At 68.0% G+C, this 104,935-nt stretch carries 91 protein-coding genes and 1 tRNA gene; 35 read left to right on the top strand and 57 right to left on the bottom strand.

Going from position 1 to position 104,935, the window contains the following annotated elements; translation table 11 throughout:
- Together F3J10_RS04110 and F3J10_RS04105 are read left to right on the top strand one after the other, a co-directional pair.
- The coding region (locus tag F3J10_RS04110; protein WP_167241155.1) for a hypothetical protein at window positions 1-220 on the top strand (220 nt) is incomplete at its 5' end.
- A 263-nt stretch (window positions 221-483) separates the two neighbouring features.
- A complete protein-coding gene (locus tag F3J10_RS04105) occupies window positions 484-5,598 on the top strand; it encodes an ATP-binding sensor histidine kinase (RefSeq protein ID WP_167241153.1) in 5,115 nt (1,704 codons plus the stop codon).
- A gap of 112 nt (window positions 5,599-5,710) precedes the next feature.
- Here F3J10_RS04105 and F3J10_RS04100 read toward each other — a convergent pair whose 3' ends face one another.
- On the bottom strand, window positions 5,711-6,340 hold the full coding sequence (locus F3J10_RS04100) for a response regulator (RefSeq protein ID WP_025097171.1): 630 nt from the start codon (window positions 6,338-6,340) through the stop codon (window positions 5,711-5,713).
- A 383-nt stretch (window positions 6,341-6,723) separates the two neighbouring features.
- Here F3J10_RS04100 and F3J10_RS04095 point away from each other — a divergent pair, with 383 nt between their 5' ends.
- A complete protein-coding gene (locus F3J10_RS04095) occupies window positions 6,724-7,122 on the top strand; it encodes a response regulator (protein ID WP_167241151.1) in 399 nt (132 codons plus the stop codon).
- 495 nt (window positions 7,123-7,617) lie between these two features.
- Window positions 7,618-7,881, top strand: coding sequence for a DUF4148 domain-containing protein (locus F3J10_RS04090; protein ID WP_025097169.1), 264 nt, complete (start codon window positions 7,618-7,620; stop codon window positions 7,879-7,881).
- Window positions 7,882-7,948: 67 nt separating this feature from the next.
- Here the strand turns inward: F3J10_RS04090 and F3J10_RS04085 are convergent, their stop codons facing one another.
- The 5 genes from F3J10_RS04085 to F3J10_RS04065 all read right to left on the bottom strand — a co-directional run bounded on the left by F3J10_RS04085 (window position 7,949) and on the right by F3J10_RS04065 (window position 13,908).
- A complete protein-coding gene (locus tag F3J10_RS04085; RefSeq protein ID WP_025097168.1) occupies window positions 7,949-8,854 on the bottom strand; it encodes a LysR substrate-binding domain-containing protein in 906 nt (301 codons plus the stop codon).
- A gap of 459 nt (window positions 8,855-9,313) precedes the next feature.
- Window positions 9,314-10,834: a GMC family oxidoreductase N-terminal domain-containing protein gene (locus F3J10_RS04080; protein WP_167241149.1), complete on the bottom strand. Its 1,521-nt coding sequence runs from the start codon at window positions 10,832-10,834 to the stop codon at window positions 9,314-9,316.
- 46 nt (window positions 10,835-10,880) lie between these two features.
- Window positions 10,881-11,837 carry an alpha/beta hydrolase gene (locus F3J10_RS04075; protein WP_167241147.1) on the bottom strand — a complete coding sequence of 319 codons (957 nt, stop codon included), beginning with the start codon at window positions 11,835-11,837 and terminating at the stop codon, window positions 10,881-10,883.
- A 119-nt stretch (window positions 11,838-11,956) separates the two neighbouring features.
- A complete protein-coding gene (locus F3J10_RS04070; RefSeq protein ID WP_167241145.1) occupies window positions 11,957-12,853 on the bottom strand; it encodes a pirin-like C-terminal cupin domain-containing protein in 897 nt (298 codons plus the stop codon).
- A 143-nt stretch (window positions 12,854-12,996) separates the two neighbouring features.
- Window positions 12,997-13,908, bottom strand: coding sequence for a LysR substrate-binding domain-containing protein (locus tag F3J10_RS04065; protein WP_025097164.1), 912 nt, complete (start codon window positions 13,906-13,908; stop codon window positions 12,997-12,999).
- Window positions 13,909-14,235: 327 nt separating this feature from the next.
- On the opposite strand from F3J10_RS04065, the gene F3J10_RS04060 reads away from it, so the two are divergent.
- Entirely contained in the window at window positions 14,236-14,856 is a 621-nt protein-coding gene (locus tag F3J10_RS04060) for an isochorismatase family protein (protein WP_025097163.1), read from the top strand.
- A gap of 82 nt (window positions 14,857-14,938) precedes the next feature.
- Here F3J10_RS04060 and F3J10_RS04055 read toward each other — a convergent pair whose 3' ends face one another.
- Window positions 14,939-15,643 (bottom strand): GntR family transcriptional regulator, encoded by a 705-nt coding sequence (locus F3J10_RS04055; RefSeq protein ID WP_046578234.1) that lies wholly within the window; start codon window positions 15,641-15,643, stop codon window positions 14,939-14,941.
- Between the two features lie 201 nt (window positions 15,644-15,844).
- On the opposite strand from F3J10_RS04055, the gene F3J10_RS04050 reads away from it, so the two are divergent.
- Window positions 15,845-17,257, top strand: a complete 1,413-nt coding sequence (locus tag F3J10_RS04050; RefSeq protein WP_167241142.1) for an MFS transporter — start codon at window positions 15,845-15,847, stop codon at window positions 17,255-17,257.
- A 95-nt stretch (window positions 17,258-17,352) separates the two neighbouring features.
- Here F3J10_RS04050 and F3J10_RS04045 read toward each other — a convergent pair whose 3' ends face one another.
- Entirely contained in the window at window positions 17,353-17,703 is a 351-nt protein-coding gene (locus F3J10_RS04045; protein WP_167241140.1) for a DUF4148 domain-containing protein, read from the bottom strand.
- Window positions 17,704-18,047: 344 nt separating this feature from the next.
- On the opposite strand from F3J10_RS04045, the gene F3J10_RS04040 reads away from it, so the two are divergent.
- Genes F3J10_RS04040 through F3J10_RS04030 form a run of 3 tightly spaced genes read left to right on the top strand, consistent with a single transcriptional unit; the run spans window position 18,048 to window position 21,789 of the window.
- A complete protein-coding gene (locus F3J10_RS04040) occupies window positions 18,048-18,623 on the top strand; it encodes a (2Fe-2S)-binding protein (protein ID WP_240155356.1) in 576 nt (191 codons plus the stop codon).
- Window positions 18,623-19,615: a xanthine dehydrogenase family protein subunit M gene (locus tag F3J10_RS04035; protein ID WP_167241135.1), complete on the top strand. Its 993-nt coding sequence runs from the start codon at window positions 18,623-18,625 to the stop codon at window positions 19,613-19,615. Before F3J10_RS04040 ends, F3J10_RS04035 begins: the two co-directional genes overlap by 1 nt.
- Window positions 19,612-21,789 (top strand): xanthine dehydrogenase family protein molybdopterin-binding subunit, encoded by a 2,178-nt coding sequence (locus F3J10_RS04030; RefSeq protein WP_167241133.1) that lies wholly within the window; start codon window positions 19,612-19,614, stop codon window positions 21,787-21,789. The genes F3J10_RS04035 and F3J10_RS04030 overlap by 4 nt, the downstream gene beginning before the upstream one ends.
- Window positions 21,790-21,929: 140 nt before the next feature.
- On the opposite strand, the gene F3J10_RS04025 is transcribed toward F3J10_RS04030, so the two are convergent.
- Both F3J10_RS04025 and F3J10_RS04020 read right to left on the bottom strand, forming a co-directional pair.
- A complete protein-coding gene (locus F3J10_RS04025; RefSeq protein ID WP_167241131.1) occupies window positions 21,930-23,564 on the bottom strand; it encodes a tannase/feruloyl esterase family alpha/beta hydrolase in 1,635 nt (544 codons plus the stop codon).
- A 231-nt stretch (window positions 23,565-23,795) separates the two neighbouring features.
- Entirely contained in the window at window positions 23,796-24,842 is a 1,047-nt protein-coding gene (locus F3J10_RS04020) for an aldehyde reductase (protein ID WP_167241129.1), read from the bottom strand.
- Window positions 24,843-25,227: 385 nt separating this feature from the next.
- On the opposite strand from F3J10_RS04020, the gene F3J10_RS04015 reads away from it, so the two are divergent.
- Window positions 25,228-25,563, top strand: a complete 336-nt coding sequence (locus tag F3J10_RS04015; RefSeq protein WP_167241126.1) for a hypothetical protein — start codon at window positions 25,228-25,230, stop codon at window positions 25,561-25,563.
- 94 nt (window positions 25,564-25,657) lie between these two features.
- On the opposite strand, the gene F3J10_RS04010 is transcribed toward F3J10_RS04015, so the two are convergent.
- The gene (locus F3J10_RS04010) at window positions 25,658-27,484 is read right to left on the bottom strand and encodes a 3'-5' exonuclease (protein ID WP_205200142.1); all 1,827 of its coding nucleotides are present in this window, start codon (window positions 27,482-27,484) and stop codon (window positions 25,658-25,660) included.
- A gap of 348 nt (window positions 27,485-27,832) precedes the next feature.
- Complete coding sequence (locus F3J10_RS04005) at window positions 27,833-28,489, bottom strand: hypothetical protein (RefSeq protein WP_205200141.1); 657 nt, start codon at window positions 28,487-28,489, stop codon at window positions 27,833-27,835.
- Between the two features lie 215 nt (window positions 28,490-28,704).
- On the opposite strand from F3J10_RS04005, the gene F3J10_RS04000 reads away from it, so the two are divergent.
- Complete coding sequence (locus F3J10_RS04000) at window positions 28,705-29,526, top strand: oxidoreductase (protein ID WP_167241124.1); 822 nt, start codon at window positions 28,705-28,707, stop codon at window positions 29,524-29,526.
- A gap of 92 nt (window positions 29,527-29,618) precedes the next feature.
- Here the strand turns inward: F3J10_RS04000 and proX (F3J10_RS03995) are convergent, their stop codons facing one another.
- The 14 genes from proX (F3J10_RS03995) to F3J10_RS03930 all read right to left on the bottom strand — a co-directional run bounded on the left by proX (F3J10_RS03995) (window position 29,619) and on the right by F3J10_RS03930 (window position 45,088).
- Window positions 29,619-30,650 carry a glycine betaine/L-proline ABC transporter substrate-binding protein ProX gene (gene proX, locus F3J10_RS03995; protein WP_167241122.1) on the bottom strand — a complete coding sequence of 344 codons (1,032 nt, stop codon included), beginning with the start codon at window positions 30,648-30,650 and terminating at the stop codon, window positions 29,619-29,621.
- Between the two features lie 94 nt (window positions 30,651-30,744).
- On the bottom strand, window positions 30,745-31,272 hold the full coding sequence (locus F3J10_RS03990) for an Lrp/AsnC family transcriptional regulator (RefSeq protein WP_013690827.1): 528 nt from the start codon (window positions 31,270-31,272) through the stop codon (window positions 30,745-30,747).
- A gap of 138 nt (window positions 31,273-31,410) precedes the next feature.
- Complete coding sequence (locus F3J10_RS03985) at window positions 31,411-32,805, bottom strand: aspartate aminotransferase family protein (protein ID WP_167241120.1); 1,395 nt, start codon at window positions 32,803-32,805, stop codon at window positions 31,411-31,413.
- 22 nt (window positions 32,806-32,827) lie between these two features.
- Window positions 32,828-34,306 carry an NAD-dependent succinate-semialdehyde dehydrogenase gene (locus F3J10_RS03980; protein WP_167241118.1) on the bottom strand — a complete coding sequence of 493 codons (1,479 nt, stop codon included), beginning with the start codon at window positions 34,304-34,306 and terminating at the stop codon, window positions 32,828-32,830.
- 163 nt (window positions 34,307-34,469) lie between these two features.
- Window positions 34,470-34,859, bottom strand: a complete 390-nt coding sequence (locus F3J10_RS03975) for a carboxymuconolactone decarboxylase family protein (protein WP_025097127.1) — start codon at window positions 34,857-34,859, stop codon at window positions 34,470-34,472.
- Window positions 34,860-34,927: 68 nt separating this feature from the next.
- Window positions 34,928-35,956: a glycine betaine/L-proline ABC transporter substrate-binding protein ProX gene (proX, locus tag F3J10_RS03970; protein ID WP_167241116.1), complete on the bottom strand. Its 1,029-nt coding sequence runs from the start codon at window positions 35,954-35,956 to the stop codon at window positions 34,928-34,930.
- 129 nt (window positions 35,957-36,085) lie between these two features.
- Window positions 36,086-37,039 (bottom strand): proline/glycine betaine ABC transporter permease, encoded by a 954-nt coding sequence (locus F3J10_RS03965; RefSeq protein ID WP_167241114.1) that lies wholly within the window; start codon window positions 37,037-37,039, stop codon window positions 36,086-36,088.
- A complete protein-coding gene (locus F3J10_RS03960) occupies window positions 37,032-38,219 on the bottom strand; it encodes a glycine betaine/L-proline ABC transporter ATP-binding protein (protein WP_025097124.1) in 1,188 nt (395 codons plus the stop codon). Before F3J10_RS03960 ends, F3J10_RS03965 begins: the two co-directional genes overlap by 8 nt.
- Before the next feature lie 5 nt (window positions 38,220-38,224).
- A complete protein-coding gene (locus F3J10_RS03955) occupies window positions 38,225-38,593 on the bottom strand; it encodes an NIPSNAP family protein (RefSeq protein ID WP_025097123.1) in 369 nt (122 codons plus the stop codon).
- Window positions 38,590-39,432 carry an alpha/beta hydrolase gene (locus F3J10_RS03950; protein ID WP_167241112.1) on the bottom strand — a complete coding sequence of 281 codons (843 nt, stop codon included), beginning with the start codon at window positions 39,430-39,432 and terminating at the stop codon, window positions 38,590-38,592. The genes F3J10_RS03955 and F3J10_RS03950 overlap by 4 nt, the downstream gene beginning before the upstream one ends.
- A 3-nt stretch (window positions 39,433-39,435) precedes the next feature.
- Window positions 39,436-40,512, bottom strand: coding sequence for an LLM class flavin-dependent oxidoreductase (locus tag F3J10_RS03945; RefSeq protein WP_025097121.1), 1,077 nt, complete (start codon window positions 40,510-40,512; stop codon window positions 39,436-39,438).
- A 31-nt stretch (window positions 40,513-40,543) separates the two neighbouring features.
- Entirely contained in the window at window positions 40,544-42,055 is a 1,512-nt protein-coding gene (locus tag F3J10_RS03940; protein WP_025097120.1) for an aldehyde dehydrogenase, read from the bottom strand.
- A gap of 28 nt (window positions 42,056-42,083) precedes the next feature.
- A complete protein-coding gene (locus tag F3J10_RS03935) occupies window positions 42,084-43,067 on the bottom strand; it encodes a flavin reductase (RefSeq protein ID WP_025097119.1) in 984 nt (327 codons plus the stop codon).
- Between the two features lie 209 nt (window positions 43,068-43,276).
- Window positions 43,277-45,088 carry a helix-turn-helix domain-containing protein gene (locus tag F3J10_RS03930; RefSeq protein WP_025097118.1) on the bottom strand — a complete coding sequence of 604 codons (1,812 nt, stop codon included), beginning with the start codon at window positions 45,086-45,088 and terminating at the stop codon, window positions 43,277-43,279.
- Between the two features lie 143 nt (window positions 45,089-45,231).
- On the opposite strand from F3J10_RS03930, the gene F3J10_RS03925 reads away from it, so the two are divergent.
- From F3J10_RS03925 to F3J10_RS03910, 4 genes are all read left to right on the top strand, one after another.
- On the top strand, window positions 45,232-45,846 hold the full coding sequence (locus F3J10_RS03925) for an amino acid synthesis family protein (RefSeq protein WP_025097117.1): 615 nt from the start codon (window positions 45,232-45,234) through the stop codon (window positions 45,844-45,846).
- Window positions 45,847-45,980: 134 nt separating this feature from the next.
- Window positions 45,981-46,925, top strand: coding sequence for a glyoxylate/hydroxypyruvate reductase A (locus tag F3J10_RS03920; RefSeq protein ID WP_167241110.1), 945 nt, complete (start codon window positions 45,981-45,983; stop codon window positions 46,923-46,925).
- A 136-nt stretch (window positions 46,926-47,061) separates the two neighbouring features.
- Window positions 47,062-48,237: a porin gene (locus F3J10_RS03915; RefSeq protein WP_167241108.1), complete on the top strand. Its 1,176-nt coding sequence runs from the start codon at window positions 47,062-47,064 to the stop codon at window positions 48,235-48,237.
- An 88-nt stretch (window positions 48,238-48,325) separates the two neighbouring features.
- Window positions 48,326-49,720: an aspartate aminotransferase family protein gene (locus F3J10_RS03910; protein WP_105851073.1), complete on the top strand. Its 1,395-nt coding sequence runs from the start codon at window positions 48,326-48,328 to the stop codon at window positions 49,718-49,720.
- A 45-nt stretch (window positions 49,721-49,765) separates the two neighbouring features.
- Here the strand turns inward: F3J10_RS03910 and F3J10_RS03905 are convergent, their stop codons facing one another.
- Window positions 49,766-50,743, bottom strand: a complete 978-nt coding sequence (locus F3J10_RS03905) for a 2-keto-3-deoxygluconate permease (RefSeq protein ID WP_013690844.1) — start codon at window positions 50,741-50,743, stop codon at window positions 49,766-49,768.
- 118 nt (window positions 50,744-50,861) lie between these two features.
- Window positions 50,862-52,388 (bottom strand): altronate dehydratase family protein, encoded by a 1,527-nt coding sequence (locus tag F3J10_RS03900; RefSeq protein WP_036037172.1) that lies wholly within the window; start codon window positions 52,386-52,388, stop codon window positions 50,862-50,864.
- Between the two features lie 169 nt (window positions 52,389-52,557).
- Here F3J10_RS03900 and F3J10_RS03895 point away from each other — a divergent pair, with 169 nt between their 5' ends.
- On the top strand, window positions 52,558-53,271 hold the full coding sequence (locus F3J10_RS03895) for an FCD domain-containing protein (RefSeq protein WP_167241106.1): 714 nt from the start codon (window positions 52,558-52,560) through the stop codon (window positions 53,269-53,271).
- Window positions 53,272-53,392: 121 nt separating this feature from the next.
- Here F3J10_RS03895 and F3J10_RS03890 read toward each other — a convergent pair whose 3' ends face one another.
- The 3 genes from F3J10_RS03890 to F3J10_RS03880 all read right to left on the bottom strand — a co-directional run bounded on the left by F3J10_RS03890 (window position 53,393) and on the right by F3J10_RS03880 (window position 55,634).
- Window positions 53,393-53,551: a DUF3309 family protein gene (locus tag F3J10_RS03890; RefSeq protein WP_013690847.1), complete on the bottom strand. Its 159-nt coding sequence runs from the start codon at window positions 53,549-53,551 to the stop codon at window positions 53,393-53,395.
- A gap of 358 nt (window positions 53,552-53,909) precedes the next feature.
- The gene (locus tag F3J10_RS03885) at window positions 53,910-55,040 is read right to left on the bottom strand and encodes a PHB depolymerase family esterase (protein WP_167241104.1); all 1,131 of its coding nucleotides are present in this window, start codon (window positions 55,038-55,040) and stop codon (window positions 53,910-53,912) included.
- Window positions 55,041-55,199: 159 nt separating this feature from the next.
- Entirely contained in the window at window positions 55,200-55,634 is a 435-nt protein-coding gene (locus tag F3J10_RS03880; RefSeq protein WP_025097102.1) for a helix-turn-helix domain-containing protein, read from the bottom strand.
- 106 nt (window positions 55,635-55,740) lie between these two features.
- Here F3J10_RS03880 and F3J10_RS03875 point away from each other — a divergent pair, with 106 nt between their 5' ends.
- Window positions 55,741-56,514: an SDR family NAD(P)-dependent oxidoreductase gene (locus tag F3J10_RS03875; RefSeq protein WP_167241102.1), complete on the top strand. Its 774-nt coding sequence runs from the start codon at window positions 55,741-55,743 to the stop codon at window positions 56,512-56,514.
- Window positions 56,515-56,641: 127 nt separating this feature from the next.
- On the opposite strand, the gene F3J10_RS03870 is transcribed toward F3J10_RS03875, so the two are convergent.
- Complete coding sequence (locus F3J10_RS03870; protein ID WP_166911781.1) at window positions 56,642-57,592, bottom strand: helix-turn-helix domain-containing protein; 951 nt, start codon at window positions 57,590-57,592, stop codon at window positions 56,642-56,644.
- A gap of 102 nt (window positions 57,593-57,694) precedes the next feature.
- On the opposite strand from F3J10_RS03870, the gene F3J10_RS03865 reads away from it, so the two are divergent.
- Both F3J10_RS03865 and F3J10_RS03860 read left to right on the top strand, forming a co-directional pair.
- The gene (locus F3J10_RS03865) at window positions 57,695-58,000 is read left to right on the top strand and encodes a DUF3817 domain-containing protein (RefSeq protein ID WP_025097099.1); all 306 of its coding nucleotides are present in this window, start codon (window positions 57,695-57,697) and stop codon (window positions 57,998-58,000) included.
- Window positions 57,997-58,398 carry a CopD family protein gene (locus tag F3J10_RS03860; RefSeq protein WP_240154605.1) on the top strand — a complete coding sequence of 134 codons (402 nt, stop codon included), beginning with the start codon at window positions 57,997-57,999 and terminating at the stop codon, window positions 58,396-58,398. The genes F3J10_RS03865 and F3J10_RS03860 overlap by 4 nt, the downstream gene beginning before the upstream one ends.
- A 208-nt stretch (window positions 58,399-58,606) precedes the next feature.
- Here the strand turns inward: F3J10_RS03860 and F3J10_RS03850 are convergent, their stop codons facing one another.
- Genes F3J10_RS03850 through F3J10_RS03830 form a run of 5 tightly spaced genes read right to left on the bottom strand, consistent with a single transcriptional unit; the run spans window position 58,607 to window position 62,001 of the window.
- Window positions 58,607-59,383 (bottom strand): amino acid ABC transporter ATP-binding protein, encoded by a 777-nt coding sequence (locus F3J10_RS03850; protein ID WP_025097097.1) that lies wholly within the window; start codon window positions 59,381-59,383, stop codon window positions 58,607-58,609.
- Between the two features lie 2 nt (window positions 59,384-59,385).
- On the bottom strand, window positions 59,386-60,033 hold the full coding sequence (locus F3J10_RS03845; RefSeq protein WP_166911783.1) for an ABC transporter permease subunit: 648 nt from the start codon (window positions 60,031-60,033) through the stop codon (window positions 59,386-59,388).
- Window positions 60,030-60,683 carry an amino acid ABC transporter permease gene (locus F3J10_RS03840; protein WP_166911785.1) on the bottom strand — a complete coding sequence of 218 codons (654 nt, stop codon included), beginning with the start codon at window positions 60,681-60,683 and terminating at the stop codon, window positions 60,030-60,032. Before F3J10_RS03840 ends, F3J10_RS03845 begins: the two co-directional genes overlap by 4 nt.
- A gap of 58 nt (window positions 60,684-60,741) precedes the next feature.
- Window positions 60,742-61,572, bottom strand: coding sequence for a transporter substrate-binding domain-containing protein (locus tag F3J10_RS03835; RefSeq protein ID WP_025097094.1), 831 nt, complete (start codon window positions 61,570-61,572; stop codon window positions 60,742-60,744).
- Window positions 61,573-61,587: 15 nt separating this feature from the next.
- The gene (locus F3J10_RS03830) at window positions 61,588-62,001 is read right to left on the bottom strand and encodes a RidA family protein (RefSeq protein WP_205200139.1); all 414 of its coding nucleotides are present in this window, start codon (window positions 61,999-62,001) and stop codon (window positions 61,588-61,590) included.
- Window positions 62,002-62,168: 167 nt separating this feature from the next.
- Between F3J10_RS03830 and F3J10_RS03825 the strand changes: the two genes are divergently transcribed.
- Entirely contained in the window at window positions 62,169-63,620 is a 1,452-nt protein-coding gene (locus tag F3J10_RS03825) for a PLP-dependent aminotransferase family protein (protein WP_240155355.1), read from the top strand.
- A gap of 135 nt (window positions 63,621-63,755) precedes the next feature.
- Here the strand turns inward: F3J10_RS03825 and F3J10_RS03820 are convergent, their stop codons facing one another.
- The 7 genes from F3J10_RS03820 to F3J10_RS03790 all read right to left on the bottom strand — a co-directional run bounded on the left by F3J10_RS03820 (window position 63,756) and on the right by F3J10_RS03790 (window position 72,401).
- Window positions 63,756-65,300: a class I SAM-dependent methyltransferase gene (locus F3J10_RS03820; protein ID WP_167241100.1), complete on the bottom strand. Its 1,545-nt coding sequence runs from the start codon at window positions 65,298-65,300 to the stop codon at window positions 63,756-63,758.
- A gap of 183 nt (window positions 65,301-65,483) precedes the next feature.
- A tRNA-Ile gene (locus F3J10_RS03815) sits at window positions 65,484-65,559 on the bottom strand.
- Window positions 65,560-65,698: 139 nt separating this feature from the next.
- Window positions 65,699-68,116, bottom strand: coding sequence for an RNA polymerase sigma factor RpoD (rpoD, locus tag F3J10_RS03810; RefSeq protein ID WP_080742206.1), 2,418 nt, complete (start codon window positions 68,114-68,116; stop codon window positions 65,699-65,701).
- 96 nt (window positions 68,117-68,212) lie between these two features.
- Complete coding sequence (dnaG, locus tag F3J10_RS03805; RefSeq protein WP_167233711.1) at window positions 68,213-70,093, bottom strand: DNA primase; 1,881 nt, start codon at window positions 70,091-70,093, stop codon at window positions 68,213-68,215.
- Window positions 70,094-70,145: 52 nt separating this feature from the next.
- Entirely contained in the window at window positions 70,146-70,592 is a 447-nt protein-coding gene (locus F3J10_RS03800; protein WP_167241098.1) for a GatB/YqeY domain-containing protein, read from the bottom strand.
- Window positions 70,593-70,780: 188 nt separating this feature from the next.
- A complete protein-coding gene (rpsU, locus tag F3J10_RS03795) occupies window positions 70,781-70,993 on the bottom strand; it encodes a 30S ribosomal protein S21 (protein ID WP_006479415.1) in 213 nt (70 codons plus the stop codon).
- Between the two features lie 79 nt (window positions 70,994-71,072).
- A complete protein-coding gene (locus tag F3J10_RS03790; protein WP_275691667.1) occupies window positions 71,073-72,401 on the bottom strand; it encodes an NAD(P)/FAD-dependent oxidoreductase in 1,329 nt (442 codons plus the stop codon).
- On the opposite strand from F3J10_RS03790, the gene tsaD reads away from it, so the two are divergent.
- The 4 genes from tsaD to F3J10_RS03770 all read left to right on the top strand — a co-directional run bounded on the left by tsaD (window position 72,400) and on the right by F3J10_RS03770 (window position 78,208).
- Entirely contained in the window at window positions 72,400-73,440 is a 1,041-nt protein-coding gene (tsaD, locus tag F3J10_RS03785) for a tRNA (adenosine(37)-N6)-threonylcarbamoyltransferase complex transferase subunit TsaD (RefSeq protein WP_036055744.1), read from the top strand. The two genes, F3J10_RS03790 and tsaD, sit on opposite strands and share 2 nt — an antisense overlap.
- 196 nt (window positions 73,441-73,636) lie before the next feature.
- On the top strand, window positions 73,637-74,494 hold the full coding sequence (locus F3J10_RS03780; RefSeq protein WP_167241093.1) for a DUF4123 domain-containing protein: 858 nt from the start codon (window positions 73,637-73,639) through the stop codon (window positions 74,492-74,494).
- Between the two features lie 43 nt (window positions 74,495-74,537).
- On the top strand, window positions 74,538-77,114 hold the full coding sequence (locus tag F3J10_RS03775) for a T6SS effector BTH_I2691 family protein (RefSeq protein WP_167241091.1): 2,577 nt from the start codon (window positions 74,538-74,540) through the stop codon (window positions 77,112-77,114).
- A 2-nt stretch (window positions 77,115-77,116) separates the two neighbouring features.
- Entirely contained in the window at window positions 77,117-78,208 is a 1,092-nt protein-coding gene (locus F3J10_RS03770; protein WP_167241089.1) for a DUF6708 domain-containing protein, read from the top strand.
- A 131-nt stretch (window positions 78,209-78,339) separates the two neighbouring features.
- On the opposite strand, the gene folE2 is transcribed toward F3J10_RS03770, so the two are convergent.
- From folE2 to F3J10_RS03750, 4 genes are all read right to left on the bottom strand, one after another.
- The gene (gene folE2, locus F3J10_RS03765; RefSeq protein ID WP_013690889.1) at window positions 78,340-79,146 is read right to left on the bottom strand and encodes a GTP cyclohydrolase FolE2; all 807 of its coding nucleotides are present in this window, start codon (window positions 79,144-79,146) and stop codon (window positions 78,340-78,342) included.
- A 163-nt stretch (window positions 79,147-79,309) separates the two neighbouring features.
- Window positions 79,310-81,214 (bottom strand): 1-deoxy-D-xylulose-5-phosphate synthase, encoded by a 1,905-nt coding sequence (gene dxs, locus F3J10_RS03760; RefSeq protein ID WP_167233559.1) that lies wholly within the window; start codon window positions 81,212-81,214, stop codon window positions 79,310-79,312.
- 86 nt (window positions 81,215-81,300) lie between these two features.
- Window positions 81,301-82,185, bottom strand: a complete 885-nt coding sequence (locus F3J10_RS03755; protein ID WP_013690891.1) for a farnesyl diphosphate synthase — start codon at window positions 82,183-82,185, stop codon at window positions 81,301-81,303.
- Window positions 82,182-82,475 carry an exodeoxyribonuclease VII small subunit gene (locus F3J10_RS03750; protein WP_025100639.1) on the bottom strand — a complete coding sequence of 98 codons (294 nt, stop codon included), beginning with the start codon at window positions 82,473-82,475 and terminating at the stop codon, window positions 82,182-82,184. Before F3J10_RS03750 ends, F3J10_RS03755 begins: the two co-directional genes overlap by 4 nt.
- 268 nt (window positions 82,476-82,743) lie before the next feature.
- Between F3J10_RS03750 and F3J10_RS03745 the strand changes: the two genes are divergently transcribed.
- Together F3J10_RS03745 and F3J10_RS03740 are read left to right on the top strand one after the other, a co-directional pair.
- A complete protein-coding gene (locus tag F3J10_RS03745; protein WP_025100638.1) occupies window positions 82,744-83,850 on the top strand; it encodes an aromatic ring-hydroxylating dioxygenase subunit alpha in 1,107 nt (368 codons plus the stop codon).
- A 103-nt stretch (window positions 83,851-83,953) separates the two neighbouring features.
- The gene (locus F3J10_RS03740; RefSeq protein ID WP_166913252.1) at window positions 83,954-84,823 is read left to right on the top strand and encodes a sulfurtransferase; all 870 of its coding nucleotides are present in this window, start codon (window positions 83,954-83,956) and stop codon (window positions 84,821-84,823) included.
- 15 nt (window positions 84,824-84,838) lie between these two features.
- Here F3J10_RS03740 and F3J10_RS03735 read toward each other — a convergent pair whose 3' ends face one another.
- The 3 genes from F3J10_RS03735 to polA form a co-directional block, all read right to left on the bottom strand.
- Window positions 84,839-85,714 carry a dienelactone hydrolase family protein gene (locus F3J10_RS03735; protein WP_167241086.1) on the bottom strand — a complete coding sequence of 292 codons (876 nt, stop codon included), beginning with the start codon at window positions 85,712-85,714 and terminating at the stop codon, window positions 84,839-84,841.
- A gap of 294 nt (window positions 85,715-86,008) precedes the next feature.
- On the bottom strand, window positions 86,009-87,346 hold the full coding sequence (locus tag F3J10_RS03730) for an NAD(P)/FAD-dependent oxidoreductase (RefSeq protein WP_167241084.1): 1,338 nt from the start codon (window positions 87,344-87,346) through the stop codon (window positions 86,009-86,011).
- 237 nt (window positions 87,347-87,583) lie between these two features.
- A complete protein-coding gene (gene polA, locus F3J10_RS03725; RefSeq protein ID WP_166913250.1) occupies window positions 87,584-90,343 on the bottom strand; it encodes a DNA polymerase I in 2,760 nt (919 codons plus the stop codon).
- Window position 90,344: 1 nt separating this feature from the next.
- Between polA and F3J10_RS03720 the strand changes: the two genes are divergently transcribed.
- Window positions 90,345-91,112: a TIGR00730 family Rossman fold protein gene (locus F3J10_RS03720; RefSeq protein WP_025100634.1), complete on the top strand. Its 768-nt coding sequence runs from the start codon at window positions 90,345-90,347 to the stop codon at window positions 91,110-91,112.
- Between the two features lie 139 nt (window positions 91,113-91,251).
- On the opposite strand, the gene F3J10_RS03715 is transcribed toward F3J10_RS03720, so the two are convergent.
- Window positions 91,252-93,402: an FUSC family protein gene (locus F3J10_RS03715; protein ID WP_167241081.1), complete on the bottom strand. Its 2,151-nt coding sequence runs from the start codon at window positions 93,400-93,402 to the stop codon at window positions 91,252-91,254.
- A 569-nt stretch (window positions 93,403-93,971) separates the two neighbouring features.
- On the opposite strand from F3J10_RS03715, the gene F3J10_RS03710 reads away from it, so the two are divergent.
- The gene (locus F3J10_RS03710) at window positions 93,972-94,211 is read left to right on the top strand and encodes a hypothetical protein (protein WP_025100632.1); all 240 of its coding nucleotides are present in this window, start codon (window positions 93,972-93,974) and stop codon (window positions 94,209-94,211) included.
- Window positions 94,212-94,443: 232 nt separating this feature from the next.
- Here the strand turns inward: F3J10_RS03710 and F3J10_RS03705 are convergent, their stop codons facing one another.
- Window positions 94,444-95,970, bottom strand: coding sequence for an AMP nucleosidase (locus F3J10_RS03705; protein ID WP_025100631.1), 1,527 nt, complete (start codon window positions 95,968-95,970; stop codon window positions 94,444-94,446).
- A 156-nt stretch (window positions 95,971-96,126) separates the two neighbouring features.
- Here F3J10_RS03705 and F3J10_RS03700 point away from each other — a divergent pair, with 156 nt between their 5' ends.
- From F3J10_RS03700 to F3J10_RS03680, 5 genes are all read left to right on the top strand, one after another.
- Entirely contained in the window at window positions 96,127-96,525 is a 399-nt protein-coding gene (locus F3J10_RS03700) for a hypothetical protein (protein ID WP_025100630.1), read from the top strand.
- Window positions 96,526-96,629: 104 nt separating this feature from the next.
- Entirely contained in the window at window positions 96,630-97,628 is a 999-nt protein-coding gene (locus F3J10_RS03695) for a homoserine kinase (RefSeq protein WP_167241079.1), read from the top strand.
- Window positions 97,619-98,425 (top strand): BPSS1780 family membrane protein, encoded by an 807-nt coding sequence (locus tag F3J10_RS03690; RefSeq protein ID WP_167241077.1) that lies wholly within the window; start codon window positions 97,619-97,621, stop codon window positions 98,423-98,425. Before F3J10_RS03695 ends, F3J10_RS03690 begins: the two co-directional genes overlap by 10 nt.
- Before the next feature lie 107 nt (window positions 98,426-98,532).
- Window positions 98,533-98,994, top strand: a complete 462-nt coding sequence (locus F3J10_RS03685) for a MarR family transcriptional regulator (RefSeq protein WP_036055727.1) — start codon at window positions 98,533-98,535, stop codon at window positions 98,992-98,994.
- A 160-nt stretch (window positions 98,995-99,154) separates the two neighbouring features.
- Window positions 99,155-99,574 carry an organic hydroperoxide resistance protein gene (locus F3J10_RS03680; protein WP_166913249.1) on the top strand — a complete coding sequence of 140 codons (420 nt, stop codon included), beginning with the start codon at window positions 99,155-99,157 and terminating at the stop codon, window positions 99,572-99,574.
- A gap of 167 nt (window positions 99,575-99,741) precedes the next feature.
- Here the strand turns inward: F3J10_RS03680 and F3J10_RS03675 are convergent, their stop codons facing one another.
- Together F3J10_RS03675 and F3J10_RS03670 are read right to left on the bottom strand one after the other, a co-directional pair.
- Complete coding sequence (locus tag F3J10_RS03675) at window positions 99,742-99,918, bottom strand: DUF3563 family protein (RefSeq protein ID WP_080562447.1); 177 nt, start codon at window positions 99,916-99,918, stop codon at window positions 99,742-99,744.
- Window positions 99,919-100,015: 97 nt separating this feature from the next.
- Window positions 100,016-101,101, bottom strand: coding sequence for a PHB depolymerase family esterase (locus tag F3J10_RS03670; protein ID WP_167241075.1), 1,086 nt, complete (start codon window positions 101,099-101,101; stop codon window positions 100,016-100,018).
- 202 nt (window positions 101,102-101,303) lie between these two features.
- Between F3J10_RS03670 and F3J10_RS03665 the strand changes: the two genes are divergently transcribed.
- Entirely contained in the window at window positions 101,304-102,002 is a 699-nt protein-coding gene (locus F3J10_RS03665; RefSeq protein WP_025100624.1) for a phosphatase PAP2 family protein, read from the top strand.
- Window positions 102,003-102,092: 90 nt separating this feature from the next.
- Here the strand turns inward: F3J10_RS03665 and F3J10_RS03660 are convergent, their stop codons facing one another.
- Complete coding sequence (locus tag F3J10_RS03660; protein WP_167241073.1) at window positions 102,093-103,757, bottom strand: CHAD domain-containing protein; 1,665 nt, start codon at window positions 103,755-103,757, stop codon at window positions 102,093-102,095.
- A 120-nt stretch (window positions 103,758-103,877) separates the two neighbouring features.
- A complete protein-coding gene (locus F3J10_RS03655; protein ID WP_166913246.1) occupies window positions 103,878-104,261 on the bottom strand; it encodes a tautomerase family protein in 384 nt (127 codons plus the stop codon).
- A gap of 117 nt (window positions 104,262-104,378) precedes the next feature.
- Between F3J10_RS03655 and F3J10_RS03650 the strand changes: the two genes are divergently transcribed.
- Window positions 104,379-104,935 (top strand): LysR family transcriptional regulator (locus F3J10_RS03650; RefSeq protein ID WP_167241071.1); only part of this gene is annotated, 557 nt, incomplete at its 3' end.

Below are 104,935 nucleotides of genomic sequence, written 5' to 3'. Positions count from 1 at the left end.
CCGGGCCGCCCGGCGCCACGATCCGGCGGCCCCGCTGGCGCTGCTGCTGGCGCTGCTCGCGCTGTTGCCGGCCACCGCCTGGGCACTGGCCGCCGATCGCCTCGACGTCTCGCGGTTCGCCGCCTTCGCGCTGGCCCTGGCCGGCACCGCGCTGCAGGTGCCGACCCGCCGGCCCGCCAATGCCTACCTGGCCGACGCGCAGCGCTTCGGCATGGGCTGAGTGCCGCGAGCACTTCGGCCGGCACGCGCGAAAACCGGCACGGCATGCCGCACGAGCGGCCGGCCAGGCCCTCCCGGGCACGCGGCTCCACCCCGTGCAATTCCTTGTACGCAGCGTCTCAGCGCGAATCCTTGCCTTGGCCGGCCAACCCGCTAAGCTCCGAGCTTTCCGCTTCGGCCCCGCAGCGCCTGCGTCGTCGTCCGGCCGAGCCCGGCCACGACGCGGCGCCATGGCCGGCCGCCCCCGGGACTCTTTCGCACACCATGCCAATCGCATCTCCCGAGCCGAGCGCATCGGACCTGCCCGCGCTGATCACCCTGCCTTCCGGCAGCAGCGCGCTGTATCGATCCGCGGCTTCGGGAGCCGGCCATCTGCTGCGCGTCGCGCTGCGGGACGGCGAGCACGAGCAGCGTGTGCTGCGCGCGGAATTCGAATTGCGCGGCGATCTCGATCCGGCCTGGGCGGCGGTGCCGATCGAGCAGATCCGCGTGGGTGGACGCGCGGCGCTGCTGCTGAGCGACCCCGGCGGCCGCCCCTTGTCCACCTTCATGCGGCAGCCGGGCGGCATCGGCGAGTTCCTGCGCCTGGCCGCCTCGGCCGGCCGCGCGCTGGCCGCGCTGCATGCACGCGGGCGTTCGCACGGCGGCCTGACGCCGGACAGCCTGCTGGTGGCCGACGATCTCGGCCACGCCGCGCTGTGCGAATTCGGCAGCACGGCGGGCCACGAAGCCGGGCTCGCGCTGTCGCACGATCGCCTGCCCTACGCGGCGCCCGAGCGGCTCGCCGGGCTCGACGCGCTCGCCGGCCCGCGCGCCGATCTCTATTCGCTCGGCTGCATCCTGCGCGAACTGCTGCTCGGGCAGCCGCTGTTCGCGGCCGACGACGCGCTGGGCTGGTCCCACGCGCATCTGGCCAAGCCGGTGGCGCCGGTGCGCCGGCAACGGCCCGAACTGCCCGAATGCGTCGACGAGATCCTGCTGCGGCTGCTGGCGAAGAACGCCGCCGAGCGCTACCCGTCGGCCGCCGAACTGCTCGACGATATCGCCGCCTGCACCGCGGACGCTGCGGCAGGCCGGCTCGGCTCGCTGCGCGATCGCGGGCAGGCCGGGGCACCCGGGCGCGCCGCCGGCATCCACGGCAGGCAGGACCAGCTCGCCGTGCTGGAGGCCCGGCTGGCGGACGCCGCGCGAGGCCGGCCGGGCTGCGCGGTATTCATCGCGGGCGAGGCCGGCGGCGGCAAGACCGCGCTGGTCCAGCACTTCCTCGACCGGCACGCGCATGCCGGCACGCTGCGCGCCGCGAGCAAGGCCTCGGCGACCGAGCCGGGGGTGCCCTTCGGCATGGTGAGCGAGGTGCTCGCGCAACTGCTGACCGCGATCATGGCCGCCCCCGAGTCGGACTTCGCCGAGTGGCGGGCCTTGATCGGCGAGCGGCTGGCCGAGCACCTGCCCTCGTTGTGCCGGATCGTGCCGGAATTCGGCGCCTTCCTCGATCGCGAGCGCGGCAGCGCCCCGCCGGCCCGCGAGCGCGAGCACCAGGCGCTGCTGGCCGCGATCGTCGACTTCGTGGCGGTGGTGGCCGCGAAGGCGCCGCCGCTGGTGCTGTTCTTCGACGACCTGCAATGGGCCGACGCGCACTCGCAGGAAGTGGTGAGGCTGATGTGCGAGGCGCCGGAAGTGCGCGGCGTGCTGACGATCGGCAGCTTCCGCCAGGCGGCGGCGGACGGCGAACCGCTGCCGGTACCGCCGGCCGCCGCCGGCGACGACGACGAACGACGCACCCGCCTCGACCTGCGCCCGCTCCGCCTGGAGGACCTGCGCGCGCTGCTGGCGGCGCGCTACGGACACGCCGGCATCGAGATCGACAGGATGGCCGGGCTGCTGCATCGCAAGAGCGGCGGCAATCCCTTCTTCGTGCGGCAGTTGCTGCTCGACCTGGAGCGCGACGCGATCATCGCGCCCGCCTCGGCCGACCGGGCCTTCCATTGCGATTTCGAGCGGCTGGTGCAGCGCACCTTCATCGGCGACGTGCTCACGCATCTGCGGCAGCGCATGACGCGCCTGCCGGACCAGACGCGACAGCTGATGCGCGCGATGGCGTGCCTGGGCGACCGGATCGCGCTGGAGGAACTCGGCGCGATCGTCGGGAGCGAGCCGCACGAGGTCCGGGCGCGGCTGCGCCCGGCGATCGATGAGGACTGCGTGAGGATCGACGCGGCCGGCACCTGCGCATTCGTGCACGACCGCTTCCACGAAGCCGTGTATGGCGGGATCGAGGACGGCGAGCGCATCCGGCTGCACCACCGGATCGGGCAGCGCCTGCTCGCGCTGCTCGGCCCGGACAGCCCGGCCGACAAGCTGTTCCAGGCCGCGCGCCAGTTGAACGAGGCGGCCGGGCTGGTCGACGACGCGCGCCGGCCGGCCCTGGTGCGGCTCAACCTCGATGCGGCCGAACAGGCGCGGGCCATGACGGCCTACGGCACGGCGCTCGACTACCTGGCGTTCGCGCGCACGCTGAGCCGCGCCGCCGAGCACGAGGAACTGCCGGCGCGCATCGCCCTGCTGACGGCCGAGTGCCGGTTCCTCGACAACGCGGCGCCGGCCGCGCGGGCCGGGCTCGAGGCGCTGCTGGCGCTGGACATCGCGCTGCCCCTGCGCGGCCAGGCCACGCGCCTGCTCACCGCGGTCTACACCTCGCTGAACCTGTCCGCCGACGCCGTGGCCTGCGGGCTGGCCTTCCTCGACTACGCGGGCATCCGGATCCCGGCCCGGCCCCGCGACGCCGACGTCGACGGCGCCTGGCTGGCCCTGCGCGAGGAACTGGCCGGCCGGCACCCGGCCGAGCTGGCCGGGCTGCCCTTCACCGGCGATCCGGCCGCGATCGCCGTGATCGACGTGATGGCCGACCTGATCCCGCCGGCGCTGTTCTCCGACGTCAACCTGCACGACATGGTGGCGCTGAGCATGGCCCGCATGAGCGTGCGCTGCGGCCCCACCGATTCCTCCTGCTACGGCTACGTGTGCCTGATGATCGCGGTGGGCGTGCGCTACGGCGAACTGGCCGCCGCCTACGCGTTCGGCGAGCTCGCGGTGGCCCTGGCCGGCGTCGAGGGCCGCGGCAAGTACCGCGCCCGCACGCTGATGGGCTTCGGCATGTTCGTGCTGCCCTGGCAGCGCCCGGTGCAGGAAGGCGCGCGCTTCATCCGCGCCGCGTTCGAGGTGGCCAAGGCCGATGGCGACCAGACCTTCGCCGTCTATTGCGGGCGCAACCTGGTCAGCAACCTGCTGATCAGCGGCGTCGCGCTCGATGCGATCGTCGAGCAGGCCCAGCGCGCGCTGGCCTTCGCCGAGCTGGCCGGCTTCCACCTGGTGATCGACGCGGTGAAGTCGCAATTGCGCTTCATCGAGTCCGTCACCAGCGAGCAGCCGCTCGAATCCGGGAACGGCCGGCTCCTGCCGCGCGGCGGGATCTTCGCCCCCTACGATTCGGAACCGACGCGCGGCTCGATCGCGGAATTCTGCTTCTGGACGCATCGCATGCAGGCCTGCCTGGTGTTCGGCGACACGCGCGGGGCGCTGGCCGCGCGGGAGCGCGCCGAGCCGATCGCGTGGTCCTCGCGCGCCTTCAACGAGATCGTCGACCTGCATTTCTACGGGGCGCTGGCGACGATCCGCGCGGCCCTGCTCGGCATGGAAGGCAGCCCCGGCGAGCCGCTCGCGCCGATCTGGCGGCGTCACACGCGGCAGCTCGAAAGCTGGGCGGCGCAGTGCCCGGAGAATTTCGCCGGGCGCGTCGCGCTGCTCGACGCGCAGCGCAGGCAGCTCGAAGGCGCGCCGGCCGACGAGGTGATCGACGGCTTCGAACGCGCCATCGAGCATGCGCAGCGCCAGGGCTTCCTGCAGGACGAGGCCCTCTCGCACGAATTGGCGGCCGAGTATTTCGCCGCGAGGGGCAGCCGCTCGCTGGCGCGCCACTACCTCGCCCATGCGCGCGACTGCTACGCGCGCTGGGGCGCGAAGGCCAAGCTGCGGCTGCTCGATGCCGATCCGCTGCTGGCCGGGCGCGCATTCGGCCGAAGCGCCCGGCCGGCAACGGATCCCGACCAGGCGCGGCCGCTCGACGTGCTGGCCGTCGTCAAGGCCTCGAACGCGCTGTCGAGCGAGATCGTGCAGGCCAGGGTGGTCGAGACCATCATGGCCACCGCGCTCGAACTGGGCGGCGCGCAGCGCGCGGTGCTGCTGGGCACCGGCGCGGCCGGCCCGTGCCTGCTCGCCGAGGCGAGCCTGGCCGAGCACGACATCCAGGTGCAGACGCGCCAGGCGCTGGCGCCCGACACGCTGCCGATGACGATCGTCAACGTGGTGTCGCGCAGCCTCAGGTCGATCACGCTCGACGACGCGGCGCGCGACTTCACCTTCGGCAAGGATCCGTATTTCCGCCATCGCCACGTCTGCTCGGCCTTCTGCCTGCCGCTGCTCAAGCAGGGCCGGCTGGTCAGCGTCCTCTACCTCGAGAACACGCTGGTGGCGGGCGCCTTCGCGCCCTCGCGCACCGACGTGATCGAGGTGCTGGCGAGCCAGGCGGCCATCGCGCTGGAGAACGCGCGCCTGTACGAGGAACTGCTCAACGAGGGCCGCGAGCGCGCCAGGATGGCCGACCGGCTGCGCATCGTGCAGGCCGACCTCGAACATGCCTCGCGCCTGTCGACCATGGGGGAGCTGGTCGCGTCGATCGTGCACGAGGTGTCCCAGCCGATCAACTCGGTGGGCACCTCGGCGGCCGCCGCGATCCGCTGGATCGACCGGAACCCGCCCGAGATCGCCGAGGCGGTGACCATGCTGCGCCAGATCGGCGCCGACAGCGGCCGCGCCAAGTCCATCATCCAGGGCCTGCGCGCGCTGTCCTCGAAATCCGCGCCCACGCTGCTGCCCTTCGCGCTGCACGAGGCGATCGACGACGTGCTGCCGCTGGTGCGTGCCCGCGCGCGCCAGTGCGGCATCGAGATCGAGCGCGGCTTCGACGCCGCCGTCGCGAACGCCCGCGGCGACCGGGTGCAGATCCAGCAGGTGCTGATCAACCTGCTGACCAATGCGATCGACGCGATGCCGGGCGACCCGGAGCGGCAGGCGGTGATCACCGTGGCCACCGAGCGGCTGGCCACGGGCTGCCTGCGCGTGAGCGTGATCGATGCGGGCGTGGGCCTGCAGCGGGACGGCGCGCAGCGGATCTTCGAGCCGTTCTACACCACCAAGGCGGAAGGGATGGGGATGGGGCTGGCGATCTGCCGCTCGATCATGGAGGCGCATGGCGGCACGCTGGGCGCCGAGCCGAACCCGGCGGGCGGCACCATCATGCGCTTCACCGTGCCGGCCGCTTAGGTGTTCTGATTTCGGGCGCTGGTTTCAGCGGCCTGCTTCTGTGCCCTGCTTCGGCGCCCCGCTTCGGTTCCCTGCCTCGGGCCTGACGTCGGCGCCGCGCCGAGGCGGCGCCTCAGTCGGCGACGGGAGGAATCTCCAGCGCCTGCGCCTCGCGCACCAGGTCGGCCACCGAACGCACCGCGAGCTTGCGCATGGCCGCGCCGCGATGGATCTTCACGGTCACCTCGCTGAGGTTCAGGCGATCGGCGATCTGCTTGTTCAGAAAGCCGGCGATCACGTAGGGGACGATCTCCTTCTCGCGCGGCGTGAGGGTCTCGTAGCGATCGCGCAGGCCGCGGCTTCGCTCCTGGCCCTCGAGGCGCCGCGCGTGCAGCGCCAGCGCGTTGTCGACCGAGTCGAGCAGCTCCTGCTCGCGAAACGGCTTGGTGAGGAAATCGACGGCGCCGGCCTTCATCGCGCTGACCGTCATCGGCACGTCGGCATGGCCGGTCACGATCACGATCGGCAGGTCCATGTTCCAGGCTTGCGCGCGACGCTGGAATGCCAGGCCGTTCTCGCCCTTCAGGCGCACATCCAGCACCAGGCAGCTCGGCGCCACCGGGCGCTCGACCCTGAGGAAGGCCTCGGTGCTCTCGAAGGTCTCGACCTTCAGGCCTACCGAGCGCAGCAGGCTGCTGAGCGCGTCTCGTGTCGATGCATCGTCGTCGACGATATAGACCCAGCGTTGGTTCGTCTCTTCCATTTTCTTGCAGCCGCGTTGCAACGATGTGCGCGCTCGCGCGCGCGATTGTCCAGGTATCCCGCCCGACATTATAGGGAGCTTCCCCAGGGCGAGGGATCGATTTTGCTGCTTGTTTCAAGGGGTTTTCCGCATCGGCGCCGCTCGCTTCGCATCGTCCTCGCGGCCGGCTTCCGAAGCCGACTAATACTTTGGTTTAGACGCGAGGCAAGGCCTCCGCGTCGACATCCCCTGCCGTCACGGCGCGCTGCCCGCCGGCCGCCGCGCGCGGCGCATCCGGCTTAATACCGTGGTGTTATTTCACCGCGGCACGCCCTCCGGTACGCTCGGTCGTGCATCGGCTTCCTGGCGCCTTTGCCATGCTCACCCTGGCTTAAGGAGCCCTCATGTGTCCCACGCAACTCGTGCTCATCGTGGACGACGATCCATCGGTGCGAAGCTCGCTTCGCAGCCTGGTGCGCTCGATCGGCTGCGAAGCCCGTACCTTCGAATCGGGCGACAGCCTGCTGCTGAGCGAGGCCGGCGAGATCGCGCCGGCCGACTGCGTGATCTGCGACATCAACATGCCCGGCATCAGCGGCATCGAACTGCAGGCCGCGCTGTGCCGGCGCGGCGTGACGATCGCCTTCATCTTCCTGAGCGCCTACCTCACCGAGCGCGTGCGCGACGCGGCGCTCGCGGGCGGCGCGCTGTGCGTGCTGGAGAAACCGGCCGATCCCGACCTGCTGTGCCGCTGGCTGGCCATCGCGCTCGAACGCGCCCGCTCCGGCTCGACCGCCGCCTGAGCGGGTACGCCACGCGCGTTCCGCGCGCCTGGCCGGGCCGCGCTTCGTAGCGGCTCGCGCCGCGTTTGCGCCTCTCATTCACCCTCCCCTCCTTCCACGCCCCGCGCATCGGCTCGCCCGCGCGCGGCGGCGGCGTCTTCCTTCGCGATTCGCGACGATCCATGCAGGCCCTCGCAAGCGGCGCGATGCCGTCACGCCGCCGCGCCCTCACCTCGGTGTAGCCGGCACACACCTGCGTGTCGCGCGCCACACGCGAGATCGGAACCGGCGCGACCATCGGCCGACCCACGCATACCCAGGTATGGCATCGCCCCTCGCAAGCGTGAGCGACTCCCATGCCTTCGCACGATGGTCGACGACGGCCCCGGCTTTTAATCTGCGTCTGCGGTGATCGGAAACAGCCAGCAGCCAGCGTCCCGGGCACCGCACCCACCCTGCATCGCTTCCGCCGGATCGACCGGCACCACACCGCCTCCGGGCCACCAAGGAACTGCCATGAAAACGATCATCGTCTCCGCTCTCGTTGCCACCCTGTTCGCCGCCCCGGCACTGAGCTTCGCGCAGCAAGCCGGCCAGCCGCTCACGCGTGCCCAGGTGCGCGCCGACCTGGTGGCGCTCGAACGCGCGGGTTACCGCCCCTCGCAAGGCGAGGACATCCACTACCCGGCCGACTTCGAGGCCGCCGAGGCACGCCTGACGCAACAGCGGCCCGCCGCGCTGGCGCGCAGCAGCGCGGGCCAGCTCAGCGCCACGCACTGAGCCCGGCCGGCCCGCCGAGCCGGGCGGGAACGCGATGATCCGGCGTTCCCGCCCGCGCCCCCGGCACCTACATGGCCACCGCGCGCGGAATCTCGGCGGCGAGATAGTCGAGCAGGACCCGTATCGAGGGCAACTGGTTCTGCCCATAGGGCAGCAAGGCCGTGATCGCCGCGTCGGCCGCGGTCCATTCGGGCATCACGCGCACCAGGCTGCCCTGCGCGATCTCCTCCTTGCAGATGTAGCCGGGCAGCGCGACGATGCCGAGCCCCGCGATCGCGGCGTCCTTCAGGGTCGGCATGCAGTCGGTCATCAGGATCGGATCGATCAGCATGGTTCGCGTGCCGCCGTTCTCGTGCCGCAGCCGCCATTGCGGCACGCTGCCCTGGCGCGCCATGAACAGCGCCGGGTGGTTGCACAGGTCCTCCGGGCCGTGGATCGGCTCGCGCCCCTTGAGCAGGGAAGGACTGCAGAACAACATCCAGGGCGTCGGCGCCAGGCGGCGCTGGATCAGGTTCGAGTCGCGCAGGGGCAGGCTGTGCGAGCGGATCGCCATGTCGTAGCCCTCCTTGACGATATCGACCTCGGTATCCGAGGTGCGCTGCACCACCTTGACCTGCGGGTATTGCCGGCAGAACTCGGTCAGCAGGCCGCGCATCGCGAACTGCGCGGTAGCCACCGCCACCGTGAGCCGCACCAGCCCGCTCGGCGTCGACAGGCGCTGGCGCACCGCGTATTCGGCCGACTGCGCATCGCGGATCATGATCTGCGCGCGACGATAGAACTCCGAACCGATATCGGTAACGGCCAGTTGCCGGGAAGTGCGATTGAACAGGCGCGCGCCCAGGCGCACCTCGAGTTGGTTCATGCGGTAGCTGATGGTGGACTTGGGCAGGGACAGCGCACGAGCCGCGGCGGAAATACTCTTATGGTCGACAACCTGTACGAAGTAGTACATGTCGTTTAGATCCAGCATCAATCCTGTTTCCTAAAAATGACACCTGGAGCGCGACGCTGCCGTCGAGCCCGGGTGCATCGCTGATTTCGGTGGGGACGTTATACGCGACCCGGCGTCTTGTTCATATCCATCAGCTTGGACGTTACGTCCGACTCCATGGACGTCGTGGCCGACGGGCGCGGTTACCGAGAACCAAGCCCGTCGGCCGGTCGCCGTTCAGGCATGCGAAGCGGATGGGGAACTTGCTTCAGCGGCGCGGCTCGCGCCGGCTGGCGGGCGCGCCGGACATCATGATCGGGGCCGGCAGCGGCGAGCAAGGCACCGCAGCTCGGGCCCGCCGCGCGCGCGGCCTCGCGATCTCGCCGTGCCACGCACGAGCGATACCGCAGCGACACGCGGCGAAGCGCATCGTGTCGCCAGTCGACGGCACCGGCGACCGTGCACGGCCCCCTCGAACCAGGCGCGGCCGCGTCGACCTCAGATCCGCCGGCTGATCATCTCGGCCATCATGATGGTGGTGGCATTGGTGGCGATCGAGGGAATCTCCGGCATGATCGAGGCATCCACCACCCGCAGCCCCTGCACGCCGCGCACGCGCCCGCTCGGGTCCACCACCGCTTGCGGGTCGCCCTCGCGGCCCATGCGCACCGTCGAAGTGGGATGCGCGTAACCGTCCACCGCGGCCACCACCGCCTTCTTCAGCGCGGCCTCGTCCTCGACCTCGTCGCCGGGCGTCATCTCGAAGGCCAGCGTGTCCTTGAACGGCGCGGTGCGGCCGATCCGGCGCGACAGCTTCACGGCCTCCATCATGCGGCGCAGGTCGCCCGGTGCCTGGAAGAAGTTGTAGCGGATCAGCGGCATGGCGCGCGGATCGCGGCTCGCCAGGCGCACCGTGCCGACCGAATCGGGCAGCGTGACCGCGCAGGCCAGCACGATCGCGCCGCCGGTCGGGCTCTGCGCCGGATCGAAGATATGCGTGCCGGAGATGTGCAGGTCGAGCTCGCCGACTCGGGCCTCGCTCGAACGCGTCCAGATGATCGCGCCGGCCACCGGGTCCATCGAGCGTGCCGCTTCCTTCAGCGCGTAGACGTTGTAGTAGAACGGATGCTCCTTGAGCCCCTCGCCGACCGGCGCGTCCTGCAGCACCGGGATGTCGAGCGACGCCAGGTGCGCGGCCAGGCCGATGCCCGAGCGCATCAGGATCGCGGGGCTGCCGAACGCGCCGCCCGAGAGGATCACTTCACCGGCCGCGATCCGTTCGCCGCCCACCAGGCGCACGCCGCTCGCGCGACGGCCCTCGAACAGCACGCGATCGACCTCGGCATGGCCGGCGATGGTCAGGTTCGGCCGGCGGCGCACCGCGTCGTCGAGGTAGGCCATGCCGGTATTGATGCGCCGGCCGTCCACCACGTTCAGCGGATACGGCGAGACGCCGTGCTGCTCGGCGCCGTTGAAGTCGCTCACGCGCGGCAGGCCGAGCGCCTCGGCGGCCAGCACGAAGCCGCGCATCGAGGGCGTGATCTCCTCCATGGTCCGCTGGCGGATCGGGAACGGGCCCGAGCGGCCGTGCCAGGCATCGTCGCCGGTGGGCGTGTTCTCCATCGCGCGAAACACCGGCAACACCTCGTCAAAGGACCAGCCCTCGATGCCGCGCGCCCGCCAGCGCGCGAAATCGGCCGGCCGCGCGCGCATCGCCACCGCCGCGTTGACCGCCGAGCTGCCGCCCAGCAGCTTGCCGCGCAGCGCCGTCACGTCGTGGCCGAGCCCGGCATGGTCCTGCGTGTGGTAGTCCCAGTCGTGCGCCTGGTCGCCGCCGACGTGGTTCGCGTTGGCGATCACCTCCGGGTAGGCGCCGGCCGCATAGATCGGCCCGGCTTCGAGCAGCAGCACGCTGCGCGCGGGATCCTCGCTCAGCCGATGCGCCAGCACGGCACCCGCCGAGCCGCCCCCCACGATCACGATATCGAACGACTTGGCCGACAGATGGTCGATGCTCACGGTGAATCCTCCATGAAGTTTGACGACGGGCCGCGCCAACGCGGCCTCAGGCGGACCGGAAGGCGCCCAGGATGAATTCGGCCGCGCGCTCGAGCGCGGCCTTGCTGCTGTCGAGATGGGGCAGGTCGAGCTGGAACACGTGGTGCATGCCCTCCCAGATCTCCAGCGACACCGCCACGCCGGCACGCGCGGCGCGCCCGGCATACTGGCGCGCGTCGTCGAGCAGGCGCTCGTCGGTGCCGACCTGGATCAGCAGCGGCGGCAGGCCGGCCAGTTCGCCGTGCAAGGGCGAGGCCAGCGGGTCAGTGCGCGCCGCGCCGCCGAGATAGCCGGCGGCGCAATCGAGCAGGTAGGCGTGGCTGATGAGCGGATCGACCACCGCGGGATCGACCATCGAGGTGCCGGTGAAGGCCAGGTCGGTCCAGGGCGAGAACACCACGCCGGCCACCGCGCGCGGGCTGCCGCCCAGCTTCGTCAATTGCGCGAGCGTGACCAGGCCCAGGCCGCCGCCGGCCGAATCGCCGACCACCGCGATCGTGCCGATGCCCTGCTCGCCCAGCCAGCGGCAGGCGGCCAGCGCCGCATCGGGCGCGGCGGGCAGGCTCGCCTCGGGCGCCAGCGGGTAGTCGATCAGCAGCGCGGGCAGGCCGGTGCGGGCCACCAGTTGGCTGACGAAGCCGCGATAGGCAACGGCCGAGCCGAGCACGTAGCCGCCGCCGTGCAGGTAGAGGATCGCGTGCGCCGTTTCCTCGACGCTGGCCGGGCGCAGCCACCAGCCGCGCACGCCGGGCGCTGCGACGGCCGCCAGGCCGACGCCCTCGGCCAGCGGACAGGCGCCGATGAAGGCGTCGTAGACCGCCCTCGGCTCGCCGGGCGTGTCGCGCCAGAACCGCTCGAAGTGTTCGCGCAGCGCGAGCTCGCGCCGGCGCTCCTCGGGCGGGAGCGTGATGAAGCGGATATCGGGGCTGTCGGGGCTGTCGGGCCGGGCCGTGGTATCGAGCATGTCTCGGGTTCTCCCTTCCACTGAGGCGAGGCTGGCTCGCCGCGCGCCGGCGAGACCATAGGTCCCCTTGCCGCGCGAGCCTGCGCGGCCGGGGCAAGGATGCGAAATACCGGGTGGGGCTAGTCGGGAATGCGGCCCAGGCGGCCGTCGGCATAGGCCGCGAGCGTGCTGCGGACATCCTCGACGCTGGACATCACCAGCGGCCCGTGCTTGACGAAGGGCTCGCGGATCGGCTTCGCGGCCATCAGCACGAAGTGGGTCGAGGCGGCGGCGGCTTCCAGCTCGATCGCGATCGCCGGGCCGGCGGCGAGGGTGGTGGCATGTCCCGCTTCGAGCACGAGCGCTTCATTCCCGCAGCGCAGCGCGAGGCGCCCGCTCACGGCATAGATCCAGGCATGACGCCCTTCGGGCAGCCGATGGCTGAAGACGGCGCCCTCGCCCAGGCTGCCGTCGAGCAGGGTCATTTCCTCGGGCGTGCCCTGCGCGCCCGCCAGCTCGCCACTGCTGCCGAGCACCACGCGCACACGTGTTCCCGGCGCCTCGAAAACCGGCACCTCGGCGGCGCGCACGTGCAGGGTGCGCGGCGAGGCCTTCTTCAAGGCGGCGGGCAGGTTGACGAAGATCTGCAGCGCGTGGATGCGCGCGCCGGGCATCGGCAGCTCCTCGTGGACCGCGCCGCCGGCCGCGGCCAGCCAGTAGAGATCGCCGGCGCCGAGCTCGAGGTCGTTGCCGAGCGAGTCGCGATTGTGGAACTGTCCTTCGGCGTCCTCGAACATGGCGGTGACCGCCGAGATGCCGGCATGCAGGTGCGGCTCGAAGGTGGGCGCGGTCATCACGAAATGATCGACCATCAGCAGCGGGTCCATGCGCCCGGCGAAGCTGTCCTCGGAGAAGTGGGTGGCGGCGAAGCCGCTGCCGATCCGTTGCGGCACGCCCGCCACGATCTCGCCGAGCCGCGCGGGCGAGCTCCCGGCCGGGTCACCTTGCTCCGTGGAAATCGATGCGGTGCCGCCCATGCCTTGTCCCCTCGGTGTCGAATTACAAAGAATTGCGAAACCCGACTGTACTTAAGGGCCTATTCACTGAAAAGTCTTCGGCATCTGGATTCAACGTCCAAGAGTTTGGACGCTCGCCGCGCGCGGGGCGCGGCGGCCCCGCCTCACAACAGCACGGCCTTGGGAAATTCGGCGGCCAGGTGCTCGACGAAGGCACGCACCGAGGGCAGCATGCCCTTGCGATGCGGCATCAGCGCGGTGATGGTCGAGGTCGCGCCGATCCAGCCCGGCAGCACCCGCCGCAGCTCGCCCGAGCGCACCGCGGCGCGGCACACGTAGCTGGGCAGCGCGACGATGCCCAGCCCGCGGATCGCCGCCTTCTGCAGCCCCACCATGTCGTCGCCGAGCAGGCGCGGCGCGAGCGGCAGGACCAGCTCCTCGCCGCTGCCGTCGACGCGGCGCAGGCGCCAGGCCGGGGTGACCTCGGCGCGCATCGCGAACAGCGAGGGATGGGCGCGCAGATCCTCGGGAGTCCTGGGCGCCCCGTGCCGTTCGAGATAGGCGGCGCCCGCGAACAAGGGCCAGGGCACCGGCGCCAGCATCTTCTGCACCAGCCCCGAATCGGGCAGCGGCTCGCTGTGGGCACGCACCGCGACGTCGAAGTTCTCGCCGACCAGGTCCACCGGCCGGTCGATCGCGTGCGCCACCACGTCGACCTTCGGATGCTGCAGCAGGAAATCGCAGATCATGTCCGACACCGCGAACTGCATGGTGGCGGCCCCCGCCGTGCAGCGCACCGTGCCGATCGGCTCGGTCAGGCGGTTGCGCACCGCGCTCTCGGCCAGCTCGGCCTCGCGCAGCATCGCCACCGCATGCTGATAGAACTCGCGGCCCGCATCGGTCACGCCCAGGTGACGCGGGGTGCGATTGAGCAGGCGCACGCCGAGCTCGCCCTCGAGCTGCTGGATCCGATGGCTGAGGGTGGATTTCGGCACCTGCAGGATCTTGCCGGCCGCGGTGAAGCCGCCGTGGTCCACCACCTGCACGAAGAAGTAGAAGTCATTCAGGTCGAGCATCGCGCCGCCTCCCGTTTCGCCGTCTCCAGGGGCTCGCCCGGCCTGCGCGGCAGGATGGGTGCCCGGTTCGATTGTCCGTTATCGGAGCGGCCCGGATCGCCGCGCCGCCGTCCAACAGCTTAGACGCTAAGTCGCAAAAACGTGGACTTCTGGGCGCCCGGCCCGCTCGATAGAATTTGCCGGCATCGCGTCCGGTGCATGCCGCCGCGCCGCCGCGCGCCGCGCGAGCCGCCTGCCTCGCCGAGCGTTTCGCTCCCCGTGCCGGGAGCGGGCACGCCTCGCCGCCTCCATCGCCTCACCCCGACTCGCCAACCCCAGGAGAACACCATGACCCGTCACAGCTACGAAGCGCTCACCGTCGACAATGCCGCCGTGGTGCTGGTCGACCACCAGATCGGCCTGATGACAGGCGTGCGCGACTACTCGACCGGCGAACTCAAGCACAACGTGGTGGCGCTGGCGCGTGCCGCCCGCGCGCTGGAACTGCCGATCGTGGTCACCACCACGGCGCGCGACAGCATGTGGGGCCCGACGTTTCCGGAACTGGTCGAGGCGCTGCCCGGCATCGAGATCATCGACCGCTCGACGGTGAACGCCTACGACGATGCGCGCGTCGCCCAGGCGATCGAGGCCACCGGCCGCAAGAAGCTGATCTTCGCCGGCGTCTCGCTCGAAGTGTGCGCGGCGTTCCCCGCCATGACGGCGGTGGCGCGCGGCTACGACGCCTACGTGGCCGTCGACGCCTCGGGCACCTTCAGCGACACCAAGCGCCAGACCGGTTTGTTGCGCATGCAACAGGCCGGCGTGATCGTCTCGGACCATGCCAGCCTGATGGTCGAGATCCTCAAGGACAACGGCTCGCCGAAGGCCGGCGCCGTGTATGCCGCGCTCGACATGCCCTGGGCCACCCTGGTCGGCCAGATCGCGAGCGCCTACAGCAGCAAGTAAAACCGCGGCGGAGGCGAACGATGCCGGCGTGAAGCCGGCATCGCGTTCGCTCCGCGCGCGCATCGATCCCGTGCCGCGCAGCTCAGGGCGCGTCGCCCTGCCCGCCTTCGTGCGGCTGCCAGGCCGACTCGATCGCGCGCAGCGCGCCCAGCACGATCGAGCGGTTCAGCGCGGCCGCCAGCACGCCGTCGCGCTCGGCATAGGCCTCGCAAAGCCGCTGGTGATCGGCGCACGAGCGCTGCATGCGCCCCGGCAGCGAGGTGCTCAGGTGGCGCAGGCGGTTGGTGCGCATACGCATCGAATCGAGCACCTGCTTCACCACGCCATTGCCGCTGATGCGCAGTTCCTCGTCGCGAAACGCGACGTTGGCCCAGAAGTAGCCATCCACATCGCCCTTCGCCGCCACCTCGGCCAGCCGCTCCGCGGCGCGCCGCAGCGTGGCGATGTCCGCCTCGTCGGCGCGCTCGGCGATCGCCATCGACACCTGCCCGTACAACAGCGCGCGCAGCTCGTAGATCTCGCGGATCTCCTTCAACTGCATGGTCGCCACGCGCGGGCGGCGCCGCGGCGGCCAGTCCACCAGGCCCTCGCGCACCAGCGCGAACAGCGCCTCGCGCACCGGCGTGCGGCTCACGCCGAAGCGCCGGGCCAGGTCCACCGAATTGAGGTCGTGGCCGGGCGCGAGCCGCCCCTCGATGATGCCGCGCGCCACCCAGTCGACGATCTCCGCCACCGGCGTGGTTTCCTTGTCTTCGTCAGGCAGGCTGGTGCCTTCGTCCAGATCCATCGGGCAGTCCTCGAGGGCGCAAAAAAGGTCCGCGATTGTAGCAAACCCGGCTCGGCGGCTTGCGGTTTGGCTCATGCCAATTCCGTTAAGTGTATACACTAATTAGGAATTACTGCGAATTCTTTCAGTTAACTGGCATCATCTCCGAAAAAATGTCGACACTCAATCGAATCGTCGGCATCACCTCATTCAGGAGACGCCATGTACATGGAACAGGAGATCGCCGGCTCCGCGAGCCAGCGCGAGGCAAGCGTCTCGGCGCGGCTGGATCGCCTGCCGCCGACCCGCTACTTCCGCGGGCTGGTCGCGCGCATCGCGATCGGCGGCTGGTTCGAGTTCTACGAGATGTTCATGGCCGCCTACATCTCGCTCGGGCTGATCAAGGGCGGCATGTACCACGCCACCACCGAGGGCATCTTCGACGTCAACGGCTTCGCCAGCTTCCTCGGCTCCTTCTTTGCCGGCATGTTCGTCGGCACGGTCGCGCTGGGCGGCTTCACCGATCGCTTCGGGCGCCGCGCCGTGTTCACCGGCGCGATGCTGATCTACTCGGTCGCCACCTTCGCGGCCGCGTTCCAGGTCTCGCCCGAGGCGATGGATGCCTGGCGCTTCGTGGCGGGCCTGGGCATCGGCGTGCAGCTGATCACGGTCGACACCTACATCTCCGAGCTCACGCCGAACCATGCGCGCGGCAAGTACATGGCCTTCAGCATCCTGGTGATCCTGACCTCGGTGCCGACGGTCGCCCTGCTGTCCTACGTGCTGGTGCCGCATACGATCCTCGGGCTGGACGGCTGGCGCTGGGTGATGATCATCGGCTCGGCGGGCGCGCTGCTGATCTGGCTGATCCGTCGCGACCTGCCGGAATCGCCGCGCTGGCTCGAGTCCAGGCAGCGCGTGGCCGAGGCGCGCGCGATCGTCGACCGGATCGAGAGCCGGGTGGTGGCGGAAACCGGCCAGCCGCTCGCGGCGCCGAAGCTGGACGCCGCCGCGCCCGAGGAAGGCCAGGGATCCTGGTCGGAGATCTGGCAAAGGCCCTACCTGGGCCGCACCCTGATGCTGTCGCTGTTCAACTTCTGCCAGACCTTCGGCGTGTACGGCTTCGGCGCCTGGGTGCCGGTGCTGCTGTATTCGAAGGGCATCACCATCACGCATTCGCTGCTCTACACGATGGTGATCGCGATCACCACGCCGCTGGGCGCGATCGGGGCGATGGCCTGCGCGGAGCGCATCGAGCGCAAGTGGCAACTGGCGGCCTGCGCGGCGGTGGTGGCGGTGGCCGGCGTGATGTTCGGGATGGTGCGCGAACCGGCGCTGATACTGCTGTTCGGCAGCGCGGTGACGATCGCCAACAACTGGCTGATCGGCATCTTCCACACCTACCAGGCCGAGCTGTACCCGACCCGCATCCGCGCGCGGGCGGTGGGCTTCGTGTTCAGCTGGAGCCGGCTCAGCTCGATCTTCGTCGGCTTCTGGGTGGCGGCGCTGCTCAAGCACTATGGCGTGCCGACCGTGTTCGTGCTGATTTCCTCGGCCATGCTGGTGATCGTGGTGGCGGTCGGCGCATTCGGCCCGCGCAGCAACGGGATTCGGCTGGAGGAGCTGTCGCGCTGAGCGAGGTGGCCTGTCTTGCCGCCTGCTCGACGGATCGTGGCCAGGGTCGCCGCGCCGGACGAGCAGCGGCGGCGAACCCGGGTCAGCCGGCATGCTCACTGGCCGAAGTAGACGGGCTTCATGCCGTCGTTGTCCAGCGTGACGTGACGATGCGCGCGGCCCGACGCGGTGCTGCCGTCGGGGCTGCCGCCGTAGCCCTGGGCGGCGCCGGCCTGGGCCGCGGCGAGCTGCTGCCCCGCCACGCGCTGCTCGGCCGCGATCAGCGCCGACGGGTAGCTCACGTCCTCGCCGCGCGCCGCGTCGTAGCCGGCGGCATGCAGTTGCGCGAGTTCGGCCTGCACCTGGTCGCGCGTCACCTGATCGGCCTGGGCTTGCGTGCTGACGGTCGCGAAGGCAAAAGCGGCTGCGGAGGCGGCGGCGATACGGACGACGAGAAGCTTGTTCATGATGGACTCCAGTGGATCAGTTGGTTGAGTCCGCAACGTTCCTGGCGATGGCCGGCTCGCTGCGGTTTCGCGATCGCCTTGTCGATCGCGTGTATCCACTGTAGGGCCGCGGCGCATCGGCTTGAATGTCCGGGCCGCTCAAGAACATGCCCGTTCGTCTCAAGCCCGTTTCCCGCTACCTCGCCCGGATTCTTGAGCCACCTTGAATTGACTATCCAATCAGGACCGCTTATCGCCGCATCGCCTGCTTGCTAGACTGCCCCGCATCGTGCACGCGCGCTCCAGGAGACAGCAGAATGGCCGATAGCGATCGCCCCAGCCCCCGCCTTTCCCGTCGCGATTTCATGGGGGCGACAGCCGCCACCGCCACCCTCGCCGCCGTGCCGATGCAGGCCCGCTCGGACGACACGCCAACCGTCATGGATGCGCGAGCCGCCGAGCCCGGGCAATGCGTGAGCATCGAGCCCATCGTCAACGGCCGGCCCATCAAGGTCGAACTCGACATCCGCGCCTCCCTGCTCGACCTGCTGCGCGAACGCCTGCACCTGAGCGGCGCGAAGAAGGGTTGCGATCACGGACAATGCGGCGCCTGCACGGTGCACGTCGAGGGCCGGCGCGTGGCCGCCTGCCTGAGCATGGCGGTCAGGATGAACGGCCGCCGCGTGACCACCATCGAGGGCCTGTCGGACGGCGAGACGCTGCACCCGATGCAGCAGGCCTTCATCGACCATGACGCGCTGCAATGCGGCTACTGCACGCCGGGGCAGATCATGGCCGCGGTGGCCTGCGTGCGCGAAGGCCACGCGCTGTCGCGCGAGAGCATCCGCGAATACATGAGCGGCAACCTCTGCCGCTGCGGCGCCTACGTGGGCATCGTCGCCGCCATCGAGGCGGTGGTCGCCCAGGGAGGGACGGTCTGATGCGTACCTTCGGCTATACGCGGCCCGACAGCGTGCCCGCCGCGATCCAGGCCTTCGCCGCGGCGGGGCCCGGCGCCCGCTACCTCGGCGGCGGCACCACGCTCTACGACCTGATGAAGCTCGACGTCGAGCATCCCCGGCACCTGATCGACATCACCGCGATTGCCGGCATCGACGCGGTGGAAGCCGGCGGGCAAGGCCTGCGGATCGGCGCGCTGGCCACCATGAGCGAGGTGGCCGCGCATCCCGTCGTGCTGCGCGACTATCCCGTGCTGGCCGAATCGCTGGAGCGCGCCGCCTCGCAGCAGTTGCGCAACATGGCGACGGTGGGCGGCAACCTGCTGCAGCGCACGCGCTGCCCGTATTTCCGCAACGGCGCGCTCTACCCCTGCAACAAGCGCGTGCCCGGCAGCGGCTGCGCGGCGATCGGCGGCCTCGATCGCAGCCACGCCGTGCTCGGCACCAGCGAGTCCTGCATCGCCGTCTATCCCGGCGATTGGGCGGTCGCGCTGGCCGCGCTCGATGCGAGCATCGAGGTGGCGGGCGCGGCCCGGGCTCGCCGCATTCCGCTGCTCGCGCTGCATCGCCTGCCGGGAAGCACGCCGCATCTCGAGCATGTGCTGGAGCCCGGCGAGATGATCGTGGCGATCCACGTGCCCGCCACGCCGGCCGCGCGCGCCTCGACGTATCACAAGATCCGCGATCGCGAGAGCTACGCCTTCGCGCTGGTTTCCGCGGCGATCGCGCTGGAACTGCGCGACGGCGTGGTGCGCGAGGCGCGGATCGCGCTGGGCGGCGTCGCCACCAAGCCATGGCGCGCCGGCCGCGCCGAGCGCTCGCTGCTGGGCCGCCCGCTCGATGCCGGGAGCGCGCTCGCGGCGGGCCGCCTGGCCTTCGCCGAGGCGCGCCCCGGCACGCACAACGGCTTCAAGATCGAGCTCGGCGCGCGGGCCGTCGCCGACGCGCTCGAGATCGCCGGGAGCCGCGCATGAGCCTGCCTCCGCTTCCCGATCGCGCGCGCGTCGATGCCCGCGACAAGGTGCTGGGCCGCGCGCGCTACGCGGCCGACGTGCCGATCCCCGGCCTGCTGCATGCCATGACGGTGCCCTCGACGATCGCGCGCGGCCGCCTGCTCGGCCTCGACATCGAGGCGGCCATGCGGGTGCCGGGCGTGCTGCGCGTGCTGACGTCGGCCGACTTCGCGAACGTGCCGCCGCTGGCGCCGAGCATCTCGCAAGGCGGCTACGGCTTCCAGAGCGTGCAGCCGATGGCGGGCGAGCGGATCGCCTATCGCGGCCAGGCCGTGGCGCTGGTGGTGGCGCAAACGCTGGAGGCGGCGATCGAGGCCGCCCAGCTGGTCGAGCCGCGCTACGCGGCCGAGCCCTTCGCCGCGACGCTCGACCAGCCGGGCGCCACGCCCGAGCCGCTGGCCAGCCGCGGCGTGAGCGCCGGCGATGCGCAGGCGGCGCTCGCGCAGGCCGCGCATCGCGTCGAGGTCGAGTACCGCTTGCCGGCCCAGCACCACAATCCGATCGAGATGATCTCCACCACGGCCAGCTTCGAGGACGGCCGCCTGGTGATCCACGAGGGATCGCAGAACACCGCGGCCATCAAGTTCGGCCTGGCCGCCGCCCTGCAACTCGACCCGGAGCGCATCCATGTCGCCAGCCCCTACACGGGTGGTGGTTTCGGGCAGAAGAACTCGCTGCAGAGCCAGACGGTGCTGGTGGCGCGCGCCGCGATCCTGCTGGGCCGGCCGGTCAAGCTGGTGATGCCGCGCGCGCAACTGTTCCATACCGCCAGCTTCCGGCCCGAGAGCCGCCATCACGTCACGCTCGGCGCGGGCGCGGACGGCACGCTGCGCGCCGCTCGATACGAGGTGGCCTCGCAGGCCTCGCGCGCCGACAGCTACACCGGCGGCCATCACGAGATGCCCTCGCGGCTCTACGAGATGGCCTACCTGGGCACGGAGAGCGTGATCCACGTCGACACGCAGTCGCCCGGCGCGATGCGCGCGCCGACCGAACATCCGGCCTCGGTGGCCTTCGAATGCGCGGTCGACGAGATGGCCTACCGGCTCGGCCAGGATCCGCTCGCCTTCCGCCTGGCCAACCAGGCCAGGCACGATCCCGTGTCGGGCCAGCCGTTTTCCTCGCGCTTCCTGGAACAGTGCCTGCGCGAGGGTGCCGAGCACTTCGGCTGGGATCGACGCAGCGCGGCGCCGCGTTCGATGCGCGCGGACGACGGCACGCAGATCGGCTGGGGCGTGGCCTGCGGCGCCTACAAGGCCGCCACCACGCCGACCCTGGCGAAGCTGCGCATCAGCGCGAGCGGCGCCACGCGCTTCGCCGTCGCCGGCCACGAGCTGGGCCAGGGCATGCGCAGCGCGATCACGGCGGCCCTGGTGGAGGAACTCGATTGCGATGCTGCCAGGGTCGAGGTGCTGATCGGCGATACCGACCAGGCGCGCCAGCATCTCACCGCCGGCTCCTGGGGCACCGCCAGCGTGATCCCCGCGGTCCGGCACGCGGTCGAGCAGATGCGGGCCAGGGTCGACGAACTGCTGGCCGGCCGCCGCGTCGACGGCAACCTGCATCGACGCATCGCCGCCGTGCGGCGGCCCTTTCTCGAAGTCGAGGTGCAGGGCCTCGGGCCCGGGCAGACGGCGGCCGCCTACACCCGCTTCCTGGAGGGGCGCGTCGCGGCCACCGGCCCGGTCTATCCCGGCTTCACCAGCTTCAGCTGGATCGCCCACTTCGTCGAGGTTCGCGTCGAGCCGCGCACGCGCCGCGTGCGCGTGCCGCGCGTGGTCAGCGTGGCCGATTGCGGCCGCGTGATGAGCCCGCGCACGGCGGCCAGCCAGGTGCGCGGCGGCGTGGTCTGGGCGATCGGCGCCTCGCTGCGCGAGATCGGCGAAGTGGACGTGCGCTTCGGCGGCGCGCTCAACAACGACCTGGCCGAGTACCTGGTGCCGGTCAATGCCGATATCGGCTCGATCGAGGTGTCCTTCATCGACCAGCCCGACCCGCTGCTCAACGATGCCGGCGTGAAGGGGCTCGGCGAGGTGGCGATGGTGGGCGCCGCGGCGGCCATCAACAATGCGGTCTATCACGCCACCGGCACGCGCGTGCGCCGCATGCCGATCCGCGTCGAGGATCTGCTGTGAGCGTGCTTGGCGAGGCCGGGCGATATCCCGTGGAGGCCGCCGGCCAAGCTGTGCAAGCCGAACTTCGCGCCGTCATGGATGCTTGGTGCGGCAGCGCCTGCTCCGCAAGGCGTTGCCGTTCACGCCGCCGCTAAAAGCGTTCACTGCAGGCGCGGCCCCGCCACGCACTGGTAGCTGGCCGCCGCGTTGCGATCCCCCGTGCCGCGATACCGCGGATAAGCCGGATAAACGCACACGGGCCGTTCGAACGCGACGCCCGCGGCCGGATCGTCGTTGACATACTTGGTCGCGACAAAGCCGTCCGGCGCGACGCCGCCCTCCACCCACGCGCGCAAGCCGGCCACCACGTCGCGGCTCGCATCGCCGCGCAGCGGCGGCACCGCCCCGCCGATCGTGTTGGCGCCGGGGCCGCCGCCGCAATGATCCATGCCCGGCACCATCACCACGCGGAAGAACGGCGTGGTCGCGTCGATCCCGCCCTGTCGTGCCGCCACTTGCTCGAAATACTCGATCGGCAAGGTCTGTGCATTGAGCGAATCGACCCAGCCCTGGGTCATGATCAGCTTGCCGCCGCGCGCGGCGAACGCGGACAGGTCCGGGTTCGTCGAATTGATTTTCGGCGTGAGCATCGCGTCCACCCGCGCCGCGTCCTGGCCGAAATCGAAGCGGGTCCAGTCCCAGTTCGGATCGCCGAACACGGTATTGGCCAGCAGCGGCTGGGCGTAAGCGCCGATCAGCGCGCCCTGGATCGAGGCCCAGCGCCGTTCGCTGCCGAACGCGAAGCCGGGGTAGATCTCGCTGCCGTCGACGGTATTGCGCACCGGCGAGTAGAGGCGTTGCGCCTGCCGGACCTGCGCGGCGCTCAGGCAGCTCGCCGGATCCTGGCCGGCGGCGCATTGCAGACGCGTGACGTCGAAGCTGCAGGCGAGCGGATTGGCGAGGAAGCCGTCGCCGGCGGCCTGGCTGCCGCCGCATTGATTCAGCACGGCATCGTTGAGCAACGCCATCGCAGCCGGCGTCAGCGTCGCCTCGGGCTGTGTGCTCGGCAGCAGCCCGCCCCACAGGAAACTCTCCATCAAGTGGCTGTAGCCCATGCCGGGCGAGCCCGCATGAATGCCGTCGTAGTCGTCGGGATAGAACTCGGCCTCGGCCATCGCCTCGTTGCCGCCGGTCGAACAGCCTTCGAAATAGGCGTGCTGCGCGCCCTGCCCGTAGAAGGCGTGGACGATCGCCTTGGCCGAGACCGTCATCAGGTGCACCGAGGTCCGTCCCCAGTCACGCAGTTGCACGGGATCGACCGCCCAGCCGAGCACCTGCCCGATCGCGCCCGACGCGCCGCCGAGGTGGCCCGTGTCGGTATTCGCCGCCGCGTAGCCGTTCGCGATCGCGGACATCAGGCCGCCATAGACGATCGCGCCGCCGAATCCGCCCGAGCCCGTGCCGAGCAGGCGCCCGTTCCAGTTCGCGGCCGGCAGCCAGACCTCGATGCCGACATGCTCGCCCGGCTCGCTGCCGACGGTGGCGACGACGCGGCAGAACGCGGCGGCAGCCTTGCCCGCGCTGCCGGTGATCGGCTGCAGGTCGGCGCCCGCCGCGACGAACTGCGTTTGCTGCACGGTGGTGTCGGTGAAGCGCGTGGCGGCCAGGTTCGCGCAGCCTTGCGCGTCGGGGGACGTGGCGACTTCGTCGCTCGAACAACCACCGGCGGCCAGGACCATCGCGGCGAGCACCGACGCGAGCCGGATCGTTCGCGATGCGAAATATTGGAATGTCATCCCTCGTCTCCAGATTGGACTTGTGATCTGTCAGGCGAGCATCACGGGGACGACGCGGCGCCGGCCGCGTGGAAGAGAAATGCATCGGCGCACCGCGCTCGCTGCCCTTGTCTGACGAGAAGCAAGCCTAGAGGCGATGCGCCGATCCAACAATTGAAATGATTTTATTGCAGCGATTACGGATGGTGATGCTTGGCTCGCGCGATTGCCGCCGCAAAGGCGGCCTCGCCCTCAGCCCGTGCTGGTCGAATCGCGCAGCAGCCCGAGCCGCACCAGGCTCTCGGCGGTCGCGACGATCGCCTCCTCGCGCGAGCGCGGCGCCCAGCCCAGCAGGCGCCGGGCCTTGTCGGCGCTGGCGTTCATGTCGACGCCGAGCTGCGGCAACAGGATCCGCATCGAGGGATTGGCGAGCGCGATCAGGCGCATCAGCCAGTTGGGCAGCACGCGGGTCGGCACCCGGCGCGCATCCGCCCCCATGCGATCGCGCAGGACGCGGGCGAGCTCGTCCATCCACATGCTTTCGCCGGCGATCGCCAGGAAGCGCTCGCCCTTGGCGGCGGGATGCGTCATGGCGAGCAGGTGCAGGTCCGCCAGGTCGCGCACGTCGACATAACCCGAGTTGATCCTCGGGCATCCCGGCTGGCCGTTCATCAGGCTGGTGACGATGCGGATCGAATGCGAGTAGTCGGGGCCCAGCGCCGGGCCGAGCACGGCGGTGGGATTGACGGCCGCGAGTTCGAGGCCGCCCCCTTCCCTGGCGATGAAATCCCAGGCGGCGCGTTCCGCGAGCGTCTTCGACTTCTGGTACGGCGCGATCGGGCTGGACAGGTCGCTCCAGTCGGCCTCGGTGAAGGGACGGGGATGATCCGGCGCGTGCCCGACGCCGACCGCGCCGAACGCGGAGGTCAGCACCACGCGCGCGACGCCGGCCTCGCGCGCGGCACGCAGCACGCGCAGATTGCCGTCCACGGCGGGCCGGATCCACGCCGCTTCGTCCACCTGGTCGCCCGACGGGGTCGGCGAGGCGCCGTGGAGCACGTAGCGGCAGCCGGCGGCGGCCTCGGCCCAGCCGCGGTCGTCGCCCAGGTCAGCGGCGACGAAGGTGAGGCGCTCGCCCGGCTCGGCGCCGCCGGTCCTGAGATTGGCCCGCACCTCGGCTTCCCGCCCTGGCGAGCGAACCGTGGTCCGCACTCGATAGCCGCATTTGAGCAGCGCCAGGATGCAGTGCTGGGCGATGAAGCCGGTGCCGCCCGTGACCAGTACCCACTCGTTGTTCATGTCGATTTCCTGAAGGCCGCCCGGCGGCCGATGGTGGTCGCAGCCCGGGCGGTGCCGCGGGCTGGGACAAGGAAACGCGAGATTACGGATGAGTCGCCGAGCCGGGAATGCTCGAACGTGCGCTTTACTTGCGCGATCGGACGAGTTGTAAGCCAGGCAATTTTTTCGGATGCATCAGACGAGGATGCTTATGAGAATCCGCTCACATCCAGGGCTGAGGTGCTTGTATTTCCACCGGCACATGCGCCAACCAAACCGGCTTCATCGCGCGAACCATGATTTTTATTCAGTTGGCCAGTGCCGAATCAAGCTTTCAATTTCCTTGAAATTCGAGCGATGATCACGGAAAATCACACGCACAATAATCATGCTCCGGGGAACCTTCGTGTTTCAAAAAATCGTGCTGGCCAGCAGTGCCATTCTTGCCATATCGGATGCGTCTGCCCATCGTCCGCGCATCATCGACTGCCAGACTTACGCTCATATCGCAGTTCGAGCGGCGTCGGATCGAAACAGTGGCATGTCGCTCGACACGTCGCTCCTTCGCCTGAAGGAAGCATATCGGTTCGACGCATATTTCCCAATGTATTTCGAACTGACTCGCGACGTGTACACGCAACAAGATCTCCAGGGCGTCGCGCCGGAAATCATCGCAAAGTCCGCAGAATTCGCCTGCCTCGATCACAATCGGGAAGAGCGGCGCACACGCGAGCAGGATTGATTCGGGAACTATTCGTTTTCGGCCAGCCGCGACGACCTCGCGACCCAAAGCGTCAGTTCCCGGCATCAGTCAATCTGTATCGGCATGCCGATCATCATGTGAGCGCGGGTGGAGTGCCGGGAAATAGTCGTTTCATGAACAAGGAATCCCCGCTGCCCGTTATCAAGAGATGGTGGGTAGAGCGAGTAGCCGCGATATAGAATAGCCGCGCCTCCTGCTCCAGTTCGTCCTGCGCCACCGACAGAGCTCCCACGCCCGGGATCGCGACAAAAGGATATTCCAGGCCCTTGCTGGCATGCATGGTGAGAACGGTCACCATGTCGGCCGTGGGTGAGTATGACTTCTTGTTCTGCTGCTGCCACTGGTGAGGAATCCTGGCGTGAGTCAACGCCTCGACGCAAGCTTGGCCCACCCACTTGCTTCGATACACGACAGCCATGTCCTGCCACGCCACACCTTGTTGGTGCGCCTGCGCCAAGCGTCGAGCAATTTCCCGTGCTTCGTCCCGAAGCGATGGAAGCTTGATCAACACTGGCTGAGGGCCTTCCCGCCCGCAACTGACGGGGCGGATCAGCGGTACGCCGTCGTCGTCGGTTGCCTTCGGATCGAGAATGTCCTTCGCGATCAGCGCCGCCAACTCGAGAATCTGCCGCGTATTGCGGTAATTGATTTTCAGAATCGTTGTGCGTCCCTGAGCCTGCACACCCACACTCTTGAAGCTGAAGCCGCGATGGCTGGCCCGGTTGAAGATCGACTGCGCATCGTCGTACAACACCAGCAGACGATTGCTATCCGGCGACACCATCTGCACCACGAGCTTGAACCAGGCCGGCTCGAAGTCGTGTCCTTCGTCGATGAGGACCGCACCATACTGCGCCGCCGGGATGTGGCCGCGATCAACGCATTCGATGACACGCTGAACCAGCGCCGGGAAAAAATCGGCGCCCTGTTCTGCGGGGAGAGACTGGTGATACGTGACCAACTGGTTACGGCACCAGCCATGAAAACTGCGGGCATCTACCTTCCCGTTCAATCCCTTCGCATCCATCCAGCTTTTCAGCCGTCTGGACAGCGGCTCACTAAAGCAGAGGATCAGGATAGGTTTTTCCGAAAGACTCGCCAGATACTCGGCCCGATATCCGAGAATCATCGTCTTGCCTGAGCCTGCAACGCCATGGATCACGCGATGACCATCTCCCAGGCTCCGTGCGAGCTGCTCCTGCTGGAGGTCCATCACCGCCATGATGTCCGGTAATTCGGGTTCGCTCTCGAACAGCGCCTGCTGCTGGGACGTGATGCGAACCTCGGGAAACAGGATCCAGCGAATCCGATCGATCTGTGGCAGGGTCAGTTTTTCCGGGAACTGGTACTTGAACATCCGCCACAACCGCTGCTGAAAATGTTCCGCGTCGACTGCTTCGGTCATTTCGTCGGAACAGATCACCAGACCTGGCTCAATCGCACCATCGAGGCCGCCGTCCATGAACTGTTTGCGAGTCATGTTCGACAACACCACCCCATATGCCCAGGGAAATCGCAGTTTCCCTTGATGAAGATGTCCGGTGGGATGGATAAGCTGCGGGTCCCGCTGGAGTTCGTCGATGATTTCCAGTGTGTATGCCCTGGCCTGACCAAGCGGGTTGACCACCGCCTTCGGACCGTGCTCCCCCGTGATCAGCCACTGGCTGGGATCGGCCTTCACGATAATGGCCGGTCGCCAGTCCTTTACCTCTAGAACCAGCAACCCACGCTGAGGATGCAACACCACAAAATCCGGATAGGACTGCATGGACGCGACACGTACGTCATACCAGATCAAATAATCCGCTTCCAATTTCTGTTCAAGCCGCTCGGCAAATCGCCGTTCCCCAGCTTGCATTTTTCCCACGCACGAAGAAAGCGCCGGGACGATGGTGGCCATATTTTTAATAAGTGGATTTATCGGAGTGCCGTGAATCTACCACATCCCGAACCAGGATAGCCCATGAATATATGGCTTCCATTTCTTACGACAACCATATCGATGTCATCGACAATCGATCACAAAATAAAGATATTCGTCTCGATTGAATATATCGATATGCAATCGACGAATCACCACGCCCCTCGCGATCCAGCATCTTCTCTTGAAGATGCAGAGCGCGTTTTTATCGAAAGACGGTCCTGGTATGTTCAGACGGCGCACATCACCCCGCCTTGCTTGCCAACGTCATGAGCGGCTTATATGTAACCATCGCTGCAGTCATTTTCCTCGCCAAGCCTCGACCCGCTACGCAGTGGTGTTCATTCCCGCCAGCCCCATCGCCATTGCCCGCAGCAAACCTCGAAGACGCGGGCCGAAATCGAGCGCGACATGGCCCCACCTCGGCACCTCTTCATAGAGTCTGGCAAGCGACGGCGTGGGATGCGAGACCTGCCAGAAGCCGGCGGCCAGCATCAGCGTGGCCGCCAGCAGGCCCTGCACCTGCTCCGCCGCCATCACACTGGCTGCGGCCAACGCGTCAACGATGCTGTCGTGGGCCGCGAAGGCATGGGTCTTATAGCGACGTGCACGCTCCATATCCACGTCGCCTTCCAAGCTCAACGTCACATGCGTGAGCAGATCACAGAAAACCGGAAGGGAAATGACGGTGTCGACTACCACATCGGCCACCTCGACAGGCGCCAGGCCGGTACGCGATCCAAGCGTGTACGCGATCGCATCCCGCCATCGTGCCCAGCCACGCTCGGCCAATTCGAGCAGCAGTTCCTCCCGGTTGGCGTAATAACGTCGGACGCCGGTTCTATGCAGGCCCACACGCTCGGTCACGGCGCCGACGGTCACGAAACGTACACCGCCAAGCTCCAGCGCCAGGGACTCGGCCGCATCGAGCAGGTCCTCGGAGCGTTGCAGTTTGTCTTCGCTTGATCTGGCTCTCTCTTTCATGGGCCGAAGTTTAACGCACCCCGACGTGCGTTACACCCACGGCTATGCTAACCTCCCCACTTAACGCATCATGATGTGCGTTATTTGAATACCCCTGCAGGCTGCATCCAGTCAGGCTCGCGCCAGCTTCCGCACCCGGAATCGGAGCTGCGCGAACCGCGCGCTCGCCCTGCCGGTCGCCTCGTGCCCCAGCAACCACCACCGGAACCACCCACATGACTACTGGAATTCAACCCGTTGCCCTGATTACCGGCGCCTCTTCCGGCATGGGCAAGGATTTCGCGCTGCGCCTGCTGGCCGAGGGCTACATCGTTTATGGAGCTGCGCGGCGCGTGGAGAAAATGCGGGATCTCGAAGCCGCCGGCGGTTTCGCGCTGGCAATGGACGTCACGGACGACGCGACGATGGTGGCAGGTATCGAGCGAATCATCCGCGAACAAGGTCGGATCGACGTGCTGATCAACAATGCCGGATACGGGCAGATGGGCGCCCTGGAAGACGTGCCCCTCGATGCGGCCCGACGCCAGATCGAAGTGAACTTGATGGGCGTCGCGCGTCTGGTGCAGCTCAGTCTGCCCCATATGCGCGCGCGCAAATTCGGCAAGATCCTCAATATCTCGTCGATCGGCGGAAAGTGCGCATTCCCGATGGCAGGCTGGTATCACGCCTCCAAGTTCGCGCTGGAAGGCTATTCCGACGCACTGAGAATGGAGGTTCGCAAGTTCGGCATCGATGTGGTCGTGATCGAGCCAGCCGGCACCGATAGCGAATGGTTTCCGGTCGCGATCGCCGAACTCGAGCGGTATTCCTCGAAGGGCGCGTATGGCAGCTTCGTGGAGGCAATCCGGAATTCACCGTCATGGAAGCGGAAGATGTCGGCGCCCAAGGTGATCACCGATCTCGTCGTCAAAGCGCTCAAGGCGAGTTCGCCGCGCCCTCGCTATCATGGGGCGAGCGGTTCCGGGATGATCCTGTTCCTCCGGCGCGTCCTGTCCGACCGCCTGTACGATCGCCTCATCCTGAGCCAGTACAAGTAGTTCATCCACACCAAGACTCGAATCGACGGAAAGCACCAGCCGACGAACCCATTCGGCCGGCGCCTCCGTCACGAACCTGTCACACCCCCACCTCAACGCCCCTTGCTCGCCGCCACCACCCACTGATCGAAGGTCGCCTTGTTCGCGGCGATCCACTGGTCCGCCAGCGTCGTGACGATCGCCGACGATCCATGCGCCTGGCTGATCGCCAGCTCCCAGTTCGACCAGGTCGACGAGGGAAAATGGATCTGCTCGACCAGCGCGCGCACCGGCGCATTCGCGGCGATGAAGCCCTTGTTGGCCACCGCGCTGTAGTTCCACGAGGCCATCGCCATCCGGCACGGATTCGCCCCGCCCGCGCAGCCCGGCACGTCCTTCACCAGCGCCGAGCCCGCGTTCGGCACGTTCGGCGGCAGCGCGTCGGCCGGCGTGGGCAGCCACACCACGTCCTTGCCCGGCACCAGCTCGCTGGTGGTCCAGGACGGGCTCCAGGCATAGAAGAAGGCCGGCTCGCCGCCCTTGATGCGCGACACCACGTCGGCCATCAACGCCTCGTACTTGCCGGTGACCGGCTTGACAGTCTGCCGGAGCCCGAACTTGTCGAGCTGGTAGTTCACCACGTCGCCGCAACTCCAGCCGGGATCGCAGCTGATCAGTTGCGCCTTGCCGTCGTTGCCGAACAGCGCGGCGATCTTCGGGTCCTTCATCTGCTCGAGGCTGGTGATGTTGTGCGCGAGCGCCGTCTTGCGGTCGATCAGGTAGCCGTTGATGCCGCCGCCGTCGATCTGCCCGCGGCCCACCTGCACGGCGCGATCCTGCACCGCGCGGAAATCCGGGTCGCTCTGCGGGAAGTTGACGTCGGTTTCCAGGTCGACGTCGCCCTGCGCGACGGCCTGGAAGAACAGCACGGTGCCCATGGTCTTGAGCTTGACCTCGTAGCCCATCGCCTTGAGCGCCTTGATGGTGATCTGCACCGACACGTAGTTGGCGCCGAGGCCGTCGGTCTGCGCATAGTTGATGGTCTTGCCGGCGCCCGGCAGGTCGGCGGCGGATGCCGTCGCGCCGCCGGTAGCGAACATCGCGACGCACGCCAGGGCGGCCAGCGCCGGTTTCAGTCTGTTCATGATCGATCTCCATGCCTGTCTGGATAGGGTGTGCTGCATGCCGGCACGCCAGGCGCGCCGGTCTGTTCTTGTATTCCACTTGCCGAGAACCGCCTCAGCGGGCCGACAGGTTCGCGTCGGACGCCCAGGACGGCAAACCATCCACCTTGGTCTTGACCACCTTCGTCACCACGTAGGTGAAGTACCGCTCGATGCCGAGCTGCGCGCCGAGCAGGCCGTCGATGAACTGCTGGTAATGCTCGATGTCGCGCGACAGCACCTGCATGACATAGTCCACGCCGCCGCCGGTGGCCAGGCACTCGACGATCTCCGGCGCCGCCGCGACCCGCTCCTCGAAGCGCCGCATGTCCTGCGCGGTGTGCCGCGCGAGCGTCACCTCCACCACCACGCGGCTGCCGGTGAACGCGCCGGCCCAATCCACTTCCGCGCGATAGCCACGGATCAGCCCTTGCGCCTCCAGGCGCTTGACGCGCTCCCAGGCCGGCGAGATCGACAGGTTCACCTCCTGCGCGAGCCGCGATTTGGTGATGCGCCCCTCGGTCGAGAGGATCCGCAGGATCGCGATGTCGTAACGATCGAGCTTGATCCGCCCCGCCCCGGCGCCTGCCTGTTCAGCCTTCATGGTCTCCCCCTATCCTCGACTGGAGGACCTACCTTAGGGGATGCCAAAAAACCGTGCTTCCTCCGAAACGAGGAAAGCGGGCCGCGGCACTCCGTCGTTCGCTAGCAGCGCCGCCCGGCTCTCGTGCGTTCCGCGGGTTTACCTGGCGCCGGCCGCGACGCGATCCGCAACCTGGTCGACCGCCTGCTTCACCCGCGCGACGATCTCGTCGGCCTCGGCGCGCGTCATCACCAGCGGCGGCGCGAAACCGAGGATGTCGCCGTGCGGCATGGCGCGTGCGATCACGCCGCGTTCGAGCGCGGCCGCCGACACCTGCGCGCCGATCTTCAAGGCCGGATCGAAGGGCTGGCGCGCGTCCTTGTCGGCCATGAATTCGAGCGCGGCCAGCATGCCCACGCTGCGCACCTCGCCCACCAGCGGATGCGCGCCGAACTGCTCGCGCAGGCGCTCGCCGAAATAGGCGCCGACCTCGGCCGCGTTGCCGTCCAGGTTCTCGCGCTCCAGGATGTCGAGGTTGGCCAGCGCGGCCGCCGCGCAGACGGGATGCCCCGAATAGGTCCAGCCGTGCCCCATCGGGCCATGCTCGCGCGAGCCGCGCGCGATCACCTCCCACACGCGCTCGCCGACGATCACGCCCGACAGCGGCGCATAGGCGCTGGTCAGCCCCTTGGCGACGGTCACCAGGTCCGGCTCGATGCCGTAATGCTGGGCCCCCATCCTCGAACCGAGCCGGCCGAAGCCGCAGACCACCTCGTCGGAGATCAGCAGGATGTCGTGGCGGCGCAGCACCTGCTGGATGGCGTCCCAGTAGCCGGCCGGCGGCGCGATGATGCCGCCGGTGCCCATCACCGGCTCGGCGATGAAGGCCGCGATCGTATCCGCCCCCTCGCGCGCGATCAGCTTCTCCAGTTCCTCGACGCAATACGCGACGAATTGCGGCTCGCTCATGCCGGCCGGCGCCTTGCGATACCAATGCGGGCAGATCGTATGCCTGACGCGATCGATCGGCAGGTCGAAATGCTGGTGGAAGCTCGGCAGGCCGGTGAGGCTGCCGGTCACGATGCCCGAGCCGTGATAACCGCGCTCGCGCGAGATGATCTTCTTCTTGTTCGGCCGCCCCAGCACGTTGTTGTAGTACCAGACGATCTTGACCTGGGTTTCGTTGGCGTCCGAGCCGGACATGCCGTAATACACCTTCTTCATGCCCGCCGGCGACCACGCGATGATGCGCGACGAGAGCTCGATGATCGCGTCGGAGGAATGGCCGACATAGGTGTGGTAATAGGCCAGCGCCTTCGCCTGGGCATGCATCGCGTCGGCCACCTCGGTGCGCCCGTAGCCGATGTTCACGCAATAGAGCCCGGCGAACGCGTCGATATACTCGCGCCCCTGGTGGTCCTCGATGCGGATGCCCTTGCCGCCGCGGATGATCTTGCCCGGCAGGGCGCCGGAAGCATGGTCGTAGGCATGGGTCGACGGGTGCATGAAATGTTCGCGGTCCTGGTCGAACAGCGTGTCGAGCGGCTGAGTCATGGAATCTCCTGTTGTGCTTGCGTCAGGCCATCGGCGTCACGGGCAGGCCGAGATCGCCGAGGCAGAAGTACTTGGTTTCGGTGAACGGCTCGAAGCCCTCGCTGCCGCCCTCGCGGCCGAGCCCCGAAGCCTTCATGCCGCCGAACGGCACCGGCGCGCCGGTGAAGCTCGAACCGTTCACCGAGATCATCGCGAAATCGAGCCGGCGCACCAGCTGGAAGATCAGGTCGGCGCGCGTCGCGCACACGTAGGCGGCCAGGCCGTATTCGGTATCGTTGGCCGCCGCGACCACCTCGTCCAAGGTGTCGAAGGCGCTGACGGCCGAGATCGGCGCGAAGTTCTCCTCGTCGACCACGCGCATGCCGGGCCGCGCGTCGGCGATCACGGTGGGCTCGAAGAACCAGCCGCCCAGCGCATGCGCGCCGCCGCCGGCCAGGATGCGCGCGCCCTGCTCGCGCGCATCGGCCACGCGCGCGGCGGTGGCATCGAAGGCGGCCTGGTGCATCAGCGGCCCGATCTGCACGCCAGGCTCGAACGCCGGGCCCACCTTCAAGCCCCGCACGACGGCGGCATAAAGTTCGAGGAAGGCCTCGTAGAGCGGCCGCGCCACGTAGATGCGGTTGGCGGCGCAACAGTCCTGGCCGGAGGTCTGGAACTTCGCCTCGACCGCCACGGCCACCGCCCGTTCGAGATCGGCGCAGGCGGTGACGACGAAGGGCGCGTTGCCGCCCAGCTCCAGCGCCACCTTCTTGATGCCGGCCCCGGCGACGGCCTGCATCACCAGCTTGCCGACGCGCGTCGAGCCGGTGAAGCTGACCGCGCGCACGCGCGTGTCGGCCACCAGCGTCTCCATCGCCATCTGCGGCTCGCCGAGCACCACATTGAACACGCCGGGCGGGAAGCCCGCTTCCTCGGCGAAGTGGGCCAGCGCGAGCGCGGAGAACGGCGTCTCGTGCGCGGGCTTGACCACCACGCTGCAGCCGATCGCCATCGCCGCGGCGGCCTTGCGGGTGATCATCGCCATCGGGAAGTTCCAGGGCGTGATGAGCGCGGCCACGCCGACCGGCTCGGCGATCGTGCCCAGCTGGGCACCGTCGATATGGGAGGCGATGGTGCGCCCTGCCGGGCGCCTGGCCTCGTTGGCGAACCACTCGATGAAGCTCGCGCCGTAGCGCAGCTCGCCCCGGGCCTGCGCCAAGGGCTTGCCCTGTTCGAGCGACAGCAGGGCCGCGAGATCGTCGAGATGGCGCAGCAGCAGCGCGTGCCAGCGCAGCAGCAAGGCGCTGCGCCGCGCCTGGGGTACCCAGCGCCAGCTTTCGTGGGCGCGTTGCGCGGCATCCACCGCCGCCACGATCTGCGCCCGATCGAGCATCGGCACCTGGCCGATCACCGATCGGTCGGCGGGATTGCGCACCTCGAGCGTCGCGCCGCTGTCGCTCGACAGCCAGCGGCCGTCGACATGGCACAACGAGCGGATCGGGACGGGATGTCCGGTAAGCATGGCATCGACTCCAGAAGGAACGGTATGGCCATTACTATGTCCCGGCGGGCTGCCCGAAACTTTTGGTTCCGGGGCGCCCGGCTTGCGGTTTTTTCTGCTTGTCGGGCGGCGCGCGGAAAGAACCCGAACCCGCGCCGCCCTGCCCGATTCAGCCCCAACCGATTCAGCCCAGCGCGCCCTCGCTCAGCAGCACCTCGTGCGCCGCCTTGAAGGCACCGAGGCCGTGAGGAATCCCGGAATACGCCGTCGCGTGCAGCAGGGCCGCCTTGATCTCCTCGACGCTCACGCCGTTGTTCAAGGCGCCCTTCACATGCAGCTTGAGTTCGTTGGTATGGCCGGCCACGGTCAGCAGCGCGATCTGCATCAGGCTGCGGGTGCGGCGATCCAGGGTCTCGTCGCCCCAGGCCCATCCCCAGGCCCAGGTGGTAGTCGCGCGCTGGAACGCCATCATGAAATCGTCGGCCTTCGCCATCGAGGCATCCACATACTCGGCACCCAGCACCTCGCGGCGGATCGGCAGGCCCTTGCGGAACAGCGCGTCGTCTTCGTTCATCTCCATTCTCCTTTCGTCGGGCGAAAAAAAAGCGCACGGCTCGCCGTGCGCCCGGTCGAAGCCATGCCTTACTTCGCCTGGCTGGCCACCGTGATCCATTGATCGAGTTGCGCCTTGTTGCCGGCCATCCAGTCGCCGGCGAGCTGCGTGATCAGCGCCTGGCTGCCGCCTTTCTTGCTGATCGCGTATTCCCAGGCGGACCAGGTGGTCGAGGGGAACTTGATCTGCTCGATCAGCGAGCGGATCGCCGGATTGGCCGCGATGAAGCCGCGGTTGCCCACGGCGCCCCAGTTCCAGGACGCCATCGCCATCCGGCAGGGGTCCGCGTCGCCGGCGCAGCCCTTCACGCCGCTCACCAGCGGCGAGCCGCTATTGGGCATGTTGGGCGGCAGGGCCGCTTCCGGCGTCGGCAGCCACACCACGTCCTTGCCCGGCACCAGGCTGCTGACGGTCCAGGACGGGCTCCAGGCATAGAAGAAGGCCGGCTTGCCCTGCTTGATGCGCGCCACCGTGTCGACCATCAGCGCCTCGTACTTGCCGCGCACCGCGCGCACCGTGTCCTGCAGGCCGAACTTCTTGAGCTGGAAGTCGACCACGTCGCCGCAGCTCCAGCCCGGATCGCAACTGATCAGTTGCGCCTTGCCGTCCGAGCCGAACAGCGCGGCCAGCTTCGGGTCCTTGAGCTGGGCGAGATTGGTGATCTTGTAGGCGTCGGCGGTCTTCTTGTCGATCAGGTAGCCGTTGATGCCGCCGCCCACGATCATGCCGGTGCCGACGATCTGCGCGTCCTTCTCGACCGCGCGAAACGCCAGCTCGCGCTGCGGGAAGTTCACGTCGGTGGCGAGGTCCTCGTCGCCCTGCGCCACCGCCTGGAAGAACAAGGTGGTGTTCATGGTGGTCAGCTTGACCTCGTAGCCGAGCCGCTTCATGGCCGCCATCACGATCTGGGTGGCGACGTAGTTGCCGCCGAAACTGTCGCCCTGCGAATACTGGATCGTCCTGCCCTTGCCGGGCATGTCCTGCGCGAACGCCGGCACGCCTGCCATCATCACCGCCGCGAGCGCTGCCGCGCCGCATGCTGCCGCCAACCTCTTCATCGAGCTACTCCTGCGTGTGGATACGATCGTCCATGGACGATGCTTGCTGGGAATCGATCCGGCGCCATGCCGGCGACCGGGAACACGGCGCGGCCGCCCCGCGCGGCCGCGCGCCTGCGCTGCATGACTTCAGAGCGCCTGCTTGGGATCGCTGCGCTCGGGCAGGGTCGGCGCCGCGGCCTCGCCGCGCCCGCCGCCGCGTACCAGCCGCGCCAGCACCGAGCGCAGCGAACCGCCCGCGCCGGGCTGCGAACGCGCCAGCTTCTGCGTCACGCGGTCGAGCATCATGGCCAGCAGCACGATCGCCACGCCGCCGATCGCGGCCTGCCCCACGTCGAGCCGGCCCAGGCCCTGCAGCACCACCAGGCCGAGCCCCTCGGCGCCGATCATCGAGATCACCACCGACATCACCATCGCGGTCAGCACGGTCTGGTTCAGGCCGCCGAGGATGGTCGGCACGGCCAGCGGCAACTGCACCTCCCAGAGCAACTGGCGGCGATCCGCGCCGAACGCGAGGCCGGCCTCGACCAGCTCGTGGTCGACCATGCGGATGCCGAGATTGGTGAAGCGGATCAGCGGCGGCATCGCGGCCGTCACCACCGCCACCTCGCCCGACACGGTGCCCACCCCGAACAGCATCACCACCGGCACCAGGTACACGAAGGTGGGCGTGGTCTGCATGATGTCGAGGATCGGCTGCACCACGCGCCAGACCCGCTCGCTGCGCGCGCAGGCGATGCCGACCGGGATCCCGATCACCGCGCAGAAGGCGATCGCGGTGACGATCAGCGCGAGCGTGGTCATCGCGTCCGACCAGACGCCGAGCACCGCGATGGCCAGCAGCCCGAGCAGGGTGAAGGCGCCGATCGCGCGGCCCGCGAAGCGCCAGGCCAGCAGCGCGCAGACCAGGCAGAACAGCGGGAACGGCACCGCGTGCAGGGCGTCGATATTGGCCTCGAGCAGCTTCTGGATCGGCCACTTGACGGCCAGGAACAGCGGCCGCAGGTGCAGCGCGATCCACTGCACGGCGGCCTGGATCCACTGCGCGATCGGGAATACCGCCAGATCGTCGGCTTTAAGCATGATGAGCTCCGTTGACGCTGCCCGCGCCGATGCGTGCGAGGACCTGCCCCGCTTCCAGCCGGCCGACCAGCCGGCCCGATTCGTCGAGTACGCCGAGCGCGCGCGCCGTGCCGAAATGGCCGGCCACGTCGATCAGGCGCGCATGGCCCGGCACGCAGGCGAACGCGCCGTCCAGCGGCGGCAGCGCGGCGCCGTCGCGCAAGGCCTGCAGTTGCGTGTCGCCCACCGCGCCGAGCATGCCCAGCACGCGCGCCTCGCCGTCCACCACGAAGGCCGGCCCCGGCCCCGCGCAGCCGAGCACGGTCCAGCCCTCGCGGCGCACCAGCGGCGCGAGCGGCGTCATCGAGGCTTCGGCGTTGAACAGGCGCGAACGATCGACCTCGCGCGTGAAGGCGGCCACGTAGTCGCTGCCGGGCGCGGTCACGATCGACTGCGGCGTGCCCTCGCGCACCAGCTTGCCCTCCGACATGATGGCGATGCGCGTGCCCAGCTTCAGTGCTTCCTGGAAGTCGTGCGTGATGAACAGGATGGTCTTGTTGAGGCTGCGCTGCAGGCGCAGCAGCTCGTCCTGCATCTCGGTGCGGATCAGCGGATCGAGCGCGCTGAAGGCCTCGTCCATGATCAGGATGTCGGCGTCGGTGGCCAGCGCGCGCGCCAGGCCCACCCGCTGGCGCATCCCGCCGCTCAGCTCGTGCGGCATCTTGCTGGCCCAGCGCGCCAGGCCCACCACCTCCAGCACCTGCTCGGCGCGCTTGCGGCGCGTCGTGCCGTCCACGCCGCGCAGCTTCAGGCCGAACTCGACGTTCTCGATCACGCGCCGGTTCGGCAGCAGGGCGAAATGCTGGAACACCATCGAGATGCGCTTGCGGCGCACCTCGCGCAGCTCGCGCTCGCCCAGCGCGCAGAGGTCGACGTCGTCGAGCAGGATGCGCCCGGCGCTGGGCTCGTTGAGCCGGTTCACGCAGCGCGCCAGGGTCGACTTGCCGGAGCCGGACAGGCCCATGATCATGTACATCGCGCCGGCCGGCACGCTCAGCGACACGTCGTCGAGGCCCACCACCTGGCCGGTGTCGCGCAGCACGTCGGCCTTGCTCGCGCCCTGGCGCAGCATGCCGAGCGCGCGCTCGGGGCGATCGGAGAACACCTTGTACAGATGCTCGATTTTCAGGCGTTCAGTCATCAAGCTCACTCCTTCGGTGGAACGGGCCGGGCACCCGGCTCGGCCTGCCCGGTCGGCAGTTGTTGCAGCGGCGAAAACGCGGTCGGCACCAGGATCCGGTTCTCGGCCTGCTCGATCAGCTCGGACAGGCGCGGAATGAAGGCCTGCCAGCGCGGGTCGGCGGCGAGCCGCTGGCGGCGCAGGCGGCGGTCCTCCAGGTCGGCATAGCCCCACCAGTGCACCACCTGGGACAGGCAGCCGATCTCGGTGGTGAAATACCCGAGCAGGTTGCCCAGCGCCGGCTGCTGCATCGGCAGCGCCTCCTCGGCCACCAGCTTCAGGAAGCGTCCCATCGCGCCGTTGCGGATCCGGTAGATGCGCTCCTCGACGATCATCGGGCCGCCTCCCCGCTGTCAATCAGGAACTCCCGCATCAGCGCGGCCACCTGCTCGGGCGCCTCGTTGAGCAGCGAGTGGCGCAGCCTGGGCAGGATCGCCAGCCGCGAATCCGGAATCCGTTCATGCATGTAGCGTGCCATCCGCGGGTTCGAGCCGGCATCGCACTCGCCGGTCGCGATCAGGGTCGGCATCGCGATCTGGTCGATCAGGCCGCCGAAATCGGTCTGCGCCAGCACCCGGTAGGCCGCCGCGTAGCAGTCCGGATCGTTCTGCGCGTTGCGCCGGCGCAGTTCGTCCACCAGCGCCGGGTGCCGCGCCTGGAAATCCTCGCTCAGCCAGCGCGACAGCGAGGCGTCGTAATGCGCGCCGCGCTCGCCCGCCTGCAGGGCGGCCAGCCGCTCGGCCACGCGCGCGCGCTCCTCGGCGGTGCGCCCGGCCACGGTGGCCAGCAGCATGAGCCGGCGCAGCCGCGCCGGATGCGTCAGCGCGAGCCGCTGCGCGATCAGGCCGCCCAGCGAGAAGCCGGCCAGGTCGAAGCGGGCGAAGCCGGCGTGATCGGCCAGCGCCAGCACGTCGCCGACGAAATCGTCGATCTCGTAGCGCCCCTTCACGCGCTCGGAGCGGCCGTGGCCGCGCAGGTCGAAGCTGAGCACGCGAAAGCCGCTGCCCAGCGCGTTGATGGCGCCCTGCCAGGCCTCGAGATAGGAGCCCACGCCGTGGATGCAGACCAGCTCGCGCGGCCCCTCGCCCTGCAGGCGATAGGCCAGGCGCACGCCGTCGACGTCCAGGCTGCCCTCGATCGCGTCGGGCGGCGCCTCGGGAAGTGCGTCGCGCATGGCTCAGGCTCCCGCCGCCGCGGCCTGGCGCTCGCGCTCGCGCGCGGCGAAGTGCGGCATGATCTCGTCGATGAACAGGCGCAGCGTCTTCATCTGCAGCTCGAAGGGCAGGTTGAACGACAGGCCCAGGCAATACTGGTCGACGCCCTCGTCCTCGTAGATCTGCAGCTTGCGGATCACCTCGTCGGGCGTGCCGAACATCAGGTTGTCGCGCACCGCGGCGGGATCGTAGTTGGCGCGGTTGGCCACGGTCTCGAAGGGCACCGCCTCCGGGAAGCCGTTGTGCACGGTGCCGATGTTCTGCATCAGGTTCTCGAAGTAGCGGCCGTAGTCGACGCTATGGCGCACCGCGGTCTGCCAGTCCTCCTCGCGATCGTAGACGCAGGTGCGCCGCTGCATCATGAAGCGCGGGCGCGGATGCTCGGGATGGTCGGCCACCGCCTTGCGGAATTTCGCGCCGAGCACGGCCACCTCGGAAGGCGGCGCCGACAGCGGCGTGGACAGGATGTTGGCGCCGATGCCGACCGCCCAGTCGAAGCTGCCGGGGTCGCGCGTGGCCACCCAGATCGGCGGATGCGGCTGCTGCAGCGGCTTGGGCACCGAGGTGGCGAGCGGGAAGCGCCAGTAATGGCCGTCGTGCTCGTAGTCGCCTTCCCACAGCCGCTTGACGGCCGGCACCAGCTCCTTCATGTAGGCCACGCCTTCCTGCTGGGGAATGCCGCCGGCCATCCGGTCGAACTCGTATTGGTAGGCGCCGCGCGCGATGCCGAACTCGAGCCGGCCGTTGCTCAGGTGATCGCACATGGCGGCCTCGCCGGCCAGCCGGATCGGCGACCAGTAAGGCGCCACCAGGGTGGCGGTACCGAGCCGGATGCGCTCGGTGTGCTGGGCCAGCCAGGTCAGCACCGTGAACGGGTTCGGCGAGATGGTGCATTCGATGGTGTGGTGCTCGGCGGTCCACAGCGTCTCGAAGCCGCCTTCGTCGGCCACGCGCGCGAGCGCCAGCAGCCGGTCGCGCGCCTCGGTCATCGACGCCTCGGGGGAGAACCGCTCCATGCTCAGTGATACGGCGAATTTCATAGATGCCTCGTGTCGGATGGAAACGCGCGTTTCAACGCAGACGAATGACGAACGGGTCCTGCATCGCGCCCGAGTAGTCGAGCACCACGTTCTTGAGCCGCGAGAACTCGCGCATCACCTCGAAGCCGCCGCGCCGGCCGTAGCCGCTGTGCTTGAGGCCGCCGTTCGAGGACATGTAGGCGGCCGAGCGGTAGGTGTTGATCCAGACCGTGCCGGCGTCGATGTCGCGCGCGAAGCGCATCGCGCGGTCGATGTCGCGGGTCCAGATGCCGGAGGCCAGGCCGTATTCGGTGTCGTTGGCCAGCGCCATCAGCTCGGCCTCGTCGTGGAACGGCACCACGCCCACCACCGGCCCGAAGATCTCCTCCTGCATGAAGCGCATCGAATTGGTGGCCTGGGTCATCACGGTCGGCTCGAAGTACCAGCCCTCGGCCAGCGCGCCCGTGTTCGGGCGGCGCCCGCCGGCGGCGATCCGCGCGCCCTCCTCCACGCCCGAGGCCACGTAGCGCTGCACCTTGTCGAGCTGGGTGGCCAGCGCGAGCGGCCCGATATCGGTGTCCTCGTGCATCGGATGGCCCACGCGCACGCGCCGGGTGCGCTCCACCAGGGCCTCGACGAAGCGCTCGTAGACCGAGGCCTCGACGAAGCAGCGCGAGCCGGCCACGCAGGTCTGGCCCGCCGCGGCGAAGATGCCCGACACCACGCCGTTCACGGCGCGCTCGATCTCCACGTCGCCGAACACCACGTGGGGGGACTTCCCGCCCAGCTCCATCTGGCAGGGCACCAGGTTCTGCGCGGCATTGCCGGCGATCTTGCGGCCCGTCACGGTGCTGCCGGTGAACACGTACTTGGCGACGCCGGGATGGCGCGTGAGCGCCTCGCCGGTGGTGGCGCCGTCGCCGGTCACCACGTTGAACACGCCGGGCGGAATGCCCGCCTCGATGGCCAGCTCGGCCAGCGCCAGCGAGGAGGCGGTGGCGTGCTCGGAGGGCTTGACCACCACCGTGTTGCCGATCGCCAGGCACGGCGCGAGCGTGCCGGTCAGCATCATCAGCGGCGAATTCCACGGGATGATCATGCCGACCACGCCGATCGGCTCGCGCAGGTTGAAGTTCAGCATGTCGAGCTTGTTGACGGGGATCGTGTCGCCCTGCAGCTTGTCCGCCATGCCGGCGAAATACAGATAGGAATCCGGAATGGCACGCATCTGCGCGCGCATCTCCTTGAGCAGCTTGCCGTTGTCGCGGCATTCGAGCAGGGCCAGCGCGTCGGCGTTCTCGAGCACCAGCTCGCCCAGGCGGCGCACCAGCTTGCCGCGCTCGGTCTGGGTCATGCGCCGCCAGGCGGGGTTCTTCAGCGCGGCCTGGGCCGAACGCACGGCCGCGTCGACGTCGGCCGCGTTCGACTGCGCGAACTCGTACCAGGGCGTCGAGGTGGTGGGGTCAAAGCTCGGGGCGTAGCTGCCGCTGGCCGGCTCGACGAAGCGGCCGTCGATGAAATTGCCGATGCGGGCATGCTGCAGGGTTTCGACTGTGGTCTTCATGAAATGTCCTTGGTCATCCAGCCTGGGTTCAGGACTGCACGTGATGGCGCCACGGCTGCGCGGCGCCAACCGTCGCGACGCGGCCGCCGTCGTGCGAGCCCATGTAGATCGAATAACTGCCGCCGCCGGCCGTCTCGCGCACGAAACGGCGCAGCATCGCGCGCATCTCGACCGAGGCGATTTCGTCATAGGGAAGCGCGTCGGGGGCGAAGAAGCGGAATTCCGGCGGCAGCGCCAGCGCGCCGCGCGGCTCGGCCAGGCGGGCCCGGTAGATCAGGTAGCCGGAATCGTGGCCGTCGGTGTCGTAGACGGAATAGAGGAAGGTGTCGTCGGGCACCAGCGCCAGCGAGCCGCCGCCCGCCACCGGCAGGCGGGCGTCCACCAGCCGGCGCGGCGCGGTGGGCAGCACCCAGCCGCCCTTGCCGTCGGCCACCAGCAGCACCTCGCCCTGCGCCTCGATCAGGTAGCCGACGATCATGTCGGTGGACGACAGCCAGCCCGGCGGCAGCGGGTCCTTGACCTGCGCGTAGCGGCCGCGGCAGAAGCCCAGCGGCGCCGCGGGGCTGGTGCCGAAGGCCTGCACGCGGCCGATCAGGATCAGGTGGTCGCCGGCCTCGACGCGGTCGTGCATCGAGCAGTCGAACCAGGTCAGGCAGTCGGTCAGCACCGGCGCGCCGGTATGCACCACGTCGTGGTTGATCGCGGCGAACTTGTCGGCCGCCTTCGAGGCGAACAGGTTGGAGACGTCCACCTGGCTGTCGCTCAGCAGGTTCACCGCGAACTTGTCGGCGGCGGCGAAGGCCGGGTAGCTCGACGCGCCCGCGCCGACGCAGACCAGCAGCAGCGGCGGGTCGAGCGAGACCGAGGCGAAGGAGTTGGCCGTCATGCCGCGCGGGCGGCCCTCGGCGTCGATGGTGGTGAGCACCGTCACGCCGGTGACGAAGGTGCCGAAGGCACGGCGCAGCGCCTTCGGGTCGATGGTGGTTCGGTTATCGGATACTGCCGCTTGCATGGCCATTCACCTCGTACATCGTTGTCCTGAGGTGAATGTAGGTGGCTGAAATCGGGCTGGCTTCCTGCGGATCGAAGGAGAACCGGGGGAACCTCACCTGCTGTTCGTCGGACCGGGAAAACCACTAGTGGGGACTTCGCGGGCGAGCTGGTGACGGGGCCCGCGACGCGCGCGGGCTCCGCCGGCAGGCGCTGGCGAGGGCGTCCCGCCTAGTGCGCGCCGTGCGCCGCCGCGGCCACCGGCGGGCTGCCCTCCAGCAGGTTGTGCAGTTGCAGCGCGAGCTCGATCGCGAAGCGCCGCTCAGGCGTCTCCACGTCGATGCCGAACAGGTCCGAGATACGCGACAGCCGGTAGCGCAGCGTGGTCACGTGCAGGCCCATCGCGTCGGCGCAGGCCTGGCTGCGGCAGCCGTGGCGGATGTAGATTGCCAGCGTGTCGAGGTAGGAGGCGCGGTGGCTGGCGTCGTATTCGACGATCGGCCCGATGGTGCCGGTGATGAAGGCCCGCACGTCGGGCGAATCGGCCGCGCCCATCAGCATCGGCAGCGGCCCGAGGTCGGGCACGCTCAGCGCGCCGGTCTTGCCGAACGAGCGCGCCACGCGGATCATCCGCCAGCAGCGGTCCCATTCGTTGGCCAGCTCGGTCAGGCCCGCCACGCGGTCGCTGGCCACCAGGGTGGGCTCGCCGCCGAACAGCGGGCTCAGTGCCGCGCACAGCTGGCGCGCGAAGGCGTTGATGCTGGCCAGCGGCCGCTGGCCGTCGTCGGGCAGCAGGCAGACCAGGCCGCCGCCGACCGTCACCGGATGCGCGGCCAGCTTGTGCTGGGCCGCGATCAGGCCGGCGGTGCGATGGCATTCGGCCGAGCGGTCCAGCGCGGGGCCCTCGCGGCGCGGATAGTCGACCACCAGCAGGCGCATCGGCGCGCCCAGCGCGATGCCGAGCCGGCGCGAACGCTCGACGATATCCTGCTCGTCGCGCCAGCGCCGCTCGACGATCTCGAAGAACAGCTCGGTCAGGGTGCGCGTCTCGGCGCGAAAGCGGATCACGCTGCGCATCAGTTGCACGCTCATCGCGAACTTCGCGCTCTCGATCGCGAGCGCCTGCAGGTCGCCCTCGGCGCGCCCGCCGAAGCTCAGCAGCGCGCCCACCGTGTCGCCGTCCACCGCCAGGGGCTCCACGTCGGCCGTGAGCGGCACCCCGCCCGGCAGCTCGAAGCGCACCCGCCGCAAGGCATGGCGCGCGATCGCCTCGCGCGCGGTCTCGCGCATCTGGCGGCCGGTCTCGCCGTCGAGCAGGGCGCGCCAGGCGGCGCCGTCGAGCCCCTCGACGGGCGGGCGCGAGGCCAGCAGCTCGCCGCCGTAGAAGTCGATCACCAGCACCGGCGAGTCGAGCAGGTCGGCCAGCATGCCGGTCAGCGTGTCCATCGAGCCGCCCACCAGCACCTCCTGCAGCATCGCGCCCTGCACCGAGAGCACGCGCCGCAGCTGCTCGGCGGCGGCCTGCTGGGCGCGCTGGCGATGGGCGCGCTCGATCGCGATCGCGCCGAGGTGCACCACCAGCTCCATGAAGGCCAGGTGCTCGGGCGCCACGTCCACCACCTTGCGCGCCGACACCACCAACACCATCGGCCGCCCCTCGGCATCGCAGCTCGCCATCGGCAGCACCAGCACGGTGCGGTAGCCGCGCTCGGGCGCCTCGCGCCGGTAGCCGAGGAATTCGGTGGTCTCCAGCGCGTCGCGGATATAGACCGGCTCGTTGCGCTGCAGCGCGACCAGCGCGGGGCTGGTGGCCAGCTCCCAGCGGTCGGCCAGCGCGCGCTTGAGCAGGGTCGGGTCGCGCCGCGCGATCACCAGCGCATAACCGTGCGCGATATCCACGCTCATGATCGAGCCGAGATCCCAGGAGCCGTGATGGCAGGCCAGCTCGATCAGGCTGTGCAGCAGCGTGTCGACGTCGGCATCCGCATTGATTCGGCTGGCGACGTCGCGCAGGGACGACATGAGCGACAACGTATCCGGCATCGAGAGCTCCTGTTGGGCGTGGCTGACTATACGACTTATCGCAGTGTCAAAAAAGTCGTGCTTCCCCCGGAACGGAGGAAGACGCTCGAATTGACGCTACTTAGCATGCCTCGCATCGATCACGTCATCCGATGGGAGTGCTGATGAATACCGATTTGCAAGTGCGCAAGATCTCGACCTTCGTCGAGGAACTGATGGTCGAGGGCGGCCGCGCGGCGCCGCGCCCGATCACCACCGTGGTGGTGGCCGCCGTGCTGAAAAACCCCTGGGCCGGGCAGGGTTTCTGCGAGGACCTGCAGCCGGAGATCCGGCGCCTCGCGCCGCCGCTGGGCGCCGAGCTGACGCGCCGGCTGGTGGCGCTGATGCCGGCCGCGCGCGTGGAAGCCTATGGCAAGGCCGCCGTGGTGGGCGTGAACGGCGAGATCGAGCACGCCTCGGCGCTGATCCACACGCTGCGCTTCGGCAACCTGTTCCGCGAGGCGGTGGACGGCACCGCCTTCCTGAGCTTCACCAATACGCGGCTCGGGCCGGGCTCGATGGTCTCGCTGCCGATGATCCACAAGTCGGCCACGGGGCAACGCTCGCACTTCCTGACGGCGACATTTCAGATCGCCGACGCCCCGGGCCCCGACGAGGTGCTGGTGGCGATCGGCGCGGCCGACGGAGGGCGCGCTCATCCGCGCATCGGCGATCGCTTCATCGACATGGCCGAGATGGAGGCCCGCAAGCCGGCCGAGGCGCAGACCTGGGGCGACTGAGGCGCGGGCGCGCCCTCGCGGCGCGCCTGCTCCGAGCCCGGCGCCGCTGCTCCGCTTTTCCTCCGATTCGCAGCAAACCCCGGCGCGCCGCACGGCGCGCCCGCTCCACCGTTTCCGCCGCCACGGCACCCGCCATGAACGACATCATCATGCTGGCCACCCGGCTGCCCGCCGGGCAGGAGGCCGAGTATCGCGCCGCGCTCGCCGCGGCGATGCCGGACGAGACCGTCGTGCCGCTGCGCGAGGCCGATGCCGATGCGCGCGCCGGCGCGAGGATCGCGATCGTGGCGCGTCCCGATCCCGCCGAACTCGCCGCCCTACCCCGGCTCGCCTGGATCCAGAGCCTGTGGGCCGGCGTCGAGCAACTGGTCGAGAGCCTGCCGGCCACGGCGCCGCCCGTGGTCCGGCTGGTGGACCCGGAAATGTCGCGCACCATGGCCGAGGCGGTGCTGGCCTGGACCTACTACCTGCAACGCGAGATGCCCGCCTACCGCGGCCAGCAGCAGGCGCGCGAATGGCGGCAGCGGCCCTATCGCAAGCCCCGGGACGTACAGGTCGGTATTGTCGGCCTCGGCACGCTCGGGGCGGCCGCCGCGGCGCGCCTGCTCGAGGCAGGCTTTCGCGTGGCCGGCTGGAGCCGCTCGCCGAAGCGCATGGCCGGCGTGGACGCCCATCACGGCGCCGAGGGCCTGGCGCGGCTGCTCGGCGCGAGCGAGATCGTGGTGTGTCTCGTGCCGCTGACCGACGAGACGCGCGGCCTGTTCGACCGGCACACGCTGGCGGCCATGCGGCCCGGCGCGGCGCTGATCAACTTCTCGCGCGGCCCGGTGGTGGTCACCCCGGATCTGCTGCAAGCGCTCGATACCGGCCGGCTCTCGCATGCGGTACTCGACGTGTTCGAGGTCGAGCCGCTGCCCGAAGCCTCGCCGCTCTGGGCCCATCCCGCCGTGACGGTGCTGCCTCACATCTCGGCGCCGACCGACCTGCACACGGCGGCAGCCGTGGTCGCGGCCAACGTCGCCGCCTATCGCGCCAGCGGCCGCATCCCGGCCGGCGTCGATCTCTCGCGCGGTTACTGAGCCGGCGCGAACCCTTTCGTTTCATCCGGCCCGAGCCGCGCCATCGGTCGTCTTCGTCCGCTGGTGTGTACCCGCACGCCGGCGCAGTGCCAGCAAGGCTTCGATTCATGCAACACGACCACCACCAGGGGAAATCATGAGCAAGGCAGCAGGCTTGGAAACACGCATCGCGGCAGCGGTGGCGACGGCGCTGGCGATACTCGCCGGCAGCAGCACGGCGGCGCAGGCACAGAGCAGCGTTACGCTGTACGGCATCATCGACGAAGGGCTCAACTACACCAGCAACGCGAAGGGACACGGCACCTTCCAGATGAAGAGCGGCGACACCTTCGGCAGCCGCTGGGGCATCGCCGGCTCCGAGGACCTGGGCGGCGGCACGCGCGCGCTGTTCCGCCTCGAGAACGGCTTCGACGTGAACAGCGGCGCCTTCAAGCAGGGCGGCCGCGAGTTCGGCCGGCAGGCCTGGGTCGGCCTGCAGTCGGACCGGCTCGGCACGCTCTCGTTCGGCCGCCAGTACGACCCGACCATCGATCTCTGGAGCGGCCTGACGGGCGCGGGTGGCGTGAGCGGCGACGTCGCCTCGCATCCGTTCGACAACGACAACGCCGACTTCGATTTCCGCGTCAACAACTCGGTCAAGTACACCAGCCCGAACTTCAACGGCCTGAAGGCCGAGGCGATGTACGGCTTCAGCAACGACACCGGCTTCGCCAACAACCGGCTCTACAGCGCGGCCCTGCAATACAAGCTGGCGGGCCTGACCGCCGCGCTCGGCTACCTGAAGATCGACGCCGGCGGCTCGGCCAACGGCGCGGTGTCCACCGACACGGTGTTTACCGGCTCGTCCGAGCAGAACATCGTGGCGGGGCTGTCCTACGCGTTCGCGGCCACCAAGCTGGGCCTGTCCTACTCGCATGTCGACGTCTACGACCCGACCGCCAACGCCTATATCGCCTCGACGGCCACCCAGCCGCCGGGCGGCCGCTGGCAGTCCTGGAAGTTCGACAACTTCGAGGTCAATGCGAAGTACGCCTTCACGCCGTCGTTCTGGCTGTTCGGCGCCTATACCTTCACCGAGGCGAACCTGCATGCCAGCACCGGCGATTTCGAGCCGAAGTGGCACCAGCTCTCGCTGATGCTCGACTACGACCTGAGCAAGCGCACCTCGCTCTACATGCAGGCCGCGTACCAGCACGTGGTCAGCGCGCATACCGGCACGGCCTTCGATTTCGCCACCACGCCCGCCTCGGCCGGCGCCTCGTTGGGCGAGAACCAGACGCTGGTGCGGCTCGGCATGATCCATCGCTTCTAGACGCGCTCGCGCGTCGTTTCCGCGGCCGGTTCGCTCGATGCGCCGGCCGCGTCCCGATCCCCCGGCGGATCCCTTTTCGAGGTAGCAGATGCAGAAAGACCTTCTGGTCGACGCCGATCGTCGACACCTGATTCACCCGGCCGTGGCCTATCGCGCGCACGAGGCGCGCGGCGTGACGATCCTGGATTCGGGCCACGGCGTATGGTTGCGCGACGCCGACGGCCGCGAGCTGCTCGATGCCTTCGCCGGGCTCTGGTGCGTCAACACCGGCTACGGCCAGGCCAGCATCGTCGAGGCGGCGATGCGCCAGATGAGCCGGCTGCCCTACGCGACCGGCTATTTCCACTTCGGCTCGACGCCCGCCATCGAGCTGGCCGAGCGGCTCACCGCGCTGGCCCCGGCCTCGCTGTCGCGCATCTACTTCACGCTGGGCGGCTCCGACGCGGTCGATTCCGCGGTGCGCTTCATCACCTACTACTACAACGCGATCGGCAAGCCGGCGAAGAAGCACTTCATCGCGCTGGAACGCGGCTACCACGGCTCGTCCTCGTTCGGCGCGGGGCTCACGGCGCTGCCGGTGTTCCATCGCGGCTTCGACCTGCCGCAGGCGACCCAGCACCATATCCCCTCGCCCTATCCCTATCGCAGCGCCACGCCCGACGATCCGCGGGCGATCATCGCCGCCTCGGTCAAGGCACTCGAGGACAAGGTGGCGGAGCTTGGCGCCGAACACGTGGCCGCCTTCTTCTGCGAACCGGTGCAGGGCTCGGGCGGCGTGATCGTGCCGCCGACGGGCTGGCTGAAGGCGATGCGCGAGGCCTGCCGGCGGCTCGGCATCCTGTTCGTGGCCGACGAGGTGATCACCGGCTTCGGGCGCACCGGCCCGCTGTTCGCCTGCGAGGCCGAGCAGGTCGAGCCGGACCTGATGACGGTGGCCAAGGGCCTGACGGCCGGTTACGCGCCGATGGGCGCCGTGCTGATGGCCGAGCATGTCTACCAGGCGATCGCCGACGGCGCGCCGGCCGATGCGCCGATCGGCCATGGCCAGACCTATTCCGCGCATCCCGTCAGCGCGGCGATCGCGCTGGAGGTGCTGCGCCTCTATCACGAGGGCGGGCTGCTGGAGAACGGCCGCACGCGCGCCCTGCAGTTCGGCGCCGGGCTCGATGCCCTGCGCGAGCATCCGCTGGTGGGCGACGCGCGCCATCGCGGCCTGCTCGGCGCGCTGGAACTGGTCAGCGACAAGGCCGCGCGCACGCCCTTCGACCCCGCCGTGAAGCTGCCCACGCGCCTGTTCGACGCGGCCGGCCGCAACGGCATCGTCCTGCGCGCCTTCGGCGACGGCACGCTCGGTTTCGCGCCGGCGCTGTGCCTGAGCGAGAGCGAATGCGAGGAACTGTTGGCGCGCGTGAAGCGCGTGCTGGACGAGGTGCTCGACGAGACGGAAGTGCGCGCGGCGCTCAGAGGCCGGCTCGTGGCCTGAGCTTGCGCGCGCGCCGCATCGCCTGATCGGGGGCCGTGCCGCCGATCAGGCCTTGCTCGTAGAAGCCGCTTCGTGAAGCTCGGCATCGCGTGCGCGACGGCGCCCATGCCAGCGCGCATAGGCCGCCGCCGCCAGGGGCGCGAGCAGCGAGGTGACGATGGTCGAGGCCGCGATCTGCGGCGTGGCCATCGCCACCAGCGAGCCCAGGCGCGGGTCCACCGCCGCGATCGCGGTGGGTGTCGCCACCGCATTGCCGGCGGTGGTGGCCGCCGCCATGCCGGCCACGCCGGTGCCGCCTGCCAGCCTCGAGGCCAGCACGTTGCACACGGCGCCCGCGGCCAGCGTGATGAGCCCGAGCAGGATGCCGGACAGGCCCGCGCCGAGGATCGCGTGCAGGTTGATCTGCGCGCCGAGGCCGAAGGCGAAGAAGGGGATCAGCAGGTCGCCGCCGGACTTGAGGAAGCGCCGCATGTCCTCGTCGAGGTTGCCGAGCACCATGCCGATCACGATCGGCAGCACGGTGGCCACCAGGTCGATCACGGGGATGGTCGCCAGCCCGGACAAACCGAGCGCCACCATCGTCACGAACGGCCCTTCGAGGATCGAGAGTACCGCCAGCGCGCCGCGATCGACCTCGTCGCCGAACTGGCGCGTCACCGCCGCGTACAGGCCCATGTTGGCATTGGTCACGGCGGCGATGATCGCCATGCCCGACAGGCCGAACAGGCCTTGAGGCCCGCACAGCCGGCTCACCGCGAAGCCGATCGCCACGCCGCTGGCCAGCTTGGCGAGCGTGATCGCCGCGCCGTTGCGCAGCGCCCGGGGGGCGGTGCGCAACTGGATCTCCGCGCCCATGCAGACGAAGAACACCGCCAGGATCGGCAGGGCGCCGTGGGCGAGCTGGGTGGAGAAGCTGCCGATGGCGAGGACGTGCGGCGCGAACGTGTTGAGCACGCTGCCCCACAGAAGGGGAATCACCATCATGCCGCCGGGAAAGCGCTCGATGGCTCGTTTGATCTTCATGCCGAGTCTCCGTCCGGTGCGCGCTGCGTGGCGTCGCGTCACCGGCACTTGATTGGTATTGCGAATCGAATCGATCGCGGCGGGCCGCGTCCTCGCGCCTGGCGCCCGCCGTGCCGCCTTACATCTGCGCGCCGATCATCCAGGGCACGAATTCCTCGTTGCCCACGCCGAGCGCCTCGCTCTTGCTCTTGCCGCCCGAGGCGACCTCGATGATCATGCGGAAGATCTCCTCGCCCTTCTGCTCGACCGAGGCGCCGCCCTCCATGATCTCGCCGCAGTTGATGTCCATGTCGTCCACCATGCGCCGGTACATCGCCGAGTTGGTCGCGACCTTGATCGACGGCGCCGGCTTCGCGCCGAAGCAGGAACCGCGTCCGGTGGTGAACACCACCAGGTTGGCGCCGCTGGCGATCTGGCCGGTCGCGCCCATCGGGTCGTAGCCCGGCGCATCCATGAACACCAGCCCGTTCGTGTCGACCGGCTCGGCGTAGCGGTACACGCCCATCAGCGGCGACGACCCGCTCTTGGCCACCGCGCCGAGCGACTTCTCCAGGATCGTGGTCAGCCCGCCGGCCTTGTTGCCGGGCGTCGGATTGTTGTCGATGCTGCCTTTTTCACGCTCGGCATACGATTCCCACCAGTGGATGCGCTCGACGATCTTCTCGCCCACCTCGCGGCTGACCGCGCGACGCGTCAGCAGATGTTCGGCGCCGTAGATCTCCGGCGTCTCGGTCAGGATCGCGGTGCCGCCGTGGCTCACCAGCAGGTCCACCGCGGCGCCCAGCGCGGGGTTGGCGGTGATGCCGGAATAACCGTCGGAGCCGCCGCATTGCAGCGCCACGCTCAGGTGGGAGACCGGCAGCGGCTCGCGGCGCGCCTGGTTGGCCAGCGGCAGCATCGCCTCGACGGCGCGGATCGCGGCGTCCACCGTCTTCTGCGTGCCGCCCTCCTCCTGCATCACCAGCGGCACCAGCAGCGGCCCCGGCTCCACGCCCTCGGCGACGAACATCGCGCCCATCTGGTTGGCCTCGCAGCCCAGCCCGATGATCACCACGCCGGCAAAGTTCGGATGCCTGACGTAACCGCCGATGGTGCGCCGCAGTTGCTGGATGCCCTCGCCGTGATGATCGATGCAACAGCCGAAGCTGTGCGTGATCGGCACGATGCCGTCCACGTTCGGGTAGGCATCGAGCACGCCGGGCGCCGCGAAGTGCTGGCTCACCAGCTTGGTGACGGTGGCCGAGCAGTTGACGGTGCTGATCACGCCGATGTAGTTGCGGGTCGCCACGCGCCCGTCGGCGCGGCGAAAGCCCTGGAAATCGAGCGGCGCGGCGGCGGGCGAGACCGGGCGGAGGTCCTCGCCGAACGCGTAGTCGCGATTGAATTCGCCGATCGACAGGTTGTGCACGTGGACATGCTCGCCGGCGCGGATCGCCTGCGTGGCGAAGCCGATGATCTGGCCGTAGCGGCGCACCGGCGCGCCCTGCGCGACGTCGCGGCAGGCGATCTTGTGGGCGGGCGGAATCTCGGCGCTTGCGACAAGATCGTCGAATTCGGCGAGAATCGTTCCCGCGGCGATCGCGCCGCGCGCGATCAGCACGTCGTCCTTGTCGTGCAGCTTGATGGCGAGCGTGGGCTGGCTCATGTGATGCCTCCTGATTGTGGGGTCGAGCTGTCGGGCCGCGCCTGTCGTGTGGAACGCCGCATGCGCTGGACCGGTTGCAGGCATCATCCGGCGAAGGCCGACGGCGGCGCAAATTGGTCAGGCCACTTTTCCGGGCGGCCGGCCAGGCGGGTCAGGAGTGGAACGGGGTATGAAAAGCACGGGTGCGCTGAATCGGACTGTCCGGCAGATCGAGACCGGTATTTCGGAGGGACGATGGCTGGCCGGCGAACGCCTGCCGGCCGAACGGGCGCTGGCCGAGTCGCTCGGCGTGTCGCGCGCGACGGTGCGCGAGGCGATCGGCCGGCTGGTCAGCAAGGGCTTGCTGGAGAGCCGGCACGGCAGCGGCGTCTATCTGCTGGGGAACAAGCCGGTGGGCACGGCGGCGCCGTGGATGCAGCTGATCGCGGAAACCCCGCCGCTGCGCTCGGAAACGCTCGAATTCAGGATGGTGTTCGAATGCGCGGCGGCACGCTTCGCCGCGCAACGCGCGTCGGCGCAGCAGGTGGAGCGCTTCGAGGGGATACTCGAGCGCATGCAGGCGGCCGTGCGGCAGGCCGATGTCGACGAGGAAGCGCGCACCGATTGCGAATTCCACGCCATGCTCACGGCGGCCTCGCACAACCGCATGCTGGACCAGTTCTATGCCGGCGTGATCACCATGCTGCGCGAGCATATCGCCAGCAATACCTACGACGCGACCGTCAACAACCTCAATGCGGCGGTGCAGGCGCGCGATCGGCTGCTCCAGCACGAAACCATCTATCACGCCATTCGCGACCGCAATCCCGACGCGGCGCAGGACGCGATGTTCGCGCACATCGACTACGTGGGGCGGCAGTTCAACGTCGAGTTGGGCGAATAAGTGGTCGAATAAGCGGCCGACGCTTTCCGCGAAACGCGGCCTGCGCCCTCGGCGGGACGCGAGGCCGGTTTCACCTGCCTTCCGGCGGGAATCAGCGGAACGGATCGGCCGGCAAGCGCAGCTATATCTGCCCGAGCAGGACCAGCACGATCACGATGACCAGCACCACGCCCAGCAGGCCGCTCGGCCCGTAACCCCAGCTGCGACTGTGAGGCCAGGTGGGAATCACGCCGACCAGTATCAGCACGATGATGATCAGTAAAATCAGTCCCAGTGACATGTCGTACCTCCTTGGATTTGTATGAATGACGCCTTGTCCGGGCGAATCCCTGGCCGGAGCTCCCCTGGCCTGGGCGTCGGAATCGATGTCGCAAGGCGCGTACCCGGCCCGCCGCCCGCGCGACTTGCCGGAAACCGCGCCGTGCCGGTGGCGCTTCGCCTGGGTCGACGACATGCCGGTGACGCGCCATGGCACGGATGTCCGGGCATCCTTCATCACCGCCGGAGCAAGCGCGCTCGACCCAAGCGGCGTGCGTCGGCAAGTGCATCGCCGACGGTAAGATTTTCACGAGTTCGCATCAAGGAAAGGGAAGGCGCGGAAGACTTGCGCCTTCGAGCCGAACGGTGAACGCGGTCACTCAAGACTCGCGCCGGCGGCTCCGGAAGAATGCCCAGATCATCGCGGTGGCATCCGGGCCGCGCGCCGCGTTGAACGGCAGTCGATCGTCGCCGCCGCTCCAGGCGTGGCCGAGCCCTCGCACCATGCAGACCCGCACGATCGCGCGCCTGCCGCGCCGGTGGTCGATCACCAGGCGGTCGCCGTGCTCGGTCAGCACGCGCGTGCCGGCGATTTCCGCGCCGTGCTCGTCGATCAGGCCATTGGCCCGCAGCCACTGGCGTGCCGCCTGCTCGGCATTGATCTTCGCGACCACGCCGTCGAGTTCCCCGTGCACGATCAGCACCGGCATGCCCGGGTAGCCGGCGACCGTCACCATCGCGTCGACCAGCGAAACCGGCTCGTCGCGGCTGCCGTGCTGCATGACGCGCAAGGCATTGACCGACGAACGCGCGGCACCGACCACCGCCCCCGAATGAAGCGCGAGCGCGGCGAACAGCGACGGCTCGTGCAGGCCGAGTTGCGCGGCCAGGCTGGCGCCGGCCGACATGCCGGCCAGGTAGACCCGCCCCGCGTCGAAGCCGTGCCGCGCGATCATGGCGCGCACCAGCGAGCCCACCGCATCCGTGTCCGAACCGGGCGCCGGCGGATCGAACCAGTTCCAGCAGCGATGCGCATGCCTGCCGGTCGACTGTTCCGGCAACAGCACCGAAAAACCATGGCGATCGGCGAGGCGGTCGATGCGGGTGCCGAGCGCGAACGCCTCGGCGGTCTGCTTGCAGCCGTGCAGCATCACCACCAGCGGGCCATCGGGCTGCACGCCGGGCGGCTGGTACAGCAGGTAGCCGAGGTGATTGACCAACTGGCCCGGCGCGGGCCGTGCCGAATGGAAGGAGCGCGTCCATCTGCCGAGCCGCGACAAGCTCGGCCGGGCGCGCACGCCACGACCGGCTGCCGAGGGCTTGGCCGGCTTCGGCGAGGCCGCCGCGGTGCTGCCGGTCCCCTTGCGCGTGGCGGACGAACGCCCGGGCGGCGCGGGCTTCGAGGCCGACTTGGCGGGTTTCACCGCGCCGCCTCGCTTCGGCTTGCGCGTCGCCGGGCTCAGGAAGCTGCCGAGCAGCTTCAGCCAGGCGTGGGAAGATCGACGAGGCATGGTCGGATAAGCGTGCATCGTGGCGCCGTCAGCGCCGCGATCGCATTGGGATGAGGATGGGTTCAACCATACAGGAAGACCAGGTAACGCTGCCCGCGGCCCGGGGCGAGCACGGTATCGAGCCACCGCCGGCATCGCTCGCGCACCCAAGCGCCGCGCTCATTGCGCCGGTCGATCGTCGAAATCCCGGCGGGCCCTTTCCACCGCCTCCAGGTTGTTCGCGGCCCAGACCCATACGCCACAGAACGCGGCGCCCAGGGTGATGCCCAGGTCGGTGAGCCGGTACTCCACCTTGGGCGGCACGACCGGATACACGGTGCGTACCACCAAGCCATCGCGCTCCATCGCGCGCAAGGTCTGCGTCAGCATCTTCTGGCTGATGCCCTCGACCTGTTCGGCGAGACGGCTGAAACGCAGCGGCGATTGCTCCGTGAGCACGTCGAGGATCAGCATCGTCCACTTGTCGGCGACACGACCGATCAGTTCCCTGACGAGGGAAGCGATCCGCGGATCGATATCGATCGGCGGCGTGAGGCTCGCGTAGTACTGCGCGGCCGCGATCTGCTCCTTGGTGAATTCGGGGATTCGTTTCATCGCCACACTCTCCGCTGGGTAAGTATATGACTTTCAGGTGCCTTCTTCCCTTCGGGAAGCATGCCCGCCAGACTACGCTCATGCTCAACCTGGCGGGAGCCAAACCATGAAAATGATCGGAAGAACCGTGTTGATCACGGGCGGAACCAGCGGCATCGGCCTCGAACTGGCGAAGCAACTCACCACGCGCGGCAATCGCGTGATCGTCACGGGACGCAGGGCCGACAGGCTGGAAGCCGCGCGGCAGGCCGTGCCGGGCCTGCACACGTTCGAGAGCGACGTGCGCGATCCGGCGAGCATCGAGGCGCTCTACCAAGCCGTGTCCGACAGGTTTCCCTCGCTAGACACGCTGGTGAACAACGCGGGCGTGATGCGCAACATCAAGCTGGACCAGTCGTATCGGCTGGATGACCTGACCGCCGAGATCGACGGGAACCTGAAGGGATCGATCTGGATGGTCCAGGCCTTCCTCCCCTTGCTGCTGCGCCGGCAAGGCAGCCTGATCGTGAACGTGTCCTCAGGCCTGGCCTTCGTGCCGTTTCCAGCCGCGCCGATCTACAGCGCGTCGAAGGCCGCGATGCATGCCTATACGCAGTGCCTGAGGGCGCAACTGGACGGCAAGGCGGTATCGATCGTCGAGCTGGCGCCGCCCGCCACCGAGACGCCGCTGTTTCGCGACGAGTTCGCCGAACAGATGCAGGGAGAAAGCGCCATGAACGTGAGCGTGCTGGTGAAGCACGCCATCGCCGGCATCGAGGCCGGGAAGCCGGAGATTCGCCCCGGGCTGAGCAACGTGCTGAAAATCGCCAGCCGCGTGGCGCCGAGTTTCATGCTCCGGCAGATGGTGAAGCTCGGGCGGCCGAAAACATCCGGTGCATGAACTTCCCGACAAGGGCGTGCCGATCGGAAAACTCAACGACCTCGGGCTGCAGTGAATGCCGCGGCGGGGATAAGCGCCGGATAGCGACGCGTTGCGAATCCGCTCCGCGAAACACAACTGCCTCGCGCTAACCGTCGGAAAGCACCGCCGCGAAACGCTTCCGATATTGCCCCGGTGCCGTTCCGACGATACGGCGGAAGTGCTCGCGCAACGAGGTCGCGGATCCGAAGCCGGCCTCCTGCGCGATCTGCTCGATCGATAAGGCCGTCGTCTCCAACAGCGCCTGCGCGCATCGCACGCGCTCGGCGAGCAGCCATTGCAGCGGCGGCATACCGGTTTCCGTAACGAATCGCCGAGTGAGAGTTCGGGTGCTCGTGTGCGCCCGATGCGCGATGGCTTCGAGCGTCAGCGGCACCTTCAACTGCAGCTGCATCCATTGCAGCAGCGGCTGCAAGGAGGACGACGCGGGCGCGGCGTCGTAGCGAATGAACTGCGCCTGTCCGCCATCGCGGGCAAGCGGCACCACGGCGAGGCGAGCCGCGTCGGCGGCCGCCGACGCGCCATAGTCGCGACGGATCAGATGCAGGCACAGATCGATTCCCGCCGCCGCGCCGGCCGAGGTCAGAATGTTCCCCTCGTCGACAAACAGCACCGCCGGATCGACCTCGATTGCCGGATAGCGCCGGGCGAGCTCGGTCGCCGCCAGCCAGTGGGTCGTCGCCCGCCGGCCGTCCAGCAAGCCCGCAGCGGCGAGCACAAAGGCGCCGGAACAGATCGACGCGATCCGCGCGCCACGGGCGGCGGCGTCGCGCAAGGCCGCCAGCATCTTGGGCGACAAGGGCAGGCGCGGATCCGCGACGCCCGGCACCACGATCGTGTCCGCCTGCGCCAGGAAATCAAGTCCTCGTTCGATCTGTGCAACGAAGAAATCACTCCTCACCCGTCGCGTCTCGCCGCACAGCGTCACCCGGTACGGCTGTTCGACGCCCGCGACGTGGGCTCGCGAAAACATTTCACCGGGGATCGCCATGTCGAAGCTGACAAAGCCAGGCAGCAGCAGAACCGCAATGGTATGCATGAGTTGGGGTGGCCGGAATCCGTCGAATAATGGCATTTTAGCCAATGGTGCCCGTCGGTGCGGAAAGGGACAATGCAGTCCGATCCCATCGCCGAGTCAAGCATGAACAGCACCGTTGCCAATCCAACACGCAGTCTCCGCATCATGGCAGCGGTCGAGGCCAGCAGCCTCGTGCTGCTGGTATGCGTAGCCGTGCCGCTCAAGCACCTCGGCGGCATGCCGATGGCTGTCCAGTGGCTGGGGCCGCTGCACGGCGCGGTGTTCGTCCTGTATTGCTGGATGGTCGTCAGGCTGGCGTCGAGCCAGGGGTGGAAGGCCGCCGAGGTGATCCGGCTGGTATTGGCTGCAATGGTGCCGTTCGTTGGCTTTACGAGCGTGGCGTGGCTCGCTCGCAAGCAGGTTTCATGATGATCTATCTGTTGATCAAGGCGCTCCACGTCGCGTCGGTGATGACCTTCGTGGCCGGAACGCTGATTCTCGCCATGTGCATCTCGATCGATAATCTCGTGGTCCTGCGCGCCATGCGCCGCTGGAATTCCAGCGTAACGACACCGGCGCTCACCCTGGTCTGGATCACGGGCCCGTCGATCGCCGTGATGGGACATTGGTTCGGCGCGGTGTGGCTGAGCGTCAAGCTGGTGCTGGTGGTCGGATTGTCGATACTGCACGGCGTGCTGAGCGGCTCGCTGCAACGCGCGCAGCACCAGGGCCGGCTATGCCATTCATCCATGTTTCGGTTTCTCGCGCCTGCCACCTTGGCGCTGGCGCTCGTGATCGTCGGTTTGGCGGTAATGAAATCCGCCTAGCGGCATCGAGGCTACAGGAGGCAATCCGAGCTGGCGCGCGACAACCGATGGTCGTGCTGCATGCCCGCTTCGAGCCGATGTCGCAGATCACCCAGGCGTTCGCGCAGACACTGGGCGAACTCGACATCAATGCGTTGCGCCGGCCGTGCGGCAGCGCGGCGGCCTGATCGCCCATGCCGCCACGAACGGGAAATCGTGGCGCGAACGATCAGGCCGTATACCGTGCCAAAAATTTCCTGGCACGCTCGGTGCTCGGCTGCTGGAAAAAAACCTCGGGCGAGCCGGTTTCCACCAGCTTGCCGCCATCCAGGAACACCACCTGGTCCGACACTTCGCGCGCGAAGCCCATCTCGTGGGTGACCACCAGCATGGTCATGCCTCGCCCGGCCAGCGCCCGCATCACGCCGAGCACCTCGCCGACCATCTCGGGATCGAGCGCGCTGGTGGGCTCGTCGAACAGCAGCACGTCGGGACGGATCGCCAGCGCGCGCGTGATCGCCACGCGCTGCTTCTGGCCGCCGGACAGACGATGCGGATAGGTATCGGCCTTGTCGGCCAATCCCACCTGCTCCAGCAAGGCCATCGCCTCGCCGCGCACCTCGGCGGCGGCGCGCCCATGCACATGGAGCGGCGCGGCCATCACGTTCTGCAGCACCGTCATGTGCGGCCAGAGCGCGAAATTCTGGAACACGGTGCCGATCCGGCCGCGCGCGGCGGCCAGTTGCGCGCGCGACATCGGCCTCGCCGCGGCGCCCTCGCCGATGCGGCCGATCGGCTGGCCGCCGAGCTCGATGGTCCCCCTGCCCGGCACCTCCAGCCAGTTGATACAGCGCAGCAGCGTCGACTTGCCCGAGCCGCTCGGGCCGAGCAGGCAGGTGGTCGTACCCTGCGGCACGTCGAAACTGATGTCGCGCAGGATCTCGACGCCGTCGTAGTCCTTGCACAGCCCGCGCACGCTGATCGCCGCGGATGCGGTTGCTTTCATGTTCACCTCGAAGGGGAGCGGCCGAGCCGGCCGATCGTCCAGTCGGTCAGCAGCGACATCAGCCAGTACAGCAGCATCGCCAGCAGAAACGGGGCGAATGGCGAGAAATAGTTGGTGCTGACGAAATTCGCCGCGAAGGTCAGTTCCTCGACGGTGATGATCATCAACAGCGCGCTGTCCTTGATGATCATCACGGCCTGGTTGACGAGCACGGGCGCGGCCGCCGCCAGCAACTGCGGAAACACGATGCGCCGGTACAGCGCCAGGCGCGTGAAGCCGAACGCGTCGGCCGCCGTCAGCGTGTCCTGCGCCAGCGACAGGCCCGCCGCGCGCAGGATCTCGACGAAATAGGCGGCGTGGTAGATCGCCAGCGAGCTCAGGCCGGCGCCGAGCGCGTTGAAGCGCAGCCCGACGGCCGGCAGGCCGTAATAGACCACGTAGGCGAACAACAGGAACGGCACGCAGCGCATCAGGTCCGCCAGCAGGCGCACGACGCGCGCCACGGGCCGCGGCCCCTCGCGCAACAGCACGTAGCCGAGCATGGCCAGCGGCAGGCTGACGGCGAGGCACAGGGCCACCAGCACCACCGACGTGGCGGCGCCCGAGGCCAGGACCTCGCGCGAAGCCCAGAGCGAAGTCAGGCTGTTCATGAGGACAGGTATCCGTAACGCTGGGCGGCGCGCCGTTCCAGCAGGCGTTGCCCCTGTACCCCGAGCGCGATGATCAGCGTGTAGAGCACGGTGGCGGCCAGGAACGGCGGCAGCGGGTCGTAGGTATCGGCGCCGATGCGGCCCGCCGCGCGCGTGATGTCGACGATGCCGATCACCGAGGCCGCCGGCGTGATCTTGAGCAGCAGCGTGATTTCGCTGACGAGCGGCCCGAGGCTGGCGCGCCAGAGCTGCGGCAGCACGATGCGAACCAGGGTCTGCCATCCCGAGAAACCGAACGCCGTGCCCGCCTCGAGCTGGTCGACCGGCAAGGCGAGCAATGCCGCGCGCCAGATCTCGCAGTTGAAGGCCGTCGTGTTCAGGCTCAGCGCCAGCGCGGCCGCGGCCATCGGCGGCAGGTCCAGGCCGGCGGCCGGCATCACGAAGAACACCAGCAGGCACAGCGTCACGACCGGCGTGGGTCGCATCACGCTGACATAGGCGGCGATCGCGCGACCGAGCACCGGTACCCGGCGCCAGCGGGCCAGCGCCAGCAGCAGGCCCAGCGGGATGCCGACCGCGACGGCGCACAGCGCCAGCAGCAGTGAGACGCCCGCGCCCTGCAGCAAGGCCAGATAAGAGCTTGTGGTCATGGTGAAGATCGGCCGCGCGACGGATGAGGGCCGCGCGGCGCGTCCGGTGAGGTTCGCTTCAGTTGCCGCTCAATGCCGACAGCGGCATCGATTCGAAGGTGGTGCCGAGCCACTTGCGCTGCAGCGCGTAGAGCGAGCCGTCCGCGCGCGTGCTGGCGAGGAAGCTGTTCAGGTAGCGCAGCAGTGTCGTGTTGCCCTTGGCCACGGCCCAGGCCGCGTAGGTCGGGGCGCCGACCGCGGTGCCCATGCGGAACCGGTCCGGATGCTCGTGGACCAGGCTGGTGAGATTGACCACGCCGTTGATCACGTAGTCGAGCCGGCCGTTCGACAGATCCTGGTACGCCTCGGGAAACGACGCGTACTGCACCACCTTGCCCACTTGCCCGCCATGCGCGGCCAGGGTCTTGCCGAGATCGGCGAGCGCGGCATACGAGCCGCCGCCGGCCTGTACGCCGACCACCTTGCCCGCCAGGTCGGCCACCGACTTGATGCGCGTTTCACCGTTGCGGACTACGTAGTACTGGGTCGCATCGGCCACCGGCATGGTGAAATCGAGCGTCTTCGCGCGCTCCGGCGTGACCACCACCGAGGTCAGCGCCACGTCGTACTTGCCGGTGGTCACGCCCGGCAGCAGCCCCGACCACGGAATGATGTTCTGCTCGATCCTGAAGCCCGAACGCTTGCGCAACTGCTCGAGCAGCGCATTGTCGAGGCCGGCGGGCTTGCCGTCCTGGATGAATTCGAAGGGACGGAAGTCGTCCTCGGTCGCGACCGTCATCACGCCCTTGGCCTGGACCTGCTCCAGCGTCAGCGCGCTGGCGGCATCGGCGCAGGCGGCGAACACCACGCAGGAGGCGACGGCGTTGACAAACCAGTTCTTCAGCAACATGACAATCTCCTTGAATCAGCGAGTGGTGTCCGCGCGGCGGCGGGCGATGAAATCGATCTCGACGAGGGCGTCGTAAGCCAGCCCGGTCACGCCCACGCAGGTGCGCGCGGGCAGGCGGCCGGGCTCGAAAAAGCTCTGGTAGGTGGCGTTGAAGGCGGCGTAGTCCTCGCCGAAACGCGTCAGGTAGGCGCGCGCGACCACCACGTCGCCGAAGTCGAGGCCGAGCCCCGCGAGCACCGTCCGCAGGTTGGCCATGACATTGGCCGTCTGGGCCACGATGCCCTCGGGCAGCAGGCCGGGCGTGGCCGGGCTGTCGGGCATCTGCCCCGTCACGAACACGAAGCCGTCGGCTTCCGTCGCGTGGCTGAAGGGGGCAACCGGCGTGGGCCCGCCGGGGATCATGTGAAAGGCGATGGGGGACGGCGACATGGGCTTGCTCCAGAGTGACGATGCCCCTGCTTTGCAAACCCTGTGCCAGGATTTTTTTCGGGACAAATTGTCCTATTTTTCTCCGTTATACTCGGGCAAATTGTCTCTATCACGCCTTTGGTGCAGCCACAAATTGGTGCAATCCAGGCATCGAAGCGGGGATTTCCATGAAAGACCAGGACAATAATCCATACAATCCGAATCGCCCCGCCGGCGCGGTCAAGCCTCCCTGGCTGGTGGCCATCGAGATCTCGCGCGGCCCGCGTTACCTGGCGATCGCGAACGGCGTGAAGGCGGCCCTGGTCAACGGCACGCTGAAGGTCGGCGACCGCCTGCCGCCGCAGCGCGAGCTGGCCCGGCTGCTGCAGTTGAACCTCGGCACGGTGACCCGCGCCTTCGACGAATTGCGCAGCATGGGCCTGATCCAGGGTACCGTCGGGCGCGGCACCTATCTCACGCTGCCGGCCTCGACGGACAGCCCCGCCTCGCTGTGGGATCACTCGCAGCCGCAAGGTTTCATCGATCTCTCGCACAACTTCCCCGAGCACGCGCCGGGCATGGCCGGCGCGCATGCGCTGCTGGGGACGCAACTGCGCGTGGAAGATGCCGCGCGCCTGCTCGCCACGCAGGTGGACGCCGGCCATGTCGCGCACCGCGCCGCCGCGGCACGCTGGCTCGACAGTCGCGGCGTGCCGGCCATGGCGGACCATCTGGTCGTGACCTGCGGGGCCCAGCATGGCCTGTTGCTCGCGCTCGGCGCGCTGACGCGGCCGGGCGACATCGTGCTGACCGAGGAGTTGACCTATTACGGCCTGAAGTCGGCCGCCGCGATGATGGGGCGTTCGCTGGTGGGCGTGCGCATGGATGCCGAAGGCCTGCTGCCGGAAGCGCTCGACATGGCTTGCCAACGCTCGGGCGCGAAGGTGCTGTTCTGCTGCCCCACCCTCCACAACCCCACCACCGCCACCATGAGCGCCGCGCGCCGGCGCGAGATCGTCGAGGTCTGCCGGCGCCGCGATCTCCTGATCGTTGAAGACGACGTCTATGGCTGGATGCCCGAGGAAGCGCTGCCCTGCCTGGCGATTCTGGCGCCGGAGCGCACCACCTACGTGACAGGCCTGTCGAAGCTGGTCGGGCCGGGCTTGCGCATCGGTTTCGTCGTCACGCCGCCGCAGCATGTCCACGCGCTGGGCGTCGCGTTGCGTGCCACCACCCTGATGGCATCGCCGCTCAACGCGGCGATGGCGACCAGCGTATTGGAATCCGGCGAGATGACCCACATCGTCGAGACGATCCGGGAAGAAACCCGGGCGCGACAGGCACTGGTCGCGGCGAGCCTGCCGGCATCGGCGATCGTGACGCGCCCGGGCGCGTTCTATTTCGGACTGCGTACCGGCAACCACCAGACCGGGCAGGGTTTCGCCCGCGCCGCGGAGGCAGCCGGAATCGGCGTCACGCCCTACGATCTTTTCGAGGCCACGCCCCTGACCGGCGGCACCCTGGTACGCGTCTGCCACAACGCGGCCCCCGATCGCGACAGCCTGCGCCGGGCCCTGGCGGGACTGGCGCGGATGCTCGACCAGCCGGTCGCGGCGCCCCCGTTCAGGCAGGGGATCTGAGGGCCGCAAGAAACAGGCGTCATGCGAAGCGGCGGCAAGCCATGCGCTCGCTCGCGGTTCGCGCGGACCCGAGCAAGTGCAAGGAGGCCGCCATTACGCAACGCCAGTCATTGGCAAGCGCCGGCGCTCTCCGCCTCAACCGATACCGAGCGCCTGCAACACTGGCAGATGAAGCTCGGCGAAGCGCCTGGCCTGCGCCACCCGTTCCGCCAACGAAACCGCCGTATCCACGGGTGGCGCCGCGATATTCAGCACGCCTTCGGCGAATTCGGCCCACTGCACCGGGTCCTGTTTGTCCTGCCGCCGCGCCAGCAGGAACAATTGTGCAACGCGCGGCATCAGCACCCCCGAGCCCGACACCGGGCTCGCCAGGAATCCCACCTCGTCGCTCGTGCGCGCCGCTTCGCAGATCGCCATATTCAGGCGTTCCGCACCTGCGCGAGCACGGTCGATTTGTTCGTCATCCTGTGCATTGAGCAGCGCTCCCGTACCGATCAGCAGTGTGACGGCCTTGACGATCCGCTCGAGCGTGATGCCGCGTGCGCGAAGTGCCTGCTCGATATCGCCAAGCGCGGTGGGTCGATGCTCGGCCAGCAGGTCGAGCATCGGGCCGTACAGGGCTTCGGGCAAGGCCGCCTCGCCCAAGGTGCCGCGTACCTTCAGGATCACCGAGGCACGTGGCAAGGCCAGTACCACGCGATGTGCGCGCAAGGCGGCATCGCGCGCCGCGTCGTCGAGCCGGCGCGGCGCCTTGATCCAGTAGTCGCGCCGCAGCGACCGGTTGAGGCAGATATCGCGCACGGTCTCGCGCAGGCCCATGTCGGCGATTTGCGCCAGCATCGCGCGTTGCGCCGCGTCGAGATGGATCTCCTCCGCCCGGTCGCGGTAGTCGGCGGAGCCGGCATAGGTCAGCCCGGCATCCGCCAGCGACGCATGGACCTCCTGGAACAACATCGCGCGCCAGTCACGATTGAAATACTCGTGCGCCAGATAGCGCGGATCCGCCCGCGACAGGGCCTCGACGCGTTCGGCCAGCAGCGGGTTCACCACGGCGTAACCGGGCTGGGTCGCAAATACGCCGCGAACAAAATCGATCGCGGCCTTCACGCGCATGGTGATCGCCTGCTCGGTGGGCACGGCCTCGCCGGCCTTGACGGCATCGGCCGCGGCGTTGAAATGGAAATGCCGGTACAGCAACTCGCGCACCGGCAGCATCGGTGTCCAGCCCGGCTGGGTGTTGTAGCTGAGATAGAGCACACCGCCCGGTTTCAGCTTGCGAGCGATGAACTCGCCGATCAGAGCGCGACTCTCCTCGGAAACCCAGCTCCAGATGCCGTGCATGCCGATGAAATCGAAATCGGGCAGGTCGTCGCGCAGGCAGAACGTCGAAAAACTCTCGCCGGACAGGCTCGCCTGCGATCCGGCATGCTGCGCGAGCCGTTGCGCGAAACCGGCGTGGGCCGCGTTGAAGTCGGTGCCATGCCAGCGCGTGGTGGAGCCGGCCGCATGAATGTTGACGCTGACGCCGTAGCCGAATCCGAGCTCGCAGGCGGTCTCGACGGCAGGTACCGCGAACCCCGCCTGTAGCAAGGGAAGCTTCAGCCGCAGCGGGTTCAGTTCGTCGCAATAGCCGAACGTGTAGGCCACCTCGTCCACGCTGCCCACATTCCAGTTGTTCATCTGCCGTTTTTCCAGGGGTTTGCGGTTAGGGACGACGATGCCTCTTTCACGCCACGCGAGCCTTGAGACCAGCTGCCTGGAGCTGCCCATGCATTTTGCAGCATCTCTTTTAGCAAGCGATACCCGTCCAGCCTCCCCTGCAAGGGATGCACAGACTCAGGCAGACATGCTCGGAGGGAAGTGTGGTGGGCCCGGCGGGGTTCGAACCCGCGACCAATCGATTATGAGTCGACTGCTCTAACCGCTGAGCTACAGGCCCTGATCTGACGCAGTGGGAAGACTGCATTGACGCGCGCCCCGGCAGACTGCACTCGGGGACGGCATTGTACCGAACAATTGGGGAGAGAAGAACCGCCGCCGACCTTCACGGCCGGCGGCGGCCACATGCTTGATGCCGATCAGTTCCCTTCCAGGAACGACTTCAGCTTGTCCGAACGGCTCGGGTGACGCAGCTTGCGCAGCGCCTTGGCCTCGATCTGGCGGATCCGCTCACGCGTGACGTCGAACTGCTTGCCGACTTCTTCCAGCGTGTGATCGGTGCTCATCTCGATACCGAAACGCATCCGCAGCACCTTGGCCTCGCGCGGCGTCAGCGAATCGAGCACGTCCTTGACGACGTCGCGCATGCTGGCATGCAGCGCGGCATCGGCCGGGGCGACCGTGTTCGAATCCTCGATGAAGTCGCCGAGATGGGAATCGTCGTCGTCGCCGATCGGCGTTTCCATCGAGATCGGTTCCTTCGCGATCTTCATGATCTTGCGGATCTTGTCTTCCGGCATCTCCATCTTCTCGGCCAGGGTTGCCGGATCCGGCTCGAGGCCGGTTTCCTGCAGGATCTGGCGCGAGATCCGGTTCATCTTGTTGATCGTCTCGATCATGTGAACCGGAATCCGGATGGTACGTGCCTGGTCCGCGATCGAACGCGTGATCGCCTGGCGGATCCACCACGTCGCGTAGGTCGAGAACTTGTAGCCGCGACGGTATTCGAACTTGTCCACCGCCTTCATCAGGCCGATGTTGCCTTCCTGGATCAGGTCGAGGAACTGCAGGCCGCGGTTGGTGTACTTCTTCGCGATCGAGATCACCAGGCGCAGGTTGGCCTCGGTCATTTCACGCTTGGCCTGGCGCGCCTTCAGTTCGCCCGCCGCCATCTGGCGGTTGGTTTCCTTGAGGTCCTTGAGCGGCAGCACCACGCGCGCCTGCAGATCCAGCAGACGCTGTTGCTGCTCGTGGATCGCCGGCACGTTGCGCTGCAGGATGGCGCTGTACGAATGGCTTTCCGTGGCGATCTTCTCGGCCCAGGCCAGATCCGTTTCGCTGCCCGGGAAGCGCGAGATGAATTCCGAACGCGGCATGCCGCACTTGTCGACCACGATGTGCAGGATCTGGCGCTCGACCTGACGCACCTCGTCGACCTGGGCACGCAGCGTGTCGCACAGACGCTCGACGGTACGCGCCGTGAAACGGATCGACATCAGCTCGTTCTGGATCGTTTCCTGCGCCTTCAGGTAGGACTTCGACTTGTAGCCTTCCTTCTCGAAAGCGCGACGCATCTTGTCGAACCATTCGCTGATCAGGGCGAACTTCTCGAGCGAGGTGCGCTTGAGCGCTTCGAGCTGGGCGGCGTTGGCGGTGGCCTGCGCGGCACCGTCGTCGTCCTCTTCCTCTTCGTCCTCGCCGGCTTCCTCCTCGTCCTCGTCCGCCTGCTCGGCTTCTTCCGCTTCCTTCGCGTTGAAACCGTCGGCGTCCTCGGCGTTCGGATCGTTCAGGCCGTCGACCAGCTCGTCGATGCGGATTTCGTCGTTCGCGACGCGCTCGGCCATCGCCAGGATGTCGGCGATCGTGGTCGGGCATGCCGAGATGGCCATCACCATGTGGCGCAGGCCGTCCTCGATGCGCTTCGCGATCTCGATTTCGCCTTCACGCGTGAGCAGCTCCACCGTGCCCATCTCGCGCATGTACATGCGGACCGGATCGGTGGTGCGGCCGAATTCGGAATCGACCGTCGACAGCGCGACTTCGGCTTCCTCCTCGACCTCGTCGTCCGACGACGCGGCGGGCGCGTTGTCGTTCAACAGCAGCGTCTCGGCGTCCGGCGCCTGCTCGTAGACCGCCACGCCCATGTCGTTGAACGTGCCGATGATGCCTTCGAGCGCTTCCGTTTCCGTGAAGTTGTCGGGAAGGTGATCGTTGATTTCCGCGTACGTCAGGAAGCCGCGATCCTTGCCCAGCTTGATGAGCGCGCGCAGCTTGACGCGCCGCTCCTCGAGCTCCTCGGCCGTGCCGGGCTGGCTCGTCGCGAACGCTTCCTTCAGCAGCAGCTTTTCCTTCGCGCGACGATCCCGCGCCTTGGTTTTTTCCTTGCCCGCTGCAGCGGCGGGCTGCTCGTCGCTCTGGGTTGCGTCGTCATCGACGGATACTTCGTTCAGCTTTTTCGTCATGGAGTTCGCCGTACCGGCTAAATCGACTCGCGGCTGCTGGACAACAGCCTCTTGAACCGTGGATGCTTGAGTAGTGCGTACTGCCGTTTCGTCCGCGGCGGCAGCCGCTGCCCTTGCGCTATTCGCACTTGCCCGCTTCGCCGACGGCTTGGCCGCCGTACGCGATTCGGACTTCGCGACGGCCCGTGATGCGCGAACCGTCGGTGCCGGCGCAGCCTTGGCGGTGCCGGCAGCAGTGCGTTTCCTGCCAACTGGCGACGCGCCGGACAACGACTTCGCGGAAGATGAAGATGCAGTGCTGGCCTTCGTGACCTTGCCGGTCGGCTCGTCGGAGCCCTTGCCTACTGATCTTTTCCCGCCTGTCGTCTTTGCCATTGCGAATCTCGCCTTTGTGCTTAGAAAACAAACCGCTGAAAACCTTGTATTATAGCACGTTGGGGTAAGCCTCTCGCCTACCCCGTTGTTCCTCGTTTACAGTCCCAGTTTTGCCTTCATGTCCGTGCGCGCCCGATTGAGCGCCATCAGCTCGGTCAATTCCTCTGGAGAATGCGTCGACTGGCGCGACAACTGGTTCAGCCGGTCGTTGCAGGCGTCGTAGCGCATCTTCAGCACGGCGGCCTTCAGTTCCTCCCCCGCGATCCGTTCGCGCTCGCGCACGGCCTCCTGGCCGGCCTCGTCCTCGGGGCTTTGCAGCAGCAGCTCCCGGACGTTTTCATCATAGTCGAGAATTTCGCGGAAGATTTCGTCGTAGGTTTCGGCGTTCGTCGTATTGCGGAGAACGTCGGACAACAGCCGGAATTCGGCCGCATCGCCCAGCTCCCGCGACATCGCCAACACCTCGTCGAATAGCTCCCCATTTCTCGGCAGGCCACGCAGGGTCGCAACATCATCCTCGTCGAGCACGGTCACGATGCGCGGGTACATCACCAGGTTGCGCAGCGTGCGCTTCTCGTGGTCGGTCACGCGGCGCCGGTCGGCGCGCGCGGGCGCCTGGCGGGCCGGCGCGGCGATCCGCGCGTCGACGTCGCTCAGCCCCGCCACTTCCTCGAACGGGATGTTCAGGCGATCGGCGAACATGTGCATGATCTGCGCGCGCAAGGCATTGGCCGGCAAGGCCTGCAGCAGCGGCTTCGCCTCGAACAGCGCCTTGGCGCGCCCTTCCGGTTGGTCGAGTTCCTTGCCGGCGATCGCCTCGTTGAGCAGGAACTGCGACAACGGCATGGCGCGGCGCACCTGGTCCGAGAACGCCTCGGCGCCGAATTCGCGCACGTAGCTGTCGGGATCGTGCTCGGTCGGCAGGAACAGGAAACGGATCGTGCGATTGTCGGCCGCGTGCGGCAGGCAGGCCTCGAGCGCGCGGCGCGCGGCGCGGCGGCCGGCCGCGTCGCCGTCGAAGCTGAACACCACCGTGTCGGTCTGCCTGAGCAGCTTCTGCACGTGGATCGGCGTGCAGGCCGTGCCGAGCGTGGCCACCGCGTTCGGGAAGCCGAGCTGGGCGAGCGCCACCACGTCCATGTAGCCCTCCACCACCAGCGCGTACTTCTGGTCGCGGATCGCGAGGCGCGCCTCGAACAGCCCGTACAGCTCGCTGCCCTTGTTGAACAGCGGCGTCTCGGGCGAGTTGAGGTACTTCGGCTCGCCCGAATCGAGCACGCGGCCGCCGAAGCCGATCACATTGCCCTTGACGTTGCGGATCGGGAACATGATCCGCTCGCGGAAGCGATCGTAGCGGCGCGCGGTGCCCTGCGCGTCGGTCTTCTCGCTGACGATCACCAGGCCCGCGTCGACCAGCGTGTCGGCGCGGTAGTCCTCGAAGGCCGTCTCGAGGTTCTGCCAGCCATCGGGCGCGTAACCGAGCCCGAAGCGCATCGCGATCTCGCCGGTCAGGCCGCGCTTCTTCAGGTACTGGATCGCATTGGTCGCGCCGCGCAACTGCTTGCGGTAATAGTCGCTGGCCGTCTGCATCACGTCGGTCAGCGCGGTGGTGACCGATTTCGAGGCGGCGGGCAGCGAGCTGCCCTCGCCGCCGTAGCCGCCCCCGCCTCCGCCGCGCATCGAGGGCTCGTGCGGGACGGTCAGGCCGACCGACTGCGCGAGCTCCTGCACGGCCTCGGGGAAGCTGAGCCCGGCATGCTCCATCAGGAAGCCGATCGCGGTGCCGTGGGCGCCGCAGCCGAAGCAGTGATAGAACTGCTTGGTCGGACTGACGGTGAACGACGGGCTCTTCTCGTTGTGGAACGGGCAGAGCCCCATGAAATTGGCGCCGCCCTTCTTGAGCTGGACGAAGCGGCCCACCACGTCGACGATATCGACGCGGTTCAGCAGATCCTGGAGAAAGGAACTCGGAATCACGATACAGGCGTGGACAGGAACCGGCGGACGCCGCAAGGCGCCCGCCCGACGCTCACTTCGACAGGGCGGCCTTGACGCTCGCGGACACGGCCGTCATGTCGGCCTTGCCGGCCAGCTTGGCCTTCAGCACGCCCATCACCTTGCCCATGTCCTGCGGGCCGGCCGCGCCCACCTCGACGATCGCGCTCTGCACCGCGTCGGCCACCTCGGCCTCCGAGAGCTGCGCCGGCATGTAGGCAACCAGCACCGCCACTTCCGACTGCTCCTGCGCGACCAGGTCGTCGCGGCCGGCGGCCTGGAACTGGGTGATCGAATCCTTGCGCTGCTTGAGCATCTTGTCGACCACGGCCACCACGCCGGCGTCGTCGATCGTGATGCGCTCGTCCACCTCGCGCTGCTTGATCGCGGCCAGCAGCAGGCGGATCGTGGCGAGCCGCGCGCTGTCCTTCGCGCGCATCGCGGCCTTCATGTCTTCGCTGATCTGGTCTTTCAAACTCATTGCTTCACCCGGAGAGAAAAAATACGGAATGCCCGAGCGCCCGGGCATCAACACAAAAACCCGCTTGAGAGCTTGCTCAAGCGGGTTTGCTCGAATTCGGCATCGACAGCCCGCTGCGTGGGACTACCGGCGCGCCGCCTGGCCAAGCTGCGGCGCCTGAGATGTGAGGGGTGGGTGACGACCCGCGTTCAGTAGAGCTTTTTCGGCAGCGTCTGGCTGCGGATGCGCTTGTAGTGCCGCTTCACCGCGGCTGCCTTCTTGCGCTTGCGCTCGGCCGTCGGCTTTTCGTAGAACTCGCGGGCGCGAAGTTCGGTCAGCAGACCGTTCTTCTCGATCGTCCGCTTGAAGCGGCGCATCGCGACTTCGAAAGGCTCGTTTTCTTTAACGCGAATGATCGTCATGACCCGTCACTGAAAAAGGGAAACCACGGAAGAAAGGTTTCCGAGTATAGCAGACGCGTTGCACAAACGCACTAGCACGTCAAGCGCCGCGAGCCAGTTCCGCTGCCGCCTGCCCCGCCGCCACGCCCGAGGCCCAGGCCCACTGGAAGTTGTAGCCGCCGAGCCAGCCGGTCACGTCGACCGATTCGCCGATGAAAAATAGTCCCGGAACGCGCGCGCTCATCATCGTCGACGAGGACAGCTCGCGCGTATCGACGCCGCCCTTGGTCACCTCGGCCTTCTTGTAGCCCTCGGTGCCGTCGGGCACCAGACTCCAGCGCGACAGCGCGCCGCCGACCTGGCGCAGCGTCTTGTCGGGCAGGTCGGCCAGGCGCGCGTCGGCCGCGACGCGCTGGGTATCGAGCCAGGCCTGGGCCAGCCGCGCCGGTACCCATTCCGACAGCAGCGCGCCGATCTGCCGCTTCGAGCCGGACTTGGCGGCCAGCAGCGCCTCGCTCGCGTCCTCGCGCGGCAGCAGGTCGACATGGATCGGCTCGCCCGGCTTCCAGTAGCTCGAGATCTGCAGGATGCCGGGGCCGGACAGGCCGCGATGCGTGAGCAGCAGGTCCTCGACGAATTCCGCACCGTCCTTTTTGCCGCCGGTCGCCACGCGCACCTCCAGCGACAGGCCCGAGAGCGCCGCGAACGGCGCCCAGTCGGCCGAGGCGAACGTCAGCGGCACCAGCGCGGGGCGCGTGTCGATCAGCTTGTGGCCGAACTGCTTGGCCAGCCGGTAGGCGAAATCGGTGGCGCCGATCTTGGGGATCGACAGGCCGCCCGTGGCGATGATCAGCGCGCGCGCGTTGATCGCGCCGGCGCTGGTGTCGAGCGTGAAGCCGCTGTCGTCGGCATGGCGCACCGCCTCGACCGAGACGGGACGCCGCCAGGCGATGCGCCCCGCGTCGCATTCGGCGCGCAGCACGTCGATGATGCCCTCGCTGAGCTGGTCGCAGAACAACTGGCCCTTGTGCTTCTCGTGCCAGGTGATGCGGTGGCGCGTGAGCAGCGCCAGGAAGTCGCGCGGCGTGTAGCGCGCCAGCGCCGATCGGCAGAAACGCGGGTTCTGCGACAGGTAGTTCTCCGGCCCCGCGTTGAGATTGGTGAAATTGCAGCGGCCGCCGCCCGAGATGCGGATCTTCTCGGCCAGGCGCGGCGAATGGTCGATCAGCACCACGCGGCGCCCCAGTTGCCCGGCGACGGCCGCGCTCATCATGCCGGCCGCCCCCGCGCCGATCACGGCGATATCGAAATTTTCCATGGCGCGGATTGTAACCGCCCGGCAAGCCGCGCCCGGCGCCGACCGGCCTCTCACTGCTATACTGCCCGGTTGCCAATGCTGATCCGGCTGCCCAGCCGCCCCACCGACCATGCTTGTCCTCGGCATCGAAAGCTCGTGCGACGAAACCGGCCTCGCGCTCTACGACACGCAGCGCGGCCTCGTCTCCCATGCGCTCCACTCGCAGATCGCGATGCACCGCGAATACGGCGGCGTGGTACCCGAACTCGCCTCGCGCGACCATATCCGCCGCGCGCTGCCGCTGCTCGAGCAGGTGTTCGCCGAAGGCGGCGTGACGCGCGAGCAAGTCGACGCGATCGCATTCACGCAAGGGCCCGGCCTCGCGGGCGCGCTGCTGGTCGGCGCGAGCATCGCGAACGCGCTGGCGATGGCCTGGGACAAGCCCACGGTCGGCATCCATCATCTCGAAGGCCACCTGCTCTCGCCGCTACTGGTCGAGGCGCCGCCGCCGTTTCCGTTCGTCGCGCTGCTGGTGTCGGGCGGCCATACGCAGCTGATGCGCGTGACCGACGTCGGCGTCTACGAGACGCTCGGCGAAACGCTCGACGACGCGGCCGGCGAAGCCTTCGACAAGACCGCCAAGCTGATCGGCCTCGGCTACCCGGGCGGCCCCGAGGTGTCGAAGCTGGCCGAGCGCGGCACGCCCGGCGCGGTCGCGCTGCCGCGGCCGATGCTGCATTCGGGCGATCTCGACTTCAGCTTCAGCGGCCTGAAGACGGCGGTGCTCACGCAGATGAAGAAGATCGAGGCCGGCGGCGCGACGGGCGAGGCGCTCGAGGCGGCCAAGGCCGACCTGGCGCGCGGTTTCGTCGATGCGGCGGTGGATGTGCTGGTCGCGAAATCGCTGGCGGCGCTGAAGCAGACCCGGCTCAAGCGCCTGGTGGTGGCCGGCGGCGTGGGCGCGAACCGGCAACTGCGCGCGGCGCTGTCGGCGGCCGCGAAGAAGCGCGGTTTCGAGGTGCATTACCCCGATCTCGCGCTGTGCACCGACAACGGCGCGATGATCGCGCTGGCCGGCGCGCTGCGCCTCGCGCGCTGGCCCGAGCAGGCCAATCGCGACTACGCCTTTACCGTCAAGCCGCGCTGGGACCTGGGTTCGCTGGCGGCTTGAACCTGGCGGCGCCACTCGGCGCCGATTCCAGCGCGCCGGATGCGCACCAAGCGCGTTATCGCCACTCAAAAAAATGGCGGTGAACGAGATCGCATAATCAGATGGATTCTGATTATTCAGATGCCGGCGATTTTGATTCCCTGATAGACCCGAAAACCACCTGATATTTCCATGCCCGATCGATACGATCGGCCGCATGGTTTTCGTCGTTCCCCGTGGCTATATTCCCCTCGCACATCAAGTTCACGACGTCGCCGTGGTTCTTGCCGAACTTCCGGCGCGAGGGAAAGCCATCATCGCCATGCCGCATTCCACGCAAAACTTAAGAGAACTGAAGTTCGATTGTTCCGGCGTCCCGCCTCACGGCTTCCTGTTGATCGATCCCGTCACTCGGATCGATACCCCCGAGCTTTCCGAATTCGACGGACAGCCCTGTGTGCCGCGTGTACTGGCACATCGTGAAGAATGCATGCCGCAGCTGGTCGATATCGCCGCCCTCGACGACCGGGCAAGAACCCTGGCAACCCAATATCTGCTTGCCGAGAGGCATGTCGAACGAGCCCCCGTGATCTGTGCCTGGCTCGACAGCGAAGCAAGCGGCGATGCGATCAGGGAACACATCGCGAACCACCTCGTCGGCCCCGGCGCTGAAGGCCCGGACGTTTTCTGGCGCTTTTACGATCCTCGCGTGATGAGCCTGGCACTCGCAGTCCTGGATCCCCCGCAACGACAAGCGCTGCTCGGACCGGTGACATCGTGGACGTTTCCGTGGGCGGGACATTACTGGTGCGTCGAGACGAGCGGCAACAGGCGTGCCGCCGTCGATGCATCGTCCGGGTGGCCGCGCCCGGACCAATGGCCTCGTATCGACCGCAGCGATCTTGCCGACCGGATCGTGCGCCGGCGCCTCGCTTTTTCAATCGATCACCTCGCACATCTCCCCAGCACCCTGGATCGGATGTTTTGCGAAGCGGTGCGTCAGGGAATCACGAGTCCCGACGCACTCGTCGATTACGCGCTGCATCGCCTGCGACAAGCGTTCCTTGTTCCCTGATCCAGCATCACGGCGCTCCAGCCGGCTACCGAGGATGCCTTTCATGCCAGCCCGCAAAGCTTGCCCAATGTGTGATCGCCAGTCATTGCTGATCCATCCGGTTCGCTACGCAATCGCGTGCCCGCGCGGCGCGGACAAGGCCCCGCCCTTGTCCGGCAATTTCCGGATCGACGATCGCGCGCCGCAATCCGTCGCCTCCGCCCGATACACCTTGCGTGCATTGCGCGGCGGGTATCTCTATACCTACGACGAGAAACGCAAGAAACTGCGCGCCTACATGGTGCTCGACAACGGCATCCTCTGGCGCTTCCCTGCCGACACCCAGCCACCGCCCGGCGACACACCAGACCGGTTCATTCGGCAGATATGCCCCACCAGCGACGAGGCCTACGACTCCTATGGTCGATGCGTGGATGTGCTGCATACCTCCGGCAGCGACGAGGCGACCAAGCTCTGGATCGGCTGGTCCAATGTTCGCTGGACTCGGCGGATCGTCTACGACAAGGTGGAAAGCGAAGCGTGGCGCATGCAGCACATGCAGTGCATCGATATTCCGGCCATGCTCGCCGGCGACGCCGGCGACGCGGGCGACACGGGCGAGTTCCAGGCGTCACATCGGCAGATCGCGCATTTCGCGATGGACGACCAGGCGATGACGGAGGCTTTCTCGTTCAGCAATCAGCCTGTCCAATACGAGACTCGCATAGGCCGCAGCCATGCGGCCAAACGTATCGGCGACGCGATGGCGGAATCGCCGAACAAGAAAGGTTTCGTGGTCGCGGTCAATGATCCGTTGGGCATCACCAACGATCTCGCGGAATTGACGGTTCCCAGCCTGCACAACGGCTTCGACGAACAGATCTACTGGAAATCCATCTCGGCACAGTTGCTGGAGCGCGCGGAAGCCGGCATACGCGCCAACGCGCGAGCTACGGCCGGCTTGACGTATGGCGTGTCAAGGACGATTGCGGAGGCCAACGCCGTCAACACGAAGATCGGACGTCCCGTATCGGCGGATGCAATGGGAGCTTTTCATGTGCTGCGCCGGTGGATCAAGACAGGAAGCCTCGAGAAGGCCGTGAAAGAGGAAACGAAGAAAGCGAGCGATATTCCCGCAACCCAGGAGGATGCGGCCAACGAAGCTTGGGAGGAGGCTTCGACCAGGGTTGGCGCGGACGGCAAGCGAGTCAACGTGATCGATTCAGAGGCCCTGAAGCGCTTCCCGCAGGAATATCAACAAGCGCTCGATGCGTTCAGGCCGACATGGGAAGCCCTCGTGCAGGCTCATGCCGACTGGTTGAAATCGCTGCTGCTGGCCGAATGGATGGCAGGCAACCATGACGTGAAGGACTTGCGCAGCGGTTATGCCTACAGCGAATCCTGCGCGCAGGCGATCGGTGCCGCCGCAGGTACCGAAGCCTGCAAGAAGGTGCTCGACGACTGGCTGAACGGCCAGGCTTCGGATATCAGGAATCTGTATGCGCGGGCCCTGATGTTCAATCATGAGGCGTTGATGAAGGCGGCGGACGCGCATGTCCATGCTTCGGATATCCCGTACGAAAATTTCCTGAATATCTACAAGCTGGCCTTCGACCAGATCAAGGATCTGGGCAACGCCGCGAACTTGCGTGACAGGCTAGTGGTCACGACGGCCAATCAAGTCGTCAATGTATTGACGAAGGCTGCACACGGTTCTGCGGTGGGTTTCATCACGATCCGCCTGGCGATGCAATCGGGTGTTCGGATCAAGCGATCGGCAGCCAGCAAGCTCGCGATACGCGATTGGACATTGGAGCAGGCCAAAGCGCTGGAAGTGAAGCTGGATGGCGATCGGACCAGTCAGCGGGCAGCCGCCACGCAGGTCGGCAAGCAGGTCCTGAGGGCGGCGCCCGCGACGGACATGAATATCGTCGCCTACGAGATGGACGTCGATGCGTTGGTGAAGAACGGGAAACTCGAGGCCGGCGCGATCAAGGCGATCAGGGTGCCAGGGGTGGACGCGACGAAGAGATGGCTCGGATCGTCCAAGGATTTCAATCTCGGCATCGTGACGATGATTTTCCAGCTTGTGACGCTGACATTCGCAGCCAAGGAATGGGAAGGCCGTGATCGATTCACTCATGACGAAGCGGAGTTGAAGCTTGCCGGTGCCGTTGTATCGATTCTTGGAACGGTTGTCGAGACGGCTTCGGCAACGATCGCGAAGGCGCCTGCTCACCCGCTGTCGACGTTCATGATGAAGCAGTGGGCGAGAGCAAGTGAATGGGCCGGAGTCGGCATTCGGTTCGGACAAGGACTCAGCGCTATCGGCGGCATATGTTTTGCAACTTACGACGCATTAGACAAAGCGCCCGAGGCGTTTACCAACAACAATTCCCAACTGGGATGGTTATATCTCTCGAGCGGAACATTAGGAACATACATCTCCGTCGCACCGCTTTTCAGCCTCCCACTTTTTTGGACGACATTCATCGCATCGATATTACTCAGCATCGCAATCGCGATTTGCAGACAATCAGCAATCGCGGAGTGGATATCGAGAAGCAAGTTCAGCAAGGACAACCACTATCAATCGCTTGACGATGAAATCAAAGCTTTTCATTTCTCAATAGAAGGGTAGCAATGGACGAACTCGCGATGAAAAGCTGTATCGGCAAACCCATACCAGAATGGGACATAACACACCGATTGAGCATTGATCAGCCCGTCGGACCATCCTTACAGGATTTTGGCGCCACGTTTCGAATAAATTCAAACCACATGGATGCAACTGAACCATCCTTCCTGGACAAACAGTGGTCTATTACGGGAGTTGCCTTGTCCGTCATTGCCACTGGATTGGGCCCATATGCCTATTGGCTTACCAACGTACGCCATCCCTACGCTGGAGGATTAATCGGAAACATGTTTTCCGCCGGCGTTTCCTTGGTGTTTGCAACCATTGCCTGGAAATTCGGCCACGTCCTATTTTTCAGCCTGCGCTACAGGCCAGTTCGATTCCATCGCCAAGATCGCAAAATCTACGCAATCCGCTCCCGACGTTACTTCGCGAAACCCGGCGAAGGCGACATGGTCTGGGAAGCCCCCTGGTCGACCGAATCGATCTTCTGCCTACATCGGGAGCACACATCGTTCGGCACCATTTTCCACATCCGACACTACACGCTCGACGACAACGGCAACGTCGCACGCGTGTTCTCGATCGGCCGGGAATGGACCGGCTACCCGCAAATCGACATGGCTCTTGCCCAATGGAACTACTGGTGCACCTACATGAACGATGGACCGGAAGATCTACCCAAACCGATGTTGTTCCTTACCCAGCAAGAAACGCTACGCGAAGCGTTCCTGTTCTCGCTTTACAGCTTCGGCTTGCGTGCCCCGGTCGTCGTCCGGCTGCTGATGATGCCGCTCATCCTCGTCTTCACGGTCATGCGCGTATTCGCAAACGCAACCTGTCGCGCCCCCATCTGGCCTGAAACGATCGAACGCATCTCGAACATCTCCGCCGACGATCCCCACGCCGAACCTCGCCCGGGCACCCCTGTCGGCTGGGGCGACACCATCCTGGCCCAGCAACGCGGCGAATATCCAGACAACCCCCAAGCCCAGGTCAAAAACTGGAACGGGGAAATGGACGAGCAAAGAAACGCCGCTGCATGGATCGAAAATCCGGCCGCGGCCACCCGCCGAACCTCACGAGGCAAGCGGTAAAAGACGACCACGGACGACACGCGATCCCCGTGCCCGCGCCACCCACTCGCCCCAAGGAAAACAAAACCCCTCGTGATGGAAGTCACGAGGGGTTTTGTCCGTCTACCAAGCCCGACGTCAGCCGTCAGCCGTCAGCCGATCCGCTTGTCACGCTCGATCAACGCATACGCGCTGTGATTGTGAATCGACTCGAAGTTCTCGGCCTCGAGCACATAAGCGACAATCCGCTCGTCGGCATTGAGCCGCTGCGCGACATCACGCACCAGATCCTCGACGAACTTGGGATTCTCATAAGCGCGCTCGGTGACGAACTTCTCGTCGGGACGCTTGAGCAGCCCCCACAGCTCGCAGGAGGCCTCTTCCTCGGCAATCCGAATCAACTCCTCGACGGCCACCTCGCCATCGAGCTCGGCGTCGATCGTCACGTGCGAGCGCTGGTTATGCGCGCCGTACTGCGAGATCTTCTTCGAGCACGGGCATAGGCTCGTCACCGGCACCAGCACCTTCAAGAACAGGCGCGTCGCGCCATTGCGCACCTCGCCGGCCAGCGTCACCTCGTAATCGAGCAGGCTCTTCACCCCCGACACCGGCGCGGTCTTGCTGACGAAATACGGAAACGTCACCTCGATACGCCCGGCCACGGCCTCGAGCTTGTCGAGCATCGATGCCAGCAGCCCCCGCAACGCCTCGGGCCCGAGCGGCTCCCGGTTGTCCTCGAGCAGCGCGACGAAGCGCGACATGTGGGTGCCCTTCTGCTCGGCCGGCAGATGCACGTCGAGGTTCCACGTGCCGACGCTCGGCTGGATCTCGCCGCTCGCGGTGCGCACCGTGAGCGGATGGCGGACCGCCTTCACGCCGACGCGCTGGATCGGGATCTGCCGCGTATCGACCGTGCTCTGCACGTCGGGCATCGCGAAGCCGGGATTCATCTGGTTCATCTTGTTCGAGTCCTTGTCGTCGCGCGACGCGCCGCTTGCGGCACGTGCGCTTCCGCTCGCAAGCGGGGAGCCGGAAAAGCAACATGGGCCCGCAGGCCCATGTGTTCCGTTCCGGAGATACGGGATGCCCGCCCGCCGAACCGGCCGGGCGGCGCCGCGATCCTCAGGCCACGCGCTTCGCCTGGTCGGCGACGCTGTTGGCCTGGTCGAGGAACCGCTCGCGGATCGACTTCGCGATGCCGGCGGCGTCGAGGCCGCACAGCGACAGCAGCTTGGCCGGGTCGCCGTGATCGATGAAGCGGTCGGGCAAGCCCAACTGCAGCACCGGCCGGATCACCCCGCCTTCCATCAAGGCTTCCACGCAAGCCGAGCCCGCGCCGCCCTGAATGCAGCCTTCCTCGACCGTGACGAGGTAGTCGTGCGTCTGCGCGAGTTCGCGCACCAGCTCGGCGTCGATCGGCTTCACGAAGCGCATGTTGGCGACCGTGGCGTCGAGCTCCTCGGCGGCGGCCAGCGACGGCGCGACCATCGTGCCGAAGGCCAGGATCGCGACGCGCTTGCCTTCCGGCTGCGCCGAACGGCGGCGCACCTCGCCCTTGCCGACCGGGATCGCCGTCATCGCCTTCACGGTCGGCACGCCGGCACCGGCGCCGCGCGGATAGCGCACGGCCGTCGGGTTCGGCTGCTGGACCGCCGTGTAGAGCATCTGGCGGCATTCGTCCTCGTCCGACGCGGCCATCACCGTCATGTTCGGGATGCAGCGCAGGAAGGCCAGGTCGTAGGCGCCCGCGTGAGTCGCGCCGTCGGCACCGACCAGGCCGGCGCGATCGATCGCGAACACCACCGGCAGGTTCTGCAGCGCCACGTCGTGGATCAGCTGGTCATAGGCGCGCTGCAGGAAGGTCGAGTAGATCGCGACCACCGGCTTGAGGCCCTCGGTCGCCATGCCGCCGGCGAAGGTCACCGCGTGCTGCTCGGCGATGCCGACGTCGTAATAACGATCCTTGAAGCGCTTCTCGAACTCGACCATGCCCGAGCCCTCGCGCATCGCCGGCGTGATGCCGACCACGCGCGCGTCGAGCTCGGCCATGTCGCACAGCCATTCGCCGAACACCTGCGTGTAGGTCTTCTTGGCGGGCGTGGTCGAGGGCTTGATGCCTTCGGCCGGATTGAACTTGCCCGGGCCGTGGTAGAGCACCGGATCGGCCTCGGCGAGCTTGTAGCCCTGGCCTTTCTTGGTGACCACGTGCAGGAACTGCGGACCGCGCAACTCCTTGATGTTCTGCAGCGTCGGGATCAGCGAGTCGAGGTCGTGACCGTCGATCGGGCCGATGTAGTTGAAGCCGAATTCCTCGAACAGCGTGGCCGGCACCACCATGCCCTTGGCATGCTCCTCGAGCTTGCGCGCGAGCTCGAGCACCGGCGGCGCGACGCTGAGCACCTTCTCCACGCCGGCGCGGGCGGCCGCGTAGAAGCGGCCCGACATCAGGCGCGCCAGGTGGCGGTTCAACGCGCCGACCGGCGGCGAGATCGACATGTCGTTGTCGTTGAGGATCACCAGCAGCTTGGCATCCTCGGACACGCCGGCGTTGTTCATCGCCTCGAAGGCCATGCCGGCCGTCATCGCGCCGTCGCCGATCACGGCGATCGAGAAGCGGTCGTCGCCGTTCAGCTGGCTGGCGAGCGCCATGCCGAGCGCGGCCGAGATCGAGGTGCTCGAATGGGCGGTGCCGAAGGTGTCGTAGACCGATTCCGAGCGACGCGGGAAACCCGAGATCCCGTCGAACTGGCGCAGCGAGTTCATCTGGTCGCGGCGGCCCGTCAGGATCTTGTGCGGATAGGTCTGGTGACCCACGTCCCACACGATGCGATCGTTCGGCGTATTGAAGACGTAATGCAGCGCAAGCGTCAGTTCGACCGTGCCGAGATTGGACGACAAATGGCCGCCCGTCTTCGACACGCTGTCGAGCACGAACGCGCGCAGCTCGTCGGCGAGCGGTTGCAGTTGGCGACGATCGAGGCGGCGCAGGTCCGCGGGGTCGTCGATGGTTTTCAGCAAGTCGTACATCGTCGTTCCATTGTAGGAAATCAAACGCGCCCGCACTCCTTATGCACGCTTCCTGGCGACCGGAAGCGCGGCGGCGGGCTTTCGCGTCAGCTGACCCGGTTCACCACCAGGTCGGCGAGTTCGGCAAGGCGCTGGGCGCGCGCGCCGAACGGTTGCAGCGCCGCGTGCGCGTCGGCGCGCAGTTGCGCGGCCAGCTCGCGCGAGGCATCGAGGCCGATGATCGACACGTAGGTCGGCTTGTTGGCCGCCGCGTCCTTGCCCGCCGTCTTGCCGAGCGTCGCGGAATCGGTCGTCACGTCGAGAATGTCGTCGACTACCTGGAAGGCCAGGCCGATCGCGTCGGCATAGACGTCGAGCGCGCGCATGGTGTCGTCCGACGGCGTCTCGCCGGCGAGCGCGCCCATGCGCACCGCGGCGCGCAGCAGCGCGCCGGTCTTCTTGCGATGCATCGTCTCGAGCTGCTCGCGCGTGAGCATCAGGCCCACGCTGGCCAGGTCGATCGCCTGGCCGCCGGCCATCCCGACCGAGCCGCTCGCCAGCGCCAGTTCGCGCACCAGCGCGGCCTGCTGGACAGCCGTCAGCGCGGCCGCGTCCGTCAGCGCGACGAAGGCCTGCGATTGCAGCGCGTCGCCCACCAGCAGCGCGGTCGGCTCGTCGTACTGGATGTGGACGGTCGGCTTGCCGCGACGCAGCGCGTCGTCGTCCATGCACGGCATGTCGTCATGCACCAGCGAGTAGACGTGGATCATCTCCAGCGCGGCCGAGGCGGCATTGCGCGCGGCCTCGGTCGCCCCCGTCAGCTCGCCCGCGGCGTGGCACAGCAGCGGGCGCACCCGCTTGCCGCCGCCCATCACCGCGTAGCGCATCGCCTCGTGCAGCTTGCCCGGCACCACCGTCTCGGCCGGCAAGTAGTGGCCCAGCGCATCTTCGACGCGCGCCAGCACTGCGCGCATCCATTGTTCGAATGTCATAGATCGTCGTCTTCGCCGTCCGTGGCGCCCGCTCCGTTGGCATGCGGCTTCAGCGTGGCCCCGTCGAGCACACGCACCTGCTGCTCCACCTTGTCGAGTTGTTGTTGGCAAAACGCAACAAGAACCGCCCCACGCCGATAGGCGGCGAGCGAATCCTCGAGGCTCAGTGTCCCGCCCTCCATCCGTGCGACAAGCGTTTCGAGCTCCTCGAGCGCGGTTTCGTAGGAGGCCGGCACCGATTCGGGGCCGGCACCCGACGCCGCAGCGCCCGGAGTTGCGTTTTTCGCCATGGGACGAGGTATCAAATTTAAAAACAAGTCGGACATTCTACGGCAAAAGCGGAATCCAGCACGGCTCGACGTGACCGATCCGCCCCCGCCGGCTTCGCCGCGGCTCCGCCGGCAGGACAAGATGCTGCGGGCCGCGATACGAAATTTGACACAAATCAGGCACTTAACTTACCCCCGGGAAACAGTTCCGGGTATAATCGCCGGTTCCCCTAAATCGATTTTTCGATGGTTGGGTTGTTCACTGCTTTCACGCTTTCCGGGAGTGGGAATGTCCAATCTGAGCGACGCGCTGCAGTTGAAGTCGGCATCCAGCCAGCTTCCAGTCACGGCTTACTTCGATGAGGCGCTGCTCCAGCGCGAAGTCGAAACCCTATTCAAGAAAGGACCTCGCTACGTCGGGCACGAATTGATGGTGCCCGAGGCGGGAGACTATTTTGCCTTGCCTTCCGAGAAGGAAGGCCGCGTGCTCGTGCGCAACCAGGAGTCGCGCATCGAGCTGCTGTCCAACGTCTGCCGCCATCGGCAGGCGATCATGCTGAACGGCCGCGGCCACGCGAACAACATCGTGTGCCCGCTGCACCGCTGGACCTACGATCTCGACGGGCAACTGCTCGGGGCGCCGCATTTCCCCGACAAGCCCTGCCTGAACCTCGGCAAGTCGCCGCTGCAGAACTGGCAGGGGCTGCTGTTCGAGGCCGAGGGCCGCAACGTCGCGCAGGATCTCGCGAACCTCGGCACGCGCCATCACTTCGACTTCTCGGACTATCAGTTCGATCACGTCGAGGTGCACGAGTGCGACTACAACTGGAAGACCTTCATCGAGGTCTACCTCGAGGATTACCACGTCGTCCCGTTCCACCCGGGCCTCGGCAGCTTCGTGTCCTGCGACGATCTCAAATGGGAGTTCGGCGACTGGTACAGCGTGCAGACGGTCGGCGTGCACAACGCGCTCGCCAAGCCGGGCAGCCCGACGTACCAGAAATGGCACGAACAGGTGCTGCGCTTCCGCGACGGCGTGCCGCCCGAGTTCGGCGCGATCTGGATGGTCTACTACCCGGGCCTGATGATCGAGTGGTATCCGCACGTGCTGGTGGTGTCCTGGCTGATCCCGCGCGGGCCGCAGAAGACCACCAACATCGTCGAGTTCTACTACCCCGAGGAGATCGCGCTGTTCGAGCGCGAGTTCGTCGAGGCCGAGCGGGCCGCCTACATGGAAACGGCCGTCGAGGACGACGAGATCGCGATGCGCATGGATGCCGGCCGCCGCGCGCTGATGGAGCGCGGCGAATCGCAGGTCGGGCCGTACCAGAGCCCGATGGAAGACGGCATGCAGCACTTCCACGAATTCCTGCGACGCAAGCTGGGAAGCTTCTGAGGCAGCCGGCAGCGCCGGCATGCCAAACGAAAAAGACGGGCCGTGGCCCGTCTTTTTTTGTTTAGACTGGATGGATCCGGCCGTTTTCCTCGCAGGAGCCATCATGCCCCACACTCACTACACCACCCTCATCTCCGCCGGCAATCTCGCCGAGCGCCTCGCCGCCGCGCCCGACAGCGTCTTCGTGTTCGATTGCCGCTTCGACCTGGCCGATCCCGATTCCGGCTCGCAAGCCTATGCGGCAGGCCACCTGCCCGGCGCCCGCTACCTGCATCTCGATCGCGACCTGTCGGGCCCGAAGACCGGCAGCAACGGCCGTCACCCGCTGCCCTCGCGCGACACGCTGGTGGCGACGCTGGCCGCCAAGGGCCTGCGCGCGAACCAGCAGGTGGTTGCCTACGATGCGCAGGGCGGCATGTACGCGGCCCGGCTCTGGTGGCTGCTGCGCTGGCTCGGCCATGATTCCGTCGCCGTGCTCGACGGCGGGCTGCAGGCCTGGCAGGCCGCCGGCCAGCCGCTCACGCAGTCGGCCCCGGCCGACCAGGCCGGCGACTTCCGCGCCCAGCCGCCGCTCGCCACCGTGATCGACGCGGCGGCCGTGGTCGCGAACCTCGCCTCGAAGTCGCGGCTGGTGGTCGATGCGCGCTCGCCCGATCGCTATCGCGGCGAGAACGAAACGCTCGATCCCGTCGGCGGCCACATCCCGGGCGCGGCCAATCGCTTCTTCAAGGACAACCTCAATGCGGAAGGCCGCTTCAAGAGCGGCCATGAACTGCGCGAGGACTGGACCCGCGTGATCGGCGAGCAGCCGGCCAACAACGTGATCCTGCAATGCGGCTCGGGCGTCACGGCCTGCCACAACGCGCTGGCGATGGAGATCGCCGGGCTCCACAACCCGCTGCTGTACGCGGGCTCCTGGAGCGAATGGAGCGCGGACCCGTCGCGGCCGGTCGCGACCGGCCCGAACCCCTGATCCGCGCGCGCGGCGTCACAGAACGCCGTGCTGATGGAACCACGCGAGCGCGCGCTTCCAGCCATCCTCGGCATCGGCCTTCACGTAGCTGGGCCGGTAGTCGGCGAAGAAGGCGTGCGCCGCGTCCGGATAAGCGAGGATCTCCGAGTCGCGCGCGGCCTTCAGGTTGCTCGCCAGCAGCTTGCCGCGCATCTCGGAGAGCGTCGACTGCGGGATGCTGTCGTCCTTCGCGCCATATAAGCCCAGCACCGGCGCCTTCAGGTCGGCCACATGGTCGATCGGATTGAAGGGCGTCATCTCGTTGCGATCGCCCACCACCTTGCCGTACCAGGCCGCCGCCGCGCGCACGTGCGGGTTGTGCTCGGCGAACAGCCAGGCCTGGCGCCCACCCCAGCAGAAACCGGTCACGCCCAGGCGCGTCAGGTCCCCGCCGTTCTTGCCGGCCCAGGCCACCGTCGCGTCGAGATCCTCGGTGACTTGCCGGTCCGGCACCTTGCTGACGATCGCCTCGTAGAGCCCCTGGATGGTCGGATATTTCGAGGGATCGCCTTCACGCGAATACAGGTCGGGGGCAATCGCGAGGTAGCCGAGCTTGGCGAAGCGACGGCACACGTCGGCGATATGCGCATGCACGCCGAATACCTCGTGGATCACCAGGATCACCGGCAGGTTGCTCTTGCCGTCCGGCTGCGCGCGATAGGCGGGCACGCTGGCATCGCCCGAGCGGATCTCGACGGTATCGCAGTCGAGGCCGTTGCTGTCGGTGGTGATGGTCTGCGCCGAGACCGGCAGCACGGCGGCGGCGAACGAGCCGCCCAGTGCCGCCTGCATGAAGCGGCGGCGATTGAACGGAACGTGCGGAACGAGGCTGTCCACTTCGGGTTTCAACATGGAGGGCTCCTTGTAATTCAGCGCGACGGCATCGCCGAGGCACTCGGCAACGCCGGAAAGTCGAACGAGGAAAGCCGGTGGAGCGAGCCGCGCGGCGCAAGGCCGGCGCACCGCCCACGGGTTCCGGCGATCCGGACCCCGCACACGATGCCGAATCTTACATACCGCCGTCAACTGTTTCGCGCACCCGGGGCACGATCGGGCAGCGTCCTGTCAGCCCGGCGCCAGCTTGCTGCCAGCATCGCAACGGGCTTCCCCCTGCCCGCCGGGCTTCGCGCACCGCCCCGCTCCGCCTCAGTGCAGCTTGACCCGCGGCAGGGTCGAGCGCCGCAGCCAGTGCGCGAAAGTGTCGAGCACCATGCGCGGATAACCGTGCAGCGCGGCGATATGCAGGCGATACAGCGACATGTACATGAAGCGCGCGAACAGCCCTTCGATCAGCATGTTGCCGCCGATCAGGCCGCCCATCAGGTTGCCGACCGCGCTGAAGTGACCGAGCGAGACCAGCGAGCCGAAGTCGCGATAGCCGAAGGCCGGCAGCGGCCGGCCCTCGAGCCGGCAGGCCAGCGCGCGCAGCAGGAAGCTGGCCTGCTGATGCGCGGCCTGCGCGCGCGGCGGCACGTTGCGATCGGTACCGGTCCAGGCACAGGCCGCGCAATCGCCGAGCGCGAACACGTCGTCGTCGAGCGTGGTCTGCAGCGTGGGACGCACCGCGAGCTGGCCGAGCCGGTTCACCTCCAGCCCGTCCAGCTGCGCGAGCACGGCCGGCGCCTTGATGCCGGCGGCCCAGACCGTCAGGTCCGCGCGCACCGCGGCGCCGCTCGCGGTGTGCACCATGCCCGGCGCGACCTCGGTCACGCGCTCGCCCATCATCAGCCGCACGCCGAGCTTCTCCAGCAATTCGGCGGTGGCCGTCGAGACGCGCTCGGGCAACGCCGGCAGGATGCGCTCGCCCGATTCGATCAGCACGATGCCGACGTCGTGCTTCGGATCGAGCTTGTGCAGGCCATAGGCCGACAGCACCTGGGCGGTATTGCGCAACTCGGCCGACAGTTCGACGCCGGTCGCGCCTGCGCCGACGATCGCGATCTGGATCGGCGGCTCGCCGGGCGTCGCGGCCTGCGCGGCCGCCTCGGGCGTGCGATGTTCGGCGCGGATGCAGGCCGCGATCAACCGCTTGCGGAAACGCTCCGCCTCGCCGACCGTATCGAGCGCGATCGCGTTGCGCTGCGCGCCCTCGACGCCGAAGAAATGCGTGGTGCTGCCGATCGCGATCACCAGCGTGTCGTACTCGAGCACGCGCTGCGGCATCAGCTCCAGGCCGTCGCTGTCGAGCACGGACGACACCACGATGCGCTTCGCGCCGCGATCGACCGAGCTCAGTTCGCCCTGCTGGAACTCGAAACCGTGCCAGCGCGCCTGCGCGGCGTATTCGAGCTCCTGGGTGAACGGGTCCATGCTGCCGGCGGCCACTTCATGCAGCAGCGGTTTCCAGATGTGGGTCGGATAACGATCGACCAGCGTGACGAGTGCCCGGGCTTCGCGCTTGCCGCGCGCGCCGTAGCGGTCGCCGAGCCGGGTCGCGAGTTCGAGCCCGCCGGCGCCGCCGCCTACGATGATGAAACGATGCATTCGAATCCCCCAATGCGTGATCCTGGCCTTCAGGAGTGCAGAGGGTCGCGCGCCCGTGAACGAGATGCGCAACCGCGTCGAACGCGCCGCGACCGGTCGAACCGCGGCGGCATGCCCATTTGTCGATCGCGCCGGCATGTCGGCGCGTGCTTGCTCAGGCCGGCGCGACGCGCGAGGCGCCGTCGCCGGCCGGGACGAGGCGACCGCCCGGCCGCCCCGCCCCGATTCCGGCGGCGCTCAGTGCGCCTCCTCCCAGTTGTCGCCGGCGCCGACCTCGGCGACCAGCGGCACCTTCAGCCTGGCGACCCCGCTCATCATCTCGGGCAGCTTCTCGCGAACCAGGGCGAGTTCGTCCTCGGGCACCTCCAGCACCAGTTCATCGTGCACCTGCATGATCATGCGCGAACGCAGCTGGTCGCGTTCGAGCCAGCCGTCCACGGCGATCATCGACAGCTTGATCAGGTCGGCCGCGGTGCCCTGCATCGGCGCGTTGATCGCCGCACGCTCGGCCGCCTGGCGGCGCGGGCCGTTGCCGCCGTTGATCTCGGGCAGCCACAGGCGACGCCCGAACACGGTCTCGACATAGCCCTTGTCCTTAGCCACCGCGCGCGTGGTTTCCATGTAGTTGGCCACGCCCGGGTAGCGGGCGAAGTAGCGGTCGATATAGAGCTTGGCCGCGTCGCGCGTGATGCCGAGGTTCGAGGCCAGCCCGAAGGCGCTCATGCCGTAGATCAGGCCGAAGTTGATCACCTTGGCGATGCGCCGCTGGTCGTTGCTGACTTCCAGCGGGGTCACGCCGAACACCTCGGCCGCGGTCGCGCGGTGGATGTCCTCGCCCTGCGCGAAGGCACGCAGCAGCGATTCGTCCTCCGAGATATGCGCCATGATGCGCAGCTCGATCTGCGAATAGTCGGCCGACACGATCCGGCAGCCCGGCGAGGCGATGAAGGCCTCGCGGATGCGCCGGCCCTCGGCGGTGCGCACGGGGATGTTCTGCAGGTTCGGATCGTTCGAGGCCAGGCGCCCCGTGACGGCCACGGCCTGCGCGTAGTTGGTGTGGACCCGACCGGTCCGCGCATTGATCATGCGCGGCAGCTTGTCGGTATAGGTGGACTTCAGCTTCGACAGGCCGCGGTGCTCCAGCAGCAGCTTGGGCAACGGGTAGTCCTCGGCGAGCTTCTGCAGCACCTCCTCGTCGGTCGAGGGCGCGCCGCTCGGCGTCTTCTTGACCACCGGCAGTTGCAGCTTCTCGAAGAAGATCTGGCCGATCTGCTTGGGCGAGCCGAGGTTGAACTCGCCGCCGGCCAGCTCGTAGGCTTCGCGCTCGAGCTCGATCAGGCGCACCGCGATCTCGTGGCTCTGCTTGTCGAGGCGCGCGCTGTCGATCAGCACGCCGGTGCGCTCCATCCTGCGCAGCACCAGCGACACCGGCATCTCGATCTCGGCATAGACGCGCTTGAGGCCCGGCTCGCGCGCGACCTGCGGGTACATCGCCAGATGCAGCTGCAGCGTGATGTCGGCATCCTCGGCGGCATAGGCCGCGGCGGTCTCCAGCGGCACCTCGTCGAAGCCGATCTGCTGCGCGCCCTTGCCCGCCACTTCCTCGTACTTGATGGTCTTCACGCCCAGGTGGCGCAGCGCGAGACTGTCCATGTCGTGCGTGCGATGCGATTCGAGCACGTAGGATTCGAGCAGCGTGTCGTGCTCGATGCCGTTCAGCGCGATCTCGTAGTTGGCGAGCACCTGCGCATCGTACTTGAGGTGCTGGCCGACCTTCCTGCGCTCGGCGCTCTCCAGCCAGGGCTTCAGCTTCGCCAGCACCTCGTCGCGCGGCAGTTGCTCGGGCACGTCGGGGCCGCGATGCGCGACCGGGATGTAGGCCGCGCTGCCGGGCTCGGTCGACAGCGAAATGCCGACGATCTGCGCGACCATCGGATCGAGCGAGGTGGTTTCGGTATCGAAGGAGGTCAGCTCGGCCGCCTCGATCTTCGCCAGCCAGGCGTCGAACTGCGGCCAGGTCTGCACGGTCTCGTAGTTGCGCTCGATGGCGGCGGCCGCCGGCACCGGCTCGGCCGCCGCTTCGCCAGCCGGCACATCGCCGTCCGCATCGGCCGGCGCGGCCTCCAGCTCGCGACGCCAGGTCTTGAAGCCGTAGTTCTCGAAGATCGGCAGCAGCGCCTCGCGCGATTCGCCGAGCGTGGCCAGCGAGGCCTCGATCGATTCCACTTGCGGCTTCAGCTCGCAGGCCGTCTCGACCGTCACCAGCTTGCGCGCGAGCGGCAGGAAGTCGAGCGCGCGGCGCAGGTTGTCGCCGACCACGCCCTTGATCTCGGCCGCGTGCTCGACGACGCCGTCGAGCGTCTCGTATTGCGTGAGCCACTTGACAGCCGTCTTCGGCCCGCACTTCTCGACGCCGGGCACGTTGTCGACGGTGTCGCCGATCAGCGAGAGATAGTCGACGATGCGCTCGGGCGGCACGCCGAACTTGGCGATCACGCCGTCGCGATCGAGCAGTTCGTTGCTCATGGTGTTGACCAGCGTGACCCGCTCCGTCACCAGTTGGGCGAGATCCTTGTCGCCGGTCGAGATCACCACCTTCATGCCGCGTGCCTCGGCGGCATGCGCGAGCGTGCCGATCACGTCGTCGGCCTCGACGCCCTCGATCATCAGCAGCGGCCAGCCGAGCGCGCGCACCGCCTGGTGGATCGGCTCGATCTGCAAGGCGAGATCGGTGGGCATCGAGGGGCGGTTCGCCTTGTAGTCGGCGAACAGATCGTCGCGAAAGGTTTTGCCCTTTGCATCGAACACGCACGCGCTATACTCTGCTGTGACTTCCTTGCGCATGCGGCGCAGCATGTTGATGATCCCGTAGAGCGCGCCAGTCGGTTCCCCGCCCGGCCCGCGCAAATCAGGCATCGCATGGTAAGCCCGATAGAGATAGCTCGAACCATCAACCAACAGCAGGGTCTTACCTTCCAGGTTCCGTTCTTCAGGCATTATGAATAAGAGAAAAGTGATTCCGAGCTTGCGTTCGCTCGCAGATCAAGAACGCGCGACAGCAAAGAAAGCCCGCGCTTCGTGGCAGATGTTCACGATTATGGCAGAGTTTATCGAGGCCACCGAGTACCTGTCCGAGATCCGCCCAGCCGTCAGCATCTACGGTTCGGCGCGCCTGAAAGCCGATTCCCCGCACTACCAGCTCACCGTGGAAATCGCCCGCAAGCTGTCCGATGCGGGCTTCGCGGTGATCTCCGGCGGCGGCCCCGGCATCATGGAAGCGGCCAACAAGGGCGCGCATGCCGGCAAGGCGCCGTCGGTGGGCCTGAACATCGAGCTGCCGCACGAGCAATCGGGCAACAACTACCAGGACATCTCGCTGCGCTTCCGCCATTTCTTCACGCGCAAGGTCACCTTCGTGAAGAATTCCGACGCGGTGGTGGTGATGCCGGGCGGCTTCGGCACGCTCGACGAACTGTCCGAAGTGCTGACCCTGATCCAGACCAAGAAATCGCGCCTGGTGCCAATCATCCTGGTCGGCAGCAGCTTCTGGCAGGGCCTGCTGCAGTGGTTCCGCGACCAGTTGATCCCGATGGGACTGATCAATCCGGACGACATGAACCTGATGCAGGTGATCGACGATCCGGACCAGGTGCTCGAGGCGGTGCTCGCGTTCTACGAGGACACCGGCGAGGAAGGCGGCACGCCCGAGGAGCCGCAGCGCGCGCAGGACGACCGCCACGACGACGACCGGATGTTCTATCTGTAAGCAGCCGGGCCGGTGTTGAAAACGAAAAGGGCGACGTCGAATCGACGTCGCCCTTTTCCTTGGACGCTCATGCTTCGCAGTGCTTGTCTTCCTCGCGCGACCGGGCACCTCGTCCCGAGCCGCCCCCGCCCTTCACCCTTCAGCCGGCACGTCGCGCCGGCATCGCGCCGCGCCGCGCGAGCGGCCCGTCATCGTGCTGCAGGTCGCCGATCAAGCGCTGCAGCAAGGCGATCTGCCCCACCGCATCCATCTCCAGCTGCGCGAGCTTCTCGCGCGGCGGCAAGGCGCGACGCGGCGGCACGCGTCCCGAGGCCAGCATCGCGTCGATATCCTCGCTCGCCGTGGCCACCCATTCCACCAGGTCGATCTCCATGCGCGGCCCATGCACGCTCGCGCGCAGATGCGCGGCGGTGCCGGCCATCCGGCGCAGTAGCCCCAGCACGGTGGAGGCGGCCGTATCGAAGCGCGAATCGTCGAGCCGTTCGAGGCGGATCCGGTTGAAGGCTTCCTCGGCGTTGTTGCTGGCCAGCCCCGCCTCGCGGCGCAGGCGCTCGGCCTCGCGATTGGCGCGCCCCGGCGCCTCGATGGCATCGACCAGGTAGCGCAGGTTGGCCGCGATCGCCGCGGCGAGCTGGCCGCGGATATCGATCTGCTCGCGGGTCGGCCACAGCAGGAAGGTCGCGGCCAGCGCGATCGCGCAGCCGAGCACGTTGTTGCCGAGCCGCGTCAGCGCATAACCGAGCTCGTTGGCGGCCGGGGTGGCGAAGTCGGCCACCAGCACGAAGGTCGGCGTGAGGAACAGCACGAACAGGCTGTAGCTGACCGGCCGCAGCGCCATGGTCGCGCACACCAGCGGAAACACCACCAGCGAGATGCCGATCGGCGAATGCACCGCCAGCCCGATCGCGGCGGCCAGCAGGCCGCCGATGATGCTGCCGGCCGCTCGCTCGACGCTGCGCGGCCAGGTGCCGGCGATCGAGGGCTGCAGGATCAGCAGGGTCGCCATGGTGGTCCAGTAGCCGAAGGGCACGCCGAGCAGGCGCACCACCAGGAAGCCGAGCGTGGTCGCCACGCCCACCCGCGCGGCATGGCGCAAGCCGATTGACTGCCACGACAGGTTGGCACGCAAGCTCACCCAGGACCTCGCCAGCACGCCGCGCAGCCTGCGCGTCCAGGCCAGTTGGCGGCGCGGCGTGGGTGCCACGTCGGCGGGATCGGGCTCCAGTTGCAGGGCCATCGTCATCGATTCGCCGAGCGCGGCGTCGAGCCCGCGCGCGAAGCGGCGCAGGCGCCGCTGCAGCATGTCGGGCCGCTCCCAGGGCGCCGCGTCGATCGCGTCGCCGGTGCGATGCAGCAGCTCGGCGATGCCGGCCAGCACGCGCGTGGCGCGCGCCGGATCGCGCAAGGTCTGCCGGCCGCGCTGGCAGACGCCCGCCACCGCGATCAGGTGCGCGAACCAGCGCTCGCCCTCGGCCAGCGCGATCAGCAGGTTCGCATAGGATTCGCGGCGGTCGGTCCTGGCCACCGGCATGCGCGCCAGCGTGCGGCGCGCGGCCTCCAGCGCGGCGCGCGCGTCCGAGCGGTACTTGCTGGCATGCAGCTCCCAGGCGCGCTGGCCCGGCGCCGGGTCGGCCAGCAGGCGGGAGGCGTCCAGCGCGATGTCGGCCAGCCGCACATAGATGCCGCGCACCGCGCCGCGGCTCTGCGCGAACGGGTGGATGCGCCAGACCGTCAGGCTCAGCACGATCGCGAACACGCAACCGCCGAAATAGACGCCGAGGAAGGCCAGGCCGGCGCGCCAGTCGTGCATCGGCCGGTCGGCCATCACCACGCAGGCGGTGGCGGCCAGGATCGAGACCTGCGCGGTGGCCGCGCCCCAGATCCGCCCGAGCGCGCCCAGCGAGGTGAACACCAGCACCGCCGCCAGCGCGGCCAGGGTGCCGACGCCGGAGGCGAAGGCGGTCAGGCCGCCGCAGATGGCCGAGAGCACCGCGAAGCTCGCCATCGAGGCGAAGCGCGTGCGGTTGGAGCCGGCCGCGTCGGCCAGGCAGGTCCAGAACGCGCCGATCGCCGCCCACGCGAAATCGGGCTCGTGCAGCAGGTTGCCGATCACCAGCATCGCCGTCGAGGCGCAGGCGGCGCGCAAGCCTTCGGACAGGCTCGCGTCGTTGACGGCGAAGGACACCATCCACAACGGCCGGCGACGCGACCAGGCGCCCGCGAGCACGTTGAGACTTCTCAGGCGCGCGACGACCAGGTGCCGGACGCGATGGTGTAGATGGCGAAGCATTGCGAATTCGATCTTGAAGCAAGTGAAAAACCGGGGCCGCTAGCGAATCCGGCGACGACTGACTACTGACACAACGGCTGCCGACCCGGAATCGATGATAAGGGAAAACCCTTGGTTTCAGAAATCATCGGGCCGGATGGACGCGCGAACCGGGAAATCGCCGCCCGCGCAGACAGCCGGGGCAACGCGCGGCAGGCGCCGGCAACGCTGCGCCATCGTATCGGAGCCGCGCGGCGATTTCATGGATCCTCCCCTGCAACACTCGCCGCGATTCGTAACCAGCCGTTTCAGCAGACCAGAGGCCAATCCATCTTGAGGCGCCCGGCCGCGGCGCCCGTCCGCGCCGACCCGCGGCAAAGTTCGGGCCGGATCGCCGGCCTGCGTCGGCCGGGCCGGCGGCACCCCGCCCGGCGAATCCAAGGTTACAAATCCACACGCTAATTAATCTGCCCGATCGCCAGACTGAAGCCATGCCGTGACCGCCGCGGCACCGGGCAAGCGCGCCAGCCGGCCGCCCCCGCCATCGAGACGCGGCGGACATCCCCGATCCACCTTTCGAGGAGAAGACCATGAAACGCACCCTGATCGCCACGCTGCTGGCCGCCTTCGGTATCGCCCTGTCGGGCGGCGCCGCCAATGCACAAGTCGTCAACGTCCAGGTCGGCGGCCCGCCGGTGGTGGTGGGCTGGCATGGCGACCGTTACTGGGACGGCCATCGCTACTGGCAGCGCCAGGAGTGGATGGAGCATCATCGCCATGACCGCCCGCACTGCCCGCCGGGACACTGGGGGCACAACGAGTGCCGATGAGCACGCGGCGCTGATCGACCGGCAGGCCGATCAGCGGGCGAAAAACAGGCCGCGCCGACGAGAAGTCGGCGCGGCCTGTTTCGTTATCCGGGCGGCACGCGAGGCGCACGAAGCGTGATCAGGCCGCGCGAACTGTACTGGATCCCGCCACGCGATTCGCCGCCGATCGACAAAAAAGCACATAAGCCGATCGATCGCGACGGAATCGATGCGCGAGCGCTGCCTTCCCTGCTTACTGGAACGCCACCTCGGCGAAGCTGCGCAGCTTGCGGCTGTGCAGCTTGGCCAACCCATTGGTGCGCAGGATCTCCATGGCGCGCACGCCGATCTGCAGATGCTGGTCGACCTGCGCGCGGTAGAACTGGTCGGCCATGCCCGGCAGCTTCAGCTCGCCGTGCAGCGGCTTGTCCGACACGCACAGCAAGGTGCCGTAAGGCACCCGGAACCGGAAGCCGTTCGCCGCGATGGTCGCGCTCTCCATGTCGAGCGCGATGGCGCGGCTCTGCGAGAGCCGCTGCACCGGCTCGCGATGGTCGCGCAGCTCCCAGTTGCGGTTGTCGACGCTGGCCACCGTGCCGGTGCGCATCACGCGCTTGAGTTCGCTGCCGTCGAGCCGGGTGACCTGCGCCACCGCGCGCTCGAGCGCCACCTGCACCTCGGCGAGCGCCGGGATCGGCACCCACAGCGGCAGGTCGTCGTCGAGCACGTGATCCTCGCGCACGTAGCCGTGCGCCAGCACGTAGTCGCCGAGCCGCTGCGTGTTGCGCAGCCCCGCGCAGTGGCCGAGCATCACCCAGGCATGCGGGCGCAGCACGGCGATATGGTCGGTGATGGTCTTCGCGTTCGAGGGACCCACGCCGATATTGACCATCGTGATGCCGCTGCCGTCGGCGCGCTTCAGGTGGTAGGCCGGCATCTGCGGCAGCCGCGGCGGCGGCGAGCCCTCCACCGGCTGGTTGCCGAGGTTGGCGTTGTAGCTCACCACGTCGCCGGGCTCGACGAAGGAGGTGTACTGGCTGCGGTACTCGCGCACCTCCGGATCGTCGCTGGCCGACATCATGGTGCGGCCCAGCTTCACGAATTCGTCGATATAGAACTGGTAGTTCGTGTACAGCACGTAGTTCTGGAAGTGCGTCGGCAGCGTGGCCGTGTAGTGGCGCAGCCGGTGCAGCGAGAAATCGACGCGCGCGCCGGTGAACAGCGCGAGCGGATGCGGCTCGTCCGGCGCCGGCTCGTAGGTGCCGTTGACGATGCGATCGTCGAGATTGGCCAGGTTGGGCACGTCGAACACGTCGCGCATCGCCAGCAGGCGGTCGCGGTCGAGATCGCCCTCCAGGTGGATGCCTTCCGAGAACGCGAAATGGATCGGAATCGGCTGGTCGGACACGCCGACCTCGATCTTCGCGCTGTGGTTCTTCGCCAGCAGGCGCAACTGCTCGCGATAGTAGCTGGCGAACAGGTCCGGGCGCGTGACGCTGGTCTCGAACACGCCGGGGCCTGCCACGAAGCCGTAGGAGCGACGCGAGTCGATATTGGTATTGACCTCGGTGCGCACCCGCACGAACGGGTAGCAGGCGCGCACATGGCCGCCGAGCGGCTCGCTGCGGCGGTAGCGGGCGAACGCGTCGCGCAGGAAGGCGGTATTGGTCTCGTAGATCGAGGACAGCCGCTCGAAGGCGGCGGCCGGGTCGTCGAAGGCCTCGACAGAGGGGCTCTCGGGCGAGAGCGGAAGATGCTGGCGATGCGTATCCTTGTTCATTGTCGATTGCCTCTTCGGTTGCGTTCGACATTATCTCGCAAGCGAGCGCGCGCCGGTGCCCATCGCGCGCCGACGCGGCGCCGCCACAGCGGCGCGACGGCAAGCTCGGCGCCCGGCCGGTTTTGCTAGAATCGTGCGGTTAATCCGGAGAACCTCATGAAGCCGCTCATTTTCGCCGCCGCGCTCGCGACGGCCGTCGCCCTCGCCGGGCCCGCATTTGCCGACGGCCAGCAGCCGAGCGACGAAGCACGAGCCCGGGCCGCGCAGGACGAAGCCGCCGGCCTGCCCGATCTCACCAAGATCAACCGCCCCGGCGCCGAAGTCAGCTCGAAGGTCGAATTCGACGACATCACGCGCACGCCGAGCTTCCACGAGAAGAGCGTGAGCGGCACCGAGGTCACCGAGTACCGCGATCGCGGCAAGCCGGTCGAGATCGACGTGCGTTCCAACTTCGGCACGCGCTACCAGATGAGCTCGACGCCCGACATCTCGCCGCGTCCGCACCAGGGCAACGTGCCGGTCACGCGCGTGCCCTCGATCAACCTGCACTACTGATCCATCCCGCCGGCATCGCCGGCCTGGCGGGGCGGCCCCGCCCGCCCCCTCCGCAGCCGCCGGCCCGCTCGCCGGCCTGCCAACCCGTTTCGACGCATCCCCGCATGGCAGTTTTCACCGCAGTCTCCGATTCCGATCTCGCGCACTGGATGCGCCACTACGATCTCGGCGAAGTCGTCGCGTTTCGCGGCATCCCGTCCGGCATCGAGAACAGCAATTTCTTCCTGACCACCACGCGCGGCGACTACGTCCTGACCATCTTCGAGAAGCTGACGGCCGCGCAACTGCCGTTCTACCTGGAGCTGATGCGCCATCTCGCCGGGCACGGCGTGCCGGTGCCGGACCCGGTGGTGCGCGCCGACGGCACGCTGTTCGGCGAGCTGCACGGCAAGCCGGCCTCGATCGTCACCAAGCTGGAAGGCTCGGCCCAGCTCGCGCCCGAGGTCGAACACTGCGTCGAGGTCGGCCAGATGCTGGCGCGCATGCACCTGGCCGGCCGCGACTACGCGAACCGCCAGCCGAACCTGCGCAGCCTGCCCTGGTGGCGAGACAACGTGCCCGCCATCGTCCCCTTCGTCGACGATGCGCAGCGCACGCTGCTCGAGGGCGAACTCGCGCACCAGGCCGCCTTCTTCGCCTCGGACGACTACGCCGCGCTGCCCGAGGGCCCCTGCCACTGCGACCTGTTCCGCGACAACGTGCTGTTCGCGCACGCGGCGCCCGATACAGGCCATACGGTGCGCCTGGGCGGCTTCTTCGATTTCTACTTCGCAGGCTGCGACAAGTGGCTGTTCGACGTCGCCGTCACCGTCAACGACTGGTGCACCGAGCTGGCCACCGGCGTGCTCGACACGCGGCGCGCCGACGCGCTGCTGCGCGCCTACCAGACCGTGCGCCCGTTCACCGACGACGAACGCCGCCGCTGGCCCGACATGCTGCGCGCCGGCGCGTACCGGTTCTGGGTGTCGCGCCTGTATGATTTCCACCTGCCCCGCGCCGCCGAGATGCTGAAGCCGCACGATCCCGGCCATTTCGAGCGGATCCTGCGCGAACGCATCGCCCATGCGCGGGCGCTCCCCGAGCGACACGACCCATGCAACTGATCGAAGTCCCCGCCAAGACCGGTTACGTCTGGTTCCGCCAGGGCATCTGGCTGTTCCGCCGCAATCCGCTGGCCTTCATCACGCTGTTCTTCACCTACCTGCTGGCGATGATGATCGTCTCGCTGGTGCCGGTGATCGGCCCGGCGCTGCCCTTGCTGTTCATTCCCGGCATCTCGGTCGGCTTCATGGCGGCCTGCCGCGACGCGGTGGCCGGCAAGCCGGTGCTGCCGACGATCCTGATCGACGGCTTCCGCGCCTACGGCAGCCTGACCACGCAGCGCCTGTTCACGCTGGGCGGCATCTACATCGTCTCGATCGCGCTGGTGTTCGCCTGCTCGGCCTTCGGCGACGGCGGCATGCTGCTGCGCCTGATGTTCGGCCTGGGCGACGACAAGCCCGATCCGAACCTGATCCTGTCGATGGGCACCCTGGTCGCCCTGCTGATCTGCGCCACGCTCTACGTGCCGGTCGCGATGATGTTCTGGTTCGCGCCGGTGCTCACCGCCTGGCACGAGATCCCGCCCGTCAAGGCGCTGTTCTTCAGCGTGGTGAGCTGCTGGCGCAACCGCTGGGCCTTCACGCTGTACGGCCTGCTGTGGTTCGTGGTCGCCACCGGCGCCTCGTTCAGCCTGGCCGCCCTGCTGCAGGCGCTCGGCGTCGGCGTCTACGCCATGACGATCATGATGCCGGTCTCGGTGGTGATCACCGCGGCGCTCTACTGCTCGTTCTACGCCACCTATCGCGGCTGCTTCGGCGTGCAGGAGCCCGGCAGCACGGCCGTCCCGCCCCAGCGCTGAACGCGGCGGGCGGTGGCCATGATGCGCCGCCGCTCGCCAGCCGGGCGCGATCGGCGCACAATCCTTAGTGTGCGAATTTCTTGTGCCCGATCGACGGGCCGCCGATCATGACCGACCTCCCCGCCCTCCCCACGCTTCCCGCCACGCTCGACGAGCAGCTCTGCTTCGCGCTCTACTCCACCTCGCTGGCCATGACCAAGGCCTACAAGCCCTTGCTGGAGCGGCTCTCGCTGACCTATCCGCAATACCTGACGATGCTGGTGCTGTGGGAAACCGACGATCTTGCCGTCAAGGACATCGCCGCGCGTCTCAACCTCGATTCGGCCACGGTCACGCCGCTGCTCAAGCGGCTCGAGTCGCTCGGCTATCTCGAGCGGGTGCGCGGCACCGCCGACGAGCGGGTGGTGCATGCCCGCCTCACCGCCGAAGGCACCGCGCTGCGCAAGGCCGCCCGCTCGGTACCGGTCGATCTCTATTGCGCCATGCAGCAAACGCCCGAATTCCTCGGGCAATTGCGCGAAAACCTCCGCCAACTGCGCGAGGCGCTGAAGGAGCACAACGAGGAATAAAGGGAGTCGCCGGCACGCTATCGCCGGTCGTCGCCGGCTTCATCGAAAATTCATTTGCACACTAATATTTTGTTCGATATATTTCCATCCATGGCTGGCGGACGCGATACGGCAAGTCCGGGCCGGTTTCCCTTCTCACCGAGATGAACAGGAGTCGAGCATGAACATTCTGTACAAGACGAGCGCCACCAGCACGGGCGGCCGCGACGGCCGCGCGGTTTCGGAAGACAACAAGCTGGACGTGAAGCTGGCCGCGCCGCGCGAGCTGGGCGGCACGGGCGCGGAAGGCACCAATCCGGAGCAACTGTTCGCCGCCGGCTATTCGGCCTGTTTCCTGAGCGCGATGAAGTTCGTGGCCGGCCAGACCAAGCAGGCGCTGCCGGCCGATACGACGGTGACGGGGCAAGTGGGCATCGGCCCGAACGACAAGGGAGGTTTCGCGCTGGACGTCGAGTTGCGCGTCTCGCTGCCGGGCCTGGCGCCCGAAGCGGCCAAGGCACTGGTCGACAAGGCACACGAGGTGTGCCCGTATTCGAACGCGACGCGCAACAACGTGCCGGTGCGGATCGTGATCGCCTGAGGCGGGCGCCCGTTCAGGCCCGCGCCCGGCCAAGCCGGGCGCGGCACGACGGATATGAAAAAAGCGTGGCAACCACGGTGGTTGTCACGCTTTTTTGTCTGCGCGAGACTCTCGCAACGGCGGGAAGATCAGGAACGCATCGCCCGTTTCGCAGCCGGAGCCGGCGATCAACGTGCGGCCATCCAGGCCGGCGCGCGATGTGCGGCTTCCTGGTCGAGCTTGCGGATGCGGAATTCGAGATCGTAGAGATCGGTGGCATCGGCCAGGTACGCATCGGCGCGTTCCTTGGCGATCTGTTCGGAAGACTTCGTCAGGAACAGGAACAGGCGGCTCAGCATGTACATCATGATAGGGCTCTCCAAATCCAGGGTTATTGCTTAAGTGTTAACCCGAATTATAGGGAAAACCCCTAGCCTCGCCAAGCGTTTCAAAAATACCTGGTCACCTTGTCGCACCCTGGCGACAATGCTCCGCGAAAAAGCCCCAGATCATCGTGCTCGCATCGGGTCCGACCGCCGCGTGGAACGGCACCGTTTCGTCGCCGCCGGCCCAGGCGTGGCCGAGCTTGCCGACATGGCAGACGCGCAGCACCGGCGTGCCGCCGCGACAATAATCGACCAGGCTCGCGTCGCCCATGTCCGTCTCGGTCCGCGTGACGCCGCGCCGTGCCCCGCCCGCCTCGACCATGTCGTTGAGCCGCAGGAATTCCAGCGCGAGGTGCTCGGCGTTGACGGGCGACACCACCGGATCCTCGTCGCCATGGACGATCAGCACCGGCATGCCGGGATAGCTGCCGGGTTCGGCGTATTCGTCGGCAATCGCGACCGGATCGCGATGCAGGCCGCGCCGCATCACGTCCATCGCCGCGATGCTCGAGCGCGCATCGCCGAAGGCCGGCCCCGAATGCATGGCGATCGCCGCGAAATGCGCCGGGAAATGCAGCGCCAGCAGCGTCGCCAGCCCGGCCCCCGCCGACAAGCCGGCGACGAAGACGCGAGACGCGTCGAAATGTCGCTCCTCGACCAGGCTGTCGACCAGGTCGACCACGGCACGCGCCTCGCCGCGGCCGCCGCGCTCGGTATCGTCGTACCAGTGCCAGCAGCCGTGCGAATGCGCCTGCGTCGACTGCTCCGGGTACAGCACCGCGAATCCGTGCCGATCGGCCAGCAGGTTCATGCGGGTGCCTTGCGCGAACTGGTCGGCATCCTGGGTGCAGCCGTGCAGCATCACCACCAGCGGCGCGCCTTCCGGGAGATCGCGCGGCACATACAGCGCGTAGTCGAGGTGCCGGACCAAGCGGCCGATCACGAAGGGCAGCGGATGCTCGCCGCGGCTCCATTCGCCGCCGGCCCAGGCGGCCGCGCGTGGCCGAACGCGCGATTCGCGCGGCGGCACCGGCGCGCGCGCATCGGCGCCGCGGGGCGTGGAACGGGGGGCGCTCGCGACGCCGGCGGGCGATCGCGGCGCGGGCGTGCGCAGCATTTTTTTCATACCGCCCAGCCAGAGTTTCGTGAGACTTTTGGTCATCGATCGGCTCGCAGTCGAATCGGGGCGCCAACAGCGGCACCACCACGTTGAATTTGTGCATTGCACAATAACATTGTTTCAGCCGCTTGACCGGGGGCCGGATCGTGTAGCGCCGGGATGGACCCCGTTATACTGGGCAGTCGCCGTCCGCCTCACGGCCCGCGTTCCGCCTCTTTCCACTTCATCTCGCCGCCGTTTCTCGATGTACGACCTGCCGCTTCAACTGTGGAACTGGATCACCTACTTCGGTAGTGCCGGCATCACGCTCCCCCTCGCCGCCACGCTCGCGATCTGGCTTGCGCTCGGCTACTCGGCGCGTCTCGCGCTGACCTGGCTGGTCGTGCTCGGCGTCGCGGTGGCCGCGGTCGGGCTGACCAAGATCGCCTTCCTCGGCTGGGGCATCGGCATCCGGGCCTGGGATTTCACCGGCTTCAGCGGCCATTCGATGCTGTCGACCTCGGTCTACCCGGTCGCGATGATGATCGCGATGACGCGCGCCCATCCTGCCCTGCGCGCGGCCGGCGTGGCGGCCGGCCTGGCGCTGGGCGTGGCGGTCTCGTTCTCGCGCGTGGTGCTCTCGGCGCATTCGCCTTCCGAATCGATCACCGGCTGCGTGGTCGGCGCGCTGGCCGCGCTGTCCTTCGTGCTGATCGCCTGGCGCGCCGAGCCGCATCGCTGGTCGGTGCCGGCCGTGGTGGCCAGCCTCGCGATCGTCACCATCACCCTGCACGGCATCCCGGTGCCCTCGCAGCGCTGGGTCACCGAGGTCGCGCTGAAGGTGTCGGGCCACGAGCGCCCCTATGTGCGCGCCCGCTGGAAGGCCAACCCGAACTATCGGCCGGCCTCGCGCGCCGGCGCGGCCTCTTCCTCCTCCCGGCCGCCCGCCTTCCGCAGCATCTGAGCCATCCTCGCGATCCCGCTGCAATCGGCTCCGTGACAGCGACTCGCGCATGGCAGCCTCGCCTCGCTCAGCGCACAGTGCCTCCGCGCGCTAGCCGCGCAGCTTGGGACGCCACAGCTTGCGCAGTTGCGCCTCGGCCGCGATCGTCGCGTAATGCTGCGCGGCCGCGCCGTAGCCGCGCGCGAAGCCCAGTTGCTCGGGTGGCGCGGCGAGCCGCTCGAGGTGGCGCAGCGCGACCTCGGCATCGTTGGCGTCGCCCAGCGTGCCCTGCACCTTCAAGACCCGCTTGATCAGCTTGCGGCGCGTGTCCGGCGAGGCGATCGAGGCGAAGAATTCCAGCGCGTAACGCAGCCGTTTCGCATCGATCCGCACGCGGTGGCGCGCGGCGACGTCGAGCGTGGCCAGGTCCGGCGCGCCGTAGACGCGCGCGAACAGCTTGTCGACGCGCCGGGCCGCATGGCGCTTGAGCGAGCGGCGCTGGCGCCGCGTGGCGGCCCGCTCGTCGCGCAGCGACAGCAGGCACAGCCATTCGACCCAGCCCAGCACCAGCCGCGCATAACGCGAGGAACCCAAGGCCTGCCGCAGCTCGCCGCGCGCCACGTCGCGCTGGCGCGCCGCAGCCTCGAGCGTGGCGGCCCAGGCGGGCGCACCGGCGATGTCGGTATCGGCCTCGGCCAGGCGCGGCAGCGTTTCGCTGACGCAGACATCCCAGTCGCGCACCGCGCCGAGCTGCGCGCCGAACCAGGAGAGATCGGCCGCGAAGGCCTCGCGATAGGCCTCGTCGGCGTAATCGCGGAACAGCCGCATCAGCGTGCGCAGCCGGCGCAGCGCGATGCGCATCTGGTGGACGTATTCGGGATCGCTGCTGTCGCGCACGCCGGCGTCGTTGCCGAGCCATTGCGCGACCACGTTCGCGCCGAACGCGAACAGGGCCTCGCGCTGCCGGCGCATGCCGGCCAAGTCGACGGGATCGGCGCGCACCGGGCCGCGCTCGGCATCGGGCGGCACGCCCGCGCAGGCCAGGTCGAGCAGCGAAGCCGGCTTCAGGAAGGCGGGCCAGGCGCCGCTCAGTTCGCGCGCCGCATCGAACAGCGAGCGCAAGGCCAGTTCCCGGCCGGCATCGTCGTCGACATACTCCACCGCCAGCCGCAGCTCGCAGGCGCGGCCGGCGCCCTGTTCGCCGCGCCAGCCCAGGTCGTCGAGCGTGAGGTCGACCGGCACGCGATCCTCGCGCTGCCAGCGGCCGCGCCGGCGCTCGCAATCGAAGGCGAATGCAGCGGCGGCCGGCGTTTGCGTCGGCCGCTCGCTCGCTTCGGATTCCGCAGGATCCGCGCCGGCCCCGATCGCATGGGCAGGCACGCTCCCCTCGCGCAAGACGCGCCGCAGCTCGGCGGCCAGCGAACCGTCGTTGGCGGCCGCCTCGGCATCCTGCGTCTGGTCGGGCAGCGTCTCGCGTATCGCGATGCCCGGCGCGAACGGCGTCGAGTGCACCGCCACCCACCGCTCGCCGGCCTGCCCCGTCTCGCGCCAGGCACGCCAGCGCGACGCGTGCGGCAGCGCCTCGGCCAGCGCCAGCGGGGTAATCGCGATGCTTTCGTGCCCGCGCTTCATCCGCACCGGCGGGCAGATCCGCCAGGCACGAACCAGTTCCGCGCCGAAGTCGCGCACCGCGCGCGCGGTGCCGCGGCGGCGCCCGGCGGTCACCCCGCCCGACGGCAAGGGCAGGGCAAGCACGATTTCCAGCACACGCGTCATGAAACCTCCGCTCGCCAGCCTGCCCGTCGCGCCCATGCGCGCCGTCGACGGCTGTCGATGACGAGCATGGTACACGGCACGGCCTGACCGGGAGCAGAGCGCCCGACGCGTCGCCGGCGCTCAGTTCGCGTACTGCGCGAGGCCCATCCCGAACGACCAGTCGTCGAGCTTGACCTCGACCAGGCTGATCAGCACGTCCTCGGGGCGCACGCCCGGCGAGGCGCCCAGTTCCTCGACGATCAGCCGATACAGCTCGCGTTTCTGCTCGCGCGTGCGCGTATCGCTGACGGTGATCTGCAGCATCACCAGGTCGTCGCTGCGCTCGATGCCGAGGTAGTGGCGCCCGAAGATGAAGTCCTCGGCGGCGTGTTGCGTGACGAGCATGAAGATGTCGTCCTCGGGCACGTTGAAGGCGCGCTGCAGGGCGCGATGGACGCCGGCGGACAAGGCGTGGCGATCCTCGACGGAACGGCCTTCGCGAACGGCGATACGGGTGAAGGGCATGACGGGCTCCTGGCGGTTGAAGGGGAAACGGGTGTTTCCCATCGATGTCTCCCAGCATAGGCAGGCCCATCTATAATCAACAGACATCACTGGATATATCATCCATTTTCATTCAAAATGAAACCACTCGATCTCGATGCCGTCCGCGCCTTCGTGCTGGTCGCCGAGCTGGCCAGTTTCACGCGCGCCGCCGACGCGCTCGACACCACGCAATCGGCCGTCAGCCTCAAGATCAAGCGGCTCGAGGCGCATCTGGGCCGCGCCCTGCTGGAGCGAACGCCGCGCGTGGTGAGGCTCGCCGTCGACGGCGAGGCCTTCCTGCCGGCCGCGCGCGAACTGCTCGACGCGCACCAGCGCGCGCTCGGCACGGTGGCCGCCGAGCCGCGCCGGCTGTCGATCGGCGTCAGCGAGCACGTGGCGGTGCCGGACCTGCCCGCGCTGCTGACCAGCCTGCATCGGCACGATCCCTCGCTGTCGCTGGAGATGCACCTGGGCTCCTCGGCCCGGCTGCTGGCCGACTACGACGAACGCCGCTTCGACGCGGCCGTGGTGCGCCACGAGCCCGGCGAGGACCCGCCGCGCGAGGATGCCGTGCCGCTGTTCAGCGAGGCCTTGAGCTGGCTGGCCGCGCCCGACTGGGCGCCGCGCGCCGGCGAACCGCTGCCGCTGTCGGA

Source organism: Burkholderia sp. Cy-637 (assembly GCF_011753175.1).
GTDB lineage: Bacteria > Pseudomonadota > Gammaproteobacteria > Burkholderiales > Burkholderiaceae > Burkholderia > Burkholderia gladioli.
The sequence above is the reverse complement of the archived record's forward strand: the minus strand, read 5'-3'. Positions and strand labels throughout refer to the sequence as shown.

What these genes read in the sequence shown, in the direction of transcription:
- F3J10_RS04105 (WP_167241153.1), top strand. Translation starts at nt 484, where the DNA reads ATGCCAATCGCATCTCCCGAGCCGAGCGCATCGGACCTGCCCGCGCTG.
- F3J10_RS04100 (WP_025097171.1), bottom strand. Translation starts at nt 6,340, where the DNA reads ATGGAAGAGACGAACCAACGCTGGGTCTATATCGTCGACGACGATGCA.
- F3J10_RS04095 (WP_167241151.1), top strand. Translation starts at nt 6,724, where the DNA reads ATGTGTCCCACGCAACTCGTGCTCATCGTGGACGACGATCCATCGGTG.
- F3J10_RS04090 (WP_025097169.1), top strand. Translation starts at nt 7,618, where the DNA reads ATGAAAACGATCATCGTCTCCGCTCTCGTTGCCACCCTGTTCGCCGCC.
- F3J10_RS04085 (WP_025097168.1), bottom strand. Translation starts at nt 8,854, where the DNA reads ATGCTGGATCTAAACGACATGTACTACTTCGTACAGGTTGTCGACCAT.
- F3J10_RS04075 (WP_167241147.1), bottom strand. Translation starts at nt 11,837, where the DNA reads ATGCTCGATACCACGGCCCGGCCCGACAGCCCCGACAGCCCCGATATC.
- F3J10_RS04070 (WP_167241145.1), bottom strand. Translation starts at nt 12,853, where the DNA reads ATGGGCGGCACCGCATCGATTTCCACGGAGCAAGGTGACCCGGCCGGG.
- F3J10_RS04065 (WP_025097164.1), bottom strand. Translation starts at nt 13,908, where the DNA reads ATGCTCGACCTGAATGACTTCTACTTCTTCGTGCAGGTGGTGGACCAC.
- F3J10_RS04060 (WP_025097163.1), top strand. Translation starts at nt 14,236, where the DNA reads ATGACCCGTCACAGCTACGAAGCGCTCACCGTCGACAATGCCGCCGTG.
- F3J10_RS04055 (WP_046578234.1), bottom strand. Translation starts at nt 15,643, where the DNA reads ATGGATCTGGACGAAGGCACCAGCCTGCCTGACGAAGACAAGGAAACC.
- F3J10_RS04050 (WP_167241142.1), top strand. Translation starts at nt 15,845, where the DNA reads ATGTACATGGAACAGGAGATCGCCGGCTCCGCGAGCCAGCGCGAGGCA.
- F3J10_RS04045 (WP_167241140.1), bottom strand. Translation starts at nt 17,703, where the DNA reads ATGAACAAGCTTCTCGTCGTCCGTATCGCCGCCGCCTCCGCAGCCGCT.
- F3J10_RS04040 (WP_240155356.1), top strand. Translation starts at nt 18,048, where the DNA reads ATGGGGGCGACAGCCGCCACCGCCACCCTCGCCGCCGTGCCGATGCAG.
- F3J10_RS04035 (WP_167241135.1), top strand. Translation starts at nt 18,623, where the DNA reads ATGCGTACCTTCGGCTATACGCGGCCCGACAGCGTGCCCGCCGCGATC.
- F3J10_RS04030 (WP_167241133.1), top strand. Translation starts at nt 19,612, where the DNA reads ATGAGCCTGCCTCCGCTTCCCGATCGCGCGCGCGTCGATGCCCGCGAC.
- F3J10_RS04025 (WP_167241131.1), bottom strand. Translation starts at nt 23,564, where the DNA reads ATGACATTCCAATATTTCGCATCGCGAACGATCCGGCTCGCGTCGGTG.
- F3J10_RS04020 (WP_167241129.1), bottom strand. Translation starts at nt 24,842, where the DNA reads ATGAACAACGAGTGGGTACTGGTCACGGGCGGCACCGGCTTCATCGCC.
- F3J10_RS04010 (WP_205200142.1), bottom strand. Translation starts at nt 27,484, where the DNA reads ATGGCCACCATCGTCCCGGCGCTTTCTTCGTGCGTGGGAAAAATGCAA.
- F3J10_RS04005 (WP_205200141.1), bottom strand. Translation starts at nt 28,489, where the DNA reads ATGAAAGAGAGAGCCAGATCAAGCGAAGACAAACTGCAACGCTCCGAG.
- F3J10_RS04000 (WP_167241124.1), top strand. Translation starts at nt 28,705, where the DNA reads ATGACTACTGGAATTCAACCCGTTGCCCTGATTACCGGCGCCTCTTCC.
- proX (WP_167241122.1), bottom strand. Translation starts at nt 30,650, where the DNA reads ATGAACAGACTGAAACCGGCGCTGGCCGCCCTGGCGTGCGTCGCGATG.
- F3J10_RS03990 (WP_013690827.1), bottom strand. Translation starts at nt 31,272, where the DNA reads ATGAAGGCTGAACAGGCAGGCGCCGGGGCGGGGCGGATCAAGCTCGAT.
- F3J10_RS03985 (WP_167241120.1), bottom strand. Translation starts at nt 32,805, where the DNA reads ATGACTCAGCCGCTCGACACGCTGTTCGACCAGGACCGCGAACATTTC.
- F3J10_RS03980 (WP_167241118.1), bottom strand. Translation starts at nt 34,306, where the DNA reads ATGCTTACCGGACATCCCGTCCCGATCCGCTCGTTGTGCCATGTCGAC.
- F3J10_RS03975 (WP_025097127.1), bottom strand. Translation starts at nt 34,859, where the DNA reads ATGAACGAAGACGACGCGCTGTTCCGCAAGGGCCTGCCGATCCGCCGC.
- proX (WP_167241116.1), bottom strand. Translation starts at nt 35,956, where the DNA reads ATGAAGAGGTTGGCGGCAGCATGCGGCGCGGCAGCGCTCGCGGCGGTG.
- F3J10_RS03965 (WP_167241114.1), bottom strand. Translation starts at nt 37,039, where the DNA reads ATGCTTAAAGCCGACGATCTGGCGGTATTCCCGATCGCGCAGTGGATC.
- F3J10_RS03960 (WP_025097124.1), bottom strand. Translation starts at nt 38,219, where the DNA reads ATGACTGAACGCCTGAAAATCGAGCATCTGTACAAGGTGTTCTCCGAT.
- F3J10_RS03955 (WP_025097123.1), bottom strand. Translation starts at nt 38,593, where the DNA reads ATGATCGTCGAGGAGCGCATCTACCGGATCCGCAACGGCGCGATGGGA.
- F3J10_RS03950 (WP_167241112.1), bottom strand. Translation starts at nt 39,432, where the DNA reads ATGCGCGACGCACTTCCCGAGGCGCCGCCCGACGCGATCGAGGGCAGC.
- F3J10_RS03945 (WP_025097121.1), bottom strand. Translation starts at nt 40,512, where the DNA reads ATGAAATTCGCCGTATCACTGAGCATGGAGCGGTTCTCCCCCGAGGCG.
- F3J10_RS03940 (WP_025097120.1), bottom strand. Translation starts at nt 42,055, where the DNA reads ATGAAGACCACAGTCGAAACCCTGCAGCATGCCCGCATCGGCAATTTC.
- F3J10_RS03935 (WP_025097119.1), bottom strand. Translation starts at nt 43,067, where the DNA reads ATGCAAGCGGCAGTATCCGATAACCGAACCACCATCGACCCGAAGGCG.
- F3J10_RS03930 (WP_025097118.1), bottom strand. Translation starts at nt 45,088, where the DNA reads ATGCCGGATACGTTGTCGCTCATGTCGTCCCTGCGCGACGTCGCCAGC.
- F3J10_RS03925 (WP_025097117.1), top strand. Translation starts at nt 45,232, where the DNA reads ATGAATACCGATTTGCAAGTGCGCAAGATCTCGACCTTCGTCGAGGAA.
- F3J10_RS03920 (WP_167241110.1), top strand. Translation starts at nt 45,981, where the DNA reads ATGAACGACATCATCATGCTGGCCACCCGGCTGCCCGCCGGGCAGGAG.
- F3J10_RS03915 (WP_167241108.1), top strand. Translation starts at nt 47,062, where the DNA reads ATGAGCAAGGCAGCAGGCTTGGAAACACGCATCGCGGCAGCGGTGGCG.
- F3J10_RS03910 (WP_105851073.1), top strand. Translation starts at nt 48,326, where the DNA reads ATGCAGAAAGACCTTCTGGTCGACGCCGATCGTCGACACCTGATTCAC.
- F3J10_RS03905 (WP_013690844.1), bottom strand. Translation starts at nt 50,743, where the DNA reads ATGAAGATCAAACGAGCCATCGAGCGCTTTCCCGGCGGCATGATGGTG.
- F3J10_RS03900 (WP_036037172.1), bottom strand. Translation starts at nt 52,388, where the DNA reads ATGAGCCAGCCCACGCTCGCCATCAAGCTGCACGACAAGGACGACGTG.
- F3J10_RS03895 (WP_167241106.1), top strand. Translation starts at nt 52,558, where the DNA reads ATGAAAAGCACGGGTGCGCTGAATCGGACTGTCCGGCAGATCGAGACC.
- F3J10_RS03890 (WP_013690847.1), bottom strand. Translation starts at nt 53,551, where the DNA reads ATGTCACTGGGACTGATTTTACTGATCATCATCGTGCTGATACTGGTC.
- F3J10_RS03885 (WP_167241104.1), bottom strand. Translation starts at nt 55,040, where the DNA reads ATGCCTCGTCGATCTTCCCACGCCTGGCTGAAGCTGCTCGGCAGCTTC.
- F3J10_RS03880 (WP_025097102.1), bottom strand. Translation starts at nt 55,634, where the DNA reads ATGAAACGAATCCCCGAATTCACCAAGGAGCAGATCGCGGCCGCGCAG.
- F3J10_RS03875 (WP_167241102.1), top strand. Translation starts at nt 55,741, where the DNA reads ATGAAAATGATCGGAAGAACCGTGTTGATCACGGGCGGAACCAGCGGC.
- F3J10_RS03870 (WP_166911781.1), bottom strand. Translation starts at nt 57,592, where the DNA reads ATGCATACCATTGCGGTTCTGCTGCTGCCTGGCTTTGTCAGCTTCGAC.
- F3J10_RS03865 (WP_025097099.1), top strand. Translation starts at nt 57,695, where the DNA reads ATGAACAGCACCGTTGCCAATCCAACACGCAGTCTCCGCATCATGGCA.
- F3J10_RS03860 (WP_240154605.1), top strand. Translation starts at nt 57,997, where the DNA reads ATGATGATCTATCTGTTGATCAAGGCGCTCCACGTCGCGTCGGTGATG.
- F3J10_RS03850 (WP_025097097.1), bottom strand. Translation starts at nt 59,383, where the DNA reads ATGAAAGCAACCGCATCCGCGGCGATCAGCGTGCGCGGGCTGTGCAAG.
- F3J10_RS03845 (WP_166911783.1), bottom strand. Translation starts at nt 60,033, where the DNA reads ATGAACAGCCTGACTTCGCTCTGGGCTTCGCGCGAGGTCCTGGCCTCG.
- F3J10_RS03840 (WP_166911785.1), bottom strand. Translation starts at nt 60,683, where the DNA reads ATGACCACAAGCTCTTATCTGGCCTTGCTGCAGGGCGCGGGCGTCTCA.
- F3J10_RS03835 (WP_025097094.1), bottom strand. Translation starts at nt 61,572, where the DNA reads ATGTTGCTGAAGAACTGGTTTGTCAACGCCGTCGCCTCCTGCGTGGTG.
- F3J10_RS03830 (WP_205200139.1), bottom strand. Translation starts at nt 62,001, where the DNA reads ATGTCGCCGTCCCCCATCGCCTTTCACATGATCCCCGGCGGGCCCACG.
- F3J10_RS03825 (WP_240155355.1), top strand. Translation starts at nt 62,169, where the DNA reads ATGAAAGACCAGGACAATAATCCATACAATCCGAATCGCCCCGCCGGC.
- F3J10_RS03820 (WP_167241100.1), bottom strand. Translation starts at nt 65,300, where the DNA reads ATGAACAACTGGAATGTGGGCAGCGTGGACGAGGTGGCCTACACGTTC.
- rpoD (WP_080742206.1), bottom strand. Translation starts at nt 68,116, where the DNA reads ATGGCAAAGACGACAGGCGGGAAAAGATCAGTAGGCAAGGGCTCCGAC.
- F3J10_RS03800 (WP_167241098.1), bottom strand. Translation starts at nt 70,592, where the DNA reads ATGAGTTTGAAAGACCAGATCAGCGAAGACATGAAGGCCGCGATGCGC.
- rpsU (WP_006479415.1), bottom strand. Translation starts at nt 70,993, where the DNA reads ATGACGATCATTCGCGTTAAAGAAAACGAGCCTTTCGAAGTCGCGATG.
- tsaD (WP_036055744.1), top strand. Translation starts at nt 72,400, where the DNA reads ATGCTTGTCCTCGGCATCGAAAGCTCGTGCGACGAAACCGGCCTCGCG.
- F3J10_RS03790 (WP_275691667.1), bottom strand. Translation starts at nt 72,401, where the DNA reads ATGGTCGGTGGGGCGGCTGGGCAGCCGGATCAGCATTGGCAACCGGGC.
- F3J10_RS03780 (WP_167241093.1), top strand. Translation starts at nt 73,637, where the DNA reads ATGGTTTTCGTCGTTCCCCGTGGCTATATTCCCCTCGCACATCAAGTT.
- F3J10_RS03775 (WP_167241091.1), top strand. Translation starts at nt 74,538, where the DNA reads ATGCCAGCCCGCAAAGCTTGCCCAATGTGTGATCGCCAGTCATTGCTG.
- F3J10_RS03770 (WP_167241089.1), top strand. Translation starts at nt 77,117, where the DNA reads ATGGACGAACTCGCGATGAAAAGCTGTATCGGCAAACCCATACCAGAA.
- folE2 (WP_013690889.1), bottom strand. Translation starts at nt 79,146, where the DNA reads ATGAACCAGATGAATCCCGGCTTCGCGATGCCCGACGTGCAGAGCACG.
- dxs (WP_167233559.1), bottom strand. Translation starts at nt 81,214, where the DNA reads ATGTACGACTTGCTGAAAACCATCGACGACCCCGCGGACCTGCGCCGC.
- F3J10_RS03755 (WP_013690891.1), bottom strand. Translation starts at nt 82,185, where the DNA reads ATGACATTCGAACAATGGATGCGCGCAGTGCTGGCGCGCGTCGAAGAT.
- F3J10_RS03750 (WP_025100639.1), bottom strand. Translation starts at nt 82,475, where the DNA reads ATGGCGAAAAACGCAACTCCGGGCGCTGCGGCGTCGGGTGCCGGCCCC.
- F3J10_RS03745 (WP_025100638.1), top strand. Translation starts at nt 82,744, where the DNA reads ATGTCCAATCTGAGCGACGCGCTGCAGTTGAAGTCGGCATCCAGCCAG.
- F3J10_RS03740 (WP_166913252.1), top strand. Translation starts at nt 83,954, where the DNA reads ATGCCCCACACTCACTACACCACCCTCATCTCCGCCGGCAATCTCGCC.
- F3J10_RS03735 (WP_167241086.1), bottom strand. Translation starts at nt 85,714, where the DNA reads ATGTTGAAACCCGAAGTGGACAGCCTCGTTCCGCACGTTCCGTTCAAT.
- F3J10_RS03730 (WP_167241084.1), bottom strand. Translation starts at nt 87,346, where the DNA reads ATGCATCGTTTCATCATCGTAGGCGGCGGCGCCGGCGGGCTCGAACTC.
- polA (WP_166913250.1), bottom strand. Translation starts at nt 90,343, where the DNA reads ATGCCTGAAGAACGGAACCTGGAAGGTAAGACCCTGCTGTTGGTTGAT.
- F3J10_RS03720 (WP_025100634.1), top strand. Translation starts at nt 90,345, where the DNA reads ATGAATAAGAGAAAAGTGATTCCGAGCTTGCGTTCGCTCGCAGATCAA.
- F3J10_RS03715 (WP_167241081.1), bottom strand. Translation starts at nt 93,402, where the DNA reads ATGCTTCGCCATCTACACCATCGCGTCCGGCACCTGGTCGTCGCGCGC.
- F3J10_RS03710 (WP_025100632.1), top strand. Translation starts at nt 93,972, where the DNA reads ATGAAACGCACCCTGATCGCCACGCTGCTGGCCGCCTTCGGTATCGCC.
- F3J10_RS03705 (WP_025100631.1), bottom strand. Translation starts at nt 95,970, where the DNA reads ATGAACAAGGATACGCATCGCCAGCATCTTCCGCTCTCGCCCGAGAGC.
- F3J10_RS03700 (WP_025100630.1), top strand. Translation starts at nt 96,127, where the DNA reads ATGAAGCCGCTCATTTTCGCCGCCGCGCTCGCGACGGCCGTCGCCCTC.
- F3J10_RS03695 (WP_167241079.1), top strand. Translation starts at nt 96,630, where the DNA reads ATGGCAGTTTTCACCGCAGTCTCCGATTCCGATCTCGCGCACTGGATG.
- F3J10_RS03690 (WP_167241077.1), top strand. Translation starts at nt 97,619, where the DNA reads ATGCAACTGATCGAAGTCCCCGCCAAGACCGGTTACGTCTGGTTCCGC.
- F3J10_RS03685 (WP_036055727.1), top strand. Translation starts at nt 98,533, where the DNA reads ATGACCGACCTCCCCGCCCTCCCCACGCTTCCCGCCACGCTCGACGAG.
- F3J10_RS03680 (WP_166913249.1), top strand. Translation starts at nt 99,155, where the DNA reads ATGAACATTCTGTACAAGACGAGCGCCACCAGCACGGGCGGCCGCGAC.
- F3J10_RS03675 (WP_080562447.1), bottom strand. Translation starts at nt 99,918, where the DNA reads ATGTACATGCTGAGCCGCCTGTTCCTGTTCCTGACGAAGTCTTCCGAA.
- F3J10_RS03670 (WP_167241075.1), bottom strand. Translation starts at nt 101,101, where the DNA reads ATGACCAAAAGTCTCACGAAACTCTGGCTGGGCGGTATGAAAAAAATG.
- F3J10_RS03665 (WP_025100624.1), top strand. Translation starts at nt 101,304, where the DNA reads ATGTACGACCTGCCGCTTCAACTGTGGAACTGGATCACCTACTTCGGT.
- F3J10_RS03660 (WP_167241073.1), bottom strand. Translation starts at nt 103,757, where the DNA reads ATGACGCGTGTGCTGGAAATCGTGCTTGCCCTGCCCTTGCCGTCGGGC.
- F3J10_RS03655 (WP_166913246.1), bottom strand. Translation starts at nt 104,261, where the DNA reads ATGCCCTTCACCCGTATCGCCGTTCGCGAAGGCCGTTCCGTCGAGGAT.